Origin of the sequence: Paenibacillus allorhizosphaerae, from assembly GCF_042659105.1 — a bacterium.
In the GTDB taxonomy this organism is placed as follows: Bacteria; Bacillota; Bacilli; order Paenibacillales; family NBRC-103111; genus Paenibacillus_G; species Paenibacillus_G allorhizosphaerae.
In genome coordinates, this window is the sequence record NZ_JBHSRV010000018.1 from 1 (window position 1) to 94,763 (window position 94,763).

General features: G+C 51.0%; 73 protein-coding genes and 3 pseudogenes. 62 read left to right on the forward strand and 14 right to left on the reverse strand.

The window, feature by feature from the left end; all coding sequences use genetic code 11:
* Positions 1–487: 487 nt before the first annotated feature.
* The 6 genes from ACFQI7_RS32830 to ACFQI7_RS32855 all read left to right on the forward strand — a co-directional run bounded on the left by ACFQI7_RS32830 (position 488) and on the right by ACFQI7_RS32855 (position 5,389).
* Positions 488–1,087, forward strand: a complete 600-nt coding sequence (locus tag ACFQI7_RS32830; protein WP_218102199.1) for a TetR/AcrR family transcriptional regulator — start codon at positions 488–490, stop codon at positions 1,085–1,087.
* Between the two features lie 8 nt (positions 1,088–1,095).
* Positions 1,096–1,434, forward strand: a complete 339-nt coding sequence (locus ACFQI7_RS32835; protein WP_218102219.1) for a DUF1801 domain-containing protein — start codon at positions 1,096–1,098, stop codon at positions 1,432–1,434.
* Between the two features lie 70 nt (positions 1,435–1,504).
* Complete coding sequence (locus ACFQI7_RS32840) at positions 1,505–2,017, forward strand: SRPBCC family protein (RefSeq protein ID WP_218102198.1); 513 nt, start codon at positions 1,505–1,507, stop codon at positions 2,015–2,017.
* 353 nt (positions 2,018–2,370) lie between these two features.
* On the forward strand, positions 2,371–3,537 hold the full coding sequence (locus ACFQI7_RS32845) for an epoxide hydrolase family protein (protein WP_218102197.1): 1,167 nt from the start codon (positions 2,371–2,373) through the stop codon (positions 3,535–3,537).
* A 161-nt stretch (positions 3,538–3,698) separates the two neighbouring features.
* The gene (locus ACFQI7_RS32850; RefSeq protein WP_230415547.1) at positions 3,699–4,376 is read left to right on the forward strand and encodes a winged helix DNA-binding domain-containing protein; all 678 of its coding nucleotides are present in this window, start codon (positions 3,699–3,701) and stop codon (positions 4,374–4,376) included.
* Between the two features lie 92 nt (positions 4,377–4,468).
* The gene (locus ACFQI7_RS32855) at positions 4,469–5,389 is read left to right on the forward strand and encodes a helix-turn-helix transcriptional regulator (protein ID WP_218102196.1); all 921 of its coding nucleotides are present in this window, start codon (positions 4,469–4,471) and stop codon (positions 5,387–5,389) included.
* A 348-nt stretch (positions 5,390–5,737) separates the two neighbouring features.
* Here the strand turns inward: ACFQI7_RS32855 and ACFQI7_RS32860 are convergent.
* Positions 5,738–6,157 (reverse strand): annotated as a pseudogene (locus tag ACFQI7_RS32860) (IS110 family transposase); the annotation flags it as partial.
* Between the two features lie 59 nt (positions 6,158–6,216).
* Between ACFQI7_RS32860 and ACFQI7_RS32865 the strand changes: the two are divergent.
* From ACFQI7_RS32865 to ACFQI7_RS32930, 14 genes and pseudogenes are all read left to right on the forward strand, one after another.
* Positions 6,217–6,375, forward strand: a pseudogene (locus ACFQI7_RS32865) (phosphotransferase); the annotation flags it as partial.
* Between the two features lie 52 nt (positions 6,376–6,427).
* Positions 6,428–7,111 carry a response regulator transcription factor gene (locus tag ACFQI7_RS32870; protein WP_218102194.1) on the forward strand — a complete coding sequence of 228 codons (684 nt, stop codon included), beginning with the start codon at positions 6,428–6,430 and terminating at the stop codon, positions 7,109–7,111.
* Entirely contained in the window at positions 7,104–8,147 is a 1,044-nt protein-coding gene (locus ACFQI7_RS32875) for a sensor histidine kinase (RefSeq protein ID WP_218102193.1), read from the forward strand. The genes ACFQI7_RS32870 and ACFQI7_RS32875 overlap by 8 nt, the downstream gene beginning before the upstream one ends.
* A gap of 152 nt (positions 8,148–8,299) precedes the next feature.
* Positions 8,300–8,692, forward strand: a complete 393-nt coding sequence (locus ACFQI7_RS32880) for a VOC family protein (RefSeq protein WP_218102192.1) — start codon at positions 8,300–8,302, stop codon at positions 8,690–8,692.
* 105 nt (positions 8,693–8,797) lie between these two features.
* Positions 8,798–9,202 (forward strand): annotated as a pseudogene (locus tag ACFQI7_RS32885) (SRPBCC family protein); the annotation flags it as partial.
* 63 nt (positions 9,203–9,265) lie between these two features.
* Positions 9,266–9,466 carry a copper ion binding protein gene (locus tag ACFQI7_RS32890; protein ID WP_268966858.1) on the forward strand — a complete coding sequence of 67 codons (201 nt, stop codon included), beginning with the start codon at positions 9,266–9,268 and terminating at the stop codon, positions 9,464–9,466.
* Between the two features lie 46 nt (positions 9,467–9,512).
* Entirely contained in the window at positions 9,513–10,535 is a 1,023-nt protein-coding gene (locus ACFQI7_RS32895; protein ID WP_218102190.1) for a carboxymuconolactone decarboxylase family protein, read from the forward strand.
* A 517-nt stretch (positions 10,536–11,052) separates the two neighbouring features.
* Positions 11,053–14,541, forward strand: a complete 3,489-nt coding sequence (locus ACFQI7_RS32900; RefSeq protein WP_218102189.1) for a beta strand repeat-containing protein — start codon at positions 11,053–11,055, stop codon at positions 14,539–14,541.
* A 44-nt stretch (positions 14,542–14,585) separates the two neighbouring features.
* Positions 14,586–14,747 (forward strand): hypothetical protein, encoded by a 162-nt coding sequence (locus ACFQI7_RS32905; RefSeq protein WP_218102188.1) that lies wholly within the window; start codon positions 14,586–14,588, stop codon positions 14,745–14,747.
* Between the two features lie 219 nt (positions 14,748–14,966).
* Positions 14,967–15,641: a response regulator transcription factor gene (locus ACFQI7_RS32910; RefSeq protein WP_218102187.1), complete on the forward strand. Its 675-nt coding sequence runs from the start codon at positions 14,967–14,969 to the stop codon at positions 15,639–15,641.
* The gene (locus tag ACFQI7_RS32915; protein ID WP_218102186.1) at positions 15,638–18,838 is read left to right on the forward strand and encodes an ATP-binding protein; all 3,201 of its coding nucleotides are present in this window, start codon (positions 15,638–15,640) and stop codon (positions 18,836–18,838) included. The genes ACFQI7_RS32910 and ACFQI7_RS32915 overlap by 4 nt, the downstream gene beginning before the upstream one ends.
* A 235-nt stretch (positions 18,839–19,073) precedes the next feature.
* Complete coding sequence (locus ACFQI7_RS32920) at positions 19,074–20,270, forward strand: stalk domain-containing protein (protein ID WP_218102185.1); 1,197 nt, start codon at positions 19,074–19,076, stop codon at positions 20,268–20,270.
* A 109-nt stretch (positions 20,271–20,379) separates the two neighbouring features.
* Positions 20,380–20,748 (forward strand): hypothetical protein, encoded by a 369-nt coding sequence (locus tag ACFQI7_RS32925; RefSeq protein ID WP_218102184.1) that lies wholly within the window; start codon positions 20,380–20,382, stop codon positions 20,746–20,748.
* A gap of 24 nt (positions 20,749–20,772) precedes the next feature.
* A complete protein-coding gene (locus ACFQI7_RS32930) occupies positions 20,773–21,294 on the forward strand; it encodes a hypothetical protein (RefSeq protein ID WP_218102183.1) in 522 nt (173 codons plus the stop codon).
* 37 nt (positions 21,295–21,331) lie between these two features.
* On the opposite strand, the gene ACFQI7_RS32935 is transcribed toward ACFQI7_RS32930, so the two are convergent.
* Complete coding sequence (locus ACFQI7_RS32935) at positions 21,332–21,631, reverse strand: winged helix-turn-helix transcriptional regulator (RefSeq protein ID WP_218102182.1); 300 nt, start codon at positions 21,629–21,631, stop codon at positions 21,332–21,334.
* A gap of 264 nt (positions 21,632–21,895) precedes the next feature.
* Between ACFQI7_RS32935 and ACFQI7_RS32940 the strand changes: the two genes are divergently transcribed.
* The 6 genes from ACFQI7_RS32940 to ACFQI7_RS32965 all read left to right on the forward strand — a co-directional run bounded on the left by ACFQI7_RS32940 (position 21,896) and on the right by ACFQI7_RS32965 (position 27,308).
* Positions 21,896–22,810 (forward strand): aldo/keto reductase, encoded by a 915-nt coding sequence (locus tag ACFQI7_RS32940; RefSeq protein ID WP_230415530.1) that lies wholly within the window; start codon positions 21,896–21,898, stop codon positions 22,808–22,810.
* Between the two features lie 75 nt (positions 22,811–22,885).
* Positions 22,886–23,830 (forward strand): aldo/keto reductase, encoded by a 945-nt coding sequence (locus tag ACFQI7_RS32945; RefSeq protein WP_218102181.1) that lies wholly within the window; start codon positions 22,886–22,888, stop codon positions 23,828–23,830.
* A gap of 268 nt (positions 23,831–24,098) precedes the next feature.
* Positions 24,099–24,350 carry a YolD-like family protein gene (locus ACFQI7_RS32950; RefSeq protein WP_218102180.1) on the forward strand — a complete coding sequence of 84 codons (252 nt, stop codon included), beginning with the start codon at positions 24,099–24,101 and terminating at the stop codon, positions 24,348–24,350.
* A 55-nt stretch (positions 24,351–24,405) separates the two neighbouring features.
* Positions 24,406–25,260, forward strand: coding sequence for an aldo/keto reductase (locus ACFQI7_RS32955; RefSeq protein ID WP_377518295.1), 855 nt, complete (start codon positions 24,406–24,408; stop codon positions 25,258–25,260).
* A gap of 215 nt (positions 25,261–25,475) precedes the next feature.
* Complete coding sequence (locus ACFQI7_RS32960; protein ID WP_218102178.1) at positions 25,476–26,036, forward strand: DJ-1/PfpI family protein; 561 nt, start codon at positions 25,476–25,478, stop codon at positions 26,034–26,036.
* A 348-nt stretch (positions 26,037–26,384) separates the two neighbouring features.
* Entirely contained in the window at positions 26,385–27,308 is a 924-nt protein-coding gene (locus ACFQI7_RS32965) for an endonuclease/exonuclease/phosphatase family protein (RefSeq protein WP_218102177.1), read from the forward strand.
* 104 nt (positions 27,309–27,412) lie between these two features.
* Here the strand turns inward: ACFQI7_RS32965 and ACFQI7_RS32970 are convergent, their stop codons facing one another.
* Positions 27,413–28,747: an ABC transporter substrate-binding protein gene (locus ACFQI7_RS32970; protein ID WP_218102176.1), complete on the reverse strand. Its 1,335-nt coding sequence runs from the start codon at positions 28,745–28,747 to the stop codon at positions 27,413–27,415.
* Between the two features lie 130 nt (positions 28,748–28,877).
* On the opposite strand from ACFQI7_RS32970, the gene ACFQI7_RS32975 reads away from it, so the two are divergent.
* The 19 genes from ACFQI7_RS32975 to ACFQI7_RS33065 all read left to right on the forward strand — a co-directional run bounded on the left by ACFQI7_RS32975 (position 28,878) and on the right by ACFQI7_RS33065 (position 58,182).
* Complete coding sequence (locus ACFQI7_RS32975; RefSeq protein WP_218102175.1) at positions 28,878–29,729, forward strand: AraC family transcriptional regulator; 852 nt, start codon at positions 28,878–28,880, stop codon at positions 29,727–29,729.
* Between the two features lie 347 nt (positions 29,730–30,076).
* Positions 30,077–31,090, forward strand: coding sequence for a LacI family DNA-binding transcriptional regulator (locus ACFQI7_RS32980; RefSeq protein WP_218102174.1), 1,014 nt, complete (start codon positions 30,077–30,079; stop codon positions 31,088–31,090).
* Between the two features lie 40 nt (positions 31,091–31,130).
* Positions 31,131–33,119 carry an ABC transporter substrate-binding protein gene (locus ACFQI7_RS32985; RefSeq protein ID WP_218102173.1) on the forward strand — a complete coding sequence of 663 codons (1,989 nt, stop codon included), beginning with the start codon at positions 31,131–31,133 and terminating at the stop codon, positions 33,117–33,119.
* Positions 33,120–33,182: 63 nt separating this feature from the next.
* Positions 33,183–34,181 (forward strand): ABC transporter permease, encoded by a 999-nt coding sequence (locus ACFQI7_RS32990; RefSeq protein WP_218102172.1) that lies wholly within the window; start codon positions 33,183–33,185, stop codon positions 34,179–34,181.
* A 3-nt stretch (positions 34,182–34,184) separates the two neighbouring features.
* Positions 34,185–35,330: an ABC transporter permease gene (locus tag ACFQI7_RS32995; protein WP_218102171.1), complete on the forward strand. Its 1,146-nt coding sequence runs from the start codon at positions 34,185–34,187 to the stop codon at positions 35,328–35,330.
* Between the two features lie 33 nt (positions 35,331–35,363).
* On the forward strand, positions 35,364–36,446 hold the full coding sequence (locus ACFQI7_RS33000; RefSeq protein WP_329958280.1) for an ABC transporter ATP-binding protein: 1,083 nt from the start codon (positions 35,364–35,366) through the stop codon (positions 36,444–36,446).
* The gene (locus tag ACFQI7_RS33005; protein ID WP_218102170.1) at positions 36,400–37,443 is read left to right on the forward strand and encodes an ABC transporter ATP-binding protein; all 1,044 of its coding nucleotides are present in this window, start codon (positions 36,400–36,402) and stop codon (positions 37,441–37,443) included. The genes ACFQI7_RS33000 and ACFQI7_RS33005 overlap by 47 nt, the downstream gene beginning before the upstream one ends.
* Positions 37,433–37,981 carry an HAD family hydrolase gene (locus ACFQI7_RS33010; protein WP_230415527.1) on the forward strand — a complete coding sequence of 183 codons (549 nt, stop codon included), beginning with the start codon at positions 37,433–37,435 and terminating at the stop codon, positions 37,979–37,981. The genes ACFQI7_RS33005 and ACFQI7_RS33010 overlap by 11 nt, the downstream gene beginning before the upstream one ends.
* Positions 37,982–38,411: 430 nt before the next feature.
* The gene (locus ACFQI7_RS33015; RefSeq protein ID WP_218102168.1) at positions 38,412–42,185 is read left to right on the forward strand and encodes an OmpL47-type beta-barrel domain-containing protein; all 3,774 of its coding nucleotides are present in this window, start codon (positions 38,412–38,414) and stop codon (positions 42,183–42,185) included.
* A 439-nt stretch (positions 42,186–42,624) separates the two neighbouring features.
* Positions 42,625–43,476, forward strand: a complete 852-nt coding sequence (locus ACFQI7_RS33020; RefSeq protein WP_230415543.1) for an ABC transporter permease — start codon at positions 42,625–42,627, stop codon at positions 43,474–43,476.
* The gene (locus ACFQI7_RS33025; protein WP_218102167.1) at positions 43,476–44,345 is read left to right on the forward strand and encodes a carbohydrate ABC transporter permease; all 870 of its coding nucleotides are present in this window, start codon (positions 43,476–43,478) and stop codon (positions 44,343–44,345) included. The genes ACFQI7_RS33020 and ACFQI7_RS33025 overlap by 1 nt, the downstream gene beginning before the upstream one ends.
* Positions 44,346–44,417: 72 nt before the next feature.
* Entirely contained in the window at positions 44,418–45,962 is a 1,545-nt protein-coding gene (locus ACFQI7_RS33030) for an extracellular solute-binding protein (protein ID WP_218102166.1), read from the forward strand.
* Positions 45,963–46,070: 108 nt separating this feature from the next.
* Entirely contained in the window at positions 46,071–47,375 is a 1,305-nt protein-coding gene (locus tag ACFQI7_RS33035; protein WP_218102165.1) for a Gfo/Idh/MocA family protein, read from the forward strand.
* The gene (locus tag ACFQI7_RS33040) at positions 47,372–49,549 is read left to right on the forward strand and encodes a glycoside hydrolase family 88/105 protein (RefSeq protein WP_230415525.1); all 2,178 of its coding nucleotides are present in this window, start codon (positions 47,372–47,374) and stop codon (positions 49,547–49,549) included. Before ACFQI7_RS33035 ends, ACFQI7_RS33040 begins: the two co-directional genes overlap by 4 nt.
* A gap of 97 nt (positions 49,550–49,646) precedes the next feature.
* Positions 49,647–51,920 (forward strand): AraC family transcriptional regulator, encoded by a 2,274-nt coding sequence (locus tag ACFQI7_RS33045; RefSeq protein WP_230415541.1) that lies wholly within the window; start codon positions 49,647–49,649, stop codon positions 51,918–51,920.
* 35 nt (positions 51,921–51,955) lie between these two features.
* On the forward strand, positions 51,956–54,007 hold the full coding sequence (locus ACFQI7_RS33050; RefSeq protein WP_218102163.1) for a glycoside hydrolase family 65: 2,052 nt from the start codon (positions 51,956–51,958) through the stop codon (positions 54,005–54,007).
* Positions 54,008–54,039: 32 nt separating this feature from the next.
* Positions 54,040–55,179 (forward strand): oligogalacturonate lyase family protein, encoded by a 1,140-nt coding sequence (locus ACFQI7_RS33055; protein WP_218102162.1) that lies wholly within the window; start codon positions 54,040–54,042, stop codon positions 55,177–55,179.
* 24 nt (positions 55,180–55,203) lie between these two features.
* Entirely contained in the window at positions 55,204–56,337 is a 1,134-nt protein-coding gene (locus tag ACFQI7_RS33060) for a glycoside hydrolase family 88/105 protein (protein WP_218102161.1), read from the forward strand.
* Positions 56,338–56,790: 453 nt separating this feature from the next.
* Entirely contained in the window at positions 56,791–58,182 is a 1,392-nt protein-coding gene (locus ACFQI7_RS33065) for an MATE family efflux transporter (protein ID WP_377518301.1), read from the forward strand.
* A gap of 66 nt (positions 58,183–58,248) precedes the next feature.
* On the opposite strand, the gene ACFQI7_RS33070 is transcribed toward ACFQI7_RS33065, so the two are convergent.
* Positions 58,249–60,489, reverse strand: coding sequence for an AraC family transcriptional regulator (locus ACFQI7_RS33070; RefSeq protein ID WP_218102159.1), 2,241 nt, complete (start codon positions 60,487–60,489; stop codon positions 58,249–58,251).
* A 351-nt stretch (positions 60,490–60,840) separates the two neighbouring features.
* Between ACFQI7_RS33070 and ACFQI7_RS33075 the strand changes: the two genes are divergently transcribed.
* The 3 genes from ACFQI7_RS33075 (at position 60,841) to ACFQI7_RS33085 (ending at position 64,240) form a co-directional block, all read left to right on the forward strand.
* Positions 60,841–61,716 (forward strand): ABC transporter permease, encoded by an 876-nt coding sequence (locus tag ACFQI7_RS33075; protein WP_230415539.1) that lies wholly within the window; start codon positions 60,841–60,843, stop codon positions 61,714–61,716.
* A 20-nt stretch (positions 61,717–61,736) separates the two neighbouring features.
* On the forward strand, positions 61,737–62,630 hold the full coding sequence (locus tag ACFQI7_RS33080) for a carbohydrate ABC transporter permease (protein WP_218102157.1): 894 nt from the start codon (positions 61,737–61,739) through the stop codon (positions 62,628–62,630).
* A 74-nt stretch (positions 62,631–62,704) separates the two neighbouring features.
* Positions 62,705–64,240 carry an extracellular solute-binding protein gene (locus ACFQI7_RS33085; protein WP_230415522.1) on the forward strand — a complete coding sequence of 512 codons (1,536 nt, stop codon included), beginning with the start codon at positions 62,705–62,707 and terminating at the stop codon, positions 64,238–64,240.
* 121 nt (positions 64,241–64,361) lie between these two features.
* Here the strand turns inward: ACFQI7_RS33085 and ACFQI7_RS33090 are convergent, their stop codons facing one another.
* Entirely contained in the window at positions 64,362–65,243 is an 882-nt protein-coding gene (locus ACFQI7_RS33090) for a LysR family transcriptional regulator (RefSeq protein ID WP_218102156.1), read from the reverse strand.
* A 153-nt stretch (positions 65,244–65,396) separates the two neighbouring features.
* Here ACFQI7_RS33090 and ACFQI7_RS33095 point away from each other — a divergent pair, with 153 nt between their 5' ends.
* On the forward strand, positions 65,397–66,584 hold the full coding sequence (locus tag ACFQI7_RS33095; RefSeq protein WP_218102155.1) for an MFS transporter: 1,188 nt from the start codon (positions 65,397–65,399) through the stop codon (positions 66,582–66,584).
* A 142-nt stretch (positions 66,585–66,726) separates the two neighbouring features.
* Here ACFQI7_RS33095 and lplT read toward each other — a convergent pair whose 3' ends face one another.
* Positions 66,727–67,917 carry a lysophospholipid transporter LplT gene (gene lplT / locus ACFQI7_RS33100; protein ID WP_218102154.1) on the reverse strand — a complete coding sequence of 397 codons (1,191 nt, stop codon included), beginning with the start codon at positions 67,915–67,917 and terminating at the stop codon, positions 66,727–66,729.
* Positions 67,914–70,136, reverse strand: coding sequence for an AMP-binding protein (locus ACFQI7_RS33105; protein ID WP_230415520.1), 2,223 nt, complete (start codon positions 70,134–70,136; stop codon positions 67,914–67,916). Before ACFQI7_RS33105 ends, lplT begins: the two co-directional genes overlap by 4 nt.
* Positions 70,137–70,395: 259 nt before the next feature.
* Here ACFQI7_RS33105 and ACFQI7_RS33110 point away from each other — a divergent pair, with 259 nt between their 5' ends.
* On the forward strand, positions 70,396–70,926 hold the full coding sequence (locus ACFQI7_RS33110) for a histidine phosphatase family protein (protein ID WP_230415518.1): 531 nt from the start codon (positions 70,396–70,398) through the stop codon (positions 70,924–70,926).
* A gap of 136 nt (positions 70,927–71,062) precedes the next feature.
* Positions 71,063–71,785 (forward strand): TauD/TfdA family dioxygenase, encoded by a 723-nt coding sequence (locus ACFQI7_RS33115; RefSeq protein ID WP_218102152.1) that lies wholly within the window; start codon positions 71,063–71,065, stop codon positions 71,783–71,785.
* 89 nt (positions 71,786–71,874) lie between these two features.
* On the opposite strand, the gene ACFQI7_RS33120 is transcribed toward ACFQI7_RS33115, so the two are convergent.
* Positions 71,875–72,393 (reverse strand): GNAT family N-acetyltransferase, encoded by a 519-nt coding sequence (locus tag ACFQI7_RS33120; RefSeq protein WP_218102151.1) that lies wholly within the window; start codon positions 72,391–72,393, stop codon positions 71,875–71,877.
* A gap of 539 nt (positions 72,394–72,932) precedes the next feature.
* Between ACFQI7_RS33120 and ACFQI7_RS33125 the strand changes: the two genes are divergently transcribed.
* Positions 72,933–74,426, forward strand: coding sequence for a hypothetical protein (locus ACFQI7_RS33125; RefSeq protein ID WP_218102150.1), 1,494 nt, complete (start codon positions 72,933–72,935; stop codon positions 74,424–74,426).
* Positions 74,427–74,518: 92 nt separating this feature from the next.
* Positions 74,519–74,965: a DUF6843 domain-containing protein gene (locus ACFQI7_RS33130; protein ID WP_218102149.1), complete on the forward strand. Its 447-nt coding sequence runs from the start codon at positions 74,519–74,521 to the stop codon at positions 74,963–74,965.
* Positions 74,966–75,199: 234 nt separating this feature from the next.
* Here the strand turns inward: ACFQI7_RS33130 and ACFQI7_RS33135 are convergent, their stop codons facing one another.
* A complete protein-coding gene (locus ACFQI7_RS33135; protein WP_218102148.1) occupies positions 75,200–77,452 on the reverse strand; it encodes a helix-turn-helix domain-containing protein in 2,253 nt (750 codons plus the stop codon).
* Positions 77,453–77,830: 378 nt separating this feature from the next.
* Between ACFQI7_RS33135 and ACFQI7_RS33140 the strand changes: the two genes are divergently transcribed.
* From ACFQI7_RS33140 to ACFQI7_RS33155, 4 genes are all read left to right on the forward strand, one after another.
* On the forward strand, positions 77,831–78,727 hold the full coding sequence (locus tag ACFQI7_RS33140) for an ABC transporter permease (RefSeq protein WP_230415535.1): 897 nt from the start codon (positions 77,831–77,833) through the stop codon (positions 78,725–78,727).
* Between the two features lie 18 nt (positions 78,728–78,745).
* The gene (locus ACFQI7_RS33145) at positions 78,746–79,627 is read left to right on the forward strand and encodes a carbohydrate ABC transporter permease (protein WP_218102147.1); all 882 of its coding nucleotides are present in this window, start codon (positions 78,746–78,748) and stop codon (positions 79,625–79,627) included.
* Positions 79,628–79,666: 39 nt separating this feature from the next.
* Entirely contained in the window at positions 79,667–81,286 is a 1,620-nt protein-coding gene (locus ACFQI7_RS33150; RefSeq protein ID WP_218102146.1) for an extracellular solute-binding protein, read from the forward strand.
* Between the two features lie 265 nt (positions 81,287–81,551).
* Positions 81,552–82,469 (forward strand): aminoglycoside phosphotransferase family protein, encoded by a 918-nt coding sequence (locus ACFQI7_RS33155; protein ID WP_218102145.1) that lies wholly within the window; start codon positions 81,552–81,554, stop codon positions 82,467–82,469.
* Between the two features lie 210 nt (positions 82,470–82,679).
* Here ACFQI7_RS33155 and ACFQI7_RS33160 read toward each other — a convergent pair whose 3' ends face one another.
* The 3 genes from ACFQI7_RS33160 to ACFQI7_RS33170 form a co-directional block, all read right to left on the reverse strand.
* A complete protein-coding gene (locus ACFQI7_RS33160; protein WP_329958279.1) occupies positions 82,680–84,218 on the reverse strand; it encodes a multicopper oxidase family protein in 1,539 nt (512 codons plus the stop codon).
* Positions 84,219–84,389: 171 nt separating this feature from the next.
* The gene (locus ACFQI7_RS33165) at positions 84,390–85,862 is read right to left on the reverse strand and encodes a M56 family metallopeptidase (RefSeq protein ID WP_218102144.1); all 1,473 of its coding nucleotides are present in this window, start codon (positions 85,860–85,862) and stop codon (positions 84,390–84,392) included.
* Between the two features lie 39 nt (positions 85,863–85,901).
* A complete protein-coding gene (locus ACFQI7_RS33170) occupies positions 85,902–86,234 on the reverse strand; it encodes a BlaI/MecI/CopY family transcriptional regulator (protein WP_268966856.1) in 333 nt (110 codons plus the stop codon).
* 279 nt (positions 86,235–86,513) lie between these two features.
* On the opposite strand from ACFQI7_RS33170, the gene ACFQI7_RS33175 reads away from it, so the two are divergent.
* Entirely contained in the window at positions 86,514–87,395 is an 882-nt protein-coding gene (locus ACFQI7_RS33175; RefSeq protein ID WP_218102142.1) for an alpha/beta hydrolase family protein, read from the forward strand.
* Between the two features lie 101 nt (positions 87,396–87,496).
* Here ACFQI7_RS33175 and ACFQI7_RS33180 read toward each other — a convergent pair whose 3' ends face one another.
* A complete protein-coding gene (locus tag ACFQI7_RS33180) occupies positions 87,497–88,249 on the reverse strand; it encodes an MBL fold metallo-hydrolase (protein ID WP_230415516.1) in 753 nt (250 codons plus the stop codon).
* 232 nt (positions 88,250–88,481) lie between these two features.
* Between ACFQI7_RS33180 and ACFQI7_RS33185 the strand changes: the two genes are divergently transcribed.
* The 4 genes from ACFQI7_RS33185 to ACFQI7_RS33200 all read left to right on the forward strand — a co-directional run bounded on the left by ACFQI7_RS33185 (position 88,482) and on the right by ACFQI7_RS33200 (position 94,506).
* The gene (locus tag ACFQI7_RS33185) at positions 88,482–88,823 is read left to right on the forward strand and encodes a YmaF family protein (RefSeq protein WP_218102141.1); all 342 of its coding nucleotides are present in this window, start codon (positions 88,482–88,484) and stop codon (positions 88,821–88,823) included.
* 1,052 nt (positions 88,824–89,875) lie between these two features.
* Positions 89,876–91,606: a biosynthetic-type acetolactate synthase large subunit gene (gene ilvB / locus ACFQI7_RS33190; protein WP_218102140.1), complete on the forward strand. Its 1,731-nt coding sequence runs from the start codon at positions 89,876–89,878 to the stop codon at positions 91,604–91,606.
* 122 nt (positions 91,607–91,728) lie between these two features.
* Complete coding sequence (locus ACFQI7_RS33195; RefSeq protein WP_218102139.1) at positions 91,729–93,561, forward strand: UbiD family decarboxylase; 1,833 nt, start codon at positions 91,729–91,731, stop codon at positions 93,559–93,561.
* Positions 93,562–93,786: 225 nt separating this feature from the next.
* Positions 93,787–94,506 carry a 3-ketoacyl-ACP reductase gene (locus ACFQI7_RS33200; protein WP_218102138.1) on the forward strand — a complete coding sequence of 240 codons (720 nt, stop codon included), beginning with the start codon at positions 93,787–93,789 and terminating at the stop codon, positions 94,504–94,506.
* A 171-nt stretch (positions 94,507–94,677) separates the two neighbouring features.
* Here the strand turns inward: ACFQI7_RS33200 and ACFQI7_RS33205 are convergent, their stop codons facing one another.
* A complete protein-coding gene (locus tag ACFQI7_RS33205; RefSeq protein WP_377517545.1) occupies positions 94,678–94,758 on the reverse strand; it encodes an IS3 family transposase in 81 nt (26 codons plus the stop codon).
* Between the last annotated feature and the right edge of the window lie 5 nt (positions 94,759–94,763).

Consider the following 94,763-nt stretch of genomic DNA (forward strand, 5'->3'; position numbering starts at 1 on the left):
GACTAACGGATGGGTTCGTGACACCATAGCGCAACGACCTTCCTCACCAGCCGTAAGAATAGTATAAAACGTCGCACCAAAATTTTCATCCTCTGTGGCGCCCGACAGGGCATGGGGGGCTAACGGGTTACGATAGTTGAATCATGGTTTTGTAATAAACATGAAATCTGATTTTCATATCTCATTAATAAACCAGGACTATAATAAGATCGACCCCCTTTTTAATATATAAAATTAAGACCCGCAGCCCGTTGCTGTGGGTCTCTTTCTGTTATCACATAACTTCATAAAATAAGTTGTTTGATACATATGTCCTGATGTGTATCGAACGGGTAGTTATCGCTAATGAACCTTCAAAATAAAGCTGTAGCAATTGCTTGGGTTAATTTGACGAGTAGGCGTCTTGACTAGAGGATAATTCTGGGATAAGATAATGTCAGTCATTACTGACAGACATATCGTGTATCTTAAAGAAAGGGAGCTGATCATGCGTCAAACTAAGCAATGGAGCACAGAGAAATTGCTACGGGCTGCTATCGACCTAATTTCGGAGAGAGGATACCATGGCGTCACGACGCAGGAAATCGCTTTAGCCGCCGACTTAAGCGAAAAGACGCTTTTTCGACACTTCGGAAGCAAGCAAAATTTGCTCGAAGCCGCCCTAGAACATTTTCAGTATGCCGAAGAGATGCGAATGCTCTTCAACGAGCAGCTTGTGTGGGAATTAGAAATCGACCTACTAACCATCAGCAGAAAATATCATGACATCATGAACCGCAACCGAAAGCTGATTCTAATCGCCATAAAGGATGAGGTCCATATCCCCGGTTTTAAAGAACGTCGACTGCAGCATCCTCGCCAACTGTTGACGTTTCTTACAGATTACCTCATTACAATGAGTGAGAAAGGAAAAATTGCGTGTTCCAACCCCACCATGCAGGCTTTCACGTTCATGATGGCTCAATATGGTGCGTTCATTAATAATTTGGAAGCCAGGGAGAACTATCCCGATATCGGGCTCGAACAGTTCATACAAGAGAACGTGAAGATTTTCGCCAGATCCATAACTTTAAAAAAGGAGCTGTAAAAGAGATGATGAACGATGAAGTATCAGCATTTATCGAAAATCTTAATCAGCCGTGGCAAATCGAGGTAAGTAACCAGCTGCGCCAAATGGTGCATAAAACCATTCCGGAAGCCGAAGAGCGCATCCAATACAAAAAGCCCCATTTTCTAAAGCATGGACATTACGCAGCTGTTATTTCTCCATCGAAAGATGCCATTGCATTCATGATCATGAACGCAACCGGTCTTGCATTCCCGAAAGGATTCGAAGGTCCTGCCGAGCGAAAATGGCTTAAAATTCGCCAAGGGGATACGCCTGATTACGATCTGTTGGCTAACCTATTGGTTCAAGCTTCAAACACTCTGTAGCGGCGAAGAATCGCCAGAACATTCACTATGTTTGGGGTGCAGACACCCTTCCAAAACAAGGAGGATTCTCATGAATAACATTCCAAATCAACCATTAGAAATGACATTCAAACGAGTATTCGATGCCCCTCGCGAACTCGTTTATAAAGTGTGGACGGAGCCCCAACATTTCGCGAATTGGTGGGGGCCTAAGGGTTTCTTCCTAGAAGTAGCCAAAATGGAAGTTCGACCAGGCGGCATATTTCTAGGCTGTCAGTCTTCCTCCGACGGGAATCATGTCATGTGGGGGAAATTTACGTATCAAGAGGTAGTCACACCCGAGAAGTTGGTTTTTATCCAGTCCTTTTCCGATGAGCAAGGCAACACGATCCGAGCGCCTTTTAACGCGAATTGGCCTCTTGAAATTATGAATATCATCACGCTTGAAGAAAACGAAGGGAAAACTACTCTGATGCTGAATGGCGGCCCTCTGAACGCATCCACAGATGAGCAAGCGGCATATGACGTTACGGCACCAATGCTTCAACAAGGACTCGAAGGTACATTCGATCAACTCGCCGACTACCTGGCTTCCCAGAAGTAATATGTGATAAAAAAGATGCTGTTTTTACGCTGAATGAATGGCTAACGGGATACGATAGTGTAAAAAGAACTGCTTCATAAACGACGAAGGAGCTGCTGCGCAGCTCCTTTTAACATCTTCACAAAATATAGTGATTTGTACTATGTCCTAATGTGCGTTGAACTACCGGGCAGCAGTTCCGATTCTTGGCGGGTGCTTTCTCTTTTTGCTCGTTCGAATTGTATTCGTATCGAAAGATTTTTTAATAAAAAGTTTCATCCCACATGCACCCTGACATAATGTTGTCAGGGTGCATGGTTTAATATAGGTATTGTAAGCACTACAAATGAACCCATTTCAAGGAGGAAATTTCTATGAAAAATTCAAGACAAATCATTTCCGAGGTAAGCACAGAAATTCAGCCGTTCCACATCTCCGTACCGCAAGACGATCTTGATGACCTTCGGAATCGTTTGTCTCGGACTCGTTGGCCGGACGCGTTAGGCGGAGCTGACTGGAATTATGGGGTTTCGCTCGACTATGTGAAAGAGTTAGCATCCTATTGGCAGAAAGAATATGATTGGCGTAAATTCGAATCTCGCCTGAATGAGTACCCTCAATTCACTACGAATATCGATGGTGCCAACATTCATTTTTTACATGTTCGTTCGCCTGAACCTGACGCTTTTCCACTACTGCTTACCCACGCATGGCCCAGTTCGATTGTCGAGTTCTTGGAACTAATCGGTCCGCTCAGCGATCCGCGCTGTCACGGTGGCGATCCGGCCCAAGCGTTCCACCTCGTCATCCCTTCCGTACCTGGATTTGGGTTCTCAGGGCCAGTACTTGAAGCCGGATGGGATATAGCTCGCATATCTAGAGCATGGGATGTCTTAATGAAGCGCTTGGGATATACGGAATACGGTGCACACGGCAGCGATTGCGGCGCACTTGTGTCCAGAGAACTTGGAATTCAGAAGCCGGAAGGTCTTCGCGGCATACATGTGCTGCAGCTGTTTTCCTTCCCTTCCGGAGATCCGGCGGAGATGGCCGACTTATCGGAAGAAGATCAGCAGAAGCTTCAATTCCTGGCCAATTTCAATGAACGGGCGGGCTTCAATTCGATCCAATCCACACGGCCACAAACACTCTCCTATGGTCTTGCGGACTCGCCTTCAGGGCAGCTTGCTTGGATTGCCGAGTTATTTTGCGGCTTTGGCGACCATGTGGATTTTATCGACCGGGATGCATTCCTGACTAACGTCACTTTGTATTGGCTGACCAATACGGCGGAATCGTCCGCACGCTTGTATTACGAGAATGCGCATAACCACGGGCAGGAGACGCAAGGACCGAATACGGCTCCGACAGGTGTGGCGGTGTTCGGACATGATTTCAAATCGATGAAGCGCTTTGCCGAACGTGACAACACGAACATTGTGCAATGGTCGGAATTTGAACGCGGAACCCATTTTGCCGCGATGGATGCGCCGGATCTTCTAATCCCTGACATCCAGGCTTTCTTCCGGAGATTCCGCTAACGCTAAACTCCAATGATGGTTATAAAAGATGGGAGCGGTAAACATGAATGCTGTGAAAGTGCAAATCCAAGGGACGGCAACCGAAAAAGAACCCGGTAAAGTACTCAGTAACCGTGAATTGAATCGCGCGCTGCTGGCCCATGACGTTCAATGAATTGGGCATGCGACTATGCGAACATTGGTCTGGACTCGATCTGGAGGCTGCAGCGGGAGTGGTTCGGAATAGAGTACCGTTAGTGCAAATACCGCCGCGGGGCATATGGGGGGAAAGCGGGCAGGCTGTACATACGTCAGTCGAAGCATGGCTCGGCCAACCTCTGTCCTCACCGCCCGAGCCGGAATGGCTCATTTGGAGTTATTTGGCCGCATTCGGACCGGCTACAGTCAAGGATATTCAGATTTGGTCAGGACTTACACGTATTCTTGAAGATATAAGGTCTCTTCGTCCACATCTGGTCACATTTCGAAACGAACGAGGCGAGGAGTTGTTCGATCTGCCGGATGCTCCTCGGCCTGATGCCGATACGCCATCTGCACCGCGGTTCCTCGGCGAGTTCGATAATATGCTGCTGTCCTACGCGGACCGGAGCCGAATCATGGATGAGACGTGCCGCAAACGTGTTTTCACGGCGAACGGAATCATCCGTGCAACCATTCTCATTGACGGCTTCGTCGCCGGAACCTGGAAGCTGATGAGCCGTCGTGATCGTGCTGTTCTGCATATAGAACCATTTCGGGTACTTTCCAAACAAGAGCTAGATGCTCTGTCTGAGGAGGGAGCTCGTATGCTTCATTTCGCAGTTTCGAATGCGGCTACCTCTGAAATTATTTTTCACTAAACAGTTAGGACATAGAAGGCTTGGGTATTCGAGTGTAGAATAAGGAATGGGTGAAATCGCTTATTGCAGGTTCCCGGATTGGAGGTCGTTCTATGAAGCTGGATCGCTTGCTCGCGATTACAATGGCATTATTAAATCAACCCCGCGTCAGTGCTACTGACCTTGCTAAGCGCTTTGAGGTTTCTCTGCGAACGATCTATCGTGACATGGAAGCCATCAATCAAGCCGGAATCCCCATTGTGTCCTTCGCCGGATCGGATGGAGGGTACGAGATTATGGAGGGCTACCGATTGGAAAAGCAGGTGTTATCTTTGGAAGATTTCTCGTCAATCTGCTCAGCCTTGCGAGGAGTACGGTCCGCGACGGATCATTCCGAAATAGATCGATTAATAGAACGAATCGGCGCGTTAATGCCTGAGCAAAACAAAGCTGAAGATCAGATTTATGTGGATCTCGATTTCAAGCCGGCTCCAAACGATAAAGTGCATATGGGTCCATTGCACCAAGCAATCAGAGACCTTCAATTAATTTCTTTTACATACTTAGATAACAAAGGTGCGGAAACCGAACGCAAGCTGGAACCGATGGGTCTTTTTCTCAAAGGCTATATCTGGTATGTATACGGCTACTGTCTGACCCGAATGGACATCCGCGTATTTCGCCTGTCCCGTATAGGAGAACTCAAGATCTTACAGGAACATTTTGTAAGGCGAGACTTTACGCTGCAAGATGTCGAACAACAATTCATGAAGAGAGCCGATTTTAAGAGAGTGCAGGCGGTATTACGGTTTCAACCGGAGGCGAAAACCCGGGTGCGTGATGAATTCGGCTTCGATAAAGTCCTCGTGAATTCTGACGGAACTTTGTCACTAACCACACATTTTTCATCAATGGAACGAGCGATCCAGAAAATCTTGAGCTACGGCAGTATGGTGAAGGTGATGGAACCCCCGTCATTAATTATGGATATGCAGCGTCAAATCCAGAAGATGGTTGAGCTTTACGAGCTATGAGAAATGGAACTTACCAAAAGAACCTCAAATTCCACTAAAGTATGTGGAGACGGAGGTTCTTTCGATTGCAGTATCAAAAACTGTTGTACTTCAGCAAGAATATTGAATGGGTTACACTGAAAGAACAAAAAAACATTCGATGATAATTACAAAAAAATTGCAATTAAATGGATTTAATAACGTACTTCGTTCAATCCATATCCGGCATATTTCGAACTGGCATCCAGTATAGCCTAAAGCCGATACCTTGCGGCGGCGGCAAAACGGAAGGTCGGGTCATTGTGCTACCCCGCAAATTTCACATAGCATAGATCTAAAAATGGCAATACGAAACTAAGCCCAGCTTTCTTCACCCTCGATCATGGCATCCATCATGTCGCGGCTGCTCACCCCCATGATGTCGGAGAAAACGGCAGCTAGTTTACTGTTGGCTCCTTCCAGCACTTTTTGGACCCGGTTATGTTCGCGAGACCGTTCCTGAATCAGGCTGCGACGGTAACGAACTAATTCGCGCAGTTCTCGTTGGTTTCGGTCTGGGATGTAACTGGGTTTCAGCAGACCGTGGCGGAGCAGATTACAAATCCATTCTGCATCTTTTACGTCTGTTTTCCTGCCGGGAACGGCTTTGATGTGCTGGGCGTTAACGACGAGGAACTGAATCTCTTCGGCTTCCAGAAAATTCACGATCGGTTTCCAGAACACCCCGGTACTTTCCATGGCCACATGAGTACACCGATGTTGCTTGATCCTGTCGATCAAATCAAGCAGGAAGATACCCCTCAGTATGACATGGAAAGAGGGATCAGGCTTCTAGAGAACAGAGACTTTCCAAATCTGAGATGAATCAAGTGAAGGATTTCCTGAATGTGTATTACAAAATTTCCGCATCGATTCAAACGTGCGTTGTGCATGGGGATTTTCATTATGATAATATTCTATGGGATGAGAACATAAGTCGCCTTGGGGTTATAGATTTTAGAAAATGATCGTTGTATCGGATGATAACCCTTTATATCCCTTTTGAAGAGGAGGCCGGGTATGACAAGCGTTCTGGTAGTCGAGGATGATGCGCACATGCTTGAAATGATTTTATTCGTCTTAAGCCGCCAGGGCTATCGGGTTCGAGGAGTTATAAACGGAAAAGAGGCTATGGATGAAATGGAACGCTCTCCCGCGGATATTGTTGTTCTTGATGTCATGATGCCAGTCATGGACGGATGGGAACTTTGCCGGGAGTTACGGGTTCTGTACCCGGATTTGCCTCTTTTTATGATCACAGCCAAGCACGAAACGAGCCAGAAACTGAAAGGCTTCGGATTAGGTGTGGATGATTACTTGGTCAAACCGTTTGACCCGCACGAGCTGGTGGCAAGGATCAAAGCACTGCTACGACGGTACCGGATTACAGCCGATAAAACAATTTCCATAGGCAATTTCAAATTGGATCGGCTTCGAGGCATGGTGGTCTGTGGGAACCAAAAATGGAATTTGCCCCACAAGGAATTCGAATTGTTATTCCATCTTGCGAGCTATCCCAGTCAAATCTTTATGCGGGAGCAATTGATCGAGGCCGTTTGGGGTTTCGATCACGAAGGGGACGAACGGACGGTTGACGTTCATGTCAAAAGGCTGCGGGAGCGGTTTGCTGCTTATGCCGATGAATTCCGGATCGTAACGGTTCGCGGTCTTGGATATCGGTTGGAGACAGCGAACGATGTTTAAAAACTTATACATCAGAATCGTGTTGACTTATATCTCTGCTGTTTTTGTCGGACTCGGCGCCTCGATTCCGATTACCTACTATGTATATAAAGAACAAATGCTTCGATTTCTCCAAAGCTCTGAAGATATTTTGCAGCTGCGAGCGGCGCTGATTATGATGCTTTGTTTGGCGCTGGTAATCGGCAGCCTCAAATTCATAATTTTAACGTTTTTTCTCGTAAAACCGCTAGAAGCATTAACGGAAGCTACTCAAAAAGTTGCAAAAGGCGATTACAATATCCGTCTACAGAGAGAAGGAAACGATGAACTGGGCGTCCTGTCGCAGCAATTTCAACACATGGCGAACGAGCTGAATCAGGTTGAACAGATGCGCCAGGAGTTCGTCTCAAACGTTTCTCACGAAATTCAAACGCCGTTAGCTTCCATATCGGGGTTTATTTCGATTCTGCAAACCGACGGATTAAGCGAGCAGGAACAGCTGCGATGCATGGAAATTATACGTCAGGAAAGCATGCGGCTTTCCCGGCTCAGCGACAACATGCTGCGTCTTGCCGTACTGGATTCGAAGTATCATCCGTTTCACCCTGCCCTCGTTCAGCTCGACCGGCAGTTGCGTCATATCGTGGTCGCTGCAGAGCCCCAGTGGACAGCTAAAAAACTACAAATTCGTCTTGATCTGCCCAAAACTGCGGTAATGGCGGACGAAGATTTGCTGAACCAGGTATGGCAAAATATTTTTCATAACAGCATCAAGTTTACTCCGGAAGGGGGGGACATCTCGATAGAGGTTCGCCCCCGCGGCGGAGAAGTAACTGTCACCTTTCGGGACAATGGAATCGGTATCGCCGAAGAGGATCGTAAACGCATTTTTGAACGATTTTTTAAGGGCGACAAATCGCGCAACCGGGATGCTGAGGGAAGCGGTCTCGGTCTGGCGATCGTAAGGCGCGTCATCGATCTGCATAGCGGCCGGATCGAAGTGGACAGCAGGTCAGGTGGCGGGACGGCCGTCACGGTTATTTTGCCCCGAGCGTAGTGTCGTAAATAAATCAAACCCTCGGAAAATAAAAGATGAGCAATCGAATTTGCTCGTCTTTTTATTATATCCATTTTTATCCATTTGCTTCATATTGCGTTCATATTGGCCACATAGAATCAACAGCAGATAAACAAGAGGAGAGTGAAAATATGGAACAAAAACAAAGCGGTTCCCTTTCCAACCTGCAAGGTAGGATGATTGGCGCGAGTTTGCCGGTCGACCAAGCCGAGAATGTGCGTGATTTTTATAAACGAGTGATAGGCTGGGAGCACATTGAAGTCATTCTAGGAGATCGGGCGGATTATCGAATGACGACACCGGACGGTCAGTTCGCGGCCGGCATTCATCATACGGCCGGCATATATGCCGACTTGCCACCCGTATGGATCCCGACCTTTCTGGTCAGCGATCTCAGGGCGAGCTTGGTAGCGTGCAAGAAGCAGGGGGGTAAAGTATTGATGAAGCCAACGAACTTTGAAAAAAACAGCGGGGCTGTCATTGAATATCCCGCAGGCGCCATTTGCGGGCTGTGTCAAATGTAATGTATGATGCGGAATTTTTTGACCTATAGCACCGCGGACAAGGGGAGCAGCGAGGCTCCCTTGACTAAAAAATATTGCCGTATTGGCACAAGGAGGACATCAAATATGGAGAACCGGACTGAAAGCCGGCTACCCGACATCCGCAGAACGATCAAAGTGGATGCATCCATTCAGGAGGTATGGCTGGCTGTCGCCACATCGGAAGGTTTGGCTGCATGGTTCATGCCGAATGATTTTCAGCCCGTCCAGGGCCATAAGTTTTCATTGGATGCAGGCCCGATAGGATTAACCTCTTGTAAAGTGACATTAATTAAGCGGCCTAACAGCCTATCGTTCGACTGGGGCAAGGACTGGCAGCTGACGTTTGAGCTCACCGATTTGGGAGGCCAAACGGAAATCACGCTCGTTCACTCGGGTTGGGACGCGAACAAGGTAGCGGAGTCCGGCAGGCCCCACACCGTGGCGTATGAACGTATGAGTCAAGGCTGGACAGTTCTCATGAATCGTCTTGTAAGAAGAGCTATTCATAAAAAGGAGAATCAAGCCATCAGTATAAATAGCGGAGGGATAAATATGCAGCAAACAACGCTTCAAGTGAGCGGCATGATGTGCAATCACTGTGTCAAATCGGTCGAGGAAGCTTTGACGGCACTCGGAGTGTCGGGGCGAGTTGACCTACACCAAGGCACAGTTTTTGTAGAATATGATGAAAACAAAGTACGCCTGGCGGCAATAAAGGATGCCATTGAATATATAGGGTACGACGTTAACTGAAGGCAAAAAGCTGGGCCACGGTTCACATGAAAGTAGGAGGCAAGCAATGATCAAGTACATCCGGCCGTTACCCGTTTCCTCAAGCGATGGTTTCGTATCAGAAATGTACAAACAAATACGGAGGGACTTTGGTTTTATAGGAGATATCTTCATCATGCATTCCCCTTCGCCGCGTTTGTTGGCTAGCATATGGGCGGCTTTAAGAGAAACGGAACTTGTTGGTGTTGTGCCGAGAGGCATTAAGGAAGCAGTTGCTGCAGCGGTTGCAAAAGCCAATCAATGTTCATTTTGTGTTGATGCGCATACAACAATGCTAATGGCAGCCGGAAATCATGAAGTAGCCCAAAAGATAAGCGATGATCAAGTTGACTCCATATCGGATGAAAAAATACGTTCGATTGTAAAATGGGCGCTTGCAACCCGTTCGCCAGGCTCATCAATATTGCAGAATCCGCCTTTTACCGCACAAGAGGCTCCAGAAATGATCGGAACCGCAGTAACTAACCATTATATCAACCGCATGATGGACGTATTGCTGACTAATAAAACGTTGGTACCCATTAATCATTTTTTATTGAATCACATGATAAAACGGGTGATTGCTCTGCTATTCTCTTCCTCCATAAGAAAAAGCAGAAAACCCGGAGAGTCCATTATTTTTTTGTCGGAAGCCTTACTGCCAGACGATCTGAGTTGGGCGAAGTCCCATCCATTCATAAGTCCCGCCTTTGCCTCTTTTGCTGCCGCTACGGATGAGGCGGGTCATAATATCATGTCTGAACAAGCACGTTCGAGTGTCAGGCATTATATCGAGGAGTGGGATGGTAAAGAGCCCGGTCTTAGCCGGAATTGGGTGGAACAGACGGTGAAAAAGCTCAGCGGACCATCCAAGATCGCAGCCAAAATTGCACTGCTGATTGCTATTGCTCCATATCAAATAGACGAAGATCTTATTCAGGAATTTAGATCAGCTTACGAAGATGATGTCCAACTCCTGAATGTGTTTTCTTGGTCCAGCTTTACGGCCGCCCGAAAAATAGGATCGTGGCTAGCGGAACCGTACGGATGAAATAAAGAACCTGAATGCGATCGTTCACGCGAAGCGGAAAGAAAATCACGTTTTATAAGGCGAAGCGGTAACGAAATGCGAAGGTTAATATTGAATCCAGTTCAGGGGAACGCCTTTCGGCTATGGAGCAGGAAGGCGTTTTTACATGGAAAAGCAGATCAATGGACGGACCGGTCATGACGTAAGGTCTCGAATTTACGAGCATTACCGGTGATAGGGCAAATTGCGTACCGGTACTAACAGCGCCGCAAATATGACAGGTCACGATCCAAGATCATGCCCGATCATTTATTGAAATTAGGATGAAATACTCTAGATGAATACCGGCAAAAAATCGGAAAATGGAATTCAGTATGATACGATGTGTATCACATTATCTCGCTGGGTTAAACGAGTTAATTCACGAGAGGTTTAACAAAAATTTTGAAAGGAGTGGGATCAAAGAATACCGCGAATTTCCAATTTCAGTTTTCTTGAAAGAAATTTTGTAGAAAAGAAAGGTTGGAAGGCAATGGGAATGATACGATCCAGGATTTTTACCAAATCGCTACTTAAATTATTTGCTTTTTTTATCGTAGCGATATGTATCCAGTTTGGCCATTCGAATGTTTCGAATGCTGCCGCAACAGGAACCATTAGCGGAACCGTATCCAATGGAAGCGGCAATCCGGTTTCCGGCGCTACGGTTAGCGTCTCCGGCGTCTCTGGTTCTGCGACTACGGATGCGAACGGGAAGTACACGCTGAATGTTCCGGCAGGAACATACCAGTATGTGTCCGTTGGTGCAACCGGGTACGCAAACTACGCTCAGAATAACATCCAAGTGAACGAAGGGAATGCGACGACGGTTAACTTCAGCTACGGTGCGATTAGCGGGATTGTGACAGATGAAAGCGGCAATCCGCTTTCCGGCGCTAACGTTTATACGTACAATGCTTTTCAAACGACTAGCGCAGGCGGAACGTATACGCTGAATGTTCCGCCAGGAACGTATAGCGTATACGCGGATAAAAATAGTGCCGGATATAATAAAAGCACAAAGGATAACGTCCAAGTGACCGCCGGAGATACGACAAATGTCAATTTCAGCTACGGTGCGATTAGCGGGACCGTAACGAATGCAAGCGGCAATCCGGTATCGGGCGCTTCGGTCTTTGCCAGTAATAGCGGTTCTGCGACAACGGATGCGAGCGGTAAGTACATGCTGAAAGTTCCGGTAGGAACATACGCCTACGTGCAAGTAAACGCGAGCGGATACGCTGCCTACGCTCAAAATAACATCCAGGTGACCGCAGGGAATACGACGACGCTGGGCTTCAGCTACGGAGCGATCAGCGGAACCGTAACGGATGGAAACGGTAATCCGGTGTCGGGCTCTTCGGTTTATACGAATATTGCCAGTCAAACGACGAATACTAGCGGATCTTACACGCTGAATGTTCCGCCAGGAACGTACTCCGTAACTGTCGGCTCCAAACCCGGATACGGTTCCTACTCGCAGACTAATATCCAAGTGACAGGTGGGAATATGGCAACGGTTCATTTCAGCTACGGCGCGATTAGCGGAACCGTAACGAACGGAAGCGGCAATCCGGTAACCGGCGCTACGGTTTATGCCTCTGGCAGCAACGGTTCTGTAACCACAGATGCGAGCGGAAAGTACACGCTGCATGTTCCGGCAGGAACGTACGACTATGTGCAAGCATACGCAAGCGGATACGCGAATTATAATCAAAATAACATCAATGTGACTGCAGGGAATGTGGCGACGGTCCATTTCAGTTACGGAGCGATCAGCGGAACCGTAACGGATGCAGGCGGGAACCCGGTTTCGGACGCAACGGTTTATACGAACAGCACCTCTCAAAAGACGAATGCCAGCGGAGCCTACATGCTGAACGTTGTGCCGGGAACGTACACCGTAACTGTCTCTAAATCCGGATACGCTCCGTATTCCCAGAATAACATCGAAGCGACGGCGGGGAATACGACGACGGCCCATTTCAGCTACGGTGCGGTAAGCGGAGCCGTAAGGGACGCGAACGGCAACCCGGTTTCAGGCGCTACGGTTTATGCCCATAATGTCTCCGGTTCTGTGACGGCGGATGCTAGCGGAAAGTACACGCTGAATGTTCCGGCAGGAACGTACGCTAATGTGACAGCATACGCAACTGGATACCCTAACTACATTCAGAACAATATCCAAGTGATCGCGGGGAATACGACGACAATTGACTTCAGCTACGGAGCGGTAAGCGGAACCGTAAATGACGCGAACGGCAATCCGGTGTCGGGCGCAACGGTTTATGCCAATAATGTCTCCGGTTCTGCGACGACGAATGCGAATGGAAAGTACTCGCTGAATTTTGCTCCGGGAACTTACACTTTAACGGTCTCCAAAACCGGATACCCTACCGAAAGCAAGACAAATATCCAGGTAACGGCAGGGCAAACAACGACGGTCAACTTCGGCGACTTCAGCTCAGGAACGATTAGTGGAACCGTAACGGATGCGAGCGGCAATCCGGTGTCGGGCGCAACGGTTTTTGCTGCGAATGTCCCCGGTTCCTCGACTACGGATGCGAGTGGAACATATACGCTGAACGTTCCGGCAGGGACGTACACCTATGTGCAAGCATACGCAGATGGATTCGCTCCCTACTATCAAAATAACATCCAGGTGACGGCAGGGAATACGACAACGCTCCATTTCAGCTACGGAGCGATCAGCGGAACGGTAAAGGATGCGAACGGCAATCCGGTAGAGGGCGCAACGGTTTCTAATGGCGCGATCAATCGAGCGACGAATGCCGGAGGAGCCTATACGCTCAATGTTCCGCCGGGGACGTACACCGTATCCGTCTTTAAAACAGGGTACCCTAGCGACAGCAAGACGAATATTCAAGTAACGGCAGGACAAACGACGACAGTTAACTTCGGTAACATCAGCTCCGGAGCGATTAGCGGAACCGTAACGGATGCGAGCGGCAATCCGGTTTCCGGCGCTACGGTTGCTGCCAGCGGTTTCGGTTCTGCAACTACGGATGCGAGCGGAAAGTATACGTTAAATGCTCCGGTAGGAACGTACACCGTAACCGTCGCTAAAGCGGAGTTTGCTTCCTTCAGCAAAAACAATATTCAAGTGACGGCGGGGAATACCACTGAGGTTAACTTTAGCTACGGAGCGATTAGCGGAACCGTAAAGGATGAGAACGGCAATCCGGTTTCCGGCGCTGCGGTTTCTACCGGCGGCATCAGTCAAGCGACGAATGCCGGAGGAAGCTACACGCTCAATGTTCCGCCGGGAACGTACAGGGTAACCGTCTCTAAAACGGGACACCCTACCGAAAGCAAAAATGATATCCAAGTAACGGCAGGGCAAATCACAACGGTCAACTTCGGAATCCTTCGCTCAGCTGCCCCGCTGCCGGCTAACATCACGGTCGTCAACAATGTCGCCGGAACACCGGATACGATTACAGTTAAAGGGTTGACCGCAGGTGACGTGATTAAAGTCTACAACATGGAAACAGGCGGAAATTTGCTGACAACATCCAATCCGGTCATAAACGGACAATCGTCAGTCACGGCATCGGTTTATCAATTGGGAACCGCAGCAGGCTATGTCTATGTATCCGTAACGAGTACCGGTAAAACGGAGAGCATTCGCACGGCAGCAGCTTACGGCGCCGAACCGGCCGATACGGTCGCACCCGTTACAAAATATCGTCTGGACCCCATTTACGCGCAGTCAAGCACCGGTAAACCATATATCAAAGGATTCACGGTGACACTTCAAGCCACAGATAATCAATCGGGAGTGAAAAACATCAAATATCGAGTGAATGGCGCAGCTTGGACGACATATACCGCACCATTCACGATCTATGCAGAAACTACGCATACCGTAGACTATTTCAGTACGGATAACGCAGGCAATGCCGAGGTCCCCGTTAACACAATGGATTTTGATAAAGGCAAGTTCACAGGCGCAGGTTCATTCTAGACAATGGATAAAGCCGGAAATAATTAAGAAGGGAGATGGACGATATGGGAATGCCAGGGAAAAAGCAATATGCAGCACCCCAAATCATTACGCATCAACCCATCGTCTTCGAGACCGCTTTAAGCACTTCGAGCTGTCCGGGAGGCCATTGGGAGTTTCAGCTTTCCCCTTCGGGGTTCTGGCAAAGAGTGTGCGTGAAAGACTAGCATAGTCGTGAAAAATATGACACAGCAGCAATAAACTTGTTAAAACCGCTTAGCCGAAGTAAGCAACATTTTCGGATGAGCGGTTTTTTGATGTCGTAGCAGCTCGAGTGTATCCGTTAGTGACGGGTCATCGTCGCGTTTTACCCTTTTGGAGTATTGCCAGTCTATACCATAAGACGGTACACTTGAACCAAATCGCAAACTATCGGGGATGATTTGATGATCGATATACTCATCGCGGACGACCATACTTTGATGCGTGACGGACTCCAAACGATTTTGAATTTGGAAGAGGATATGCGGGTGGTCGCTTCGGCAGGCAATGGGGCGGAGGCCTTGGCATTAACGGAACAGCATCGTCCCCATCTGATTCTCATGGACATTCAGATGCAGGGGATGAATGGCATTGAATGCACCAAGCAGATCAAGCAACATTTTCCCGAAACGGTCATTTTAATCTTGACGACGTTTGCGGAGGACGACTATATCGTGGAGGCGCTTGCCGGCGGAGCAACCGGTTTCCTGCTGAAGGATATGCCTGGAGACAAACTGATTCAATCCGTTCGGGATGCCGTCAGAGGGCAATTTATGCTGCCGTCGGTCATTGCGGCCAAACTAGCGTCAAGGCTTATTTCTTCTACTGTGGATGGACGCCTGCGTCTGGATGATGTCCTGAATAAAACAGAGACGATCGCCTTATCCGAAAAAGAAAAAACGATCGCTTTGCTTATGCTGGAAGGAAAATCAAATCGAGAGATGGCGGAGCTGCTTTTCTTGAGCGAGGGTACGGTGAAAAACTATGTCAGCGCCATCTATGCCAAAATCGGCACGAACGACCGCAATATCGCCGTAATGACGCTGCGGGCTCTATTGGGAGGGAAAAGCAATCCATGAAACGACCGAATGGACTGCGGTGGCACCGAAGCTTGGATTACATCATTATCGTTACCGTCATTTTGTCCGGGATCATCGGTTTCACTTATTTCGTCAATGGCGGCTTTGCCGAGTTTAAGGGCAAATATGTCTACACGTTGGAAGACGAGCCAGGCTGGGAAGCATTCTTGGGTGATTTGCAGGTGACGGAAGGCCGGGTCGTCGACGAAGGGGTTCGCTGGAAGCCGTATGAAGAGTTGGCAGCAACGCCTGGAGCAAAGCAACATACAGAGGTGTTCTGGGTAAAACATACACTGCCAGAGCCCAAGGAGCCGCACCGGGATCCGCTGCTGCAGATTCGGGATTCGAAGAAATACCAAATCTATCTCGACGGAAAGCAAATCGCCGATTTCAATTGGAGCCGCCCGAGCCGATGGATTGATCCATACTATGAAAAAGATTTTTACCGGCTTCCTGTCGATTACGCGGGGAAAACGATCTATTTGCGGGTGATGCCCCAGAAAGAGGGAGGGCTGTACTTCGGCCGGCTCATTATTTTCGAAGCGAACAGCATCACGACGCAAATCATCCGGGCGAATTTATTAACCGTCGCGCTGACCGTCTGCTATTTGTTCCTTGGATTTGTCGCTTTCGCCACTTATTTGTTTTACAACAAGGAGGCGCTGCACGGTTATTTTTCCTTGCTGAACTTCAGTGTCGCCTATACCTGTTTTGCCAGATCGAGTATCATGAGCCTGTTCGATCCGCCCTTATTCGTCGGCTATTTTCAGAATCTGGGTCCGCTGCTGGGGGCCTTCGCGATCTTCGGCTTGCTTGAGCAGCTGGCCGAAGCTCCCGTCAAGCGCGCTTGCCGCAACGTTGCCCGCTTTATGCTCGCGTACGCGGCCATTTCGTTCGTGATGGCTCTTGATGACGGCTATTGGTTCATGACGACGGAGTATTATGTGTATCCGTTCGCGCTTGGCGCGGCGCTACTGTATATTGCCCGTCCGATGCTGCACTGGTTTCGCCATCGCAGGGACGCGGAGACGGCCTGGCTTGCTTTCGGCACGGGCATGCTGGCCTTCTCGAAGGTTTTGGAATTGCTTTTTTTATATGTTCCTTGGATCAATGCATTTAGCATCCGGCATATGCCTTTTTTCTCATATTACTGGAAACCGAATATTTTCTACCTGGGCATGTTTCTATTCGTGTTGTCCCTTGGTATGATGATCGTCTCGCGGCTTAAGGACGTCTTTCGCCAATCCCGGCAGCTCGCTGAACAATTGCGGGATAAAAACGACCGTCTTGAATCAATGGACCGGATTAAGGACGACTTTCTCGCCAATACGTCCCATGAATTGCGGACGCCTCTCCATGGGATGATCGGTCTCACTGAGTCGCTTCTGGAAGGGATTGCAGGCCCGCTTCCGGAAACGGCCCGCCACAACCTGCAGCTAATCGCAGCGAGCGGCAAGAGGCTTGCACGGCTTGTCAGCGATATTCTGGATCTGGCCAAAATCAAACACCGCGACATCCCGCTGCATATCGAACCGGTTCATTTGCGCGATGCAGCCGGAATTGTACTGGCCGCATTCAGCCCGATGACCGCCGGCAAAGGAGTTCGGCTGGTCAACCGGGTCGATGCCGGTCTGCCGCCGATCGCTGCAGACCCCGACAGACTGCAGCAAATATTGTACAACCTGGTCGGCAATGCCGTGAAATTTACGCCATCGGGGGAAATTGCCGTGAACGCCGTACGGGAAGGCGAACGGATGCGGATCGCGGTCGCAGATACGGGGGTCGGGATCCCCGGGGATAAGCTGGCTGCCGTATTCGAGCCGTTCGAACAGGTTGGCGAGATTGCCGCGACGCTGGAGGGCACGGGGCTCGGCCTGCCCTTAACGAAGAAGCTGGTCGAGCTGCAGAACGGAACGATCAGCATCCGATCCGTACCGGGAAAAGGCACGGAATGTTCGTTTACGATGCCCATCGCAGGTGAGATCGATCTGGCTCCCGGTGACACGGAGGCGATACTTGTGCTGGACGCGGGGGCACCCGATCCTTGGCCGGCGGAAGAAAGTCCGCCGCCCGAACCGGAGCCTCTTTCCGCCCCTTCGGCGGTACAGGCGACCGGTTCGGGCACTACCTTGCTGCTCGTCGATGATGAGTCAATTAACCATCAGGTGCTGGACAATTATTTGTTCATGCAGCCGTTTACTCTAGTTAAAGCGTATTCTGCCAGTGAAGCGCTGCATATGTTGGATCGGTATAAAATAAGCCTGGTGCTGCTCGACGTCATGCTCCCCGATGGAAACGGCTATGACATTTGCCGGTCGATCCGCAAACGATTTTCCGCCAGCGAACTCCCGGTCATTATGCTGACGGCGAGAAATCGGCTGTCCGATTTACTGGAAGGTTTCGATGCCGGCGCGAACGATTATTTGACCAAGCCACTCGCCAAAAACGAGCTGCTCGCCCGCGTCAACGTTCAGCTGCAGCTCTCCCAGCTGACCCACTCGCTGGAGCGGCTCGTGCAGGAGCGGACCGCCGATTTGGAGCGGACCCATCTTCGTCTGCAGCAATCGATGCGGGAAACCGCACAGGCAACAGCGGAGCTTCAGGTCGTCGAGGAGCGCAACCGCATTGCCGGCGATATTCACGACATTGTCGGTCACACGCTGACCACGACGATCATTCAGCTTGAAGCAGCCAAACGGCTGCTGATGAAAAACGACGAGCGGGGATATGAAAAGCTTCAGCTCTCACAGGATCTGGTCCGCAGAGGCATGGAGGAAGTGCGCGAATCGGTGCGGATGATGAAACAAAGCGGCTCGGATTATGACCTCGAGCCAGCCTTGCGGGAACTGATGGCGGAAACCGTGGCCGCCGGAGTGGCAGCGGAGATGGACATTCGACCACTTCCGCCGCTTGGCGCTTTGCATAAAAAGGTCATTTATTACGCTTTGCGGGAAGGTCTGACCAACGGTATCCGCCACGGAGAGTGCCGCCGTTTCCGGTTTGAGCTGGGCCACGGGGACGGGTGCATCCGCTTCTTCTTATGGAACGACGGCAAAAGATACGAACCCGCCGCCGCCACCGGAATCGGGTTGCGGGTCATGACGGAGCGGGCGAGGTCGCTTGGCGGCTCTTTGGAGCTATCGTCCCCGGAAGACGGCGGCTGCTTGCTGACGCTCTCGCTGCCGGACGAAACTTAATCCAGCATGAGGAAACGCCTTTCGGCTTTGAAGCCGGAGGCGTTTTTTTATGGAAAGCAGCGCCTTGAATGACGGGTCATGACGCAAAATAATGACAGCTCAATACCGAAATTAGGATCGAATCATCTGGATGGGTGCCGGCCATTCATTGGAAAATGGAAAGGTCGAAGATGAGTTTCGAATCAATGGCTTTTGCAATTAGGCAATGGTCCATTAAAAGGAGGAAAAGAAATTTATGAATCGATTAAAAGATCGCCGCGGGGTTGTCCTAAAAAAGTCGGTCCGCGTTCTTTTCGTTATTATGCTGTTCATGATGTTATGCTGGCAGCCGGTTGCTGCGGCTTCCACAGGACTGCAGGTGTACTACAACGGGGAGTTGTTGACATTCGAAGACGCGCAGCCGGTAATCCGGGAGGGGAGCACCCTGGTGCCCTTCCGGCCATTGTTCGAAACGCTCGGGTTTCAAGTGAAATGGTCGGATACGGGCGGAGTCCGGAAAGCATCCGGCGCGAAGGGAGGCCTTGAGATCGAACTTACGCTGGATAGCACGAAAGCCAAAGCGAACGGCAAATCGGTCGAACTGGAAGTGCCTGCGCAAATGATAGATGGAATAACGATGATCCCGCTCCGATTTATTTCGGAGAACAGCGGGTATGAGGTTACGTTTATCGATAGCGGAAACGGGTTTGTCATCAACATCGAAGGCGGTGACGAAAACGGAGGCATGACACGGCAAGGAGGCGCGGAAACGGTTGAACCTGGGATTGTAAAGGGCCGCGTCACCGATGCCCAGGGCAAGCCGATGGAGGGGGCCGAAGTCGTTGCGGACAATCAGCTGATTTACAACAGTAATGCGATAGACGTAACGGACGTGAACGGATATTACCGCATTCCGCTCGGCATGCGTGCAACGACATGGCATGCCAGCGCTAAGATTGAGCGTCCATATAATGGGAAGTCGTATACGTTCAACCTTGTTCCCGACAACGATAATCCTTTCACGGGCGATGACGGAGCGATCCGCAATTTCACCTGGAATGCGAGCGGCGCCAAGCCGGAAGGATGTTACTCCTGCCGAGGCAGAGTGCTTTTCTACATGATGGATCTGATGAATCCGAAAGGTCTCACACTTCCTCCTCCCAACCGGGAAGACGTCGAAATTACGCTGACCCCTGACGGACCGCTTGTCGATGGTAGTCCGGGACAGGTGATCAAGGGGCACGGCACGAATTCGCCGGACGGCTTCGGCATGCAGGATGTTCCTCTAGGCAGGTATACGATCATCGCCAGTTACGTTCTCGAAGGGGAGCAACCCGTGCAGATGAAAATTCGCAAGGTGAGGGAAAATAAATACGCGGATTCCTTGACTACCGATTTTACGAGTATTACAAGCGGAATCCACCGCATCGAGATCGAGCTGAAGCTCCCTTAACGAGCCATAACGAACAAAAGATATAAAATGACGGGAGGTGCCTTCTGGTCTTGGCAAATTCGGCCGGATCGTCGAGACGGTAACACATAAGCGAAACGGAGCGATTAAGATGATCGAGATCAAAAAAGTGGGTAACAGGTATTATTATTTCAGCCGGGTGCACTTCCGCAGTTTCCCGATGAAAAAGGCCGAGGCCGAGCTGAAGCTCGCGACATGCGAGGCATATCTCGTCGCTGCTTTCATGAACGAGCCAGCAGGATTCCAAGCAATGGCGGAGGCTGTTTCTGCTGCGGAGGAAGTCGCCAGAGAAAGGGCGGCTCCGGCAAGCAACATGATCGACTTTGCAAGCTGGAAAGCGGCCAAGATACAGCTAGACATGAGGGTAATTATGGATCAATTGGGGATTGACGCCGAAGGTTGGAAAATGGTTCAGGAAGCACATTGTTCTGGTATAAGTGTGGAACGGGTATCGCCGTAAGACGGACGCTAAGGAGGATGTACAATGACGATGGATAAAATAACTTCCGGCTTTGGATTGATCGCCGTCTTGGGCGGTGTAGCGAGAATGCTGATGACACCCGGCGCGCTCATTTGGGGAAGCGACAGTATGCCGGAACTATGGGCGGGTCTTATCGCTTGCTACCTGATGGCTATCGGATCGATCGGGATATATATGTATGAAGCGGTGCGCACCGGGGTACTCGGGTTCATCGGATGTTTGCTGCTATCGCTGGGCAACATGATGACGGGCTGCCTCGTGTGGAGCACGATACTGAAAGCGGAGCCGTCCGAAGCAGCCTTGTTTCTCCCGATAGTGAACAATGCGCTGATGCTCATCGGGCTTGTCTTGTTCTCGTTCGTCACGTTTCGAGCCGGGCAACTGCCGCGATGGGCGGCGGTCATGCTGCTCATCTGGGTGTTCTTGGGTTTCATTCCGGCATTAAGTAGCTGGCTTACGCTGCTGTGGGGGCTTGCGTACGTAGGGCTCGGCTATCCCGTATGGAGAAACAACCCTCATCACTAACCCTATGAATGTGCATATAACTTGAGTTGGTTCTTTTTTATGCCCAATGAGCCCCCCATTTTTTCATTTCGTGAATGATGGTATGCAGCGTATGCCCTTTTTCGGTCAGTTCATATTCAACGGTCGGAGGAATGGTTGCATAAGCTTCACGAACGATTATGCCAGTTGCTTCAAGGTGACGAAGCGTTTGTGTAAGAGACTTGGAGCTAATATCATGGATGCTGTTTTTTAATTCACCAAAGCGTTTTTTTCCGCAAAAGAGTTCCCGAAGAACCAAAAAGGACCATTTTCCTCCAATGACATTAAGGCATTTTTCGATCGAACAATCATAATTCATACCCACACCTCCGAAAATATCATTTGTTTAAAATATACACTAAGTTAAGTAAGGTAACCAGAGGGCTTGTTTAATTTGTAACCTATAGGTAACCAAGTAAAGAAAAAGTGCGTACTTTTCATTCGTTGGACATTCCCTTATGATTCGACTTAGCGGCCCATTATATCTGAAGTAACTCCTATCCAAGGAACAGGACGAACATGGGTATAACCCGAAGTATCATTTCGGCACTTTCATAATACACTTTGAACGGAGTGATTGTTGATGAATGAATTGCGCAAATCGATATTAGGCAGAACAGGACTTGAAGTGACGCGTTTGGGTTTTGGGGCAATGGAGATTCGCGGTCCGCGCATTTGGAAAGGACGGCCTGTAACCGATTCGGAGGCAGAACGCATCTTAAACGTTGTACTTGATGCCGGAATCAATTTTATTGATACCGCTTATGATTACGGTTTAAGTGAGGAATACATCGGCCGCTTCATCAGCCATCGACGCAGCGAGTTCATTCTGGCTACCAAATGCGGCTGTACGGTGGTGAATGCAGGTGATCATGATGAAACGCCTCATGTTTGGACAAGAGAGAACCTGTTGCATAATATTGATGAAAGCTTGCGTAGAATGAAGACGGATTATGTTGACATCCTTCAGCTGCACAACCCTTCGGTAGATCAGACGGAGGAAGGGAACCTGGTTGAAGTGCTCAAAGAGATTCAGTCGTCCGGCAAGGTTCGTTGGATCGGCATTTCCTCAACGCTGCCGCACATCACAAAGTATATTGAACTAGGGGTATTCGATTCTTTCCAAATTCCTTATTCCGCCCTGGAGAGGGATCACGAGGAAATGATTGCGCAAGCCGCTCGGGCAGGAGCCGGAACGATCATTCGCGGCGGTGTAGGTCGCGGTGAACCAGGTGTCGGGCTAGGTAATCAAGATCGCTGGGCGGTATGGGAGAAGGCGAAAATGGATGATTTGCTGGATGAAGGTGAAAGCAGAACTGGCTTTTTATTGAGGTTCACTTTGAGCCATCCCGGCATGTCAACGACAATTGTCGGCACGAAGAACCCCGAGCATTTGGCTGAAAATTTACGTATTGCCCAAAAAGGGGAACTTTCCGCTCAAGTTTATGAAGAAGCAAAAAGACGACTCCTTGAGGTCGGACAAGGACCGAAAGTATAAACCTTTTCTGCGTATGATTTCGTACCAAGGCGTACACGACAACCCACCAATTTCAATAAAAAGGAGATGTCATTATTGAAATACCGCAGACTAGGAAAAACGGAACTGAAAGTTTCCGTGGTTGGAGTAGGAACATGGCAGTTTGGTGGTGCTTGGGGCAAGGATTTCACACAAGATGAAGTGGATGCAATTCTAGATAAAGCATCTGAAGTCGGCATCAATCTCATAGATACGGCAGAATGCTACGGTCATCATCTTTCGGAAGGCTTTATCGGTGATTATATCGCCCGCAGAAACAGCAGAGCAGACTGGGTGCTTGCGACAAAATTCGGTCATAATCACGCTGATCGGGATAACGCAGCCAAAAATTATTGGTCGGCCGAAGAGGTTCTTATTCAATTGGAGGCATCGCTTAAAACCTTGAAAACCGACTATATAGATTTGTATCAATTCCATTCAGGTTCTAATGAAGTGTTCGATAATGATGAGCTTTGGACAATGCTGGACAAACAGGTTCAATCCGGGAAAATAAGAAATTTGGGCATTTCAATCGGCAGCAATGATAATTTGCATCAAACGGATGCTGCCACCAAAGTAAACGCCAAAGCAATTCAAGTCGTTTATAACCGTCTAGATCAAACACCGGAAAACCGTGTGTTTCCTTCATGTGAGCGTCAGGATCTGGGCGTGCTTGCTCGCGTTCCTCTTGCAAGCGGATACTTAAGCGGAAAATATAAACCCGGTGCTGAATTTGCGGCAAATGACGTCCGTTCCCGGCATGATAAAGAGCAGACAGCCATCAAGTTACAGAGAGTGCAGGAAATCCAGAACAATGAACTGCCGGTCGGTACCAATATGGCGACATGGGCGCTCGCCTGGTGCCTCAAGCATCCGGCTGTTACAAGCGTAATCCCCGGCTGCAAAAGCCCTGAGCAGGTCCAAGCCAACGCCAATGCAGCGGAATTTGATTTTGTAAACGACGATCATCCGTCCGCATGGAAAGAAACGAATCGCGTGTAAGAAAAGCCGTAGTGGCTAAATGCATGAGTGAAATCAATCGAAAATTTTCTGCGCTGGCAGCAAAGAGATCAGCGGTTCGACCCCGCTAGGATCCACCATTAAGTGTTTAACGACCTTCCGTTATTTGGAAGGTCTTTTTATATTTCGCGGCTATGAAGATAAGTTTACGATTATGCGCGACGTGGCAAAGGCATCGATTAGTGTTAAGATAGGTAGGTACATCCAGAAAATGATTGATGACTTGAAGGTATAGGAGAGATCGGCAGGTATGGGGAAACCAAAAGTAGCAAAGCGACCGACGCGTGATGAATTTGTTTTAGAAGAAATCGGGAACCAACTAGTTGAAGCGAAACAAGAGCAGGCCGAAATTGTATTAACCGTATGGGGATGGGAAGAACCCGTGCGCGGTCACATTGTCGCGATGGATTCCCGAACCAGTAAAGTCCATGTTCAACGATCCGGCGAGACTACGAAAGTCCCATTTATGGATATTATGAAGGTAGACTACCCTAGAGACTAAAATGAAATCATGATGACAAATACGACCCATCTTCGGATAGGGAAGGAGCGGGACGTTGGTGAAACATACGGTTATACTTGCAGACGGCACGGTGTTGCCGGCCATCGGACAAGGTACTTGGTATATCGGGGACGAGCCGTCCAAGAGAAAGCAAGAGATCGCCGCTTTACGGCTTGGCGTGGAGCTGGGTATGACCGTGATCGACACGGCCGAGATGTATGGGGAAGGCTTGTCCGAAGAGCTGGTCGGAGAAGCGATAGCAGACATTCGAGAACAAGTTTTTCTCGTATCCAAGGTATATCCTCACAATGCCGGACAGGATCGCATAGCCCGGAGTTGTGAGCAAAGTCTAAAGCGGCTGAAGACAGATCGGCTCGACCTCTACCTCCTTCACTGGAGAGGCAACATTCCGCTTGGCGAAACGATAGAGGGGATGGAACGGCTCGTCGAAGCGGGGAAAATCGTGCGATGGGGCGTCTCCAACCTCGATACGGCCGATATGGAGGAGCTGGTCCGTCTGGCTAAAGGTTCGCACTGCGTCGTCAATCAAGTGCTGTATCATCTTGGCTCCCGCGGCATCGAGGTAGAGTTGCAGCCCTGGCAAAGAGAGCGGGGCATCCCGATCATGGCTTATTCGCCTCTGGCACAGGCGGGAACGTTAAGAAGAGGCCTGATTGCAAACCGTGCGGTCCAACAAATCGCCGAGAAGCATCGCATTCAGCCGTTTCAGCTTCTATTGGCATGGTGTATCCGAAGCGGCGATGTGCTTGCTTTGCCGAAAGCATCGACTGAGGAGCATGTCAGACAAAATGCAGCCGCGGGTGAAGTCGAATTAACGGAAGAAGACGTTAACCATCTGGATGTGGCATTTCCGAGACCTTCAAGAAAAGTACCTCTGGATATCATATAGAGGAGTCCGGATTAGAGAGCCATTACGATGATGGCTTTCTTTTTTACGTTCGTACAAGCTTATTTTCGTACATTCGTCAAAGGCTGAAAATAAATGATCGCCATCACAGACAATGCACCGACAAAAATCCGCAATTTACATCCCTTTACAGATAACCGCGCTTCAATGACAATAAATACGGGGTAAAAATTTTTTGTACATGGAGCGTGATCGTATTGTCCAAAAAAATTCTCATTATCACTGGAGATGCCGCTGAGTCGCTGGAAGTCTATTATCCATATTTCCGCGTTTTGGAGGAAGGATTCGAAGCCGTTATCGCAGCCCCCAGCGTCAAAACGCTGCGCACGGTCGTCCATGATTTCGAAGGTTGGGATACGTACACGGAAAAGCCGGGCTACCAGTTGAATTCGCATATCGCTTTTTCCGAGGTCGACCCTGCGGAGTACGACGGATTGATCATTCCCGGCGGCCGGGCTCCCGAATATATTCGCCTGGACGACAACGTTCCTCGAATCGTCAGCCACTTTTTTGAAGCGGATAAGCCTGTCGGGGCTATTTGCCATGCGGCACTGATTCTCAATGTCGTCAACAATCGCGCCTACTTTGAAGGTCGTACGATGACCGCCTATGCAGCTTGCCGACCGGATGTCGAATCCTTGGGCGCGACCTACGCAAAGGAGACGCTTTGCGTGGACGGAAATATCATTTCCGGCCATGCTTGGCCGGATTTGCCCGGCTTCATGCGCGAATTCTTAAAGCAGTTGAACAGCCGCTAAACCACGTTTAACTAGTAAATTATGAGAATTCAATAAATCATTTGGAGGCAGCCGGTTGAGAGAATCGGCTGCCTTTTCTTAAGCTAAGGGCCGGTATCGCCAGACATCCGCTTGATCAAGAGCGGGTATTTCTCACCCCATAACGGTCGGCCGCAACAGTTCCAACCGGGAAAGCAAGCTCTTCGGAAAAAAATAAATTTAGTAGAAATAGTGTATAAAATTTATAGTATCGCTTATTTTCCAGGCGTACCATGATCGTATAAAATGTACCTAGGATTCGCGACTTGAAATGAATTGAAAGGGGAGACAAATAGGAGTCTTGATATGTAACAAGAGGAAGTATCAAAAATGAAAATACCGCAAGAAAAAGAGAAGAGGGGAATTTCTTTGAAAAATCGTGGCATCTTACTGACCATCATGCTCAGTATTTGCGCCGTAACGGGAACATCCTTAACAGGATGTTCAAAAGAAAAGACAGCTTCACCTATTCGGGTCATGACTTTTAATTTGCGTACCGCTGCAGCGAAGGACAGCCATACTTGGGCGAAGCGGTTGCCAATCGTTAAAGAGTTAATCAATAAAGAGGGTCCGGATATTATCGGTACACAGGAAGGACATCATAACCAATTATCAGATTTGGAAGCAGGTCTCCCCCATTACAAGTGGATCGGTGTGGGACGTGAACGAGGAAATCAAGGGGAATATACGGCGATCTTTTATAATGTGAATCGAATGAAGCCTCTGCAGCAGAGCAATTTTTGGTTATCCAGCACACCTGATGTGCCGGGTTCCAAAAGCTGGGGAAACAACTATCCACGCATGGTAACTTGGGTACAGTTTGAAGATTTGACCAATCACTCCCGGTTTTATGTAGTCAATACGCATTTGGATCATGAATCTGAATCGGCACGTCAGCTTAGTGCTGAACTGCTCGTTCAAACGCTAGAAAAGTTCGAACCGAATTTGCCCATCTTTTTGACGGGCGACTTTAATACAAATGTAGATAGCATGCCTTATAACACATTTAAGGACGCAGGAAAAATGAAGGATGCCGTTCAAGATGCAACCGATCGGGTTAACAATAAGATCGGCACGTTCCACGGCTACAAAGGAAGCTCAAGCGAAACCATTGACTGGATCTTGTACCGAGGGGATGTAGCGTCAATCAATCGCAGCGAGAAAATTGCTTTCCGACTGGATGGGGAATATCCAAGTGATCATTACCCTGTTATGATCGACGCCGTTCTGAAGGACCAGCCTGCGAGAAAATAGACTTGTCAAAACGTCAAAAAAACTCCCTAAGGCTAATGCAACCTGGGAGTTTTTACGTTATTTATCTCGTCTTCCGTACCTGTTTGACCCTTTCCTGGGACAAATTATTTTCCTCGACGAGCTTTTTCATCTTGAACATATTTGGATGCTTTTTCTTGAGCCGTTCTCAATACGGTGTTGACATCTTTATTATTCAAGATCATGTCAGCTGCAGCTTCTCTCAAATATTTATAATTTTCTCCGTCAAACTCGGTAATGATAGGAGCTTGAGCCGGATTTAATTTGAAGACGCCCTCCAAATTTTTACCTTTGTAAATATCATTATTCGATGCATAGTGCTTTCTCAGTTCCGGATTGTTTAGAATCGTAAGGTTGTTCCCTTTGTTCATTTCAGTCTGGGCTTCGTCGCTAATCATGGTCAAAATGACCCGGTACGCGGCTAGCTTATTTTTGCTGTTAGGCGGTACGACTAAAGATTGAAACTCCGTTTCACGTCCCATGCTGGTCTTATCGTCAAATATCGGATGTCCGGCGATGTCCCAATTAAAGCCTTTCCCTTCTTCTTTGAGCGCTGGGAGCCTGCTTGATATCGCCGCTAACCAGGTTGGGAACATGGCCAACTTCTGCTCCTTGATAAAGTAGTCTACCCCATACGAATATTTTTTGTTCTGAACCATACCAGGAATCGTGTACATTTGTTCCAGCAAATTGAACACTTTCTTGTAACTTTCCGAATCCAATATCGGTTGGCCCTTCGCATCCATTGTTCCTAATGAATATCCCCGAGCCATCGTTTTCTCCGTACCCGGATCAAAACCGATATATTGAGTTCCGTTATCCGCGCGCGTCAATTTTTTGGACAAATCGATAATTTGTTGCCACGTCATATTGTCTTTAGGGTAGGAAACCCCGAATCGGTCGAAAATATCCTTGTTATAAATAAGCACCCCGTAGTTTAGCGTATAAGGGATCCCATACAACTCACCTTTTTTGCCATACGATTTGAGCGCGTCAACCGCTTGGGGTACGAAGCGTTTCATATCAACCTGATATTTTGTAACAAACTCGTTCATATCACTCACAACGCCAAGTGAAATTAAATCTCCCATCGATCCGTGCGGAACAGCAAATAAATCCGGCAGATCACCGGAAGCGACCATATCCTCCAATTTCACTCCTTTTACAAGCTCTATGTTAATGTTAGGATGCTTTTTCTTGACCGCCCCGAATAAAGCTTCCACGTCACTCGGTGTATTGATGGCGGCATAATGAGAGTACAATTTAAGAGTGACGGGTTCCGTAATATTTAATTCCTCTATGTTGCCGCCAGAAGCATTCGTTGGATTTCCAGGCTTCGATTGCCCCGCACACCCTGTGACTGTCAGAGAGAGAATAAGAGAACAGATCAGCATAAATGGTTTTCGTTTTCTTTGTTTCATTTAATAATCCCGCCTTTTTAAAATAGGTTATTTAGTCTCCTGTCTTGATCATATTTGATTATTGCGCCTATGGTAAATAAACGATAATATCATATTTATAAACTATCTTGTGATTAATTGGCGGTGACTCATGATGCAGGATGTGTTGTTATGCGGCTATGCTTATCATACAAGCAAATTTTGTACAGCCCATCGGACGCCAGGACTGCAAAACTATTTAATTCGTCTTCAGACCGAAGGATCAAGTATAGTATTAGTGGATGGACATGAGACGCAATTGGTTCCGTGGGATATTATTTTCTTGCCGCCCGGAACCGTATACGAACTGCGAGTTGGAGCGGAACCATCTACAATGGACGGCACTTCCAAAATAGCGAGTGGAGATTATTATTTATTTTGCAATAACGAGTGGATCGAGGGATGGTGGAACCGATCCTTCAGGCCTTGGCGAGTGAACATTGATCCAAATGAAACTTTGTTGACTTTGTGGAAACAGCTTATTTTGGAAAAGTCTCACTTGAATGAGGATAATCATGAGTTGACCTCTCATTTGCTTCGCACGCTTTGTCTGTATCTTGAACGGATCATTTCCGAAAAAGATCCTTCCCATAATCGTCCATACACTGCCTCCCGAATGAAAAGATATATTGAATCCCATGTCGTCGATACGTTAATGATAGAAGATGTCGCAAAATATGTGGGTCTAAGCGTACCCCGCGCCTCTCAAGTATTCAAAGAGTGCTTTGGCAAAACAATGATTCAATATGCAATGGAAATTCGCTTGTCAGGCGCCGTGGATCGAATGAATTACACCTCGATGACACTTGGAGAAATATCCGATAGCTGCGGCTTCAAAAGCTATACGTTTTTTCACAGAGCCTTCAAAGAAAAATACGGTGTTTCCCCTTCGGTTTTTCGAAATAAATCGCAAGAGAAGTCAACGCTCTTCCATGAAAATAGGAAGGCTCGCCCTAGCGAATGACTGCAAAAAATAATGTAACAGGCCCGATACCATGATTTGTTTTTCTATTATAAGGATCTCTCTTAATCATTCCGTGAGCAGTAAAGCAACAACACGGGATTCCTTGCGACTTTCTGAATGGCAAGGGGGGAGAAGGAAAATTGCGAATATTTAGAATATTTTGGTTGAAAGGACGACTATACATGTGATAGGATTTGGTTAAGCGCTTTCATTCCAGATTTGTCCAAATTCAGGGTAGCCTGCTTCTAGAGGATGGGTTGATGGGAGTTCGTGCTACAAATTACGCGCCTTTATCATTAAACCGGTTTAATAAAACCGGTTTAAAATAATCGAGAGAGGAGGGCCGTATGGCTACGATTAACGATGTCGCGAAGATGGCGGGGGTTTCCAAAGGCACTGTCTCCAGCGTTTTCAGTAAAAAAAGACCGATCAGCACGGAAGTTACGGAGCGGGTGCTCGCGGTTGCCAAGGAGTTAAGCTACTTTCCAAATCATATTGCGCGCAGCCTGGCGATCAAAAAAACGATGATCGTCGGACTCAAAATACCGATATCCCGGGAACATGCGATGTCCGGATTTGAAGTCCAGCTGATCAACGGCGTCATAAGAGAATGCTCCAAGCGAGGGTATCGGGTGCTATTGGATACGCTGCCCGAGCATGATGATCCGATCCACTTTGCGGTAGATCCGGTAGACGGAGTGATCATGCTGAACCCCCGGACGCAAGATCCCAGAATCGACAGATATAAATTGATGCAAACGCCTCTCGTGCTTATCGGGAGACCCGATCCGATGGACGAAACGGTATGCTACATCGATAACGATAATGTAAAAATCGGAAACCAGGTCGGACAATATTTGCTCGAGAACGGACATACCTCGATTTTATTTCTGAACGCGTCGTCCGACATGACGGTAGCGGCCGATAGGAAGAGAGGTTTATACGAGGCGTTCGAGAGCAGCGGGGTGTCGACGGAGCATCTGAAAGTGATGCATTATTCCAGAAAGCAGCACCGGAATCCGACCCATTACGGTTATGTATCGCTAAAAAATTCGTACGGCAATCATGACTACACCGCCATTATTGCGGATACGGACCGCGTCGCTCTTGGCGCGTTGCAAGCGACGAGAGAGCTGGGAATTGTCATTCCCGAGCAATTATCGATTGTCGCCTTGAGCGACGATCCGGTATTGGCGCAAGAAACGTCACCGAAGCTGACTTCCGTCGAGCTGTCGGCCGAATTGCTGGGCTCGGAGGCGGCCAAACTTCTGTTAAAAAAAATCAAAAATATCGGTATCGTGCAGCAAAAGGTGATCGATGCCAAGCTCATCTTACGTGAGTCATGCAAGATGTATGTATAAATCAGCCTCACATCGTTTTTATATTGAAGGAGGTATTTGCATGGTGAAACGGATCAAATTATGCCTCATGCTCCTGTCGTTCGTACTGTTTGCCGCAGCATGTGATGCCGGCAGCAATGCGGCGCAGGAACCTACCCCCAAGCCGCAAGGGAGCGAGCCGGTAAAACAGGCTGAAAAGGCGGCGTCTTCGAAAAAGCCGGTGCTTGTTGCAAGCGCTTTATCCGAAGCTCCGGCGCTGGCGGACGCAGTAAAATCGGGCAGCCTGCCTTCGCTCGATAAACGGATTCCCGCCAAAGAAGATGTAATGGTGGAAGGCATCGTCGAAGAGATCGGCAAGTATGGCGGAGAATGGCGCATGCCGTGGAAAGGCCCGAATGACCGGTGGACGATCGGTAAACCTACGGAGGAGGCTTTGTTTCGTTTCAAAGCGGACGGCAGCGGCGTCGAACCGAACGTGGCCAAAAGCTATGAGGTCAATGCGGATTCGACGGAATTTACGATTCATTTGCGCAAAGGCATGAAATGGTCGGACGGCGTCCCGTTCACGGCCGACGACGTGATTTTTTATTGGGAGCACATGTTGAAGAAAGAAACGTTCGGCAAAAAAATATACGACGCGTACTACTCGGTCGATCCGGTGACGGGCGCAAAAGCGCTCGCCGAAGTGACCAAGGTCGATGATTATACCTTTAAAGTGAAGCATAAGTACCCGAGCGTCTTGTTCCTTGAGCGGGTGGCGATCGACAACAAGTGGTTTTTCGCTCCCGCCCATTTTCAGAAAACGATATTGCCTGAGTTCGTAGGCGAAGCGAAGGCACTCGAAATCGCCAAGCAGTGGGGCTTCAAAGATGTCCAATCGTTCCTGGTCGAAACGGGATACTACTACTGGATTTACCCGCAAATTCCGACCTTGAGAGCATGGCATGCCAAGAACGATCCGAACAGCGACGTGTTCGTGATGGAACGGAATCCGTACTATTGGAAGGTCGACGAGCAAGGGAAACAGCTTCCTTATATCGAACGCATTAATTTGAAAAAAATTCAGGATTCCAATCAATCTTTATTGGACTCCCTGGCCGGAAATTACGATTTGAACCAGTTTACCTTTAAAGATTTCACCGTGTTGAAAGAAAATGAAAAACGCGGCAATTACCGCGTATTGCAGTGGACGAATACCGCATGGTCCAGCACGGGCGTGCAATTGAATCAGACCACCGAAGATCCGAAATACCGCACGCTGTTCCAGGATATCCGGTTCCGGGAGGCGCTCTCGGTGGCCGTCGATCGAAAGGAAATTTCCGAAATCATTACGAGCGGTCTTGGAAAGCCTCAGCAAGCATCGGTACCGAAAGGCTTGGTCGGTTACCAGGAAGGCTGGGATAAACAGTGGGCAAATTTCGATGCAGCCCGCGCCAACAAGCTGCTCGATGAAATCGGTTTGACGAAGCGGGACGCCCAAAACTTCAGGCAATTCTCGGACGGATCCAATTTGGCGCTTACCTTCTATACCGATACGACCACGAACTCCCCGTTCATGGAATTGATCAAAAAATATTATGAGGCCGTCGGGCTCAAAACGGATTTGAAAATCGTCGATCAAGGGACATTGCAGGATCTGAAATACGCCAACAAGGTGCCGGCATTCCCGAACACGGTAAACCTCGTCAACGTAGCCTATCGCCCGGACGAATTGGTGCCGCTGCGCGTGCTTACTCCGTGGCTGGGACATTACGGATTGTATACGCAGTCCGGCGGCAAGGAAGGCGTGAAGCCGGAAGGGGACGTCGCCAAAATTCTCGAGGCTTGGGACAAAGTGAAAGCGGCAAAAAATGCGGAGGAAATTACGAAATGGAGCAACGAGATCATCAAGCTGCACCAAAAAAATCAATGGGTTATCGGTTATACCGGACCGACTCCGTCGCTGACCGTGGTCAGAAACAACCTACGGAACGTGCCGATGGATTTGGTGGATATCGATGAATTCCGCAATCTCGGCCACGCCCATCCGGCGCAATTCTTTTTCAAGTAATCGGCAGTCACCCAAGGGGGGAAGCGGTTTCCCCCCTTTTTTCTAAAGAAAGAGGGAGAACGGATGCTGCGATATATTGTTAGAAGATGCCTATTGATGATTCCCGTCGTATTTGTGATCTCCATCATTGTTTTCTATATCATACAGCTGCCTCCCGGCGATTTCGTGTCGAGCTATGCCGCTAAGATGGCGGCTGCCGGGGATGTCATGACGACGCAAGAGATGGCGCAGATGAGAGCGCAATATGGTCTGGATCAGCATTGGATCGTGCAATATTTTTACTGGGCCCAAAATATCGTTCTGCACTTTGACTTCGGGTACTCTTACAACTTTAACAAACCGGTAACCGCGGTGATCGGACAATATTTGCCGCTGACGCTTATCGTTTCCATTGTCACGATGGCTTTTACGTACTTGCTGGCCATCCCGATCGGCATTTACAGCGCAATCAAACAATATACCGTCGGTGATTATATCTTTACGGCAATCGGCTTTTTGGGCATGGCGACGCCTCACTTTTTGCTCGCGGTCATCTTGATGTATCTCTCTTATGTGTACTTCGGAGATCCGCTGCTGGGGCTTTTCTCGGAAGCGCAAGCCAATAGCGCATGGTCGCTTGCGAAAGTGCTCGACCTTCTGAAGCATCTGATTATCCCGATCATCGTGATCGGACTCGCGAGTACGGCCGAGCTCATCCGTGTCATGAGGGGACAAATGCTGGAGGAATTGAACAAACCAAACGTAGTTACGGCCCGTGCTAAAGGATTATCGGAGATGAAAATCATATGGAAGTACCCGACGCGCGCCGCCATTAATCCGATTGTCAGCACGCTCGGTTGGTCGCTGACCCATATTTTCACCGGCTCGACGATTACTGCGATTGTACTTAACCTTCCGCTGCAAGGACCTGTCATGTATAACGCATTGCTCGCTCAGGACATGTATTTGGCCGGTACGTGGTTGTTTTTTATGGCGATCTTGACCGTGCTCGGCACTTTGATATCGGATATACTGCTCGCCTGGCTCGATCCGAAAATCCGTACGGAATACCGAGGTGCGTAAGCGATGAAAACCATAATAAACAACCCGCTTCGCCACATTGGCAGACGAAAAGCCAAACCGATGACCGAGGAATACTACAGCTCCCAGTGGCGATTAATGTATCGTAAATTCAAAAAGCACAAGTTGGCGGGAGTCAGTTTGTTTTTTTTGATTGTGTTGTATGCGGTTGCCTTGTTCGGCCAATTTATCGCTCCGCAGGGTTTACTAAGCTATGACAGCCAGTACGTCAATTCGGCGCCGATGACCATGAGATGGATCGATGCTGAAGGCAAGTTTCATCTGCAGCCGTTCGTGTACGGGCTCAAATCCGGCAGGGATCCCGTAACGCTCCGGAAAATTTATGTGAAGGACTCGGAAACGAGGTATCCCGTCAAGCTGTTCGTCGAGGGGGAAAGCTATAAGTTTTGGGGGGTGTTTCCGACCAATAAACATTTGTTCGGCGTAGATAACCCCGGAAAATTGTTCCTGTTCGGTACGGACGGCATGGGCCGCGATTTATTTTCGCGTATTGTTCTCGGCAGTCAAATATCGCTAAGCATTCCGCTCGTCGGCGTAACGATCAGCTTCCTGCTCGGGATCGTCATCGGGGGAATTTCTGGGTATTTCGGCGGCTTGATCGATTCCATGATTCAACGATTGATTGAAATTATCCGCTCGTTCCCGACGCTTCCGCTCTGGATGGCACTGTCCGCGGCGATTCCGCCTCGAATCCCGGTCGTGCAAATGTATTTTTACATCACGATCATCCTTGCGTTCATCGATTGGACGGGACTCGCGCGGGTCGTTCGCAGCAAATTCATTTCCTTGAAAAACGAAGATTACGTCATGGCGGCCAAAATCTCGGGCGTTCGCAACATGAAAATCATCCGAGTCCACCTTGTACCCGGATTTATCAGTTATTTGGTTGTAGCCGCCACCTTAGCGATTCCGTCGATGATTCTGGGCGAGACGGCCATGAGTTTTCTGGGGCTCGGCATCCGCTCTCCTGCTACTAGCTGGGGCGTCTTGCTGCAGGAGGCTCAGCAAATCGAGAACGTCGCTTTATATCCTTGGAAGCTGATCCCGTTAGGCACGGTCATCCTTACGGTGCTCGCCTATAATTTCGTGGGCGACGGTTTGCGCGATGCTGCCGATCCCTACAAGAAATAATGAATATAAACCAATATAGCGAGGGAAAAACCTATGACGGCTCATCAAATGGACGCCGGTTCGCCCCTGCTCTCCGTTTCGGACCTGAAGATCCGAATCGCCATGGATGCCGGTACGCTGGCTGCAGTCGACGGGGTGGACTTTGAAATAAGGAAGGGGAAAACCATTGGCCTCGTCGGCGAGTCAGGCTGCGGAAAAAGCTTGACCAGCAGGGCGATTATCGCGATCAATCCGAAGGAATGCGAGACGACGGGAAGTATCCTGTTTCAACCCGCATCGGAGCTTTCCACCCAGCCGGTTGATTTGTTGCGGATGGATCCGACGGGGCGCCAAATTCGCGCCATACGCGGCAAAAGAATCTCCATGATCTTTCAGGAGCCGATGACCGCTTTTTCTCCGATGTACTCGATCGGTAATCAGATTATGGAGGCTATCCTAACGCACCGCACGAAAAATAAACGGGAAGCGAAGCGAATCGCGCTGGAAATGCTGCGCAAGGTCGGAATTTCCGACGAAGAGAAGCGGTTTGAACAATTCCCCCATGAGTTTTCCGGCGGCATGCGGCAGCGTGCCATGATTGCGATGTCGCTGTCCTGCAACCCGGAACTGTTGATTGCCGATGAACCGACAACGGCGCTTGACGTGACGATTCAAGCCCAAGTGCTAGAGTTGATGAAGGAGCTTCAGAAGGAGCTCGGTATGGCGATCCTGCTCGTCACCCACGATCTAGGGATTATCGCCGAAATGTGCGACGAAGTGGCGGTCATGTATCTGGGTAAAATTGTCGAGCAGTCCACCGTCAAGGAAATATTCAACAACCCGAAGCATCCGTATACCAAAGGCTTGCTGCATTCCATGCCGAAGCTCGGGCGTAAACACGAACGGCTGGAATCGATTGAAGGAACGGTGCCGCTTGCGCTCGATATGCCTCCGATGTGCGGATTTTTCGACAGGTGCAAGGATCGGATGCCGGGGATATGCGATAAGCAAGCCGTCCCGGTTACCCGGGTTTCCCCCGATCATACCGTTCGCTGTTTCCTCTACAACGATAAAGGGGAGGAGGATCGCCGTGTCCAAGCCGATTCTGCAGGTCAATCGATTGACCAAGCATTTTGACGTCAAAAAAAGCTTTTTCGGCTTTCGCAAACATGCTCCGGTTCGAGTCGTTTCCGATATCTCGTTCGAGCTTCGCGAAGGCGAGACATTCAGCATCGTCGGGGAATCCGGCTGCGGCAAAACAACGTTAGGCCGCTGTATTGTGCGGGGAATCGAGGCTACCTCGGGGGAAGTGCTATATTACCCGGAGAACGGAGAGCGGCGCGACTTCCTCAAGCTGAAGGGCAAGGAATACAACGAGTACAGACAAGACATTCAGATGATTTTTCAAGATCCGTATTCTTCTTTAAGTCCGAGAATGAGCGTCTTTAACATTATTAGCGAGCCTTTAACGGCAAGCAGCAAATTAAGCAAAACCGAAATCAAGGAAAGAGTAACGGAAATCGCCGAAAAAACGGGGCTTAACGCGAGCTATTTAGAGCGCTATCCTCACGCTTTTTCCGGGGGACAGCGGCAGCGCATCGCCATTGCCCGGGCTCTCGCCAGCCGTCCCCGGCTCATCGTCTGCGATGAAGCGGTATCGGCGCTCGACGTGTCCATACAGGCCCAGATCATCAACCTGCTTAAAGATTTGCAGAAGCAGTATAAAATCACGTATATCTTCATTTCCCACGATCTCAGTGTCGTCGAACACATATCGGACCGCGTCGCGGTGATGCATCTGGGGAAAATCGTCGAGCTCGCGCCCGCCGACTCGCTGTTTGCGATTCCGCAGCATCCGTATACGGAAGCTCTTTTATCCGCTGTGCCGATGCCCGATCCGAATTTCAAAAAGGAACGAATCATTCTGGAGGGCGAAGTGCCGAACCCCGCCAAGCCGCCGAGCGGCTGTCACTTCCATCCGAGGTGTCCGTACACAACGGAAAAGTGCGTCACGGATGAGCCGGCGATTCGCGAAATCGCGGGCGGTCATTACGTATCATGCCATTATGCCGGCGAGCTTCAATTAAAAGGCGTCGATGCATACGAAAAGGTGGATAATGGGAATGGAACCTAAACAAATCATTGTATTTCTGGATAGCGGCGATACCATCATTGACGAAGGCACCGAAATTCGCGACGAAAACGACGTCGTCATCAAAGCGAGTGTCATCCCGGGCGCGGATACGATGGTAAGAACGCTTGTGGAGCGGGGATATACGCTTGCCTTGGTGGCTGACGGTCTGGCTCAGTCTTTTAAAAATATGTTTATCCAGAACGGGATTTACGATTATTTTACGACGATGATTTATTCGGAGACGATTAAGGCGTTCAAACCGAGCCCGCGTATGTTTAGAGCGGCGATGGGGGCGCTCGACTTGAACGAGAGTGACCGCTCAAGGATTGTGATGGTCGGTAACAATTTAAGCCGCGATATCAGAGGGGCCAATCAAATGGGCTTCACCAGCGTGTTCCTGGATTGGACGCCGAGATATCCGAAAACGCCGGCCGACGAGAGCGAGTGTCCGGATTACACGATCAGCATGCCGATGGAGTTGATCGATCTGATCGAACGATTGAATGCGGAATATATCGAAGCGGAGCGGAGCAAGTGAAAGGCGAGCGGGTGACCAACGTGGAGGAAGACTGTTGGTGGTACGCGTTTTCGGTCCTGTTTGTCGAGAAAAAGGAAAATCTACCATACGGAATTCGCGGCGGCTTGTCTTTATGGCGAGCCGCTTTCCATTTTTTTGGAATGATGGGCTGCCATGTATTCTCACAAACCGATCCTCCAGCGCATGAGCCAATCCTATTTTTTCCAACGCGGAAGCCGCATGCCGAGCGGCATGCGAGCGATCCCGGATTTGTGCATGACGTAGAGGATTGAACCATTGAACGCGCCGCTGCCGCATGAGTAAGATGACGGTACATGCAAACAGGGAGGGGGGAGACGGTAGAGAAACGGATTGGCCGCGAACTAAATTGTAAGCAGTTACAATCGCGTCGCGGGCAAGAGGAGCAGGAAATCGAAATAGGAGGTTCGACATGAAAAGATGGTTGGCGCTTATTTTAAGTTTTGTTCTTGGCCTTTCTTTATTCCAACTGCCGCTGCCTGTAGCGAAAGCAGGCTATGACGCGCTGCCGGCGTTCCCGGGGGCGGAAGGCTTCGGTTACGCCGCAACCGGCGGACGCGGAGGCGAAGTGTACCACGTCAACAGCTATGAGCTTACGGGCCCGGGGACGTTTCACGATGCGCTTATGACGGCCGGATCGACGCCGCGAACGATCGTATTCGATATTTCGGGCGAAATTACGATCCCTCAAATCGTGGTGAAGGACAAGTCCAAGATCACCATCGCGGGCCAGACCGCGCCGGGTGAAGGCGTGACGATCCGGGGCAACAACATTCGTTTTATCAATTGCAGCGATGTCGTCATCCGCTATTTGCGCTTCCGTATGGGGGTGCAAAGCTTTAACGACGATACGATGTATTTGGAAGATTGCCGCAATTTCATCATCGATCACTCCTCTTTTTCATGGGGAACGGATGAGGTATTGTCCGTCAAAAGCAAAGATTACGAGAATCCGAAATCGCAAAACATTTCAGTGCAGTGGTCGATCATTTCGGAAGGGCTGCTCACCCATTCCATGGGCGGGTTAATCGAAATGAATACGATTAGTATGCATCATAACCTGTACGCCCATAACAATGACCGCAATCCGAAAACCAAGGGCCAGATCGACTTCGCGAACAACATTGTCTACAACTGGGGCGGTTATCCTTATGTAGCCGGCGGCGAGTCCGGCACGAAAGGCTACGGCAACGTCGTCGGCAATTATTTCATCGCAGGCTTGAACTCGGCTAACCCGCAGTATGCGGTCGTGCGCGGCAATGAGAACTACAATCTCTATCTTAAAAACAACCGGATCGACAGCAACAAAAACGGCGTACTCGACGGAACGGACACGGGGAGCGGGATGATGGAGGCGGAAAGGCCGAGCGTCCTCGTTCCGGAACGGTTCGAATACCCGCCGGTACATACGCAAGAGCCTGAAATAGCTTACGATCATATTCTGAATCACTCCGGCGCGTCGCTCCTCCGGGACAAGGTGGATCAGCGCGTGATCGACAGCGTACGCAAGCAAACCGGCGTCATCATCGGACATGAAAACGACGTGGGAGGATTCCCGCCGCTGACGCGAGGAAAAGCCCCGCTCGATACGGACCTCGACGGGATGCCTGACGCTTGGGAAATGGCAAAGGGACAGAATCCGAACAATTCCGAGGATCGAAATGGCGATCGAAATGGAGACGGTTACACGAATCTCGAGGATTACCTGAACGAGCTGGCCGAACCGGGATTTCCCGCGAATTATCCGAAAACGCCGCCGGCATGGTCGGGAACGCCGTTTGTCCCGCCGGTCGAACCGAAGCCGGAACAGCCGGAAGCGGAGCCGGCGCCAAGCATGGACGGGAAAGCGATCCGCAACGTCGTTATTAACGATAACAGCGGCAGCGGATCTGTCAATGCGGCCAACTGGTCGGTTCAAAGCAACCTCCAGCCGGGAGATTTCGTTGCGGGAGACCGGCTCACCGGAAGCAAAACGTATAAATTCGTTGCCATCCCGGATGAAGTAAAGGGCATGGAGTGGATTCGGTCGGCAGTGGCCTCCCGAAGCGCCACGAGCCAAGACTTGCTCTCCTTCCACTTGGCGGCGGATGCGGATGTGTATGTCGCACACGATTCAAGAATCTCGCCGCGGCCGGAATGGCTCACATCGTCCTACGAAGATACGGGGATGATGATCGAAGATGACCAGCCGGTACCGTACAAGCTGTTTAAAAAGCATTTTCCTGCCGGATCTCATGTCGTGACGGGGGCCAATAACAGCACCTCCCGAATGAATTATTTCGTCGTCGTGAAACCGACAAGTCCGAATGCGGCGCCTCCTGCGGCATCGCCGTCCGGATTGACCGGGCAATTGGCGGACGGACCCGCCGTATCGCTTCGCTGGGAACCGGTAAGCGGAGCGGAAGCGTACCTTGTCTACCGTTCCACGTCGATGGATCCTTATTTCAAGGCCGTCGGAAGCACCGGAACAACCAGCTACACGGATGATGCGGCGGTCATGGGAGTAACATATCGGTACAAAGTGGCCGCTGTCAATGCGGGAGGCGAATCTCCGCAGTCGCAGCAGGCGGAAGTGCTCGCCTACGATCCGTCCAAGCCGAGGCCGCCGGCACCGGCGGGACTGCAGGTTACGGCGACGAAGAGCATGTCCGTTGCACTGGCATGGACGCCTGTCGAAGGAGCCGTCAGCTATGGCATCTACAGGGCTTCTTCTCCGGACGGGGCTTATCAGAAGATTGCATCCGTTTCTAAAGCGGCGTATACCGACAAGACGGTGAACCCGTCAACCGCTTATGCCTATAAAGTAACCGCAACGGCGATCGGCGGGGAATCCGCGGCGTCTGGCGTCGTCAGCACGACGACGAAACCGCCGGTGGCGATGCCGCAAGCGCCGGCAGGCTTGACCGCAGGCGAGGTGACGAGCGCCGCTTTCGCGATGCAGTGGAATCCGGTCGATCAAGCGGAACGGTATCACATTTACAGGAAAGGAAGCGGCGATAACGATTTTGTCCGGATTGCCAGCACGTCGTTGGCCCGATATGTCGACGACAGCATTACAGCGGATCGTACAAGCTACAGCTACAAGGTAACGGCGGAGAACGAGATGGGCGAATCGTCCCCGTCGCAAGAGCTTGTTATTGCCGTACCGTTGCCCGCTACGCCTACGAATCTGTTTGTCGGCTTGAAGGGCGAAACGTTCGTCGGACTCATCTGGACGTCTCATGGCGGGGCGGTTCAATATAACGTGTACAGGGAATCCATAGAGGAGCCGCTTCAATACGTGGGGTATGCCAAGGTCGATACGTACTATGACCGTACCGTCAAACCGGGCGTGGAATACACCTACTATATTAAATCGAAAAACGCCAGCGGGGAATCGGATCCGTCCAATCGCGTAACGGTCCGAACGGCGGACACGCCCAAGGACGCGACGCCTCCCGTAACGACGGCCGATGCGAAGCCGGGCTGGCATAATGCGCCTCAAGTCGTCAACCTTAGCGCGGTCGACGCCGAGGGCTCGAAGACAACGACCTACTACAGCATCGACGATGCTCCGTACGTAATGGGCGCGCAAGCCGAACTCCGCGAGGAAGGCGTTCATACGCTTCGCTATTACAGCGTGGACGCGGCGGGGAACAAGGAAGACGTGCAATCGGCCACGGTAAACATCGATCTGACGGGGCCGGTCGTTCCAACGACCATTACGGGCGCAGTGTACCATTCGGATGCCGTGAACATCCGGTTGGATATTACCGACGCGCTTAGCGGAGTTGATCAGGTGAAAGCGACGCTCGACGGCAAAGACGTAAATCTGCCGATTACGGCCGCTCCTTTCGCATTATCGATCGGCGATCATGCGATCGGCATTACGGCAACGGATCGTGCAGGCAACGTGACGCAGCGGCAGTATGTATTGAAAGTCGTGATGACGCGCGACTACCTGGATGAAGCACTGCGTTCAGCGCATGACCAGGGCTTGATCTCGAATCAAGGGGTGCTGAACAGCCTGCTCGCGAAAGTGAACCAGATTCAAAAAGAAACGAATCCAACGAAACTCATAAACGCTTTGAACGCATTGGAAAATGAAGTGTCCGCACAAGCGGGCAAGCATATGGATGCCGCCTTCGCGCAGCATATGCTGGCGGATCTCGCCTATCTGAAGCAACAAGTTAACGTGCAAAACTAATACCGCCTCAAGCAGTGGCTGCTTCCCGTACTCAAACCGGGGAGCGGCCGCTTCACATGTTGCAGGCCTGTCCCAAAAAAGCAACCAACCAATCCGACACGCAACCAACCGTCTCGCCACAATGGGGCGACATTTCCCTGTGAAAGACCGCCGAATCCCCTCCGCTGCGGCATTCTCCTCATCAACCATTCCATAACGAATCACGCGAATCGGACAAAGTTTGGCAATCCCGGATTTGTGCATCCGCTGGAGGAATGAACGATTGTCCATGGAAGCGCAAGCAAGTATGATGGCGGTATCGAAACGAAGGAGGTTTGTGGTGGTGGCAGAGGCATATTCCCATAAGAAGATTGGATCCACCAAAGCGTCGGCAGAGAAGTCACATTCTTATTTGAACCTGTTTCTGACGAATGTTAGAAAACATTGGATATTGTATGTGATGGTTCTTCCCGGACTATTGTTTTATCTTATATTTAAGTATATCCCGCTCGCGGGGAGCGTCATCGCTTTTCAAAACTATCAAATCTTTAAAGGAATAACGGGCAGCCCCTGGGTCGGATTGGACAACTTCAAATTTATTTTTACTTATCAAGATTTCTACAACGTGCTGAGAAATACGGCGGTCATCGCTTTTTATAAGCTGGTCCTCGGCTTTCCGGCCCCGATCGTGCTGGCGCTGCTCTTGAACGAATTGCGCCTCATGCTGGCCAAACGGGTCATTCAAAGCTTGTTTTACTTGCCGCATTTTTTGTCCTGGGTTGTCGTCGGCGGCATCGTATTTGAACTTTTGTCCGCCCAAGGCGTGGCCAATATCGTCCGCGGGTGGTTCGGTCTCGAGCCGATCCTGTTCATGCAGCAGCAAGCCTATTTCCGCACCATCGTCGTGCTCTCGGGGATCTGGAAGGAAGTCGGCTGGGGAACGATCATCTATCTTGCCGCAATCGCCGGCATCAATCCGAATTTGTATGAAGCGGCGGTCATGGACGGAGCCAACCGCTGGCAGCAGACCATGAACATCACGCTTCCGGTCATGTTCCCAACCATTCTCGTCCTGTTCCTGCTCAACATCGGCAACTTCCTGGAGCTTGGCTTCGACCAGATCTATAACCTGTTAACGCCGATGACTTATTCCGTAGGCGACATCATCGAAACATACGTTTACAGGGCTGGGGTGCTGCAGGGGCAATACAGCGTAACGACCGCCATCGGCTTGTTCCAATCCGTCATCGGGTTTGCGTTACTGTGGATTTTTAACCGCATGGCACGAAAAACAGAACAGGGGTTATGGTAATGAAACAAACCTTGGGTGAAAAAAGTTTTCAAGTATTCAACTATTTGGTGCTCGCGGCGGCGGCCGCAACGATGCTGATACCTTTGCTGAATCTGCTGGCCGTATCGTTAAGCTCGCCCGTAGCCGCGGATTCGAAACAGGTATTTTTGCTTCCCGTGGAGTTTACGACGGGATCGTGGGAACACATTTTGCAAAATAAAGGATTATGGGGCTCTTTCGGCGTCACGATTTATATCACCGTCATCGGTACGCTTTTGAGCATGCTCTTCTCGGTGCTAACGGCCTACCCGTTGTCCCATAAGGAATTTATGCTGCGCAAGCCGATCATGTTCGGCATTATCGTGACGATGATTTTCAACGCGCCGCTCATTCCGTTTTTCCTGACGGTACGGGAGTTGGGCATGATGAATTCGCTTTGGTCGCTCATTATTCCCGGGTTGATCGGGACGTTCAACATGATTATTATCCGAACGTTCTTCATGGGGCTGCCGGCGGAGCTGTACGACTCGGCCCGCATCGACGGCTGCACCGACGCCGGAGTGTTGTTCCGCATCTATTTGCCGTTGTCCAAGCCGGTGCTCGCGACGGTCAGCTTGTTTTACGCCGTGGGCTATTGGAATACGTTTCAGCGCGCCGTTTTGTTCATTCGCAATCCGGATTTGTGGCCGCTGCAAATGAAGCTTCGCGCTTACCTGACGTCTCCGGAGGAGCTGGCCGCCGTCAACCTGGTTTTGGGTGATTACGATTTCAATACGACGACGCTCAAGGCGGCTACCATTTTATTCGCGACGATTCCGATCGTCATCGTCTATCCTTACTTGCAAAAATATTTTGTCAAAGGCTCCATGCTGGGGTCGCTCAAAGAGTAACTTGCGATCGATATTAAGCTTCATCTTTTGGCTTGATATATAGTGGATAGACAAAAAAGGGAGGAAGCAAGCATGACGAAACGCCTGCTTAAGAAAACGGCAACATGGTCGGCATTGGCCGCACTTGTCGCGACGGCCGCTCTCAGCGGCTGTACCAACTCAAAGGATGGCTCTTCCGCGTCAGGCGGCGGAGCGCAGGACGGCAAGCCCGTTCAGGTCAAAGTATTCAAAAGCCATATGGGCGTCGGTTCCATACCGGACAGCAATAACGCGCATGTCAAATATGTCGCCGAGAAGACCGGCGTCGAGTATAAGCTGATCACCACGCCGCCGGGCTCGGAGCCGACGGAATTCCTCAATCTGCTGATCGCCTCGGACGACCTGCCGGATATTCTTCGGCCGATCGGAGGCATCGAGCAGACGCTCATTAAGCAGGGCGGCGCCTTGCCGTTGGACGATTTGCTGCCGAAATACGCGCCGAACGTCTGGAAGAACATTCCGAAGGAAGCTTGGGACGTCGTGCGCTCGGCCTCCCCGGACGGTCATATTTATTACGTGCCTAAAGTGTTCCTCGTTCCCGAGCGGGCTCCGATGATTCGCAAAGATTGGCTGGACAAGGTAGGCCTTCCGATGCCGAAGACGACGGAGGAATACAAGGAAGTGCTGCGGGCGTTCCGCGACAAAGATCCGAACGGTAACGGCAAGAAGGACGAGCTGCCGACTTCGGGACGGGAATTCGGCAAATGGATGGATCATCTCTTCGGCATGTACGGCATCGCCATGTGGGAAGGCAGCCCCGAGTGGGATGTTTACGACGGAAAAATTCAGTATGCCGGCGTAACGCCGAATATGAAAGCGGCGATTGCCTATATTCGCGACCTGTATAAGGAGAAGCTGCTCGATAACGAAACGTTCCTGAACAAGGGCGATGTATGGCAGGCTAAAATCAACAACAACCTGGTTGGCAGCTGGTATCACCTCCCGGCCAACGTTCGCGACCGCTACACGGCCATACTGAAAGCGGCGCCGGACGCGTATATCGTAGGGATGCCGATGCCGAAGGCGGAAGGCTTCCAAGGCTTCGTTACACAGAAAAGCATGGGCGAGCCGGAGTGGATGATTCCCGCGGCGGCCAAAAACAAAGCCGAGGCATCGCTCAAGCTGCTCGACTTCTTTTACGACCAGAACAACGACGAATTCGTGCGTTTTGGGATCGAGGGCCTGCAGCACAAGGTGGAGAACGGTAAGAAGGTGCTGCTGCCGCCGGAGGACAGCCGTCCGCTCGCGCTCGGGATGCGCAATTTGACGACGAAGGCGGACATGGATCAGCGGATCAAGGAAACGATTCCGGAAAACATGCAAAAGATGGTTCAGGACATGTTCGCCGTGAGCACGGCCGACGCTCGCCGCATTGCGGGAGACGGGCTGCCGAATACCGTGTACGAAGGCTTCCCGGACATCCAATCGCATAAGCTGTTCCAGGAATATTTGACCAAAATCGTGATCGGCGAGTGGCCGCTGGAGAAGTTCGACGAGTTTGTGGACCGCTGGAAGAAGGCCGGAGGAGATACGGTGACGAAGCGGGTTCAAGACTGGTATGCCAAAGTGAAAAAATAACGGGAAACAGCGAGCAGGCGACCTGCCGGTAAACATCTCTTCGGCGCTGGCGCCTGCTGTGCATTCGCAAGACCATTCGGATAAGAGCGGAAGAAAGGATTGTCACACATGAAAAAACGATATGCGATCTGCGGTGTCAGCGGAAGGGCGCTCGGCATGTTCGCCAAGCCGATCCTGTCCACATTCGCCGGCACGTGCGAGCTTGTAGGGCTGCTCGATCGCGATCCGATGCGCTTCGACCTGTACCGTACAAGGTTTCCCGAGCATACGGACGTGCGAACCTACAATGAACGGGAGTTCGACCGGATGGTAGATGAAACGCGTCCGGACGTCGTCATCGTAGCGGGCCGCGACGATACGCATGCGCAATATTTGATCGCAGCGCTGCGGCGGGATTTGGATGTCATTACCGAGAAGCCGATGGTCACGACGGGCGAAGACAGCCGGCGGGTGATGGAAGCGGAGAAGGCAAGCAAAGGGTCCGTCACCGTCACATTCAACTACCGGTATGCCCCGGTTCACACCCGAATCAAGGAGCTCGTGCTGGAAGGAAAGCTAGGCCGAATTACGTCGGTTGATTTGAACTGGTATTTGGACACGTACCATGGCTCCAGCTATTTCAAGCGGTGGAACCGGGTTCGAGAGCTGTCCGGCGGCCTGTCGATCCACAAATGCACCCATCATTTCGATTTGGTGAACTGGTGGACCGGCCAGAAGCCAGTGGAGGTGTTCGCCTACGGCGCGCTAAATTATTACGGCGCGGAGGGGGAATTAAATCCGAAGAAGGAAGACGGCCGGTTTTGCAGTACTTGCGAATATACCCGCGATTGCGCCTATTACTCGCGGTGGAACGCGCGCAGCAAAAGCATCCGCGTCCCCGACGATCATCTGGGCTCGCTTGATGCCGTGAAATCATCATTCCCTTATTCCGATTACCGGCCGGACCGATGCATCTTCGATTCTCAAATCGATATCGAAGATACTTACGCCGCCTCGATCAAATACGACCGCGGCGCGCTGCTCAGCTATTCGGTCAATTTTTCCCTGCCGTACGAGGGTTACCGTCTGGCGATTAACGGAACGAAGGGCCGGCTGGAAACGATCGAGTACCATATGCCGGGCAGAACGCCGTTCCCGACGCCAGTACAGACGATTGACTATTTCCCGCTCTTCGGCTCCAAGGAAACGATTCATGTGGTCCACCGCGAAGGCGGGCACGGCGGCGGCGACCCGCTGCTGCTGGAGGACTTGTTTATGGGCGAAGACCCCGGACGGCCATACCGCATCCTATCGGGCGCCGTAGACGGCGCTTATTCCGTAGCTACGGGAGAAGCCGTTTGGCGGTCGGTCCGGGATCATCGTCCGGTCACGATTGAGGAAGTGCTGGAAGGCAAAGGAGGACGAAAGCAGTGAGCCGTTATTTTCATCCGGTGGAAAGCATGGCTTCGCAGACAGGCGGCACCGAAATTCCGCATGTGCTTGCGGTCATGGCCCAGCGTTATATCGGCGAGAATCCGCCTCACGGTCCCGTATACCGGGTGACGCGAACGAGCCCGATTCGCAAGCTGGACAATCATATGTATCAATTTCCCGTCGGTTCGATGTTCCCGGAGATGAACGAAGGAGAGCGGGTGTATGCTTGGGCGAAGCTGTGGATCGATGAGCCGCAGGACTTCATTTTCCTGATGCGCAGCTTCGGCCCGGTCCGCTTGTACCACAACGGGGAGAAGCGCTTCGGCTCCGCGCCGGAGGAAGAATCGGAGGGCGCCGCGCCGTTAAAGCTGAAGTTGGCTCTGGTGCAAGGATGGAATCATTTCATCATCGAGCTGGGGAAAAACGCGAGCGGCGGCTGTGGAGCGGAATTCGGCACAAGCAACCGCAAAAATAAACCGTATCACTTCCTCGCCCCTTCTTCGGAACGGGAAGGGGAGGAAGGCTGGATTTATACGACGCCTTTGACTCACTCGCTTAATCCGTTCCCGGAGGCGGATCTGTCCGAGAAGGGGACCGGCGCGGAATGGTTTCCGTCCCGGAAAGAGCCGGGCGTGGAAGCCGGTAGGCTGGATCAGCTCTACGGCAATCGTCCGGGTCCGGGTTCAACCGCTTACGCGTGGACGGCCGTAGCAAACACGTCGGCTTCCGCCAAGCGGGTAACGATCGAAGGAACCGCATACGGCCCTCTGTCATTTCTGATGGAAGGCAAGGAAGTATATTCCGTCCCGCAACGCCGCGATTTTTCCTTCCAATGGGATGCGGCGCCCGGCTGTTCGGATCTGCTCGTCCAATGCGCCGCCGGAGAGCAGGGCTGGGGATTTCAAATCCGCCGTGTATCGCCGGGAGCGGAGCTGACGGCCCCGCGCCGGATTCACGGTTACGGCGGCCATTGGCTCTACTTGGGACCGTTTCCCGTCGGGGCCCATGTAGGGGCGTGGCCATACCTCGCATTGGATTCGGTTGCCGAGGGATCAGGGGGCTCCGTCTTTTGGACGACGGACCGGCCTGACGCGAATGTTCGCCCGTTCCTGGAGAACGAGCTGTTCGGCCGCTGGAACTATCCGCTGGGTGTCACCTTGTTCGGGCTGCTTGAGACAAGCCGTTTATTGCAGCGGAGCGATTTGGCCGACTATGTCGCCCGGCATGCGGAGTTCGCAACCTCGACGTATGCTTACTCGTTATGGGATCGCGAGCGCTATGGCGCGGCCGGCTTGAATAACCAGCTGTCGCATATCGACAGCTTGGACGATTGCGGCTCGTTCGGCGCGCTTGCGATTTTGGCGGACCGGCTTCGTCCGTTAAGAGGGGCTCGGGCCGTGTTCGACGACATTGCCCATTACATCATGAACGTGCAGGACCGTATGGATGACGGCGCATTGTACCGACGCATCGGCGTGTCGCCCAGCATGCACAACACGATGTGGTGCGACGACATGTACATGAGCGTGCCGTTCTTATGCAGGTACGCCGAGCTTGCCGGCGATCGCCGTTATATCGATGAAGCGGCGCGGCAGCTGTTATTGTACCAGAAATATTTGTTCATGCCGGAGCAGCGCATCATGTCGCATGTTTTTGACGTAAGCGAGGGCAAGCGCTCCGGGACGACATGGGGCAGAGGGAACGGGTGGGTCTTCTTCTCGCTCGCCGTTTTGCTGGAAGTTCTTCCGAAGGAGCACGCAGACTATGCCGCGGTGCTTGCCTTTTACCGCGAGCTGGCGGAAGGGTACCGCAGGCTGCAGGGGGAGCATGGGCTGTGGCATCAGGTATTGACCGACCCCGAGTCCTACGAGGAAGCTTCGTGCACCTCGATGTTTATGTACGGCTTCGCCCTTGGCGTGCGGCATGGCTGGCTGGAGCAGCCGGAGCCTTATGTCCGCGCGGCGCTGGACGGCTGGGAAGGATTATGCGAGCGGGCGATCGATAAGCGCGGCAATTTGTACGGCGTGTGCAAAGGTTCCAGCTGGTCGTATAACAATGCCTATTACAAGCATGATTTGGGCTGGAACCTCAACGATACGCACGGGATCGGCATTGTGCTGCTCGCGGGTATCGAAACGCAGCGCATGAAGGAGCAGCTGGCGGAGAAAGGCTGAAGCGAAAGGGAAGACCGGGCGGGCCAAGGCGTGTCTTGGGGGCTGAATCGCGTTATAATGAAGAAGATATCCGGCATAAGGTGGGAACGAATTCGTGATGCAATCCCTCAAGAAGTGGCTTAAGTACAATTGGGCTCATACGCAAATCCGGCTTGTCTTGATTTTGACCTTATCGGTTTTCCTTATCATTTTGGCCGTTAGCCTCACTTCCTACTATACTTCCAAATCGGTGCTGCAGGAGGAATTAAGCGAGCCTCAGCGCCAAATGCTTCAGCTGAATATGAGCTTCATCGACGAATTGATCAAAGAGAGCGATCAGGTTGCGATTCAGGTCGCGCTGAATGCCAACGTGTATCAATTTTTAACGGGTGAGAACCAAAATTCGTATAGCAACATCTCGGAGCTGTATCAGCTGCTGACGACATTAGTGGGAAACTCCAAGTACGTGAAGAGCATTTACGTATATGATCTGCAAAGAGGCAGCTTCGTCGCCATTCCTCAAGGCTTCAGCTCCAGCAAGCTCACGTTCGTCGATTCCGATTGGGTCGGCGTAGCGGACGAGTTCGGGGACAAAATGACAGTGATCAAGAAGCGGAAAGTACCCGAAGGCGGCAGCCGGAGCGGCTCGGATTTGACGCTCTTTCGAAAGATTAACATTCAGGGCCAGTTCAAAGGCATTGTGGCCGTCAATCTGAAGGACGAAGAGCTGTTCGCCCGGCTCGACCCCAGCCTTAACAACGTGAACAGAATGCGGTATATCGTGGATGAACGCGACGAGGTGCTGTATTCGGTATCGAACTATGAGTTTGATCAGGAGGCGGTTCGGCAGGCGCTTGCCGCGCTGAAGGAAGACAACAGCGGGGATATCACCTACCAGAACCGCAAGCTGCTCGTAAATCAATTGAAATCGCCGGTAACCGGCTGGAAGTATGTTTCCATTGTGGTGCAGGATAGTCTGCTGGCGAAATCCAAGAAGGTCCGCGATACCGTCTTGCTCGTATCGATAGCGGCACTGGCGCTGGGCGGAGCGACGATTTTCTATATCAATGCGGTCGCCTTCCGCCCGGTACGGCGTCTGCGGCAATTATTCAGCGCCTACGACCGGAAGGAGAGCGGCGCGGCCGGCATCGATCTGGAGAAGCTGACCGACGAGCTGCTCAGCAATCACGCGCATTTGTCCCGGCTAGTCCGGGAGACGATGTCGGAAGCTTCTTCCAAGCTGCTTCACGACATCTATACCGGGAACTTGACCGGCAAACGGGACATTCGGGAAAAATGGAACCGGTATTTCAGCGATTGGTCCGATGCTCCGGTATCGGTTACCATCGTATCCATCGACCGGTACGAAGCGTGGTCGAGGACGTATCCCGACACGGACCGGTCGCTGCTCAAATTCGCGCTCGCCAATATTATGGCCGAGCTGTTCGAGCCCGAGTGGCGCATCGTCTGCGCCGATTTCGGCAAAGACAAGACCGCGGTCCTGCTGCAGCCGCGCGAACCCGGCGCGTCTTTGGAACGAAAGCTCTCGGAAGCGCTCGAAGTGGCGTTTAATTTGTTGAAGTTCAGCGTCTCTGCAGGTGTGAGCACGCCTCAGCCGGATGTGAACCGGTTGAAGCAGGCGATGCTGGAAGCGGAGAATGCGCTTGCCTACCGGATGTATCAAGGCTACGGCCAAGTCATTCCATTCCACAAAGTATCCGAGCACGAAGCGAAGGATCCGCTGCCGGACGGGCACACGCTCGAAGAAATGGTGAATGCCATTCAAGCGGGCGATGAAACCGCGACGAATGAGGCGCTGGATCGAATTTTCCGGCATTTGCGCGCGCAGTACGGCTATCCATCCGCCGTCGTTTCCTTCCTGCAGGATGCCGTGGAGCGGCTCGGTCAGCTTCGTCCGGCGGAGGAGCGGGAGGCCGAGCCAGCCTATGAACAGTTCGAGACGCTGCATCTGGACGACATGCGGCAGGAGCTGGACCGGGGAATCGCACCGTTAGTCGAGCGGTACCGCAGGCTAATCGAAAGCAAAGATTTCATCATGTGCCAGCGCATGATCGATTATATGAAGCAGCATCTCGGCGAGCCGGTCGGCATTCCCGAAATTGCCGACTCCATCGGCATCAGCAGCAGCTTGGCCAGCCAAGTGTTCAAGCAGGAGACGGGCGAGACGATCTACAACTACTTGACCCAGCTGCGTATGGACCGGGCCGCCGAGCTGCTGCTCAAAACGGATTCCCGCATATCGGACATCGCGGTCATGGTCGGTTACCAGCATGAGAACAGCTTCATCCGCATTTTTCGCAAATATAAAGATATTACCCCCGGCAAATACCGGGATATGATGAGAACCCGGATGGACTCCCCGATGGAATAACGGACGGAGCCTCCGGCTGGGCCCAAGGAGGAATTATGGATCGAAAACAAATCGTAAAGCGGCACCATCCCGAGCTGAACAAATGGGACCCGCTGTCCCCTTTCTCCGTAGGCAACACGGAATTTGCCTTCACCGCCGATATTACCGGGCTGCAGTCGTTCCCGGAGCAATACGAGGTACCGCTCGGCACGCAGTCCAACTGGGGCTGGCATTATACGGGAGGACGCGACCGATTTACGGAGAAGGACGCCGAGCATCAAATGTTCGATACGTACGGCCGGCTTGTAGGTTACCCGATGAAGTCGGGCAGCAAGCCGGAAGCCTACCATTGGTTGCGGCAAAATCCGCACCGGCTGCAGCTTGGCCGCATTTCGTTACGGTTTTTGCTGGAATCCGGCGAGGAAGCATCGGCCGATGCAATAAACAATATACATCAGCGTTTGAACCTTTGGTCAGGGATATTGACCAGCGAATATAGCGTTCAAGGCGTGCCGGTGCGCGTAACGACCGCATGCCATGGCGCGATCGATACCGTCGGCGTACGCGTGGAATCGCCGCTGATCGGCGAGGGGCGTCTCCAAGCATTCATCCGGTTTCCGGCGCCCGATATGGTCCATACGGCATGGGCAAAAGCCGTCTATCCGGATTGGGACCATGACGACAGACACCGGACGGAGCTTCGCAAGTTGGAAGCGCGGCGGGCAAGGCTTGAACGAAGCATGGACGAGGACCGTTACGAGGTCGGCTGGGAATGGAGCTCGGGACGGCTCGAGCGGACAGGGGCGCATGAGTTCACATTGGTGCCTGAATCGCAAGGTGAATTATTGGAATTTTCCGTCTCTTTTGCTCCGGAGTCGCCGCAATCGGCTCCCGTTCATGAAATTATCGAATCCAGCGAACGCCGCTGGGAAGCTTTCTGGATGAGCGGAGCGGCGATCGATTTTGCCGGCAGCCGCGACCCTAGAGCGTTTGAGCTGGAGCGCCGCGTCGTGCTTTCGCAGTTTCTGTGCGCGATGCACAGCGGCGGTTCCTTGCCTCCGCAGGAAACGGGGCTCATGTACAACAGCTGGTTCGGCAAGGCGCATTTGGAAATGCACTGGTGGCATGCGGCGCATTTTCCGTTATGGGGCAGGGAAGCGTACCTGCTGAAGAGCATGAACTGGTACCGGGACATTCTGCCTGTCGCGCGAGAGCTCGCTGCATCCCAAGGGTATGAAGGCGCCCGCTGGCCGAAGATGGTCGGCTTCGACGGCAAGCCTTGCCCGTCCCCGGTCGCGAACGGATTGATCTGGCAGCAGCCGCATCCGATGGTGCTGGCGGAGATGTGCTATCAGGCGAATCCTACGCGCGAAACGCTAGAGCAATTCCGCGACATCGTGTTCGAGGCGGCCGACTTCATGGTTTCGTACGCTCATCTGGATGAAGACAAAGGCGTGTACGATCTGGGGCCGCCGCTCATTCCCGCGCAGGAATGCCATCCTCTGCAAGGCAGCAAAAATCCGCCTTACGAGCTGGAGTATTGGAAGCAGGGGTTGGAGATTGCCATCCGGTGGGCGGAACGTTTGCAGGCGACCGTCAATCCCCGGTGGGCCGAAGTGGCTTTGTCCATGGCCGCGCCTCCGCAAGCGGATGGCGTCTATCTCGCGCATGAGCTGTGCACCGACACCTTTACCGGGAAAAATCGCGACCATCCTTCGATGCTGGGCGCACTCGGCATTTTGCCGGGAACGCTCATCGACCCCGAGGTGATGCGCAATACGCTGCTGAAGGTGAAGGAAGTATGGATGTGGGACTCGGCCTGGGGCTGGGACTTCCCGATGTGCGCGATGACGGCGGCGAGACTGGGGGAAACGGAACTCGCGGTCGATTTCCTTCTGATGGATGCGACCAAAAACACTTATTTGACCAACGGTCACAATTATCAGCGTCCCGGTTTAACCGCTTATTTGCCGGGCAACGGCGGTTTGCTGACCGCCGTAGCCATGATGGCCTGCGGCTGGAAAGGCAACGAAACGGCGCACAATCCCGGCTTTCCGCAGGATGGAAGCTGGAACGTGAAATGGGAAGGGCTAAAGCCTTGGCTGTAAAAGCTGTTATCTCGTAAGAGGAGGCGCGCGAAATGGGAAAAGGAACTGTATGGCCTTCCGAACGGAAGGCCTACACCGATCGATTCACCGGCATCGAAGTGACGCAGCTGACGGATTATAAGGCACACAGCCATCATTTGTATTTTACCGAAAGCGGCTGGTATGACGGGGGGCAGCGTCTGCTGCTGATCTCGGACAGGGAGAACAGTACGAACTTGTACAGCATGCATCTGGAAAGCGGCGAAATGACGCAGCTTACGGATTACCCGGGAAATGATCAGTTGGACGCCTGCTTGCTGCCGGATGGAAGTGCTGCTTTCGTAAAGAAGGACCGCTGCTTGATCCGGTTAAACCTATCCACGCTCGAAGAAACGCTTTTATACGAAGCGCCTGAGGGGTATCGCCTCGGGAACGCGAGCGCAACGGCGGACGGCAAGTTCGTCCTGACCTGCGTGCAGGAGGACCTCTCCTCCCGAATCCGCCTGGACCTCGGCAACGGATATGTCGGCCATCGCGAGCTAATGGAAGCGGCTCCCCACAGCATGATCGTGCGGATCAATGCCGGACAAGGCGGTGCGGAAATCGTTTACGAGGCCAAACGGTTCATTACCCATATCAACGCTTCGCCTGGCGAGCCATGGCTTCTGACGTTTTGCCATGAGGGACCTTGGCATTTAGTGGATCATCGCATCTGGGGTCTTGACCTGCGTTCAGGGAAAGCATGGAAAATTCGGGAGAGACTGGAGCCGGGTGAAAAGGTAGGGCACGAATTTTTTTATCCGGACGGCGTGACCGTCGGCTATCATGGCTTCCGCGCGAACGGTACCAACTTCTTCGGCCATATCCGTTACGATAACACGGGCATGGAGGAGACGGAATTCGCTTTCGATACGTGGCATGCCTATGCCGATGGGCTCGGACAGGCGATCGTAGACGGCAAGGGTGCGGTAAAGTCGCTTTCGGTTTGGCGCAAAGCGGATGGCGTTTACGACGGTCCCCGCATGCTTTGCGAGCTGCGCTGCAGCTTTCATTCGCAGAAGGTGCATGCGCATCCGCGCTTCAGTGCCGACGGGAAGCAAGCATTGTTTACGAGCGACAAGAACGGGTACGGCAATCTGTATTTGATCCATCTCCCGGAGCGTTTCGACAGCTTGCCGTTATTTACCCTTTAATACAGGAGCAGGAGGAATCGATTTATGCAGGCAACAACGAGCGTACGGAACGCACAGCACATGTCCGTCAAGATTGCCGAGACGATCTTGTCGCGCTGCGTGGACGGGTATCATCCGAGCATCGGCAACAAGTGGGGTTATGTCGCCGGCATGGCGTTAACCGCGATCAGCCGTCTTGGCGACTGGGCGGAAGAGCCGCGATACCATGAGCTCGTCAAACGTCATATCGATGTGTTCATTCAAGAGGACGGCACGATCGAGGGCGGCTATGCGCTGGATGAGTACAATCTGGATCACGTCAATAAAGGGAAGCATTTGCTCAGGCTTTGGAGGGAAACCGGCGAAGCCAAGTATGAGAAGGCCGCACGGCTGCTGGAAGCGCAATTGATCGGACAGCCGCGCACCGAAGAAGGCGGATTCTGGCATAAGAAGATTTATCCTTACCAAATGTGGCTGGACGGCCTGTACATGTCTTCGCCGTTCATGGCGGAGTTTGCCGCAACGTTCGGGGAACCCGTCTGGTTTGACGAAGCCGCCCGTCAGCTGCTGCTCGTCGAACGGCACACCCGCAACCCGCAAACCGGCCTGCTGCACCATGCATGGGACGAGAGCAAAGAGCAGCGCTGGTGCGACGGCGCCACCGGGCGCTCCCGGCATGTGTGGGGGAGGGCGATGGGCTGGTACGCGATGGCGCTGGTTGACGCGTTGGAGCATTTCCCCGTCCGCCATCCGAAGCGCGGACAGCTGCTGGGCATCTTCGAGCGCATGGCGAACGCCGTCGTGCGTGCGCAGGATCAGGACAGCGGGGTTTGGTATCAGGTGATGGATTGCAACGGACGCGAAGGCAATTATTTGGAGTCATCAGGATCCTGCATGCTCACTTACGCCTTGGCCAAAGGCATCCGGTTCAAGTATTTGTCCGAGATCGACCGCAAGGTCGTCGAACGCGCTTACGAAGGGATCCTCGATCGTTTCGTCACGGAGGATGAGCAGGGCGTGCATCTGCACGGCATTTGCCATGGCGCAGGGCTTGGCGGGCGGAAATACCGCGACGGCTCGTATGCGTATTACTTGAGTGAGGCGAAGGTCAGCGACGTGCTGATGGGCGTGGCGCCGCTGCTGCTGGCCAGCATCGAGCTCGAACGTCTTCAGGGGTAGATCTACAAGCTCCATGTCCGGACGGAACGGAACCGATGCAGGCATAAAGCAAGAAGGAAACCGTGGAGCCGTAGCTTGGAGCATAACTGAATAAAGAAAAAGCAGACCAAGACTGTATCGCTTCAGCCTTGGTCTGCTTTTTCTTTAATGGTCCCAACATGACCGCAATTTATAAGTGAAAGCTTGAGAAATCAGGCTTTTATTTTTTTATGTGGGAACCTCAAGCAAAGTACACCGATCAAGTACGAAAGTGATTTTTCGAACCTGTTCAAAACCGTTTAAACCTCGTTTTGGCGGACGAATACAACGCCTGCGTAACTAGGGATTATAGTGAGGGTTTTAATCGATAATAGAGGGGTTTATGGGCGTTAAAAACCGTGTTTAAATCGTGTGCGCGGTATGATAATATTACATGAAATCGAAAAACAAGGATGGCGGATGATGAGTAATCACATGAACGAACGTTTTGGTAACGAAAGTGTTCCCAAGTTAATTGTATCGCTGGCTACTCCTGCAATCATAGCTCAGCTAATAAATGCGATGTATAGTGTGGTCGACCGAATGTTCGTCGGGAGAATGGCTGAAAATGGTACGCTAGCGTTGTCCGCTATTGGAATATCCTTCCCGATTATCATGGTGATCTCAGCGTTTGCGGCGCTAGTAGGCTTCGGCGGCTCGCCTCTGGCATCCATCAAAATGGGCGAAGGGGAGCTTAAGAAAGCAGAAGAATTACTAGGCAGCTGCTTTTCTTTGCTGCTAATCGCGTCCGTTTTGATGACAACGATTTTTCTGATCTTCAAATCTCAACTTTTAACGCTATTTGGCGCTAGCTCTGATACGTTGCCTTTTGCCGAAGACTTTATAGGTATTTATCTCATCGGCACGGTCCCGGCACTCCTATCCCTGGGATTGAATCCTTTCATTGCGGCCCAAGGATTCGCTAAAACGGCTATGGTCACGATATGTGTCGGGGCGGCGGTTAACATTATCCTCGACACCATTTTTATTTTTGGAATGGGTATGGGGATCAAGGGCGCAGCATGGGCTACTATTATTTCCCAAACGATTTCTGCCGGTTGGGTATTGAGGTTTCTAACCTCAAGGCGCGCCCAATTGCGCTTGCGATTAAAGCATATGCGCGTTAATCCAAAAGTAGCGGCGAGTGTACTTGCATTGGGCCTTTCTCCATTCATTATGCTGTCCACTGAAAGTTTAATCCAAATCGTATTCAACAAGTCCCTGGCCCATTTTGGAGGGGATATGTACGTTGCTGCGATTGGCATCATGGGGACGCTTATGCAAATATTTACGCTGCTGTTGTCAAGTTTTGCACAGGGAGCACAGCCTATTATCGGCTATAACTACGGGGCGGGCAATGTTGCTCGCGTGAAATCTGCAATTAAATATTGTACCTTTTTTTGTGCTGCTTTCGGTTTGGCGATGTGGAGCATTGCCGTTTTTATGCCGCAGCTTCCAATAATGATATTTACCAATAATCCAGAACTTTCGACACTGACAGTCAGGTTAATGAAGATATTTTTCCTGGGCACATGTATTTATGGTGTTCAATTAGCGTTCCAACAGATTTTTATAGCGCTCGGACAAGCCAAAGTTTCTATTTTCATCGCGATCCTGCGTAAAATCATTTTACTTATTCCGATGGTACTCCTGCTTCCAGCATGGATTCGTCCGCAAACAGATGCCGTTATTATTGCTGAGCCGATTGCAGATATTTGTGCGGCTCTAACCTGTTGTGTTTTATTTGTACTTAAAATGAAACAGCTTCTCAAAGACGAACCCGCTTATTCTGGAATGCAACGAGTGCCCGGTCGATATCGATCGTAAACAAGTAGCAGGTTTGCCGGGGCGAAAGAGGACAGCCGCTACCGGCTGTCCTCTTTTCCAAAAAGCCTAAATCGTTTCGGTACGCGGTGCCTGTTTGCGGAAATCGTTAGGGGTGACGCCGTTGCTTTTTTTGAACATCCGGTAAAAGTACGAGCTGTTCGTAAATCCGGTTTGCTTGGCGATGTCCGCCACGGAGTAATCGGATTCCAATAGTAGCTGCTTGGATTTATTCATACGCACCTCTTGAATGACGTCCGTCAGCGCGAAGAAAGTCATCTGCTTGTATAGGCGGCTAATATAAATCGGCGACATGTCGAGTTCGTCGGCAATCGAGTTCAGGCAAAGGTTCGGGTTCGCGTACTCCCGTTCGATAATTTCATTGATGCGTTTTACCAATTCGTCCTGCTTCGAGCTTCTTCTTTCCTCAAGCTGTTTGCTCAGCCGATCGAATATCCCGAAAAATTGCGTCGTAATTTCTTCGATCACTTCCACTTGGTTCAGTGAGGCTAGCGCCGAGTCGAAGTCGGCTTCGATGACGATGGCATTGTTTTTCCGGATCGTATTCAGGACGTTGATCACGGTGAACGTTAGATGCGAAATCGTCAGCTGAACGACGCTGTATGGATATTCCGCCGTAGCGCGCACCATATCGGAATAGATGGTTTTGGCCTCGTCGCTCTTCCCCGTCATGAGGCAATCGACCAGCTGCTTCTCCCGGTGAACCGGAAAAGCATAGTCTTTCTGCTTCAAGTTCATGATGTCCTCCGACCACAAGAGGCAGCCGTAACCGTAAAACAAGCGGTGCAGCGAAGCCTCCTTCACCTCATTGTACAGCAGGATCGTTTGATCGACGGATGGTCTGACCGGACTTACGGTAAAGGAGACCGATACTTTGAGATGATCCCGCACCGCTTCCTGCATCGAATGGAGCATGCTTGCCAACGCTTCCCTATCCGAAATGCGCTGCGGATCGTCGCCGGTGAGCAATAGAAGCACACGCTCGTCGCCTATATCGACGCCCTCCGCGTAAAACGACGCGAAGGCGCTTATTTCCGTGCCGATGTTGATGATCGCGTATTTGACCAGCTTGATATGGTCTTGGTATTGGTCGACGCATTCCTTGTACCGGTCCAACTTAAGCAATACGAGCCGGGCATGGTGGTCGACCCGGATCGACGAGCCGAATTGCGCCAATTTGTCCTGCAGCGCCTGCGGGCTGTATACTTCCCTGCGTAGTACGATATTGGACAAGAAATGCTGCTTGACGATATGCTGATGGTCTCTTCGCTCGGTTTCAAGCGTTTTCAATTGTTTGAGCACTTTGTCGATCGGACCGTACAGTCTGCGGGTAGCGACGACGGACAGCAGCAGGCCGAGCAGCAGCACCGATACGCTGAAATAAATCGTCTTCGTTCTCATGCTCGTAATCTCGCGGGTAATTTCCGAATATGGCGTCGTCCGCACATATCTCCAGCCAAGCGAATCCGGGGCCGTGTAGGAGACGAGCGATTTGACGCCGTCAACCGTATCCACGAAATAATCCGAGGCGGCACGGTGGTCGAGAATGTTGCGAATATAGCCTTTGCCCGAGTAATCGGTCAGCATCGGATCGCTGCCGCTGCGCGAATGCAGCATTCCTTGTTCGTTGATGATGAACGTTTTGGCGCCGGAGCCGCTTCGGCTTAAGAGGCCGTAATCATTGTTGACCCACGACTCGGCAATATTGACGACGACGGCCGCGCTCGGTTTCTTCTCGAGCATGTCGTACGACAAGTACGAATAGCTGCTGACCTGTTTGCTGCTGCCGATCGTATACGTTCTCGGTATTGGATAATACGGACGGTATTCTTTTATGTTTTGGAAAATATTTACAATTCCTCGATCGTCCAATTCCTTCTCCGTCTGACTTCCGTTGCGGAACGAGTCCGAACTGATGTAGTACATCCCGGAGCTTGCATTATACACATAAATCGATTCGATAAACGGCATCGACAGCCGGTAGTTGTTGAGCTGCTGCATTGCCAGCGTGACATCGAAAATATCCGGTTTCGGGAAAAAGATCAGTTTGGAGATCGTCAAGTCCCCGTAAATTTGAAACGAAAGCGTCTTGGCCGTATCCGTCATTTTGGCCGCTTCCTGGCTTGCCTGCTTCAGCGAGTTCAGATCGGATCGGGATACTTGCCGGATCGCGATGCTTTCAAAATTCATAATGAGTAGCGTGGAAGAGATAAGCAAAGTAAGCACGATACTGACCACAAGGCTGATCAAGATGTTTTTGTACAAGTTCCTGTTCTCGCTCGGTTTCACTCGCTACTCATCCTTTCGTCAAAGTTCCGATGCCGGGAGCCACTCCCAAAAAGTATAGCTTACAAGCCGCCGCGTTGCCATAGGGAGAGCGAAAAAGTAGAAAGAAGGCATGAAAGTGCAAATTGTTCACTCCCCGGAAAAGCACGGAAATGGTGAAAACTTCATCTTTGTGACGCAATGTGGAGTTTCTTTATGGGCCCTGTATCCCGTACGATTGTGAACGGATGGGGTAGGCGCGGCCGGACAACCGGTTCGGTTCCGGTTCCCGTGCCATCCTACTTTGATAGCCGGGGAGGAACAGGCTTCGTGACGAGACAAGGATTTTGGAATGAACTGAACAAAAACAAGCTGATGTTTCTAATGCTGCTGCCGACGCTTTTGTTTTTTTTCATCAATTCTTATGTTCCGATGGTTGGCATTTACTTTGCGTTTACGCGCTTTGATTTTCACGGCGGGATGTTCGGAAGTCCTTTTGTGGGCCTCGAAAACTTTACCTTTTTGTGGAAATCCGGAAAACTGGCGGAGCTTACGCTGAACACGGTCGGCTACAATCTGGCGTTTATCGTATTGAAAAACGTGCTTGCGATCGTCCTCGCGATATTGCTCAGCGAAATCCAAGGAAAGCTATTCAAAAAAATGACGCAATCCATTTTGTTTTTGCCATATTTCGTATCGTTCGTGCTGCTGAGCGCCATCTCGTACAACATGTTCAATTACGAAACCGGCTTCGTGAATACACTTCTGAAGTCGTTTGGCATGCAGCCGTTCAACTTTTACAATACGCCTTGGGTATGGGTTATCCTGCTCGTCGTGTTTTATCTGTGGAAGCACATCGGCTACAGCATGATTATTTATTTGGCAACGATCACGGGCATCAGCGACGAATATTACGAAGCGGCACGAATCGACGGAGCCACTCACTTACAAAGGATTTGGTACATTACGATCCCGATGCTGAAGCCGACGTTCGTTCTTCTGCTGCTTTTCTCGCTCGGCAGCATCATGAAAGGGCAGTTCGACTTGTTTTACCAATTGATCGGGAACAATGGCTTGCTGTTTGGAAGTACCGACATCATCGATACGTACGTGTTCCGTTCGCTTAAAGAAACGTTCGATATCGGAATGGCGACCGCAGCGGGATTGTACCAATCCTTGTTCGGCTTCGTTCTGATCATAACGGTCAATTATATCATCAAAAAAATCAATGAAGATTACGCCTTGTTTTAACTTGCGCAGGAGGGTTGGTTATGAACGTTAGAGCTTCGGAGAAGTCCATCGTGCTTACCGTGTTCGCATACTCGGTCGTTGCGATCTTCGCAATCATCTGCCTGTTTCCGTTTTTGCTTATTTTGTCGGGGTCGCTCACGCTGAACGAATCGATCGTACGGGACGGGTATCGGCTCATCCCGAAACAATTTTCGCTGGCGGCGTACAAGACGATTTTCGCTTCGCCCGGGCCGATCCTGAAAGCGTACGGGGTTACCACCTTCGTTACGGTGGTTGGAACGTCGATCGGGCTGTTCATGACGACGATGGCCGGTTACGTCCTGCAGCGAAACGACTTCAAATACCGCAACAAGGTCATGTTTTATATTTATTTCACTACGCTGTTCAGCGGAGGGCTCGTTCCCTGGTACATCATGATGACCTCGTACCTTCATTTAACGAATACGTATGCGGCGCTCATTTTTCCAAGTGTGGCTTCGCCGTTCCTGATCATCCTGATGAGAAGTTTCATCAAATCGACGATTCCCGACGAGGTCATCGAATCGGCCAAAATCGACGGGGCGAACGATTTTAAAATTTATTACGGCATCGTTCTACCGCTCGCCATGCCGGGTATTGCCACGGTCGGACTGTTCATGGCGCTTGGGTATTGGAACAGCTGGTTTTTGTCGTCGCTGTTTATTAACGATCCCGGCAAATACGAGCTTCAGTATTACTTGTACAACATCATTAATACGATGTCGTTCCTGGCCGATCTGGGGGTAAGCTCCGGGGTTACGCTATCTGGGGATATTCCGATGGAGTCGACGAAGCTTGCCATGTCGCTTATCGTCACGGGGCCGATCCTGCTGCTCTATCCATTCGTGCAGCGGTATTTCGTCAAAGGCTTGACCATTGGCGCAGTGAAAGGGTAGACCCGGCGCGCTGTCCGCAGCCCGCCGGTTGACATAGTATGATAAACTTTGATCAGAACAGAGGGAGGCTTTACATGAAAAGAAGAGCAGTCCGTATGTTTGCGCAATTCATCGTATCGGCGCTGGTTGTCGCTTCGTTTGCCGGATGTACCGGCAGTTCGAAGGGCACGGAACCAAACGCGAAGACGGCAGGATCGGGACAGGGTCCGGATATGTCCAAGAGGGTGGAGTTGCAATTTTACATGCTTGGGGATCCGCCCAAAGATTTGCCTGTGATCCAGTCGAAAATCAACGAGCTTGCGTTGAAAGACTTGAACGCTACCGTGAAATTCAATTATATTTCGTGGACCGACAATACGACCAAGTACAAGCTGCTGCTGACGTCCGGTCAACCGATCGATCTCATTTATACGGCCAATTGGTTCGGCTATCAGCAATATGCGAAGAAGGGAGCTTTTCTGCCGCTGGACGACCTTCTGCCCAAGTATGCGCCCAAGCTGAACAACTTTGTGCCGAAGGATATGTGGGGCGCGGCCAAGATCGACGGCAAAATCTATACGGTGCCTTCGACGTACAAAGAATATACGACCGGGGGCTTCATCTATAGGGAAGATTTGCGTCAGAAATTCAATCTGCCTAAGCCGGAGTCGATCGCCACATTCGAAGCTTATTTGGACGGGATCAAGAAAAACGTTCCGGATTTATTCCCGCTCGCATCGGGCTTTAATATGCGCAACTATATGGAGCTGACCGTCGATCCGGCCGGATCGTTCCCGTACGGGATGACCGCTCCTTATAGCAAACCTCGCGAGATGACGGCGTATTGGGGATCCTCGGGCCATCTGGAAGGATTGAAAGTTGCGAAAAAATGGGCGGACAAAGGATTCTGGTCCAAAAACGTGCTGAACGAAAAAGAACTCGCGAACAACTTGGTCATTAACGGCAAGTCTGCGGCGCTGTTCTCGCACAATCCGTCGATGTTCAACGATATGAACACGAAGATGCAAGCGGCGCACCCGGACTGGAAGCTGGCCTACTCGCCGTTCCCATTCATCAAAGGATACGCTACTCCGGTTACTCCGATCGGCAACGGCTTCGCCATTCCGAAGAGCAGCCCGAATCCGGAGCGTGCCCTCGCCTTCTACGAAAAGCTGGTGACCGACAAGCAGTACAATCAGCTGACCGAATACGGAATCGAAGGCGTCAACTACAAGGTCGACAACGGATATTACCAAATGATCGGGGACAGCAAATCGAACGGGTTCCCGCGCGAAGCGATGAACGGCTGGTCGTGGAGAAATCCCGAGTACATGCTGTTCGACAAAGGCTATGACGGCGTGAAAGAAATTTTCGCGCAGCTGGACAAAATCGCCAAGCCGGACATTTATTCGGGCTTCGCCGAAGACTTTACGTCTTATCAAGCGGAAAGAGCCGCACTCGAGCAAGTGGCCAAGCAGTATCTCGCGCCGCTGGAAATGGGGCTGGTCGACGATGTGGAAGCCGGTCTGAAGCTTTTCATGGAAAAAGCGAAAGCGGCCGGATTGGAAAAAATTCAGGCGGAGTACAAGAAGCAATGGCTTCAATATTTGGACGAAGCAAGCATTAAATAAGGATGGAAACGCAGGCCCGGGACTAAAGCTCTTTTGTCCCGGGCTTTTGGCGCGGCGTAAGGGAGTACTCGCGCTTCAGCAATAATGAACGGTCGCGTCCTTGGAGAATCAGGTATCCTTGTCAGCTATCCTTCAAACGTTGTTCCGCAACGTGTATAAAGGCTTGCGCCGCATGACCAAGGTATTTGTCAGCCCGATAAATGATGCTCATCTCCCTTACCGGCGGATGATCGTGGATCGGAATATATCGCAGTTTGGGATCGCCGATGGATTGGACGAGGGAGCGGGTCTGCACGGTAACCCCCATATTGGCTTTTACGAATTGAAAGAGGGACGGATTGGAGGTCGTTTCCACCACCGTATTCAGCGCAAAGCCTTGCTCCCAGCAGCTGGTTTCCACAAGCTCCCTGCCCCAGAATCCTCTGGGGTACATGATCGCAGGCAGCCCCTTAAGCTCGGTCAAGGCTATGGAATTTCGCTCGACCAGCTCATGTTCTTCCGACACCACTACTCCGTATACTTCTCTTGTTAACGGACGGACGACGAGCCGGGTATCGTATGAAGGCCGCAGCGCAATGCCGATATCAATTTCGGTGCTGAGCACCAGCTCCGCCACATCCACGCTGGAGACGATTTTGAGCCGCACGTTCGGGAACTGATGGCGGAAGTCAATGAACATGGGAGTCAGGCGGAAATCCAGCTCCGACGGCAGTACGCCGACGCCAAGCGTACCTCCCTGATGATGGCGAAGCTCGCCGATCTCCTGTAGCGCGTTATGCAGATTGAGAAACATGCAGCGCGCATGCTTGAGCAGGATGGAGCCTGCCTCCGTCAGAGCGATCCGTTTGCCGATCCGATCGAATAAAGGCATCCCGATTTCTTCCTCCAGCGCTTTCACTTGCAGGCTTAAATTCGGCTGGGATATGCCGATTTTATCGGCAGCTTTCGTAAAATGCAGTTCCTCGCACACCGCAATAAAATACTCCAATTGCCTAAGCTCCATTGCTGTTCTCTCCGTTTTATCGATTTATGCCCGTAGGCAGATCGAAAAATAATCATTTGTATTATAAATGATAACTATAATTTTAATATAATTGATAAATGATTATTCTCCAAGTAATATTTGCGTATATCCGCTATACGAGGAGAGATGATTATGAAGAGCCCTTCCTTGCGCATGATGGCTTTAGCCCTTATTCTTGTGTCTTTCAATTTAAGACCTGGGATCAACTCCGTAGCGCCTGTGCTGCAGGCGATCCGCGATGAGCTCGGCATGAACGCTTTTACCGCGAGTCTGCTGACGTCGATCCCCGTTCTATGCATGGGGATCATCCCGCCCTTTGCCGTGAAGCTCGGCCAGCGCAAGGGCATTGAACGCGTGATCGGCTGGTCGCTTGCGTTCATCGTTGCCGGCAATGCGCTCCGGCTGTTGACCGGCTCGTCCATTTTCTTGCTCCTCACCGCCGCGGTTGCGGGGATCGGCATTGCGGCGATCGGCCCGCTGTTGTCCGGATTTATCAAGCAGCACTTCGCCTCCAATGTGCCTGCCTTGATCTCGCTCTATACGGTCGCGCTCGCCGTTGGGGCGACCATTGCATCAGGGCTATCCGTACCGCTTCAAAACCGGATTCACTCATGGCAGCATTCGCTTGCCGTGTGGGCTCTTCCGGCACTGATCGCTCTGCCGGTCTGGTGGCTATATGTACTGCGGCGAGTTAAGCAGCCGGACGGAAAAACGAGCACCGCGCATGCCGCCGGACTCCCTTGGCATAGCGGTAGAGCGTGGCTATTGACGCTGTCCTTCGGCATGCTCGGCATGCTGTTCTATTCGCTTACGGCATGGCTGCCCCCGGTGATCGAGCATATGGGCTACAGCAAGGCGTATGCGGCGAATATGCTGACGCTGTTCTCGTTCATTCAAATTCCGGTCGGTCTCGCTTTTCCGCTGCTTCTGAAACGCATCCCTTCGCGTCTGTTTTGGCTGCTGCTCGGATCGTTCTCCATGCTCATCGGCTTCACGTTGATCATGATGTCGATGACGCCTTGGCTGGCAGCCATCTTAATTGGCATCGGACCGGGCGTGCTGTTCCCGGTCAATTTACTTTTGCCGATCGAAACGGCGGCCGATGCCCGGCAGGCCGCCGCCTGGTCGGCAATGACGCAGTCGATCGGTTATGTCATCGGCGCGGCGGGTCCCCTGCTGCTCGGCGCCATCCACGATGCTTCGGGAGGCTACGCTTCGCTGATCGTCGTGCTGTTGGCGGTGAACGTGCTGATGATCTTCATTCAGCTCCGCATCGTGAAAGTCAGAACGGCAGGAGGCGTTGTTGCGCTTGAAAAGTAACGGGAAAGATGGGAGGGGAAGCGGGAGGAACCGGACTTCCCTTTCCCCAAGCGGCACAACCATGTAATCTTGCGGAGCATAGTGCTACCGCCTATATAAAATCGCAGCCCGCCCCCAACATTCCGGAGGCGGGCTGCGTCGTTTATTTCACAGACAGCTTTTTCTTTTCCAAGATCAAGTATCCGACGAACAGCAGCAATATGATGGCTGTTACAACAATCGAAGTGTCATTGTTCACGCCGGCCTCAGAAATTTTGGTATAGGCCGACACACCCGCCAGCATCAATACATTTTCCACCAGATTCTGAATCGCGATCGTTTTTCCGGGGCCGACGATTTTATTTTCCTGCAGCGCCGAATTGAGCGGAATCAGGTAAATCCCCCCGCAAGCCCCGATGATCAGGAGAAGGATGATGGTGAGCGGCAAGCTGTATACCAAAGGCAGCAAGATCATGATCACGACCATAAGAAGGCCAAAGCGATAAGACGTAAAGTATTTTTTGGCCGGAACGATCTTCGGGGTGAGGAACGATCCGATCACGATCCCCACGGCCGTGAGGGCCACGATGAGCGAAATCATATCCATCGACTCGATGCCGAGATGAACCGGAACCCAGGCGATGACCGCAAGCCGAACGACGGAGGAAGCCATCCAGAACGATCCGGTGCCAACGAGCGTAAACCGCGTTTTTGCATTTCGGAATAAAGCGGCCGTGTCCTTGAAAAACAGCAGCGCATCATTGCCGTACTTGAGGTCCGGATTGCCCTGAGTCTTGGGGATAAACCACGTCATGGCAAAGGACGAAAGATAAAGCACAAGACAGGTAACGACAGCTCCGGTGACCGATAGCGTGGAGAGGACGCCGCCGCCTACGGAGCCCGCCAATATGGCCAGAATCGTATAAGCCTCGATACGGCTGTTCGCCTTCAGCAGCTCCTGCTCGTCACGGGTCAGGAACTTCAGGATCGAATACTTGGCAGGGCTGTACACGGCGGCGCCGACGCCCGCCATGGCGTAGCTTGCCGCCGGGTGGAGCCCGCACAGTAAACCGATCACGCCGGCGGCTTTAAGCAAATTTCCGGCCATTAACACCGCCGGCTTGGAATGCTTATCCGCGAACGTGCCCACGAACGGAGCGAGAATGACATAAGCAAGAAGAAAGCACGTTTGAACAATGCCGATGTAATAATCCGGATATGCCTGCGCCTTGAGCAAAGCAAGAATGCCGAAGAGCAAAGCGTTATCCGCAAAGGCGCTTAAAAACTGCGTGAAATACAACCAGGGCAGCGGTTTACCTTTGGATTGCGCGATGGCTATCGTCGTCGTACTCATATGGCATTCGTCCCTTCTTCGTCTTGTAAAGCAAGCTGTTTCAGCGTAACGTAATCCGTCTTCCCGCTGCCCAGAAGCGGCAGTTTGTCGATGTAACGAAGCTGCGAAGGCATGAATAGCGGAGAGTGGCCGCTTGCTTTGAACCGTTCCTTGAGCACGCTGAATTTGGCATCGGGATGCGTATGGTATAGAATAACCCGCTCGCCTTTGCGCGCATCGGGGATATTCACCGCCGCGCATACGGCCTCTTCCAGCAGACCGGTACATATTTCTTCGATGAGGTTCAGAGGCACCATCTCGCCCCCGATCTTCGCGATGCGTTTAATTCGGTCTTTCAAATACAGGTAAGGTGTTTCCAAGGTCGCTCCCGCAGGGTCCACGACGGCAAGGTCTCCCGTCTCATGTTCTCTGTTGCAAGGGACAAAACCTTTTCCGTGAATCAAATATCCTTTCATCACCTGCGGCCCGGCGACGATCAAATTGCCTCCATTGTCGATGCCGGGCACCGGCTGCAATCTATACTCCGTAGCAGGCAGTAAGCGCCCGACGGAACCTTTTCGATAGTCGGTCTTCGTGTTGAGGCTAATAATCGGCGACGTTTCCGTCGTTCCGTACCCTTCCATCACCGTAATATGGAACTTATCCTGCCATGTTTGCCGGATTTCATCCTTCAGCTTCTCTGCGCCGGCAATGACGTATTTGAGCGAATGAGCGAAATCGAACGGATGTGCGGTCCTCGCATACGCGGCCAGAAACGTGGGAGTCCCGACCAAAATCGTAATGTTCTTGTCGTAAACAAGCTCAGGAATCACTTTATAATGAAGGGGGCTAGGATACATGTATACTTTCAGGCCGGTCACAATCGGCAAAAACATTTGCGTACAAAGACCCAGGCTGTGGAACAGAGGCAATGCGCCAAGGATGCGGTCCGTCGAATTGAACGGAATGACGGCTCTTGCTTGCTGAATATTGGCATGAATGTTGCCGTGCGTCAAGCAAACGCCCTTCGGTTTGCTCTCGCTGCCGCTCGTAAAGAGCACAATCTCATTGTCCCCTTCAGAGACTCTGCGCTTCATCAAATAGTCAATAAAACCGCTTGCTTTATTCGTCCATTGGAGCGTGTTGCGGACTTCTTCCATATAGACGATTTGATAAGTTTGCGACAGAGCGGCAATCAGTTCGTTTAACCCCGCTTTTTTTACAAACGCTTCCGAGGTCAAGATATACTTCAATTCTCCGGTCTCGCATGCGTCAAGTATCGCTTGACGGCCCGCGGAATAGTTAATCATGGCCGGCGTCTTCCCGATGCGAAACAGGGCAAACAGGACGACCATGTGAGCGGCGGAATTCGGAAGCAGCACGCCCACCCGTCTGTCGGAAGCGAGCACTTGCTTCAACCGGCTTCCAAGCACGTATGCCCCTTTCAACAGCCCGCTATAAGAAATCGCTGCCGCCGGCTTGCCCGAATCCAAAGGCACGGCATCTTCGCATACGACGAACGACGGACCGTGAACTTGAGCCATATCGATCAATTCGTTGAAAAAGTTGACGTTCGGCTTGAGGCGGCTCCGTACCAAATGATCGATCATTTGGGAGCGGATATATTCCGTCGCTCTTTCTTTTTTTACCCGCATCAGATCCGCCGATTCATCAACTACCGTAAAAGGCTGGCCTACGGAAATCGTGACGCGAGGTCTCCAACTTTGGCGCAGCTTTCCTTTGAGATAGGAGAGCTTGGAGTATTCCAATCCGTCAATGGCCACCGGATATATCTCGGCACCGGTACTGAGTGCAAGATAACCGATGCCGCCATACACTTTCATCATGGCGCCGCCCGACGCCACATTGATACGGCCTTCCGGGAAGATGCATAAAGGTTGGTTCGCATTGATGCCGCGCAACATCTTACGCACGGAATAAGGATTCAGCGGGTCTACCGCTACGGTGCTACGAAACATCATAATCCACGAAAACTTTCTGGAGATGCCGGTGTTAACGGCAAACGCGACGTTTTTAGGAAGAAATAATGCCAGGATAATCGGATCCAGTAGCGATACATGGTTCGGGACGATAATCGTTTTTCCGGTAAAACGCAGATGTTCGATTCCGGTCACTTTCAGACGAAACATCCATTTGATGATTCGTTTGATGAGCGGGAGCATGGCAGAGAAAACGACGAAAAATATTTTTTTGGATATGTTCTTCACGATTGAGATCATGAGTCGGCTCAACCTCCAATGTGATGGGCTGCCTTTATTACTAGGTCTTAAAAACATCTTAATCAAGATCCGGTTGTTCCGACAGTACTAACTTTGACTAGTACCGTGGTTTTATTGCGACAGTGAAGAAGAGGGCGGGGAAGAGCCATAGTTAGTCACATCTAGCGTAAGCAGTGGAAGGAGCATTGAAATTTAATTCGATAAATATATAATTAGATGTTTAATGAATTATTTTTCGAAACAGCAGGAGGTTTATAGAATGAAATTACAAGCGCAGAGGACCGCTCATTGGTTTCGGAACCGGCCGATAACAACGATTGTTACGAGTCCGCTTCGAAGGGCCAAAGAAACCGCCGAATATATCGCATTAACAACGAAATCGCCTATTTTCGAGGATAGCCGGTTGCGGGAACGTGCGAACTGGGGAGATTTACCTGAACAAACATTTGACGAATTCGTCGCGATGTGGGAGCGATGTACGCGCGAGCCCGGCTATATACCGCCTGTAGGTGATTCCGCGAAGCAGGCAGGTGTACGCCTCGCATCATTATTATTCGAACTGGCAGAAACACATCCGCCCGAAAGTAACGTAGTCCTTGTAACTCATGGCGGGTTAATTACGGATTTTCTTGTACATACGTTTCCCGAGAATCAGCTAAATGTTTGGCACCCTCATTTTGTAGCCGTCCAAAGCGATCTGGTTCCCGAATGCTCGATCACGAAGCTCGTTTACGAAAATGGGAATTTCAAAATTGATGGTTTTGCATCTGTAGAACATTTGAAAAGTTAACAAGAAGTTGCCAAAAAAACGTGGCATCAAAAGACAATCCTATGCCGCACACACGGACAGACAAGATACAAAAAAAGAATACCTAAATATATGTGGAACTGATTTTATTTAGTTACGGCAGTTCAAGGAGGAACTAATGGCTATTTACTTTGTAAGGCATGGTAAAGATGAAGACGGATTTCGTGGAGGTTGGAGCCAACGGGGATTTATCGTTGAGGGATACAGGCAATCAGAGAAGCTGGGCCGTTACCTTAAGGATCATCAACCTATATTTAATGTGCATCGTATCGTTAGCAGCGACTTGCAGCGTGTGTTAGATACGGCGAATGAGCTTTCAAGAGCGCTTCATGTCCCCGTAGAAAGCAGTAGTCTTTGGAGAGAAATGAATAACGGTATAATATCAGGCATGCCTAACGAGATTGTGAATGAACGATTTCCCGGGCTGTATTTCTCAAGCTTGCGGATGGATGAAAGGTACGTGTTTACTTCCACCGTATACGAAACGGAGCATCCGGTGGTAAGAGTGCATCCGGAAACAGGGGAGCGGACGCTCGTGCTCGGACATTTCGTCAAGAAAATCGTCGGCCTCTCGTCTATAGATTCGGCTCATCTGCTGTCCGTGCTGCAGGGACATGTGACACGACTCGAAAATACGGTCCGCTGGCGCTGGGCGGCTGGCGACGTGGTTATCTGGGACAACAGGGCGTCGCAGCATTACGCGATTAACGATTACGGCGATCAGCATCGTATCGTTCGCCGGGTAACGGTGGACGGCGATGTGCCGATTAGCATCGAAGGGAAACGAAGCGTGACCCGCGTCCAGCCGCTCGCTGCAGCGGACGAAGTGGAGACGGCTTAGCACGGAGAGCTTGTATGCAAAAATCCCGTTCACCTTTAGGTGTACGGGATTTTCTTTTGTTATATGACGCTCAAGAACATAGAAAGGGATCAGACCGGAGATTTGCGAATTCCGCAATATTCCCAATGGAGCACCTCCTCATCCGCAGATTCCGTTATAAATCCCAGCTTCTCTAGGACTGTTCTTGAGCCGATGTTATCCGGCTCGCAACGGGCCGTGATGCGGTTAACCTCATCATGGTTCACAGCCCTGTCCAGCAGCGCTTTCGCAGCTTCGTAACAATAGCCCTTTCGCCTGTGGCTCTCATTAATCCCAAATCCGATTTCAATCATGCCCTCCGGGTCGGGATCGCCTATAAATCCGACGCCTCCAACGATTTCATTCGTGTTCTTTTCGACGATGATCCAGGAATCAAATCCTCTTGTTCCATTGTTATTGACGAGCAGCTCCCGATAATACGGCAGCGCTTCGCGAAAATCCGCGCTAGGCCATTCATCGCTGCTCTTATAGCCGAGAGATTCAAACACCTGCATATCATTTCGGGCAGCAGCGTCAATCATTTGAAGATCCATCGCAACTAAAAACAGACGGTTTGTTTCAAACTTCATTTTTCATCCTCTTTTCCGTTTTTTTATCCCTGTGATCTGTGAAAACGAAAAACGGCCTAGAATGAACGTAGGTCCATTCTAGGCCGGTAAGGCAGCACATCCTCCGCAGCAATGGCATAAAAAAACCGTGCTGAACTTAGCACGGATCACGCTGCTGGAGAAATTATTACCCAGGGCTTTGACGAGATCTCCGTTGTTCTTAACAAATCACGCGGCAATAAGGTCCAACAAGAAATAAACATTGCCATGGTCGGCGATGCGCTGGACTTGCTTGCCATATGAAATTGACATTGTTAAGATCAACAAATCTCTCCTTAGATTATTAGGGATACGCATCATTATATAATCCGGTTGAAGAAAGATCAAGCACAACCGGCACTCTTCGGCAAATAGGCCGATGGGCAGAGAGCAATCGCACAAAAAGTGACAAGTTTGCCTTAATAAATTTGTGCTCTTAGTGAAACTTATTGCGGACTTCGACAGTCAAAAATAACGAGAGACAGAAGCTGAGTTTACAAGGATAAGGAGTGGAATGCACCGTGAAACTTAAATCAGTGCTGCTTGTCGTCTTATTGGCTTCCGGCCTTACATTCACTTTGGCGGAGGGACCCGCGCATGCGGCTTCCAAGGATGTGACGGTCACGTTACCGGCTTTTCCGGTGGAGCTTGACGGTATTGAACTTGACAACGCGCATCTGAAATACCCGCTGCTCACATATAACGATATTACGTACATACCGATGACCTGGTCGGTCAGCCAAGCAACGGGACTGCAGTCGAGCTGGAGCGAGGAGAACGGACTCGAAGTCAATCTCGATATGCCGCTGAGCATCAAACCGGAGCCCGAAACGGGAGGTTCATTCCGTAGCGGTCGTTACGCTGCCCAAGTGGCGGACTTTCCCGTCAGAGTAAATCGGGAAGCGGTAAGCAATGCGGAGCAAACGTATCCGCTCCTTGTGTTTCAAGACGTTACCTATTTCCCGCTGACCTGGGATTATGCGGTGAATCGGTTCCGTTGGAAGCTAACCTGGAGCGACGCAGACGGATTGAGCATCGCGACCAGTCAGCGGCGCTACATGTCCGGGATCATCTACGACGATGACGATAGTTTGTATACTTTTGTGCACAACGTCAAGGACCGCATGTTCCGCATCCCTAAAAATCTTGAAGGCTTACCGGAGCTGCTCACGGCCCAGCAGAGCAAGCAAATCATGGCCTCCCGCCAGGCAGCTATGGAGAGCGTGCCGCCTCAACAGGAGATTAAACCGAAGCAGACGGTGTATCAGGATCACCAGCTCTGGTACGACGGGAAACCGCTGATTTCGGTCGAAAAAGAAGAAGCCGGCAACCGGCTGGCCGATCGGGACGAAAACACTCCAAAGGATGCGTTTCTGTACGGTGAAAGCGTGATAGAACTGGGAGCGGACACGAAGGTGTTCACCTTCCGTATTCCTACCGGCCCGCGCAATCCCGTAGAAACGCCGGCCTCCAGGCGGCTTGTCATCGTGCATCAAGGAGTCGCGGAAGAATTGACGGATTTTAGAAGAAGCGTCGTCGGTGTGCGAAAAACAAACGATGGCGCATGGTTGTGGACGTCTTCGCCCACACGATTGTCGGCACGAACAGGCTCGGAGCGCGGAGAGGTGCTGTGGGTCGGTGCGGACGGAACGCATCGCAGCTGGAGCCAAATCCTGAACGCGCAGTACGTGCGAGTCCTTCATGATGAAGACAACGAGCTGATCGTTCAAGCTTACGAGCTGTTCCGGCCGGAGAACGCGTCTCCACCGACTACCGGTTATTTCCGGCTGCACAGCGACGGAACGTACGATAAAATCGGCGATTTGACGGAAGAAACGATCTTAGAAGGCGCGCCATTGATCGCCGATAATCTCGACGCTTACGTGGATCGGGATAAGAATATATACGTTGTGCGGAACAATACGATCAGCAATGTAAATCAGGGGATGGGCCGCACTTGGTGGGATTACGAGCTGAAGGAGATTACTCGGGAATACCCGGATGCGGGCTATTAATTTAGAAGAGAAATCACAAGGATACAGTGTTCAAAAACCTAGAAAGATTTCCGTTATTCCACCATTCGGCGGGGAAGAGAGGGGGCAAAAAGGTGGCAACAAAGCGCCTAAAATATACGGTTGGAGCTGTCGCCACATGCGGATTGATCCTTGTGCTTGCACTCGTCGTCTATCTAGGGGTTACCGACTCCTCTTCGACGGACGATATTTATTTAATTCCGGAAGGCTATGAGGGCGACATTCAAGTCAACTATAACGTTGCGGGGGCTCCCGGGCTTGCAAAGGAAGGAAAATACGACGTCATTCCGATTCGAGCTGACGGTACGTTCGACACCTCAAAGCCGGATATGGAATACGGACTGGTAACCGATCAATATTTTTACGTCAGTCAGGACGGGCGGAGAACGCCGATTGATAAAAGCTGTGTCAACGTGCGCGGCAACGGTGCGTCCGAGACCGGTTCAACCGTCATAAGACATAACTATTTGAAAATCACGAAAACCAAATGCGGCGACGATTTCAGAGCATGGGGGAAGTAAGCTTCCGCTATCAGCAGGTAAAAATCGCGCGCGTTTATGGCGCTGCAGGGGCGTCGGACTCGACCCGTTGCTGTCGCTGTGACCTCCCGGTGCGAGCGAACCCGGATATGCGTTTACGGCGCAGCGTTGCGCAGCCGTCTGCCATGGCACAAGCGCCTCGACCATAGAGCCGAGCCGCTGCGCCATGGCTGCACTGCGTGGCCGCATTCGTTGCCCATCGACAGCTGCCGCGGCCTACAGTGTCTCCGCCGCATGGTTCCGCCGGTATTCGCCCGGCGTCATGCCGGTCCACTTCTTGAACATCCGGTTGAACGACGTGATGTTGCGGTAGCCGCTGCGCACGCTGATGACCTGTATGCTGAGGTCGGTGCCGACCAGCAGCTCGCGCGCCTTGCAGATGCGGATGTCGTTCAGGTGATCGATGAAGTTGACGCCGGTCTTCTCTTTAATGTAAACCGATAGGTATGCGTTCGACATGTTGAGCTTGTCGGCCAAGTAGTCGAGCGAAATATCTTCCACATACCTCGTATGAAGCACCTCCATCACGTAACTGACGATCGGATCGGCTTCTTCTTTCTTGTCCTGGATGAGGGAGACGGCTTCCGTCATCAGACGTTCGAACTGTTCCGTATATTCGACTACCGTACAGCATTGTTTCAACTGCTCGGCAAGCGGCTGAAGCTTTTGTGTCTGCTCGGGTTCGATTTTGAATATTTCCATAAATTTCCATATCTTTGAGCACATGGCGTCCGCAAAAAACTGGAATTGGCCCACGGACGCTTCTTTTTGCTGCATATCAAGTAAGGTGCGCTCGATGAGCTGCAAGGCACCGGCTGAATCCGCCGCTTGGATGCACGCATTCAGTTCCTGGTCTTGGCTCGGACTGAGAGCGAACGTGGTCGCGAGCGGCCGCGGCTGCCAGATCAGCTGCGTCTCCTCGATTAGCCGCGCTTGCCGCGCCAGATCCTGCACCTGTCGGTACGCGTCGTTAAATTGCGACGATTGATGGTAAAACGAACTGACGGCGATCGAGACGAGGCAGTACTCGCGGTCGTTGTCGAGCTGCTGCTTGAGCATAAGCAGCAGCTCTTGCAGCGCATCCGTATCGTCATTCCCGACGATGACGGACAAGATCTCGTTATTTTCCATCTGGAACGTGTGTGACCCCGGGAAGCGGCCTTCCATCATCAGGTCGATATGCTCGCGGATGTAAGTGGCGGCACGGTCCTCCAGCAGCTGCAGCTTCTCGAATGCCGCGCGGCGGAAGGTGAGCCGGTACAGCACGATCGTGAAGCTTTCTTCCGCGTGGATGAAGTCCTGCCACACGCTAATATCGCTGTTGATGCTTTTCAGCTTATTAATGTAGCTGTAGCTTGTCAGCACCGACTTGTTGTGCGTCAGCTCACTCTGCACCGCGTCGCGCTCCATCATGAGGTCGTGCAGCTTGCTTTGAATGAAATCCACTTCGCGGATGCGGCTGGGCTGTTTGAGCGGATCGCGGTCCGTAATCGCCGTGATCAACTGCTTGATCGGCGAATGCACCCGTTTGCTTGAATAGAACGAAGCGACAAGGCCGATGCCGAGCGTTAGTACGAAAATGAACAGGAGCGTCAAGTTCACCTTCCCGACCTGCGAGGCAATGCTCGCGTAAGGAACGATCGTCACATAGACGAGACCGTCGTCATCCGTCTCCCGGAAAAAATACTGCTCTTCCTGCAGCGTAAAGTTGGAATCGGCATCGAAGGCAGGCAAGGCGGCGGCCGACAAGCTTTCCGACGAACGGTAAATGACCGAACCTTCCTTGTTGATAATCATAAACTGCCGCTTGTCGCCCGTACCGAAGAAGGCGGCCTGCGTTTTGGCAACGTCAATGAAGGCGATAATCTGATAATTGCTGCTCATCAGCCGGAAGGCAAACGGGATCAGCTCTTTGCGCTCCGACCGGTCGGCCACCTTATAGAAGACGTCGGAAGGAAGCAACTGGAAATAAGCCGGTTTCTGGAAACGGTCGTTCCAGAAAGAATAGCCGTACAGGTCGCTTGTATACAGGCGGGAGAATAGTTCCTCCGCGTCGCTGCTGCCGTCTTTTCCGACAGTAAATGAAGCCGACTTGTAGTGGATAATCATATCATCCAGATAGAAGAGCGGGTTATAGATGTCGCGGCGCAAGTTCGCGATCATTTTTTTGGCCTGAAGATAGTCGATATCTTGAGGATCTTTCGTCAGCAGCTGCCGGTTGAAGCCAATGACGTCCTCTTCGCCGGAATAGTCGAACAGCAGGTTCTTGATCCGGTTAAAATGCGTGCTGTAACGCTCGGCCGTATTTTTCAGCATCAGCTGGTTATATTGGATAATTTCGTTTTGAATCGTCGATTTAAAGAAAGTGAACGCCCCGATATTAAACACAGCGAACAGCAGGATGACGACGACGTATCCGATGAAAATTCTGAAAAACAATGAGTTGCGAATCGCCAATCCGCGGAACACCGTTCATCGCGCTCCTTCCAAAATGAGTCTGCAGGCGGATGATTGCTGCGGACATGCAATGATAGTACTTCTATATACTACACGAATGGGCTCCCCGAGCAAATGAAATGTATTTTCGATCCTTAGCGATTTTTTAGATTTGCCGCTTGCTGCGCCGTTTCCGGCTGCAAATGCGAAGGAAACGAAAAAATCGCCGCGTATCAAAAATATGGTCCATGGCGCGTCCCGCATCCCCTGCGTTATGATCAAAATCGGTTCAGGTCAACAAGTCTAAAAGATCATTTGTACAGGGGGAAGGTGAATCATCCGTTGGAACAAGCATCCTTGCAAACCACCCGTTCGCAGGCAACGTCCGCACGAAGAAGCGGCTGGCACAGGCTGCTAAAAAGCATCCGCAGGAACTGGGAGCTGTACGCGCTGTTCGCACCGGTGCTTGCTTACTTTATCGTCTTCGAATATGTGCCGATGTACGGCGTGCAGATTGCATTCAAAGATTTCATTGCAACCAAAGGGATCTGGGGAAGCCCATGGGTCGGTTTCAAACATTTCGAGCGTTTCTTTGACAGCTTCTATTTTTGGCGGCTTATCCGCAACACGCTAGGCATCGGCTTATACCAGCTCGTCGTCGGGTTTCCGATACCGATCTTGCTGGCGCTGATGATTCACGAGGTTCGGTCGTCCAAATTCCGGCGCTTCATCCAGACGATTACGTACGCGCCGCACTTTCTATCGACCGTCGTCGTCGTCGGCATGATCATGATGTTCCTGTCGCCGCAAGGCGGCATGGTCAACCTGCTCGTGAAGGCATTCGGCGGAGAACCGATCGCCTTCATGACCGAGCCGAGCTGGTTCAAGACCGTGTTCGTCCTGTCGGGCGTCTGGCAGCAGATGGGCTGGAGCTCCATCATCTATTTGGCCGCGCTGGCGGGCGTCGATCCGCAGCTGCATGAAGCGGCCCGTGTGGATGGCGCAGGACGGCTCAAGCGAATCTGGCATATTAACCTGCCGCATCTGATGCCGACGATTGTCGTCCTGCTGATCCTGAATGTCGGTTCGATCCTGGGCGTCGGCTTTGAGAAGGTGTTCCTGATGCAGAACAATCTCAATATGGAAACGTCGGACGTTATTTCGACCAACGTGTACCGGAGCGGTATTCTGGGAGCGCAATACAGCTTCTCCGCGGCGGTCGGTTTGTTCAATTCCGTCGTCAATTTCATCATGCTGATCACCGTCAACCGGATCGCCCGTAAGCTGAGCGAAACGAGCTTATGGTAAAGGAGGAGGCGAACACGTATGCTTGAAACAAGATCAGACAAAATAACAGAAGCCGTCAACTATGCGCTTCTCACGCTGGTGTCCGTCATCGTTCTTTACCCGCTGCTGTTCGTGCTGATCGCTTCGATCAGCAATCCCGAAAGCGTGCTGCGCGGCGAAGTGTGGCTGTGGCCGAAGGACCTCACCTTCGTCGGATACGAGCGCATCTTGAGCAATCCCGAGATTATGCGCAGTTACGGCAATACGATTGCTTACACCCTTGTCGGGACCGCGGTCAATCTGGTCATGACGATTGCGGCGGCGTATCCGCTATCGCGGAAAGATTTTGCCGGCAGAGGTTTCTTTACCGCGTTGATTGTATTTACGATGTTTTTCAGCGGAGGCATGATTCCGACGTATTTGCTTATTAAAAAACTGAGCCTGCTGAACTCGTTCTGGGTCATGATCATTCCGTCGGCTATCTCGGTATGGAATGTCATCATTATGCGCACCTTCTTCACGACGGGCATCCCGCCGGAAATGCAAGAGGCGGCGGCGATCGACGGCTGCACTAACATGCAACTGCTAATGCGGGTCGTTCTGCCGCTCTCGATGCCGGTGATCGCGGTGATGGTGCTGTTTTACAGCGTCGGCCACTGGAACGCTTATTTTAATGCGCTGCTTTACTTGAACGACCGGGGGATGTACCCGCTCCAGCTCATTTTAAGAGAAATCCTGGTGCAGGGGCAAATGCAGGAAATGGTAGACGTGAGCGACGACTCACTCGCCCGCAGCATGATGGATGCGGAAGCGATCAAATACGCCGCGGTCATTATCGCCAACCTGCCCGTACTGATGCTGTATCCTTTCTTGCAAAAATATTTCGTCAAAGGCGTCATGATCGGCGCCGTCAAAGGATAAACGATTCGAATCGAATACAATTCATGGGGGAATGAATCGATGAAACGAACTACCTGGATACCGGCGGCCATGTCCGTCGTATTGGCTGCAGGAGCGCTGACTGCCTGCGGCGGTCCGGACAAAAAAGGCGCGGATGGCAGCAACGGGGCGGAACCGTCCAATCTGAACAAGACCGGCATGCCGATTGTGAGCCAACCGATCAACATGACGTTCTTCACGGGCAAGTCGGCGACGAACGGCAGCAATTTCGAGGAAACGCTCGTGTGGAAAGAGTACGCGAAGATGACGAATATCAACGTCAAGTTCGACCTCATTCCATTCGATACGCTGACGGAAAAGCGCAATCTGGTGCTGGCCGGCGGCGATTATCCGGACGTATTCTATACCGCGAAGCTGACACCGGCCGATTTGACCCGTTACGGCAGCCAGGGCGTATTTATTAAGCTGAACGATCTGATCGACAAGTATGCGCCGAATTTCAAGAAGCTGATGGAGAAATACCCGGATCTGAAAAAAGGGCTGACGATGCCCGACGGCAACATTTATTCCATGCCTTCGTTCTACGATCCGACGTTCCTGTCGCTGCTCATCGGTACGCCGCTCTGGATCAATCAGGACTGGCTGACGAAGCTGAACATGCCGGAACCGAAGACGACCGACGAGTTCTATCAATATTTGAAGGCGGTCAAAAATACCGATTTGAACGGCAACGGCAAGCCGGATGAAATTCCGTACGGCGGCATCGGCACGGATGCGCTGCTCGATCAGTTGAAGGGCGCGTGGGGTCTCGGCACGAGAGGGCTTGGCCATAAGATGGTCGACATCGACCCGGCGACGAACAAGCTGCGCTTCATTAAGACGGACGCGAAATACAAAGAACTGCTGCAGTATGTGAACAAACTGTACAGCGAAGGGCTGATCGATAAAGACATCTTTACGATCAAGAACACGGCGCTGTATGCCAAAGGGCAGCAGGGCACGCTCGGCTCGACGATCATCCCGAATCCATCGACGCTCATGAACCAGAAAAACTTCGTGGGACTCGGCGCCTTGAAAGGGCCTCACGGCGATCAGCTGTACGCCAATGTGAAGGTACCAATGGTTCATGTCGGCGCATTTGCGATCACGAACAAAAACAAAAATCCGGAAGCGGCCGTTCGCTGGATGGACTACTTCTACAGCGATGAAGGCGCGAAGTTTTACTTCATGGGCCAGAAGGACGTCACGTACAAGGAAAAACCGGACGGTTCTCTCGAATACGTAAGCGATATTACGAAAAATCCGCAGGGCTTGACGCAGGACCAAGCGCTGGCCAAAAACTTCACTTGGCTCGGCGGAGGCTACCCCGGTTTCGTACAGCAAAAATATTTCAACGGCTCCGAGGCGCTGCCGGAAGCGATCGCCGCGAGCAAGAAGGCGGAACCGTATGTCGTAAAAGAGATTTGGAACAACTTCAACTTCACCGACGCGGAAACGGAAGTGATGTCGTCGCTCGGTACCGACATTACGACGTACATTTCCGAGATGGAAGCAAAGTTTATTAACGGCACAGCGTCGTTCAGCGACTGGGACAAGTACGTCAGCACGGTGAACAAGATGGGACTGGCCGATTACATGAAAACTTACCAGGCGGCCTACGACCGCTATAACAAGAAGTAAGCCCGGATCTCAACTAAAGGAAGCGAAAACAAGGAACAGTTTGCCGCCGCGGCAGCTGTTCTTTGTTTTGTTGGGCAACATAGCGTAATTCATTTGCTAAAAGGCGAGGTGGTTGAAATCAAGGAGCGTAATGGTTATGATCATTGACAAACAACTATTTACATAAATTGATTAACCTATACGATTCGATCCGCAATTGACAAAGATGCAAAGATATACGAAGTAGTCCCCGATCTGTTCGATATATGGGAGGTAGATCCTGAGGATGAACAAACGTTATCGTTTCAAGCCAATAGAAACCGAAAATATAGTTAGCCGTTTTGGCAATCATTTTTATGAAAAAGTGTTGAGGGATCTTGAAACCTATGCACATCAATGGGCGTTGACCGTAATTCAATTGATTCCTTCCTATTCGGCCAACCTGGTTTTTCGTTGTCATTCGGAAAAGTTCGGAAGCGCAGTGCTGAAAATGGGTAATCCTGCTTTCGGAGCCCTATTTACGGAATATCACACCTTGCTTCAATATAGCGGCAGACGATTTTGCACCGTTTTCGATGCTGATATTGAAAACGGCGTCATCCTTGAAGCGTGTGTACAGCCGGGGACTCCTTTAAGGGATGAGCATTCGCTTGATCGGAGATTATCCGTATTTTGTTCCCTATATAAAGGCTTGCATATGACGCCCGCTAAACCAGAATTATATCCGTCTTACACAGGGTGGGTCCGCAGGATAACCGAATACATGAGTCAGAGGCAAGACTGTAAAGAACTATATTTGCATATGAAAAAAGCGGAAGATATATGTTTATCGGTTTCTACCAAGTATTCGCAAAAGATGCTGCTTCATGGCGACTTTCATCATGATAATATCTTACTTGGTCGTGATGACGAGTACGTCATTATCGACCCTAAAGGGGTAATAGACGATCCGGTATTTGATGTTCCGCGTTTTATATTAAATGAATTTGGCGATGAACTGACTGCAGAAATATATGAGAAAATAAATGATATCATCCGCATATTGGAAAAAAATGTTCATATTCCAAGCGACATAGTAAAGCAATGCCTTTATGTGGAAACTGCAATGGGAGCATGCTGGAGCGTAGAAGACGGCGCAACTCCTGAGGAATATTCGAGTCTTATACAAAGTGTTGCTTTCGCAGAATCCATTTTGAATGCTTGATTATATTACAGTCGCGTGCTCTCACCAATGCCGGATACTATAGACTTGAACAATTTACTAAAGTTACGGAAGCTGACGGTTTGAAGGGGCTGTCTTTCGCAATAAAATCTTAAAATCGATCAAAAAAAAGAGCCGCTGGCTCTCCGGGCGCTTCATTTCATTGGATTTTCGCTTCCGTCTAAATCATCCGCTAAGGTAACCCTATCCCCTTCACCGGTACGCTTTAAAAATCTCAATCGGACGCATCATTTCGTGATCTTCATGCTCCAGCATATGACAATGCCACACATAACGCCCTGTGAAGGGTCCAAAACGGGCTATAATGGATGTAACGTAACCAAACGGAGTCCCAACCGTGTCTTTTAACCCTGTTTCATAGGGATTCGGGGGAGCGGGAGGTCCCGTGAAAATAAGGCTTCCGGTTTTTTGAAAATGAGAAACATCAAATGGCTGGCGGTCAAGAATTTGGAAGTCAACCAAATGGAGATGGATGGGGTGAGGATCATCGTCGATGAGATTGATGATTCGCCAAATTTCAACAGTGTCTACTTCAATTTTTTCGGAGATTCGGTCCATCCACATTTTTCCACCCAATAAATTCAAAGATCGACCATATTGATCCTTGATTCGGACTAGCGTTAAATATCTTGTTTTCTTTGCGATAGTTCTTGGAAGTCGTTCCATATTCCCTAAATAAAAAGGAAGGGAGCTGGTATCTGTACTTCTTAACGGAACGGTGACTCTGAATTGCATGACGTCTGCTGTTTCGGGGGATGCACTCTTGGTGACATTTTTGAGAATCATGGTTTGACCGTAGTATTGGGAAAAGTCGATGATTACATCTACACGCTCGGCACTCATAAGTATAAATTCATTTATTTTTACGGTTGTCTCCAGAAAGCCGCCATCGGTGCCAATTTGATAAAAAGGCTGATTGGATTCCATTCTTAATGTAAGAATACGGCTATTTGATGCGTTTAAAATGCGAAAACGGTATTTTCGCGGTTCTACATCCAAATAGGGATAAACCTTCCCGTTTACCAGAATCGTATCCGCATCAAAAGGGGAAACAAGAGAAGGATGAGGAAGCGCTGCATCCGTTTGATCCGGTTTGCTGGGGTAGTAAAGCGATCCGTCCGAGTTGAACGAGCGGTCCACAATGAGAAGAGGGATTTCATAGTTTCCCTTCGGAAGATTAAGGGATCGTTCATGCTCGTCGCGAATGAAATAAAGTCCCGCAAGTCCCGCGTAAATGTTCAGTCTTGTAATGCCTACCGTGTGGTCGTGATACCACAGCATTGTGGCTCTTTCCATATTTGGATACGTATAAACCTCTCGTTCAAACAAAGGGCCCGTTTGCTCAAAATTTCTCGTAAACCATGCTTCGGGGTAACCGTCACTATGGGCCGGCGTTCTTCCTCCGTGCAAATGAACAACGCTTCTACCCTCCGGGAGAGTTATTTCAGAACCATGAATCGTTGTATCAACGGGAAGAAAGTGCTTTTTGGGCAGATCATTCATCCATTTTACAAATACGGTTTCATTCTTCATCACTTCGAACGTAGGACCCGGAAACATACCTTCATACCCCCATAAACGGGTGGGTCCGAGATCCCTGTGCAGCTTCTGAGAAAACTCCTTCATGGTCACTTCGTAATATGAACTATGATAATCGCGTTTCTTGGGAGATAGCGTGTTTGGAATAGGCAGTTCATCCACGAATTTTTTCAGCTTTATCTTTACAGGCATATGAACGGCACTCCTCCCCATGGCCAGGATCGTCAACTAAGTAAGTGTATGAACGTGAACTTGTTCATTATGTTAGTCAAACGTATAAAAAAGCAGGATCGCCGGCTTCAGAAAGCCCGGGGATCCTGTTTCCTTTTACTCTATTCACGAAGCGGAGCGGCAACTCCGGCTTTACGATGATTGCTTTGCCGTAGGGGCGGCTTGCGTCGGTTTCGGCTCCAGTTTTGGTTCCGCCACCGGCGGGGTCGTTGGCGCCGGCTTTGGTACCGCCGGCAATGGGCCATTCGGCTCCAGCTTCGGTACCACCGGCGTTGGCGCGGCTGGTGCCGGCTTGGATTCCGGCGAAGACGGAGCAACCGGCAGCGGCACCGGCTTTGCCTGCGTCGGCTTCGATTCCGACGCAGATGGAGCAACCGGCACCTGCTTCGGCTCTGCCGCTGGTAGAGTGGCCTGTGCCGGTTTTGATTCCGGCGCGGATGGGGCATCAAGCACCGGAGACGTACCCGCAGCGCCAGTTCCACCCGGTGCCGGTACGGACTCCGACTGTGACTTAGTATCCGATTCTTTTGCAGCAGAGTTTGTATCGGCGGTCGCGATCGTTTTCTGGTCAACGGTCGCCGTATTCGACAATTGCGCCCGATTTGTATCCACTTTTGCATTGGTCAAAGAGCATCCGCTGATGAGTAGAATGGCCGCCAAACCAACGAACGAATAACGGTAGGAGTTCGTTTGAAACTGCTTAATCATCATAATTCTCCTTTTTAACTGCAATTTGCTTCCGGATAAATGAACATTGCCCGGCACGCTCAGTGGACGTACATAGTTCTCCAGCAACTGAATGAGCGTATAGCCGTACTTGTCGCGTTGATCTGCCTCCAGATAAGAAAGAGCTAAAGCATCGCTTGCGAGTTCCTGGTCTTCACGCATACGCAGATAGGCGTACCAAAGAATCGGGTTAAACCAATGAATAATCAACAGCACCTGCATCAGCCAATTGATTCCGATATCGTTGCGTTTGCAATGCGCGAGTTCATGCAGAAATATATGCCGTAATTGTTCCGGCTTCAAGCCGTTCAAGACGGTTCGCGGCATAATCAGCCGCGGACGCATCCATCCGCAAAGCGTCGGCACCGCGATTCGGTCCGATACGAGAAGCATGATTGGTTTATGTACGGACATCCGCTTCCGGCATTGCGCGAATAACTGTATCACCCCGGCATCGGTTATGGCATCCGTTTCTTTTGACATTTGCAAAGAGAATGTCCGGTGGACTACGATCGCGTATGTTCCGAAGACGCCTATGCCGAGCAGCCATATATACAAGACGTATCTATAAAAGATGTCTTTGGCTGATTCGGAATGAACCAATCCTTCATTTGCCGCTTCCTGAGCCGCCGGTTCGATTTCGTGTACGGGATCGGGGTAAGAAATCCAATTGAAAATGCTTATTTCGCTCTCCGGGCCCCAAGGTAAAATCAGTCTTACCACCACCAGAAGCCACAATAAATATTGCCATCGAGGCTTCATTCGTTTGTGCAGAATGCGCTGCATCAACAATATCAAAGCGACCGTGACGGCAGCCATAGCCGAGACGGACACAATCCAATGAAAAAGATTCGTAAGCAGCTCGATTGTACGGTTCAACGCTCATCCTTTCCTTTCTTAGATAGGAATCGGGCATCGTCATTTCGTTTTATGGTCAAGAATTTTTTTCAATTCTTTAATATCTTCCTCCGACAACTGCTCTTCCTTTAAAAAGTTAACAAGCATCGGCTTTAAGGCACCGCCGTATATCCTTTTCAGAAAGGACTGCGTTTCTGACTTTACGCATACATCCTCGGAAACTACCGGGAAATAAGCATACACTCGATTATCCTGCGTATACGATACCGCTTGTTTCTGGACGAGACGGTTCAACAACGTTCGAATGGTTTTCGGTTTCCATTCCGTTCGGTCCTGCATAGCTTCGATCACTTCACTCGCCGTGGACGGTGATTTGCTCCATAGTACTTTCATGACTTCCCATTCCGCATCGGTTATGTGGGGCACGTGATTCACAAATTCACCTCCTGTCCCCTGGGATTACAAATGTAATACAAAATGAATATTACAACTGTAATCCAAACTTGTCAAGCGGAACGGGAACCGGCTGCGACCAACTCTTTCTCGGCAGGCGCATCATCTTTGTGTGATGAACGTATAATTTTGGCCAATCATGTAACTTTTATTGCAGAGCATTAGTAGTATAAACGATAGTGAAAATATAATATGACCTAGGCTATAGGAGGAAAACATATGGATTGTTTTGTCGGATATGGCGAGGTTGAGCTTACTGACGATCTGAGCGGCGTGGCATTTCCAATGGCGGTCATGTATCCTACTTCCACTCCCGGAAAGATAGAGGCTGTGGAGAGATTCAGCATGGAAGTTTCGATAAACAGCGAGCCCAAAGAAGGAACGTTCCCCCTGGTCATCATCTCTCACGGCACCGGTGGGTCGCATTTGCTTTATCGGACGCTTGCTCATCATTTGGCTAGTAACGGTTTTATCGTAGGGATGCCGGAGCACCCGTTCAACAATCGGAATAATAACACGCTGGCCGGTACGGTCGATAATTTGATGAACCGGCCCAGGCACATTCGAACGGCGATCGATTGGTTTTTTGCCAGCCCCCGATTCATGAATGTACTGAAAGCGGATGCAGTTGCGCTCATAGGACATTCCATGGGGGGATACACCGCTTTAGCCGTGGCGGGAGGCGCCCCAACTTCGTTCCCTAACGAGTCGCCGGACGGCCAGCCCCATCAGCTCAGCGTAGCCACCGATCCACGGGTCAAGGCACTGGTGCTTCTTGCGCCCGCTTCGGCTTGGTTCAAAAACGCCGGGGCATTGAGCGGGGTCGACCTACCCATCCTGATGATCGTGGGCGATAAGGACGAGCATACGCCGTTAATTCATGCTCAGTTTATATTAGACGGGGTTTCCGACCGAACGAAGATTCAGTACAGAATCGTAGAAAACGCGGGGCATTACTCGTTTCTAAGTCCGTTTCCGGAAGCGATGAAAAGTCCGTCCTTTCCTCCCTCACAGGATCCTGCGGGCTTTCATCGCGAAAGCTTTCACCGTGAGCTAAACAGCGAGGTTCTGGATTTCTTAATGCGTCAAGTCCATGCGTAGACCAAGCTGAAGTCGCAAACATAGGCAAGCATAAGGGAAATGTTTCGAAGTATCGAAGCATTTCCCTATTTTCGTTGGTCGAAGCTTCGAAATGCATTCGACTATGCACTTTCGCTTGCAAGCTCTGCAAGCCGTTCTATGACATTTCCGCGGATGATCCCGCCGTGATAGCATATGACCGATTCAATGTCGAAGGCGGACAACTTCGCGATGGAAGCTTGCGCCGTAGCCTGATCCAGCGACGTATCGGGGTCCGGGCCGCTTAACCGGCCATCCCGCACGACGAGGGCATCGCCGGCAATCAAGGTGCGCGATGGCTCATGGTAAAGACTGACATGGCCCGGTGTATGTCCCGGTGTGTCAACAACGACGATGCCCCCGCACCAGGGAAGTCGTTCACCGTCCGTGATGATGCGATCGATTGCCGCCCTCGGGGGATGAAGCATGAGCGCCTTGAGTCCTTTCCGGAACGACTCCGGAACGTGATCAGGCAGCAGATCAAGACCGGCAATCGCTTCGTCGGTGAATCGCAGAAGCCGCTTATCCCCTTGAATGTAAGGTTTCTCCATCCTATGCGCCGACACTTCGATTCGCTGGGTGGAACCTTCTACTAAATCTTGCAAATTGCCGATATGGTCAATGTCTTGATGCGTAATGATGATTTGATTCAGTTGGTCCGGATCTATGCCAAACGAGTTCATTGCGGCTTGAAGCTGTTCGATCTGGCGGGGAAATCCCGTATCTACGAGCACAACGTTCCTTTCGTCCCATAGCAGTACCGGATGCACGGTATCCGAACGGCCCATGATCGGGGCGGTAATAGACAGCATGGCAATGCCTTGATTTAAAAGCACGAAGGTTCACACTCCTTGAAGGATGAGAGTACCCGGCCGGGGCTTCCAGACTTTATGATATAGAAAATCAAAGAGTAAGTAAACATCAAAATTTTTAATCATATCATAAAAATAATATTTTGTCAATAGTTAAAATATTTTAAATCGTGGCCATAGGCGAGTATCCAGTCATTCCTTAGACTCCTGTCATATAGTTAAATGACCAGAAAAAATGAAAAGGAGTCATACTTCAATGGCGATGAAGCTTGGAAAAGACGACGAATACCCGGGATTCGTCCCTCATCATACGCACGGATCGGTTGATTACACATCCGTAGCCGACGGGCATGTGCATCAGTGCCTGGACGTGACCTCACCTCCAATCCCCACTCAAGACGGAAGCCACGTTCACTACACCGAAGGATATGTATTATTTGAAGATGGCCATACACACTATTATCGCGCATATTCCGGTCCGCCAATTCCGGTTGGAAACGGGAGGCACGTTCATTATTACGACTTCCATACATCCGTCGATGACAGGCATCGGCATCGGATCCGGGGAGTGGATCAACCGGCACCGGGCGTACGCTGAGACGTTTTGATTGCGTAGCCTTTGAAACTTTGCAGTCTTTGTGCTATGATGTTGTCAATAAAAAAAGCGTGGAAGAGAATAAAGTACCAAGAGCCTTATGTTCAGAGAGCAAAGGGGACGCTGAGACCTTTGCCATAAGCCTTGTACGATGTCGTCTCGGAGCTTTTGCTCGAAAACGGAACGGAAGCACGGTATCCGTAAGTAGATCCAAACGGATTGGCACACGTTATCGTGCTGCAGGTAAGGAGAATTCTTACCTCACGAGGCTGGAATCGCAAGATTGCAGTAAATCAGGGTGGTACCACGAAAGATTACCCCTTTCGTCCCTAGGCACGGCAGCTCTTTACTGCCCGCCTGCGGATGAGAGGGGTTTATTTATTTTCAATAGATAAAAGCGTGGAAGAGAATAAAGTACAAAGGGCCTTATGTTCAGAGAGCAAAGGAAATGCTGAGACCTTTGCCGTAAGCCTTGTACGACGTCGTCTCGGAGCTTTTGCTCGAAAACGGAACGGAAGCACGGTATCCGTGAGTAGATCCAAACGGAATGGCACACGTTATCGTGCTGCAGGTAAGGAGGACCCTTACCTCATGAGGCTGGAATCGCAAGATTGCAGCGAATTCAGGGTGGTACCACGAAAGATTACCCCTTTCGTCCCTAGGCACGGCAGCTCTATACTGCCCGCCTGCGGATGAGAGGGGTTTATTTATTTTCAATAGATAAATGCGCGGAAGAGAATAAAGTACAAAGGGTCTTATGTTCAGAGAGCAAAGGAAATGCTGAGACCTTTGCCGTAAGCCTTGTACAATGTCGTCTCGGAGCTTTTGCTCGAAAACGGAACGGAAGCACGGTATCCGTGAGTAGATCCAAACGGAATGGCACACGTTATCGTGCTGCAGGTAAGGAGAACCCTTGCCTCATGAGGCTGCAATCGCAAGATTGCAGCGAATCAGGGTGGTACCACGAAAGATTACCCCTTTCGTCCCTAGGCTCGGCAGCTCTATACTGCCCGCCTGCGGATGAGAGGGGTTTTATTATTGAAGGAGGCAGTCAAATGGAAAAGGTATTAGCAACCCAAAATCAATCGTCTCATCATGCCCAGGAGTTCATAACCGGATCGGAGGCGCTGTTACGCGGACTGTTAAGCGAAGGCGTGGAATGCGTATTTGGCTATCCGGGAGGAAATGTTCTCTACATCTATGATGCCATGACTGGCAATCCGGATTTTAAACACATATTGACCCGACACGAGCAAGGGGCTATCCACGCGGCGGACGGTTATGCCCGGTCCACAGGCAAAGTAGGCGTTTGCATCGCCACTTCCGGTCCGGGAGCGACCAACTTGGTGACCGGCATTGCGACGGCTTATATGGATTCCGTCCCTCTTGTGGTCATTACCGGGAATGTCCCGACAACCGTGATGGGCACGGATGCCTTCCAAGAGGCAGATATCGTCAGCATCACCATGTCAATAACGAAGCACAGTTACCTCGTCCGGGACGTACACGACCTGCCCCGGATCATTCGCGAAGCATTTCACATCGCTAACACCGGAAGGAAAGGCCCGATATTGATCGATATCCCGAAAGACGTATCGAATCATAAAATGCTGTATCAGCCATCCGCCGATATGAAATTGCGGGGCTACGATCCGTATCCGGATCCGAATCCTGCCGAGATCGATCTACTCATTCGGGCTATTGCCGCATCCGAAAGACCGATTATGATAGCTGGTGGCGGGGTTGTTTATGCGAATGCATCGGATGAGCTGCTCGAATTCGTTAATAAAACGAAAATTCCCGTGACCACCACACTGCTTGGTTTGAGCGGCTTCCCCAGCGCGCACGACCTTTGGCTCGGCATGGCCGGCCATCATGGTACGTATGCGGCGAATATGGCCATCCAAAACGCCGACCTTGTGATTTCGATCGGTTCGCGGTTTGATGACCGGCTTACGATGAAAGTAGATGGTTTTGCGCCTAAGGCCAAACGGATTGCTCATATCGACATTGATCCGGCTGAAATCGGAAAAAACGTCAAAACGGATATCGCTTGCGTCGGAGACATTAAGGCCGTACTCCAATATGCCAACACGAAAGCGGTGCCCTCTCAATCCAGCCGCTGGATCCGGGAGGTTCAAGAAAACAAAACCAACTATCCCTTGCGTTACACGGATTCCGAAAAGGAGATTAAACCGCAATTTGTTCTGGAAATGATTCATGAGACAACCGGAGGGGATGCGATCATTACGACGGACGTGGGCCAGCATCAGATGTGGGCAGCTCAATTTTACAAATTTAAACATCCACGCTCACTCATCACGTCGGGAGGTCTTGGAACGATGGGTTTCGGATTCCCGTCAGCCATAGGCGTTCAGATCGGAAACCCGGACCGGCTCGTCATCTCCGTAAACGGTGATGGGGGCATGCAAATGTGCGCGCAAGAGATGGCGATTTGTGCCATTCATCAAATTCCTGTCAAAATTGTCGTCATCAACAACCAGGTGCTGGGCATGGTCAAACAACAACAGGAACTGATGTACGAAAGGCGTTACAGCCAAATCGATCTAGCGGGCAGTCCCGATTTCGTGAAACTGGCCGAAGCTTACGGCATCAAGGGGTTAAGAGCAAGCAATAAAGCAGAGGCTTCCCGCGTTTGGCAAGAGGCGCTGAACATAGCCGGCCCTGTACTTGTTGAATTTGTCGTGCCGAAAGAAGAAAATGTATATCCTATGGTTGTTGCGGGAACCACATTGGATCAGATGTTGATGGGAGATTTCGAATAAGGACACCCAGGCCGCTGTTGTGCCGGTCAATGAAATCATTGGCATGGTTTAGACGTAGACGATACGATGTGGTACTGTAAAGATAACAAACATTTTTACTTTTTGGAGATGGGGCAGTTCACATGTATCGTAGTTTGGAAGAATGCATTGTAGATCTTGAGAAGCATGGACATTTGGTACGTATTCGGGAAGAAGTGGATCCCTATCTGGAAATGTCCGCGATTCATATGAAGGTGTATGAAGCCGGGGGGCCGGCGTTGTTGTTTGAAAATGTAAAGGGCACAAGATTCCGCGCGGTATCCAATTTGTTCGGAACGATGGAACGATCCAAGTTTATTTTCCGAAATACTTGGAAATCCGTTCAGAACGTGGTCGCTTTGCGCAACGACCCGATGCAAGCATTAAGAAATCCGTTAAGACAAGTCAAAACCGGGTTGTCTGCATGGAAAGCTTTGCCTGTAAAACAATCCGGCGGCCAACCCGTTACGCTGCAGGAAATTAATATATCGGAACTTCCGCATATTCAACATTGGCCTATGGATGGCGGCGCTTTTATCACGTTGCCTCAAGTATATACGGAGGACCCGGAAAAGCCGGGGATCATGAATTCGAATCTGGGGATGTATCGCGTCCAGCTGAGCGGCAACGAGTATGCAGCGGAGCAAGAAATCGGATTGCATTATCAAATTCACCGCGGTATCGGCGTCCATCAAGCCAAGGCAACCAAGCAAAGGGCTCCGCTCAAAGTGAGTATTTTCGTGGGAGGCCCTCCGGCGCATACATTGTCGGCCGTGATGCCTTTGCCGGAAGGATTAAGCGAGATGACGTTTGCCGGTTTGCTTGCAGGGCGGCGTTTTCGATACAGTTATATCGATGGCTTCTGTATAAGTAACGATGCGGATTTTGTCATTACAGGGGAAGTTCACCCGGGCGAGACGAAGCCGGAGGGCCCGTTTGGCGATCATCTGGGTTACTACAGTTTGGTTCACCCGTTTCCTTATATGAAAGTGCATAAAGTGTATGCAAAACCGAATGCCATTTGGCCGTTTACCGTCGTAGGCAGACCGCCGCAGGAGGACACCTCATTCGGCGAGCTCATCCACGAATTAACGGGCGGCGCCATTAAGTCCGAAATACCGGGCGTTAAAGAAGTTCACGCGGTCGATGCTGCAGGCGTTCATCCTTTGCTTTTTGCCATCGGCAGCGAGCGCTACACCCCGTACCAGAAAGTGAAGCAGCCGACCGAGATTTTGACGATTGCCAATCGGATCTTAGGCACGAATCAGCTCAGTTTAGCTAAATATGTATTCATTACGGCGGAAGAAGACCAGCCGTTAGATACGCATCAGGAAGTGGACTTCCTTACGTATATTTTGGAACGAATCGATCTTCACCGGGATATTCACTTTCATACGAATACGACCATCGATACGCTTGATTACTCGGGTACCGGGTTAAATGAAGGGAGCAAGGTGGTTCTCGCGGCGTATGGGGACAAGAAGCGGGAATTGTGCAAGGAACCGCCCGACGTTCTAAAAGAACTGCGGGATTTCGTCAATCCGCGGCTGGTCATGCCGGGGATTGTGGCGCTCGAAGGGGCGCAATTTACGACGAATGAACAGGCGCAGCAGGAACTCCGGTCGTTAAGCGACGCCATTGTTGCGAAGGGGACGATTCCTTCCTGCCCGATGATCATATTATGCGATGACAGCCGTTTTCTGAGTGCGACGGTTGCTAATTTTTTGTGGGCCACTTTTACGCGAAGCAATCCATCGCATGATATTCATGGTGTGAATAGCTTTATAGAGCATAAGCATTGGGGCTGCGACAATCTCATCATTGACGCGCGGATCAAACCCCACCATGCACCGCCGCTGCAATTTGACCCGGCTGTTCAGAAAAACATCGAGCGTTTGTTTGTTAAAGGAGCAAGTCTGGGCGGGTTATCGTACTGAGGGATAGCCTTCCCACTACAATTGAAGCTTCCGAAACGAAGGGCCTAGGGGCTGCCGGCGTTTCAGAAGCTTATTTGTTTGTCTATTCAAGCTTGGCGTGTTGTTTGCCGAATATGGCTACGAGCCGCAGCATGACCGGCTTCCATATTCACTTTGCATGCTTATAGGAAAAAATGGAGATTATGACTACGTATGCAACCAATTGATTATTGAGGAGAGGTTATTATGGATTTGAAAAATAGAACCGCGATCATCACCGGAGCGGGAAAAGGCATCGGCAAAGCGATCGCCGTGCAGCTTGCCAAAGAAGGCGTAAACCTCGGTCTCATGGCCAGAACTTCGTCCGACCTGGAATCCCTTCGCTCGGAGCTGGAAGTCACATTTAACGTCAAAGTGTATGTCGCGGCCGCTGATATTGCCAAAAGAGAAGCGGCGGAGCAGGCGGTCGGATCGCTCATCGGCAGCCTTGGGTCGCTAGACATCTTGATCAATAACGCTGGGATCGCGCAGTTCGGCACCGTTGCCGATATGGATCCCGAGTTATGGGAGAGCATCATTCAAACGAACCTGATGGGCACGTATTATGTCACTCGGGCCGCGCTGCCGACGCTGCTGGCGCAAACGAGCGGCAGCATCATCAATATCTCGTCTACGGCCGGAGAGCGCGGGTTCGCGACCGGGTCCGCTTATTGCGCGTCCAAAGCCGCAGTACTGGGGTTTACGGAGGCGCTGATGCAAGAGGTGCGCAAATCGAACATTCGCGTAACGGCGCTTACGCCCAGCACGGTCAACACCGAGCTTGCGGCGAACGCCGGGCTGAACATCGGGGACGAGGACCGGATGATGCAGCCGGAGGACTTGGCCGATCTCGTGCTTGCCACTTTAAAGCTGCCGGCTCGCGTCTTCGTCAAAAGCGCCGGGATTTGGACGACCAACCCGCAGTAATCTATCCAAATTTACGGCCACCGCCAGGGGCACTTATAGGCCGCAAGGCGCCTTCATGGTGTTTCATCATCGCGGCTGGTTGAAACGGGTACAATTGTTACATAAACAACTATGAGAGGCTACCGGCTTGTGAACTGCACCCCGTCAAGTAGACAGTAGAAATAAAAAAACTTATGCGGCCTTGGTTCGAAATTCCATCGGACTGAGGCCGTTTAATTTTGCTTGTAATCTTTCATGATTGTAAAAATAAATATAGG

Excerpts from the sequence above, each read along its gene's own strand:
- ACFQI7_RS33090 (WP_218102156.1), bottom strand. The coding sequence starts at position 65,243 with ATGGAGCTTAGGCAATTGGAGTATTTTATTGCGGTGTGCGAGGAACTG.
- ACFQI7_RS32930 (WP_218102183.1), top strand. The coding sequence starts at position 20,773 with ATGACGATGGATAAAATAACTTCCGGCTTTGGATTGATCGCCGTCTTG.
- ACFQI7_RS32905 (WP_218102188.1), top strand. The coding sequence starts at position 14,586 with ATGGGAATGCCAGGGAAAAAGCAATATGCAGCACCCCAAATCATTACG.
- ACFQI7_RS32895 (WP_218102190.1), top strand. The coding sequence starts at position 9,513 with ATGATCAAGTACATCCGGCCGTTACCCGTTTCCTCAAGCGATGGTTTC.
- ACFQI7_RS32880 (WP_218102192.1), top strand. The coding sequence starts at position 8,300 with ATGGAACAAAAACAAAGCGGTTCCCTTTCCAACCTGCAAGGTAGGATG.
- ACFQI7_RS33150 (WP_218102146.1), top strand. The coding sequence starts at position 79,667 with ATGAAACGAACTACCTGGATACCGGCGGCCATGTCCGTCGTATTGGCT.
- ACFQI7_RS32920 (WP_218102185.1), top strand. The coding sequence starts at position 19,074 with ATGAATCGATTAAAAGATCGCCGCGGGGTTGTCCTAAAAAAGTCGGTC.
- ACFQI7_RS33010 (WP_230415527.1), top strand. The coding sequence starts at position 37,433 with ATGGAACCTAAACAAATCATTGTATTTCTGGATAGCGGCGATACCATC.
- ACFQI7_RS33185 (WP_218102141.1), top strand. The coding sequence starts at position 88,482 with ATGGCGATGAAGCTTGGAAAAGACGACGAATACCCGGGATTCGTCCCT.
- ACFQI7_RS33065 (WP_377518301.1), top strand. The coding sequence starts at position 56,791 with ATGAACGAACGTTTTGGTAACGAAAGTGTTCCCAAGTTAATTGTATCG.
- ACFQI7_RS32855 (WP_218102196.1), top strand. The coding sequence starts at position 4,469 with ATGAAGCTGGATCGCTTGCTCGCGATTACAATGGCATTATTAAATCAA.
- ACFQI7_RS33080 (WP_218102157.1), top strand. The coding sequence starts at position 61,737 with ATGAACGTTAGAGCTTCGGAGAAGTCCATCGTGCTTACCGTGTTCGCA.
- ACFQI7_RS32910 (WP_218102187.1), top strand. The coding sequence starts at position 14,967 with ATGATCGATATACTCATCGCGGACGACCATACTTTGATGCGTGACGGA.
- ACFQI7_RS33035 (WP_218102165.1), top strand. The coding sequence starts at position 46,071 with ATGAAAAAACGATATGCGATCTGCGGTGTCAGCGGAAGGGCGCTCGGC.
- ACFQI7_RS32845 (WP_218102197.1), top strand. The coding sequence starts at position 2,371 with ATGAAAAATTCAAGACAAATCATTTCCGAGGTAAGCACAGAAATTCAG.
- ACFQI7_RS32935 (WP_218102182.1), bottom strand. The coding sequence starts at position 21,631 with ATGAATTATGATTGTTCGATCGAAAAATGCCTTAATGTCATTGGAGGA.
- ACFQI7_RS32835 (WP_218102219.1), top strand. The coding sequence starts at position 1,096 with ATGAACGATGAAGTATCAGCATTTATCGAAAATCTTAATCAGCCGTGG.
- ACFQI7_RS33115 (WP_218102152.1), top strand. The coding sequence starts at position 71,063 with ATGGCTATTTACTTTGTAAGGCATGGTAAAGATGAAGACGGATTTCGT.
- ACFQI7_RS33110 (WP_230415518.1), top strand. The coding sequence starts at position 70,396 with ATGAAATTACAAGCGCAGAGGACCGCTCATTGGTTTCGGAACCGGCCG.
- ACFQI7_RS33045 (WP_230415541.1), top strand. The coding sequence starts at position 49,647 with ATGCAATCCCTCAAGAAGTGGCTTAAGTACAATTGGGCTCATACGCAA.
- ACFQI7_RS33175 (WP_218102142.1), top strand. The coding sequence starts at position 86,514 with ATGGATTGTTTTGTCGGATATGGCGAGGTTGAGCTTACTGACGATCTG.
- ACFQI7_RS32940 (WP_230415530.1), top strand. The coding sequence starts at position 21,896 with ATGAATGAATTGCGCAAATCGATATTAGGCAGAACAGGACTTGAAGTG.
- ACFQI7_RS33120 (WP_218102151.1), bottom strand. The coding sequence starts at position 72,393 with ATGAAGTTTGAAACAAACCGTCTGTTTTTAGTTGCGATGGATCTTCAA.
- ACFQI7_RS32980 (WP_218102174.1), top strand. The coding sequence starts at position 30,077 with ATGGCTACGATTAACGATGTCGCGAAGATGGCGGGGGTTTCCAAAGGC.
- ACFQI7_RS33050 (WP_218102163.1), top strand. The coding sequence starts at position 51,956 with ATGGATCGAAAACAAATCGTAAAGCGGCACCATCCCGAGCTGAACAAA.
- ACFQI7_RS33085 (WP_230415522.1), top strand. The coding sequence starts at position 62,705 with ATGAAAAGAAGAGCAGTCCGTATGTTTGCGCAATTCATCGTATCGGCG.
- ACFQI7_RS32990 (WP_218102172.1), top strand. The coding sequence starts at position 33,183 with ATGCTGCGATATATTGTTAGAAGATGCCTATTGATGATTCCCGTCGTA.
- ACFQI7_RS33025 (WP_218102167.1), top strand. The coding sequence starts at position 43,476 with ATGAAACAAACCTTGGGTGAAAAAAGTTTTCAAGTATTCAACTATTTG.
- ACFQI7_RS33030 (WP_218102166.1), top strand. The coding sequence starts at position 44,418 with ATGACGAAACGCCTGCTTAAGAAAACGGCAACATGGTCGGCATTGGCC.
- ACFQI7_RS32970 (WP_218102176.1), bottom strand. The coding sequence starts at position 28,747 with ATGAAACAAAGAAAACGAAAACCATTTATGCTGATCTGTTCTCTTATT.
- ACFQI7_RS32985 (WP_218102173.1), top strand. The coding sequence starts at position 31,131 with ATGGTGAAACGGATCAAATTATGCCTCATGCTCCTGTCGTTCGTACTG.
- ACFQI7_RS32995 (WP_218102171.1), top strand. The coding sequence starts at position 34,185 with ATGAAAACCATAATAAACAACCCGCTTCGCCACATTGGCAGACGAAAA.
- ACFQI7_RS32950 (WP_218102180.1), top strand. The coding sequence starts at position 24,099 with ATGGGGAAACCAAAAGTAGCAAAGCGACCGACGCGTGATGAATTTGTT.
- ACFQI7_RS32965 (WP_218102177.1), top strand. The coding sequence starts at position 26,385 with ATGAAAATACCGCAAGAAAAAGAGAAGAGGGGAATTTCTTTGAAAAAT.
- ACFQI7_RS33095 (WP_218102155.1), top strand. The coding sequence starts at position 65,397 with ATGAAGAGCCCTTCCTTGCGCATGATGGCTTTAGCCCTTATTCTTGTG.
- ACFQI7_RS33055 (WP_218102162.1), top strand. The coding sequence starts at position 54,040 with ATGGGAAAAGGAACTGTATGGCCTTCCGAACGGAAGGCCTACACCGAT.
- ACFQI7_RS32850 (WP_230415547.1), top strand. The coding sequence starts at position 3,699 with ATGCGACTATGCGAACATTGGTCTGGACTCGATCTGGAGGCTGCAGCG.
- ACFQI7_RS33195 (WP_218102139.1), top strand. The coding sequence starts at position 91,729 with ATGTATCGTAGTTTGGAAGAATGCATTGTAGATCTTGAGAAGCATGGA.
- ACFQI7_RS33060 (WP_218102161.1), top strand. The coding sequence starts at position 55,204 with ATGCAGGCAACAACGAGCGTACGGAACGCACAGCACATGTCCGTCAAG.
- ACFQI7_RS33145 (WP_218102147.1), top strand. The coding sequence starts at position 78,746 with ATGCTTGAAACAAGATCAGACAAAATAACAGAAGCCGTCAACTATGCG.
- ACFQI7_RS32890 (WP_268966858.1), top strand. The coding sequence starts at position 9,266 with ATGCAGCAAACAACGCTTCAAGTGAGCGGCATGATGTGCAATCACTGT.
- lplT (WP_218102154.1), bottom strand. The coding sequence starts at position 67,917 with ATGAGTACGACGACGATAGCCATCGCGCAATCCAAAGGTAAACCGCTG.
- ACFQI7_RS32925 (WP_218102184.1), top strand. The coding sequence starts at position 20,380 with ATGATCGAGATCAAAAAAGTGGGTAACAGGTATTATTATTTCAGCCGG.
- ACFQI7_RS32875 (WP_218102193.1), top strand. The coding sequence starts at position 7,104 with ATGTTTAAAAACTTATACATCAGAATCGTGTTGACTTATATCTCTGCT.
- ACFQI7_RS33075 (WP_230415539.1), top strand. The coding sequence starts at position 60,841 with ATGTTTCTAATGCTGCTGCCGACGCTTTTGTTTTTTTTCATCAATTCT.
- ACFQI7_RS32870 (WP_218102194.1), top strand. The coding sequence starts at position 6,428 with ATGACAAGCGTTCTGGTAGTCGAGGATGATGCGCACATGCTTGAAATG.
- ACFQI7_RS33155 (WP_218102145.1), top strand. The coding sequence starts at position 81,552 with ATGAACAAACGTTATCGTTTCAAGCCAATAGAAACCGAAAATATAGTT.
- ACFQI7_RS32975 (WP_218102175.1), top strand. The coding sequence starts at position 28,878 with ATGATGCAGGATGTGTTGTTATGCGGCTATGCTTATCATACAAGCAAA.
- ACFQI7_RS33200 (WP_218102138.1), top strand. The coding sequence starts at position 93,787 with ATGGATTTGAAAAATAGAACCGCGATCATCACCGGAGCGGGAAAAGGC.
- ACFQI7_RS33160 (WP_329958279.1), bottom strand. The coding sequence starts at position 84,218 with ATGCCTGTAAAGATAAAGCTGAAAAAATTCGTGGATGAACTGCCTATT.
- ACFQI7_RS32830 (WP_218102199.1), top strand. The coding sequence starts at position 488 with ATGCGTCAAACTAAGCAATGGAGCACAGAGAAATTGCTACGGGCTGCT.
- ACFQI7_RS33000 (WP_329958280.1), top strand. The coding sequence starts at position 35,364 with ATGACGGCTCATCAAATGGACGCCGGTTCGCCCCTGCTCTCCGTTTCG.
- ACFQI7_RS33015 (WP_218102168.1), top strand. The coding sequence starts at position 38,412 with ATGAAAAGATGGTTGGCGCTTATTTTAAGTTTTGTTCTTGGCCTTTCT.
- ilvB (WP_218102140.1), top strand. The coding sequence starts at position 89,876 with ATGGAAAAGGTATTAGCAACCCAAAATCAATCGTCTCATCATGCCCAG.
- ACFQI7_RS32915 (WP_218102186.1), top strand. The coding sequence starts at position 15,638 with ATGAAACGACCGAATGGACTGCGGTGGCACCGAAGCTTGGATTACATC.
- ACFQI7_RS33105 (WP_230415520.1), bottom strand. The coding sequence starts at position 70,136 with ATGATCTCAATCGTGAAGAACATATCCAAAAAAATATTTTTCGTCGTT.
- ACFQI7_RS32900 (WP_218102189.1), top strand. The coding sequence starts at position 11,053 with ATGATACGATCCAGGATTTTTACCAAATCGCTACTTAAATTATTTGCT.
- ACFQI7_RS32840 (WP_218102198.1), top strand. The coding sequence starts at position 1,505 with ATGAATAACATTCCAAATCAACCATTAGAAATGACATTCAAACGAGTA.
- ACFQI7_RS33020 (WP_230415543.1), top strand. The coding sequence starts at position 42,625 with ATGGTTCTTCCCGGACTATTGTTTTATCTTATATTTAAGTATATCCCG.
- ACFQI7_RS33170 (WP_268966856.1), bottom strand. The coding sequence starts at position 86,234 with ATGAAAGTACTATGGAGCAAATCACCGTCCACGGCGAGTGAAGTGATC.